This window comes from Streptomyces sp. NPDC008317, assembly GCF_042955955.1.
In the GTDB taxonomy this organism is placed as follows: Bacteria; Actinomycetota; Actinomycetes; order Streptomycetales; family Streptomycetaceae; genus Actinacidiphila.
Window position 1 is genome coordinate 1 of sequence record NZ_JBIBFQ010000006.1, and the last position, 115343, is coordinate 115343.

At 71.9% G+C, this 115343-nt stretch carries 86 protein-coding genes, 1 tRNA gene, 1 pseudogene and 1 riboswitch (1 of these 89 running past the window's edge); of the genes and pseudogenes, 25 read left to right on the top strand and 63 right to left on the bottom strand.

The genetic code is table 11. The features are described 5' to 3' along the window. Window positions 1-112: 112 nt before the first annotated feature. Entirely contained in the window at window positions 113-1102 is a 990-nt protein-coding gene (locus ACFY9V_RS20235; protein ID WP_391162241.1) for a DNA-3-methyladenine glycosylase family protein, read from the bottom strand. 67 nt (window positions 1103-1169) lie between these two features. Next, the gene (locus tag ACFY9V_RS20240; protein ID WP_391162242.1) at window positions 1170-2309 is read right to left on the bottom strand and encodes a sugar phosphate nucleotidyltransferase; all 1140 of its coding nucleotides are present in this window, start codon (window positions 2307-2309) and stop codon (window positions 1170-1172) included. A 222-nt stretch (window positions 2310-2531) separates the two neighbouring features. Between ACFY9V_RS20240 and ACFY9V_RS20245 the strand changes: the two genes are divergently transcribed. The 4 genes from ACFY9V_RS20245 to ACFY9V_RS20260 all read left to right on the top strand — a co-directional run bounded on the left by ACFY9V_RS20245 (window position 2532) and on the right by ACFY9V_RS20260 (window position 9095). After that, complete coding sequence (locus ACFY9V_RS20245; protein WP_391162243.1) at window positions 2532-3323, top strand: TIGR03089 family protein; 792 nt, start codon at window positions 2532-2534, stop codon at window positions 3321-3323. Window positions 3324-3509: 186 nt separating this feature from the next. Further along, on the top strand, window positions 3510-5000 hold the full coding sequence (locus ACFY9V_RS20250; RefSeq protein WP_391162244.1) for an LCP family protein: 1491 nt from the start codon (window positions 3510-3512) through the stop codon (window positions 4998-5000). 153 nt (window positions 5001-5153) lie between these two features. Beyond that, window positions 5154-6974, top strand: coding sequence for an LCP family protein (locus ACFY9V_RS20255; RefSeq protein ID WP_391162246.1), 1821 nt, complete (start codon window positions 5154-5156; stop codon window positions 6972-6974). 312 nt (window positions 6975-7286) lie between these two features. Continuing rightward, window positions 7287-9095 (top strand): LCP family protein, encoded by a 1809-nt coding sequence (locus ACFY9V_RS20260; protein ID WP_355350019.1) that lies wholly within the window; start codon window positions 7287-7289, stop codon window positions 9093-9095. 198 nt (window positions 9096-9293) lie between these two features. Here the strand turns inward: ACFY9V_RS20260 and ACFY9V_RS20265 are convergent. After that, a pseudogene (locus tag ACFY9V_RS20265) lies at window positions 9294-10343 on the bottom strand (glycosyltransferase family 2 protein); the annotation flags it as partial. Window positions 10344-10461: 118 nt separating this feature from the next. On the opposite strand from ACFY9V_RS20265, the gene ACFY9V_RS20270 reads away from it, so the two are divergent. Continuing rightward, complete coding sequence (locus ACFY9V_RS20270; protein ID WP_391162247.1) at window positions 10462-12015, top strand: LCP family protein; 1554 nt, start codon at window positions 10462-10464, stop codon at window positions 12013-12015. A 152-nt stretch (window positions 12016-12167) separates the two neighbouring features. Here the strand turns inward: ACFY9V_RS20270 and ACFY9V_RS20275 are convergent, their stop codons facing one another. Then, window positions 12168-12647, bottom strand: coding sequence for an acyl-CoA thioesterase (locus ACFY9V_RS20275; protein WP_355350051.1), 480 nt, complete (start codon window positions 12645-12647; stop codon window positions 12168-12170). A 321-nt stretch (window positions 12648-12968) separates the two neighbouring features. Between ACFY9V_RS20275 and ACFY9V_RS20280 the strand changes: the two genes are divergently transcribed. Next, window positions 12969-14183 (top strand): LCP family protein, encoded by a 1215-nt coding sequence (locus tag ACFY9V_RS20280; protein ID WP_355350028.1) that lies wholly within the window; start codon window positions 12969-12971, stop codon window positions 14181-14183. A gap of 188 nt (window positions 14184-14371) precedes the next feature. Here the strand turns inward: ACFY9V_RS20280 and ACFY9V_RS20285 are convergent, their stop codons facing one another. The 4 genes from ACFY9V_RS20285 to ACFY9V_RS20300 all read right to left on the bottom strand — a co-directional run bounded on the left by ACFY9V_RS20285 (window position 14372) and on the right by ACFY9V_RS20300 (window position 18518). Next, window positions 14372-14794 (bottom strand): hypothetical protein, encoded by a 423-nt coding sequence (locus ACFY9V_RS20285; RefSeq protein ID WP_355350031.1) that lies wholly within the window; start codon window positions 14792-14794, stop codon window positions 14372-14374. Between the two features lie 167 nt (window positions 14795-14961). Next, on the bottom strand, window positions 14962-15666 hold the full coding sequence (locus tag ACFY9V_RS20290; RefSeq protein WP_391162248.1) for an LAETG motif-containing sortase-dependent surface protein: 705 nt from the start codon (window positions 15664-15666) through the stop codon (window positions 14962-14964). Between the two features lie 295 nt (window positions 15667-15961). Next, window positions 15962-17134, bottom strand: a complete 1173-nt coding sequence (locus tag ACFY9V_RS20295) for an acyl-CoA dehydrogenase family protein (protein ID WP_391051522.1) — start codon at window positions 17132-17134, stop codon at window positions 15962-15964. A gap of 139 nt (window positions 17135-17273) precedes the next feature. Continuing rightward, window positions 17274-18518 carry an LCP family protein gene (locus ACFY9V_RS20300; protein ID WP_391162250.1) on the bottom strand — a complete coding sequence of 415 codons (1245 nt, stop codon included), beginning with the start codon at window positions 18516-18518 and terminating at the stop codon, window positions 17274-17276. Between the two features lie 173 nt (window positions 18519-18691). On the opposite strand from ACFY9V_RS20300, the gene ACFY9V_RS20305 reads away from it, so the two are divergent. Further along, window positions 18692-20032, top strand: coding sequence for a UDP-glucose/GDP-mannose dehydrogenase family protein (locus tag ACFY9V_RS20305; protein WP_355350043.1), 1341 nt, complete (start codon window positions 18692-18694; stop codon window positions 20030-20032). Between the two features lie 135 nt (window positions 20033-20167). On the opposite strand, the gene ACFY9V_RS20310 is transcribed toward ACFY9V_RS20305, so the two are convergent. Beyond that, window positions 20168-20722, bottom strand: a complete 555-nt coding sequence (locus ACFY9V_RS20310; RefSeq protein WP_391162251.1) for a CGNR zinc finger domain-containing protein — start codon at window positions 20720-20722, stop codon at window positions 20168-20170. Window positions 20723-20876: 154 nt separating this feature from the next. Here ACFY9V_RS20310 and ACFY9V_RS20315 point away from each other — a divergent pair, with 154 nt between their 5' ends. After that, entirely contained in the window at window positions 20877-21245 is a 369-nt protein-coding gene (locus ACFY9V_RS20315; protein ID WP_355347022.1) for a VOC family protein, read from the top strand. A 341-nt stretch (window positions 21246-21586) separates the two neighbouring features. Next, the gene (locus ACFY9V_RS20320; RefSeq protein ID WP_391162252.1) at window positions 21587-22513 is read left to right on the top strand and encodes a lysylphosphatidylglycerol synthase domain-containing protein; all 927 of its coding nucleotides are present in this window, start codon (window positions 21587-21589) and stop codon (window positions 22511-22513) included. Window positions 22514-22537: 24 nt separating this feature from the next. Here ACFY9V_RS20320 and ACFY9V_RS20325 read toward each other — a convergent pair whose 3' ends face one another. The 3 genes from ACFY9V_RS20325 to ACFY9V_RS20335 all read right to left on the bottom strand — a co-directional run bounded on the left by ACFY9V_RS20325 (window position 22538) and on the right by ACFY9V_RS20335 (window position 25510). After that, entirely contained in the window at window positions 22538-23731 is a 1194-nt protein-coding gene (locus ACFY9V_RS20325) for a membrane dipeptidase (RefSeq protein WP_391162254.1), read from the bottom strand. Between the two features lie 113 nt (window positions 23732-23844). Next, window positions 23845-24384, bottom strand: coding sequence for a 5-(carboxyamino)imidazole ribonucleotide mutase (gene purE / locus ACFY9V_RS20330; RefSeq protein WP_355347013.1), 540 nt, complete (start codon window positions 24382-24384; stop codon window positions 23845-23847). Continuing rightward, a complete protein-coding gene (locus tag ACFY9V_RS20335) occupies window positions 24377-25510 on the bottom strand; it encodes a 5-(carboxyamino)imidazole ribonucleotide synthase (protein ID WP_391051693.1) in 1134 nt (377 codons plus the stop codon). The genes purE and ACFY9V_RS20335 overlap by 8 nt, the downstream gene beginning before the upstream one ends. A gap of 290 nt (window positions 25511-25800) precedes the next feature. Between ACFY9V_RS20335 and ACFY9V_RS20340 the strand changes: the two genes are divergently transcribed. Further along, window positions 25801-26367 (top strand): GtrA family protein, encoded by a 567-nt coding sequence (locus ACFY9V_RS20340; protein WP_355347007.1) that lies wholly within the window; start codon window positions 25801-25803, stop codon window positions 26365-26367. Between the two features lie 111 nt (window positions 26368-26478). Here ACFY9V_RS20340 and ACFY9V_RS20345 read toward each other — a convergent pair whose 3' ends face one another. After that, the gene (locus ACFY9V_RS20345) at window positions 26479-27747 is read right to left on the bottom strand and encodes an ATP-binding protein (RefSeq protein WP_391051534.1); all 1269 of its coding nucleotides are present in this window, start codon (window positions 27745-27747) and stop codon (window positions 26479-26481) included. Between the two features lie 12 nt (window positions 27748-27759). Continuing rightward, window positions 27760-28434, bottom strand: a complete 675-nt coding sequence (locus tag ACFY9V_RS20350) for a response regulator transcription factor (protein WP_188285980.1) — start codon at window positions 28432-28434, stop codon at window positions 27760-27762. Between the two features lie 242 nt (window positions 28435-28676). On the opposite strand from ACFY9V_RS20350, the gene ACFY9V_RS20355 reads away from it, so the two are divergent. Both ACFY9V_RS20355 and ACFY9V_RS20360 read left to right on the top strand, forming a co-directional pair. Continuing rightward, on the top strand, window positions 28677-29798 hold the full coding sequence (locus tag ACFY9V_RS20355) for an ImmA/IrrE family metallo-endopeptidase (protein WP_391162255.1): 1122 nt from the start codon (window positions 28677-28679) through the stop codon (window positions 29796-29798). Continuing rightward, window positions 29795-30346, top strand: a complete 552-nt coding sequence (locus ACFY9V_RS20360) for a hypothetical protein (protein ID WP_391162256.1) — start codon at window positions 29795-29797, stop codon at window positions 30344-30346. Before ACFY9V_RS20355 ends, ACFY9V_RS20360 begins: the two co-directional genes overlap by 4 nt. Before the next feature lie 279 nt (window positions 30347-30625). Here the strand turns inward: ACFY9V_RS20360 and ACFY9V_RS20365 are convergent, their stop codons facing one another. The 7 genes from ACFY9V_RS20365 to ACFY9V_RS20395 form a co-directional block, all read right to left on the bottom strand. Beyond that, entirely contained in the window at window positions 30626-32032 is a 1407-nt protein-coding gene (locus ACFY9V_RS20365) for a hypothetical protein (RefSeq protein WP_391162257.1), read from the bottom strand. Further along, the gene (locus tag ACFY9V_RS20370; RefSeq protein ID WP_391162258.1) at window positions 32029-33339 is read right to left on the bottom strand and encodes a hypothetical protein; all 1311 of its coding nucleotides are present in this window, start codon (window positions 33337-33339) and stop codon (window positions 32029-32031) included. The genes ACFY9V_RS20365 and ACFY9V_RS20370 overlap by 4 nt, the downstream gene beginning before the upstream one ends. A gap of 1 nt (window position 33340) precedes the next feature. Further along, a complete protein-coding gene (locus tag ACFY9V_RS20375) occupies window positions 33341-34630 on the bottom strand; it encodes a WxL protein peptidoglycan domain-containing protein (protein ID WP_391162259.1) in 1290 nt (429 codons plus the stop codon). A 144-nt stretch (window positions 34631-34774) separates the two neighbouring features. After that, window positions 34775-36136 (bottom strand): beta-xylosidase, encoded by a 1362-nt coding sequence (locus ACFY9V_RS20380; protein WP_391162261.1) that lies wholly within the window; start codon window positions 36134-36136, stop codon window positions 34775-34777. Between the two features lie 126 nt (window positions 36137-36262). Then, window positions 36263-37006, bottom strand: coding sequence for a peptidase (locus ACFY9V_RS20385; RefSeq protein WP_391162263.1), 744 nt, complete (start codon window positions 37004-37006; stop codon window positions 36263-36265). 361 nt (window positions 37007-37367) lie between these two features. Continuing rightward, window positions 37368-37871, bottom strand: a complete 504-nt coding sequence (locus ACFY9V_RS20390) for an ATP-binding protein (RefSeq protein WP_355346989.1) — start codon at window positions 37869-37871, stop codon at window positions 37368-37370. 141 nt (window positions 37872-38012) lie between these two features. After that, window positions 38013-38381 (bottom strand): STAS domain-containing protein, encoded by a 369-nt coding sequence (locus ACFY9V_RS20395; RefSeq protein ID WP_355346986.1) that lies wholly within the window; start codon window positions 38379-38381, stop codon window positions 38013-38015. Window positions 38382-38610: 229 nt separating this feature from the next. Between ACFY9V_RS20395 and ACFY9V_RS20400 the strand changes: the two genes are divergently transcribed. Further along, window positions 38611-39462 carry a SigB/SigF/SigG family RNA polymerase sigma factor gene (locus tag ACFY9V_RS20400; RefSeq protein WP_391162265.1) on the top strand — a complete coding sequence of 284 codons (852 nt, stop codon included), beginning with the start codon at window positions 38611-38613 and terminating at the stop codon, window positions 39460-39462. Between the two features lie 38 nt (window positions 39463-39500). Here ACFY9V_RS20400 and hutI read toward each other — a convergent pair whose 3' ends face one another. The 4 genes from hutI to hutU form a co-directional block, all read right to left on the bottom strand. Further along, a complete protein-coding gene (hutI, locus tag ACFY9V_RS20405; protein WP_391162266.1) occupies window positions 39501-40715 on the bottom strand; it encodes an imidazolonepropionase in 1215 nt (404 codons plus the stop codon). A 128-nt stretch (window positions 40716-40843) separates the two neighbouring features. Continuing rightward, window positions 40844-42184, bottom strand: coding sequence for a formimidoylglutamate deiminase (locus tag ACFY9V_RS20410; protein WP_355346977.1), 1341 nt, complete (start codon window positions 42182-42184; stop codon window positions 40844-40846). Continuing rightward, entirely contained in the window at window positions 42175-43371 is a 1197-nt protein-coding gene (locus tag ACFY9V_RS20415) for an allantoate amidohydrolase (RefSeq protein WP_391162268.1), read from the bottom strand. Before ACFY9V_RS20415 ends, ACFY9V_RS20410 begins: the two co-directional genes overlap by 10 nt. Window positions 43372-43528: 157 nt before the next feature. Continuing rightward, the gene (gene hutU, locus ACFY9V_RS20420) at window positions 43529-45196 is read right to left on the bottom strand and encodes a urocanate hydratase (RefSeq protein WP_391051565.1); all 1668 of its coding nucleotides are present in this window, start codon (window positions 45194-45196) and stop codon (window positions 43529-43531) included. 173 nt (window positions 45197-45369) lie between these two features. On the opposite strand from hutU, the gene ACFY9V_RS20425 reads away from it, so the two are divergent. Next, window positions 45370-46695 carry a diaminopimelate decarboxylase gene (locus tag ACFY9V_RS20425; protein WP_391162269.1) on the top strand — a complete coding sequence of 442 codons (1326 nt, stop codon included), beginning with the start codon at window positions 45370-45372 and terminating at the stop codon, window positions 46693-46695. Window positions 46696-46831: 136 nt separating this feature from the next. On the opposite strand, the gene ACFY9V_RS20430 is transcribed toward ACFY9V_RS20425, so the two are convergent. From ACFY9V_RS20430 to ACFY9V_RS20450, 5 genes are all read right to left on the bottom strand, one after another. Next, complete coding sequence (locus ACFY9V_RS20430) at window positions 46832-47425, bottom strand: hypothetical protein (RefSeq protein ID WP_391162271.1); 594 nt, start codon at window positions 47423-47425, stop codon at window positions 46832-46834. 280 nt (window positions 47426-47705) lie between these two features. Beyond that, window positions 47706-48575 carry a MurR/RpiR family transcriptional regulator gene (locus tag ACFY9V_RS20435; RefSeq protein WP_391162556.1) on the bottom strand — a complete coding sequence of 290 codons (870 nt, stop codon included), beginning with the start codon at window positions 48573-48575 and terminating at the stop codon, window positions 47706-47708. Window positions 48576-48704: 129 nt separating this feature from the next. Further along, on the bottom strand, window positions 48705-49577 hold the full coding sequence (locus tag ACFY9V_RS20440; RefSeq protein ID WP_391162273.1) for a hypothetical protein: 873 nt from the start codon (window positions 49575-49577) through the stop codon (window positions 48705-48707). A 255-nt stretch (window positions 49578-49832) separates the two neighbouring features. After that, a complete protein-coding gene (locus ACFY9V_RS20445; protein WP_391162274.1) occupies window positions 49833-51989 on the bottom strand; it encodes an MMPL family transporter in 2157 nt (718 codons plus the stop codon). A 179-nt stretch (window positions 51990-52168) separates the two neighbouring features. Further along, entirely contained in the window at window positions 52169-53521 is a 1353-nt protein-coding gene (locus ACFY9V_RS20450) for an AMP-binding protein (RefSeq protein ID WP_391162275.1), read from the bottom strand. A 90-nt stretch (window positions 53522-53611) separates the two neighbouring features. On the opposite strand from ACFY9V_RS20450, the gene ACFY9V_RS20455 reads away from it, so the two are divergent. Continuing rightward, window positions 53612-54037, top strand: a complete 426-nt coding sequence (locus ACFY9V_RS20455; protein WP_355346956.1) for a hypothetical protein — start codon at window positions 53612-53614, stop codon at window positions 54035-54037. 380 nt (window positions 54038-54417) lie between these two features. Here the strand turns inward: ACFY9V_RS20455 and ACFY9V_RS20460 are convergent, their stop codons facing one another. Further along, on the bottom strand, window positions 54418-55806 hold the full coding sequence (locus ACFY9V_RS20460; RefSeq protein WP_355346953.1) for a cystathionine beta-synthase: 1389 nt from the start codon (window positions 55804-55806) through the stop codon (window positions 54418-54420). A 256-nt stretch (window positions 55807-56062) separates the two neighbouring features. Between ACFY9V_RS20460 and ACFY9V_RS20465 the strand changes: the two genes are divergently transcribed. The 3 genes from ACFY9V_RS20465 to ACFY9V_RS20475 all read left to right on the top strand — a co-directional run bounded on the left by ACFY9V_RS20465 (window position 56063) and on the right by ACFY9V_RS20475 (window position 59601). Continuing rightward, the gene (locus ACFY9V_RS20465; RefSeq protein WP_355346950.1) at window positions 56063-57115 is read left to right on the top strand and encodes an SGNH/GDSL hydrolase family protein; all 1053 of its coding nucleotides are present in this window, start codon (window positions 56063-56065) and stop codon (window positions 57113-57115) included. 139 nt (window positions 57116-57254) lie between these two features. Next, window positions 57255-58484 carry an acetyl-CoA C-acetyltransferase gene (locus tag ACFY9V_RS20470; protein WP_355346947.1) on the top strand — a complete coding sequence of 410 codons (1230 nt, stop codon included), beginning with the start codon at window positions 57255-57257 and terminating at the stop codon, window positions 58482-58484. Between the two features lie 304 nt (window positions 58485-58788). Further along, on the top strand, window positions 58789-59601 hold the full coding sequence (locus ACFY9V_RS20475; protein ID WP_391051582.1) for a hypothetical protein: 813 nt from the start codon (window positions 58789-58791) through the stop codon (window positions 59599-59601). A gap of 64 nt (window positions 59602-59665) precedes the next feature. Here the strand turns inward: ACFY9V_RS20475 and ACFY9V_RS20480 are convergent, their stop codons facing one another. Next, a complete protein-coding gene (locus ACFY9V_RS20480; protein ID WP_355346944.1) occupies window positions 59666-59989 on the bottom strand; it encodes a hypothetical protein in 324 nt (107 codons plus the stop codon). Between the two features lie 122 nt (window positions 59990-60111). Here ACFY9V_RS20480 and ACFY9V_RS20485 point away from each other — a divergent pair, with 122 nt between their 5' ends. After that, on the top strand, window positions 60112-60345 hold the full coding sequence (locus ACFY9V_RS20485; RefSeq protein ID WP_188285479.1) for a DUF4287 domain-containing protein: 234 nt from the start codon (window positions 60112-60114) through the stop codon (window positions 60343-60345). A gap of 98 nt (window positions 60346-60443) precedes the next feature. On the opposite strand, the gene ACFY9V_RS20490 is transcribed toward ACFY9V_RS20485, so the two are convergent. Beyond that, window positions 60444-61346 (bottom strand): Bax inhibitor-1/YccA family protein, encoded by a 903-nt coding sequence (locus ACFY9V_RS20490; protein ID WP_391162276.1) that lies wholly within the window; start codon window positions 61344-61346, stop codon window positions 60444-60446. A gap of 106 nt (window positions 61347-61452) precedes the next feature. Then, window positions 61453-63441 (bottom strand): hypothetical protein, encoded by a 1989-nt coding sequence (locus ACFY9V_RS20495; RefSeq protein ID WP_391162278.1) that lies wholly within the window; start codon window positions 63439-63441, stop codon window positions 61453-61455. 231 nt (window positions 63442-63672) lie between these two features. Here ACFY9V_RS20495 and ACFY9V_RS20500 point away from each other — a divergent pair, with 231 nt between their 5' ends. Then, window positions 63673-64542 (top strand): bifunctional DNA primase/polymerase, encoded by an 870-nt coding sequence (locus tag ACFY9V_RS20500; RefSeq protein ID WP_355346935.1) that lies wholly within the window; start codon window positions 63673-63675, stop codon window positions 64540-64542. Window positions 64543-64942: 400 nt separating this feature from the next. Here ACFY9V_RS20500 and ACFY9V_RS20505 read toward each other — a convergent pair. From ACFY9V_RS20505 to ACFY9V_RS20520, 4 genes are all read right to left on the bottom strand, one after another. Then, window positions 64943-65028: transfer RNA gene (locus ACFY9V_RS20505), tRNA-Leu, on the bottom strand. Between the two features lie 320 nt (window positions 65029-65348). Continuing rightward, a complete protein-coding gene (locus ACFY9V_RS20510; RefSeq protein ID WP_355346932.1) occupies window positions 65349-66668 on the bottom strand; it encodes a cyclopropane-fatty-acyl-phospholipid synthase family protein in 1320 nt (439 codons plus the stop codon). A 311-nt stretch (window positions 66669-66979) separates the two neighbouring features. Next, the gene (locus ACFY9V_RS20515) at window positions 66980-68368 is read right to left on the bottom strand and encodes an NAD(P)/FAD-dependent oxidoreductase (protein WP_355346929.1); all 1389 of its coding nucleotides are present in this window, start codon (window positions 68366-68368) and stop codon (window positions 66980-66982) included. Window positions 68369-68701: 333 nt separating this feature from the next. Then, on the bottom strand, window positions 68702-71443 hold the full coding sequence (locus ACFY9V_RS20520; RefSeq protein ID WP_391162279.1) for an NACHT domain-containing protein: 2742 nt from the start codon (window positions 71441-71443) through the stop codon (window positions 68702-68704). A 452-nt stretch (window positions 71444-71895) separates the two neighbouring features. On the opposite strand from ACFY9V_RS20520, the gene ACFY9V_RS20525 reads away from it, so the two are divergent. After that, complete coding sequence (locus tag ACFY9V_RS20525) at window positions 71896-72663, top strand: methyltransferase domain-containing protein (RefSeq protein WP_391162281.1); 768 nt, start codon at window positions 71896-71898, stop codon at window positions 72661-72663. Here the strand turns inward: ACFY9V_RS20525 and ACFY9V_RS20530 are convergent. The 18 genes from ACFY9V_RS20530 to ACFY9V_RS20615 form a co-directional block, all read right to left on the bottom strand. Next, complete coding sequence (locus ACFY9V_RS20530; RefSeq protein ID WP_391162283.1) at window positions 72660-73670, bottom strand: exopolyphosphatase; 1011 nt, start codon at window positions 73668-73670, stop codon at window positions 72660-72662. The two genes, ACFY9V_RS20525 and ACFY9V_RS20530, sit on opposite strands and share 4 nt — an antisense overlap. Next, window positions 73667-74269 carry a DUF501 domain-containing protein gene (locus ACFY9V_RS20535; RefSeq protein WP_391162285.1) on the bottom strand — a complete coding sequence of 201 codons (603 nt, stop codon included), beginning with the start codon at window positions 74267-74269 and terminating at the stop codon, window positions 73667-73669. The genes ACFY9V_RS20530 and ACFY9V_RS20535 overlap by 4 nt, the downstream gene beginning before the upstream one ends. A gap of 41 nt (window positions 74270-74310) precedes the next feature. Further along, window positions 74311-74805, bottom strand: a complete 495-nt coding sequence (locus ACFY9V_RS20540) for a septum formation initiator family protein (protein ID WP_355346914.1) — start codon at window positions 74803-74805, stop codon at window positions 74311-74313. A gap of 138 nt (window positions 74806-74943) precedes the next feature. Beyond that, a complete protein-coding gene (gene eno, locus ACFY9V_RS20545; RefSeq protein WP_355346911.1) occupies window positions 74944-76224 on the bottom strand; it encodes a phosphopyruvate hydratase in 1281 nt (426 codons plus the stop codon). A 168-nt stretch (window positions 76225-76392) separates the two neighbouring features. Continuing rightward, complete coding sequence (locus ACFY9V_RS20550; RefSeq protein WP_391162286.1) at window positions 76393-77127, bottom strand: transglycosylase family protein; 735 nt, start codon at window positions 77125-77127, stop codon at window positions 76393-76395. A gap of 3 nt (window positions 77128-77130) precedes the next feature. Then, window positions 77131-77314: riboswitch (cyclic di-AMP (ydaO/yuaA leader) on the bottom strand. A 305-nt stretch (window positions 77315-77619) separates the two neighbouring features. Continuing rightward, window positions 77620-78669 carry a transglycosylase family protein gene (locus tag ACFY9V_RS20555; RefSeq protein WP_391162288.1) on the bottom strand — a complete coding sequence of 350 codons (1050 nt, stop codon included), beginning with the start codon at window positions 78667-78669 and terminating at the stop codon, window positions 77620-77622. Window positions 78670-78966: 297 nt separating this feature from the next. After that, window positions 78967-80280, bottom strand: coding sequence for a cytochrome P450 (locus ACFY9V_RS20560; RefSeq protein WP_391051607.1), 1314 nt, complete (start codon window positions 80278-80280; stop codon window positions 78967-78969). Between the two features lie 74 nt (window positions 80281-80354). Further along, a complete protein-coding gene (locus ACFY9V_RS20565) occupies window positions 80355-81065 on the bottom strand; it encodes an endonuclease V (protein WP_391162289.1) in 711 nt (236 codons plus the stop codon). A gap of 5 nt (window positions 81066-81070) precedes the next feature. After that, entirely contained in the window at window positions 81071-82174 is a 1104-nt protein-coding gene (locus ACFY9V_RS20570) for a nucleoside triphosphate pyrophosphohydrolase (protein ID WP_391162290.1), read from the bottom strand. Between the two features lie 72 nt (window positions 82175-82246). After that, on the bottom strand, window positions 82247-82915 hold the full coding sequence (locus ACFY9V_RS20575; RefSeq protein ID WP_355346893.1) for a SurA N-terminal domain-containing protein: 669 nt from the start codon (window positions 82913-82915) through the stop codon (window positions 82247-82249). Window positions 82916-83096: 181 nt separating this feature from the next. Next, complete coding sequence (locus ACFY9V_RS20580) at window positions 83097-84200, bottom strand: glycoside hydrolase domain-containing protein (RefSeq protein WP_391162291.1); 1104 nt, start codon at window positions 84198-84200, stop codon at window positions 83097-83099. A 124-nt stretch (window positions 84201-84324) separates the two neighbouring features. Further along, a complete protein-coding gene (locus ACFY9V_RS20585) occupies window positions 84325-85107 on the bottom strand; it encodes an HNH endonuclease family protein (protein ID WP_355346890.1) in 783 nt (260 codons plus the stop codon). Window positions 85108-85205: 98 nt separating this feature from the next. Further along, window positions 85206-85730, bottom strand: a complete 525-nt coding sequence (locus tag ACFY9V_RS20590; protein WP_391162294.1) for a hypothetical protein — start codon at window positions 85728-85730, stop codon at window positions 85206-85208. A 193-nt stretch (window positions 85731-85923) separates the two neighbouring features. Further along, window positions 85924-86289, bottom strand: a complete 366-nt coding sequence (locus tag ACFY9V_RS20595) for a hypothetical protein (protein ID WP_391162296.1) — start codon at window positions 86287-86289, stop codon at window positions 85924-85926. A gap of 11 nt (window positions 86290-86300) precedes the next feature. Then, window positions 86301-86858: a hypothetical protein gene (locus ACFY9V_RS20600; RefSeq protein WP_391162297.1), complete on the bottom strand. Its 558-nt coding sequence runs from the start codon at window positions 86856-86858 to the stop codon at window positions 86301-86303. A gap of 539 nt (window positions 86859-87397) precedes the next feature. Then, window positions 87398-87646: a hypothetical protein gene (locus tag ACFY9V_RS20605; protein WP_391162298.1), complete on the bottom strand. Its 249-nt coding sequence runs from the start codon at window positions 87644-87646 to the stop codon at window positions 87398-87400. Window positions 87647-87657: 11 nt separating this feature from the next. Next, window positions 87658-98550: a LamG-like jellyroll fold domain-containing protein gene (locus ACFY9V_RS20610; protein ID WP_391162299.1), complete on the bottom strand. Its 10893-nt coding sequence runs from the start codon at window positions 98548-98550 to the stop codon at window positions 87658-87660. Window positions 98551-98829: 279 nt separating this feature from the next. Beyond that, window positions 98830-99402 carry a hypothetical protein gene (locus ACFY9V_RS20615; protein WP_391162300.1) on the bottom strand — a complete coding sequence of 191 codons (573 nt, stop codon included), beginning with the start codon at window positions 99400-99402 and terminating at the stop codon, window positions 98830-98832. A gap of 260 nt (window positions 99403-99662) precedes the next feature. On the opposite strand from ACFY9V_RS20615, the gene ACFY9V_RS20620 reads away from it, so the two are divergent. Next, the gene (locus ACFY9V_RS20620; RefSeq protein ID WP_391162301.1) at window positions 99663-101345 is read left to right on the top strand and encodes a DUF2079 domain-containing protein; all 1683 of its coding nucleotides are present in this window, start codon (window positions 99663-99665) and stop codon (window positions 101343-101345) included. A 31-nt stretch (window positions 101346-101376) separates the two neighbouring features. Here the strand turns inward: ACFY9V_RS20620 and ACFY9V_RS20625 are convergent, their stop codons facing one another. The 7 genes from ACFY9V_RS20625 to ACFY9V_RS20655 form a co-directional block, all read right to left on the bottom strand. After that, the gene (locus tag ACFY9V_RS20625) at window positions 101377-102285 is read right to left on the bottom strand and encodes a TolB family protein (protein ID WP_391162302.1); all 909 of its coding nucleotides are present in this window, start codon (window positions 102283-102285) and stop codon (window positions 101377-101379) included. A gap of 142 nt (window positions 102286-102427) precedes the next feature. Further along, the gene (locus ACFY9V_RS20630) at window positions 102428-103522 is read right to left on the bottom strand and encodes a glycoside hydrolase family 19 protein (protein ID WP_355346863.1); all 1095 of its coding nucleotides are present in this window, start codon (window positions 103520-103522) and stop codon (window positions 102428-102430) included. Between the two features lie 121 nt (window positions 103523-103643). After that, window positions 103644-107183 carry a transcription-repair coupling factor gene (mfd, locus tag ACFY9V_RS20635; RefSeq protein ID WP_355346860.1) on the bottom strand — a complete coding sequence of 1180 codons (3540 nt, stop codon included), beginning with the start codon at window positions 107181-107183 and terminating at the stop codon, window positions 103644-103646. A gap of 263 nt (window positions 107184-107446) precedes the next feature. Further along, window positions 107447-110014, bottom strand: a complete 2568-nt coding sequence (locus ACFY9V_RS20640; protein ID WP_391051633.1) for an FtsX-like permease family protein — start codon at window positions 110012-110014, stop codon at window positions 107447-107449. Beyond that, window positions 110011-110799 carry an ATP-binding cassette domain-containing protein gene (locus ACFY9V_RS20645; protein WP_391162304.1) on the bottom strand — a complete coding sequence of 263 codons (789 nt, stop codon included), beginning with the start codon at window positions 110797-110799 and terminating at the stop codon, window positions 110011-110013. The genes ACFY9V_RS20640 and ACFY9V_RS20645 overlap by 4 nt, the downstream gene beginning before the upstream one ends. Window positions 110800-111269: 470 nt before the next feature. Then, window positions 111270-111767 carry an SUKH-3 domain-containing protein gene (locus ACFY9V_RS20650; RefSeq protein WP_355346853.1) on the bottom strand — a complete coding sequence of 166 codons (498 nt, stop codon included), beginning with the start codon at window positions 111765-111767 and terminating at the stop codon, window positions 111270-111272. Then, the gene (locus ACFY9V_RS20655) at window positions 111764-112273 is read right to left on the bottom strand and encodes a YwqJ-related putative deaminase (RefSeq protein ID WP_391162557.1); all 510 of its coding nucleotides are present in this window, start codon (window positions 112271-112273) and stop codon (window positions 111764-111766) included. Before ACFY9V_RS20655 ends, ACFY9V_RS20650 begins: the two co-directional genes overlap by 4 nt. Before the next feature lie 426 nt (window positions 112274-112699). Here ACFY9V_RS20655 and ACFY9V_RS20660 point away from each other — a divergent pair, with 426 nt between their 5' ends. From ACFY9V_RS20660 to ACFY9V_RS20670, 3 genes are all read left to right on the top strand, one after another. Then, entirely contained in the window at window positions 112700-113461 is a 762-nt protein-coding gene (locus ACFY9V_RS20660; protein ID WP_355346847.1) for a hypothetical protein, read from the top strand. A 176-nt stretch (window positions 113462-113637) separates the two neighbouring features. Continuing rightward, entirely contained in the window at window positions 113638-114441 is an 804-nt protein-coding gene (locus ACFY9V_RS20665) for a hypothetical protein (protein WP_391162305.1), read from the top strand. A gap of 215 nt (window positions 114442-114656) precedes the next feature. Beyond that, a protein-coding gene (locus ACFY9V_RS20670; RefSeq protein ID WP_355346841.1) for an HNH endonuclease crosses the window boundary here: on the top strand, window positions 114657-115343 show its 5' portion. It continues 327 nt past the right edge of the window; only the first 687 of its 1014 coding nucleotides appear in the window; it begins with the start codon at window positions 114657-114659; its stop codon lies off the right edge, out of view.

Here is a 115343-nt window from a genome sequence, read left to right on the forward strand (position 1 = left end):
CGCATTTCGAGGAGGTGCCCCGGACCGGCACCGACCAGGCACAAGCGGCACCCGCAGACGAAGAAAACACCCGCACGGGTGGGCGGGCGGGCAAAGACAAAGGGCAAGAGGGCTAGCGGCCAGGAGGGTTGGGGGCCAGGCGGGGGGCGCGGCGGGGCGGGGCGGGAGAGTTGAGGAGGATGAGGCGGGCGGCACGGTGCCGCTGCCCCGCGTAGGGGGCGAGAAGACCGAGCATGACCTCGTCGGAAGAGCGGCGCTCACCCGTGAGGGCGTACCCGACCCGATGCGGCAGGTGCAGGTCCCCGACCGTCACGGCATCGGCGGCCCCATGACTGCGCTGAAGCGTCTCGGCAGCCGTCCAGGGCCCGATCCCGGGCACCGTCTGGAGCCGCGTGGCCGCCTCGCCGGGCGGAAGGGCGGTGAGCCCTTCGAGCGAGGAGGCGGCCCGGACGGCCCGCAGGACGGTGGAGGCGCGCTTGTTGTCGACCCCCGCCCGGTGCCAGTCCCAGGACGGGACCAGGGCCCACCCCCGCGCGTCGGGCATGACGCGCATGCGCTCGGCGCCCGCCGGCCCCGGCGCGGCCTCTCCGTGGCGGTGGAGCAGAAGCCGCCAGGCCCGGTACGCCTCGGTGGTGGTGACCTTCTGTTCCAGGATGGAGGGGATCAGCGATTCGAGGACGAGCCCGGTACGGGTCAGCCGCAGACCTGGGTGGCGCCGGTGCGCGGCGTGCACGAGCCGGTGCCGGGGCGTGAACGCGGCCGGATCGTCGTCGGCGCCGAGCAGCGCGGGCAGCGCGTCGAGCAGCCACTGGCCGCCGGGCCCCCACGCGTGGGCCTCGATCACGGCGGGACTGCCGGTCAGGCGGAGGGTGCCCGCGCCGTCGGGCGTGCGGCTCGCCCGCCAGACGGTGCCGTCCGGGTCGATCCGGAAGGCGGGGTCGCCGTAACCGCGGCAGAGCGGGTTGAGGGTGAGCCGGATGTCGAGCGGCCCGGCAGGCGACCAGGACCGGGTACGCGGAGCCGCGGGAGCCGCCGATGACACCGACGCCGCGCAAGCGGCGGTGGCGGTGGTGGAGGCGGGTCGAGGTCGCGGGAGAGGCACCCGGCGAGCGTATCCGCCCCCTCCGACGCGCCCGCCGCCCCGCCCCCGTAAAGCCGAGCCCCCCGCCCTACTGGTCCGACGAGAACCGCACCGCGCCCGCCGGAATGCGGGCTCCGCACCAGATCCGTACGCCGTCGCGCAGTTCGTTGTCGGGGCCGATGTGCGCGCCGTCGCCCACGACGGCGCCGTCGAGGACGGTGCGGGCGCCGATGACGGCGCCGATGCCGACGAGCGAGTCGCGGATGACGGCGCCGGGCTCGACGGTGGCGCCGGACAGCACGGTGCTGCCGTCGACGCGGGCGCCGGCCCCGATGACGGCGCCCGTGGAGACACAGGTGCCGCCGGAGAGCTTGGCGTCGGCGGCGACATGGGCGCCGGTCAGGACGAGGTGGTCGCCGCCGAGGCCCGCGACGGCGGGGGACGGCGCGTGGCCGAGTACGAGGTCGGCGGAGCCGCGGACGAACGCCTGCGGGGTGCCGAGGTCGAGCCAGTAGGTGGAGTCGACCATGCCCTGGAGGTGGGCGCCGGCGGCGAGCAGGTCGGGGAAGGTCTCGCGTTCGACGGAGACCGGCCGCCCGGCCGGAATGGTGTCGATGACCGAGCGGGTGAAGACGTAACACCCCGCGTTGATCTGGTCGGTGACGATCTCCTCCGGCGTCTGCGGCTTCTCCAGGAAGGCTGTGACGCGGCCGTCGGCGTCGGTGGGGACGAGGCCGAAGGCGCGCGGGTCGGCGACCTTGGTCAGGTGCAGCGAGATGTCGGCGCCGGTGGCGCGGTGGGTGCCGACGAGGGCGGGGATGTCGAGGCCGGTGAGGATGTCGCCGTTGAGGACCAGGACGGGGTCGCCGGGCGCGGAGCGCAGCCGGTGGGCGACGTTGCGGATGGCTCCGCCGGTGCCCAGCGGCTCGGTCTCGGTGACGTATTCGAGGTGCAGGCCGAGCGCCGAGCCGTCGCCGAAGTGCGGTTCGAAGACCTCGGCGAGGTAGGAGGTGGCGAGCACCACGTGCTCGACCCCGGCGGCCCTGGCGCGCGCGAGCTGGTGGGTGAGGAACGGGACTCCGGCCGCCGGGACCATCGGCTTCGGGGTGTGCACGGTCAGCGGCCTGAGCCGGGTGCCCTTGCCCCCGACCAGGAGGATCGCTTCGGTTGCCGCAGGGCTCTCCACGGGGCGCTCCGCGCTGACGGCGGAGGCGGGGTGTGCTCGCATGGCAAGCATAGTGACATAAGCCGTAAAGATGAGTATTCACGAACTGACGGACAGTCGGCCGCGCCGCCACACTGACACCCGTACGGACGAGCCGAGTCGGACGGGCCGACTCGGACGAGCCGAGTCGGGCGGGGACGCCACCCGCGACGGCCGCACGGGGAACCGGCCCCCGTACCCGTACGGGCCCAGGCCGTCGTGATCGCTGGGGGTAGCCTGACACGCGTGACGCCGACCGCCAACACGCCCGACACGCCCCGCACTCCCCAGGGCCCCGCGACTCCCGCCGGGCTGCTCGACGCCGCGCTGCGCGGTGATCCGGGCCGCCCGCTGGTCACCTTCTACGACGACGCGACGGGTGAACGCGTCGAGTTGTCGGTGGCGACCTTCGGGAACTGGGTGGCGAAGACCGCGAATCTGCTCCAGGACGAGTTGGGCGCGCAGCCCGGCGACCGGCTGGCGCTGCTGCTGCCCGCGCACTGGCAGACGGCCGTGTGGGTGCTGGCCGGTTTCTCGGCGGGCGTCGTCGTGGCGCCCGGCGGCGATCCGGCCGGTGCCGACCTGGTGGTCAGCGGCCCGGACACCCTGGACGCGGCGCGGGCCTGCGGCGGCGAGCGGGTCGCGCTCGCGCTCCGGCCGCTGGGCGGACGCTTCCCGCAGCCGCCCGCGGGCTTCGTCGACTACGCGGTGGAGGTGCCGAGCCAGGGCGACCGTTTCGCGCCCTACGCGCCGGTCGGCCCGGACGCGCCCGCGCTCGTACTGCCGGACGGCGGGGGCGTGCTGACCGCGTCGGAGGTCGTCGCCAAGGCGCGCGCGTCGGCCGCCGCGCTCGGGCTCGGCCGCGGCGGACGGCTGCTGTCGCCGCTGTCCTTCGACACGTGGGACGGGCTCGCGGCCGGGCTGCTCGCGCCGCTCGCCGCCGACGCCTCCGTGGTGCTCTGCCGCCACCTCGACCGGCTGCCCGAGGAGCAGTTGGCCAAGCGGAAGGACGCCGAGCGCGTCACCGTATCTCTGTAGCGGTCACGCGCCCCGGCCTCGCCGGACGCCCCTGTCGTCACTTCCGTCACAGCTCGTCAACAGCTGTCTGTGGATTTCGGGTACCCAGGCAACCAACCACCGTATTCGGCTGTCTGAACGAATGCCGGGCGGGTAATCGCAAGCCTGTCCCCGGTAACCGGCGACTTCCGAGAGACGGGCCCCGACGTGACCACGCCAGCAGAGCCTCCGCAGGGTGACTCCGTTCCCCCCGCCTCCGACGGCTCCGACGACGCGTCCGGCACACAGAAGGCGCGGTCGGACGAGCCCGCCGAGCCGACGACCGAAGCGGAAGCAGAACCAGAGGCAGAGGCGGAGACCGAAGCCGAGGCCGAGGCAGAACCAGAGGCCGAAGCGGACGCGGACGCGGGGACGGACGCGGGGACGGAACCGGACGCCGCTACGGAAAAGGCCGCGGAGCCGGCTGCCGATACGGAGACGGATACGCCGCCGGTCGAAGGCCCCGCCGCCGCCCCGGCGGAGGAGCCCGCCACCCCCAAGAACTGGCGCTGGCTGAAGGTCGTCGCCCTGTGCACCGCCGTACTCGTACTGGCCTGCGCGGGCACCGGCTGGTACCTCTACCAGCGGCTCAACGGCAACATCACGACCGACACCGCGACCGAGAACGACCTGAAGGTGCACGCCTCCGAGCGCCCCACGCAGGGCCCGACGGAGGCCCAGAACATCCTGCTGATCGGTTCGGACAACCGCGGGAACGGCAACAGCAAGTACGGCCAGGACAGCGGCACTCAGCGCTCGGACACCACGATCCTGCTGCACATATCCGCCGACCGGAAGAGCGCCACCGCCGTCAGCCTCCCGCGTGACCTGATGACGCACGTGCCGCGTTGCACCCTGCCGAGCGGCAAGGAGGACCACGAGCGGTTCGAGCAGTTCAACTGGGCGTTCGAGTCGGGCGGCGCGGCCTGCACCATCCGTACGGTCGAGAAGATGACCGGCATCCGCGTCGACCATCACCTGATCGTGGACTTCAACGGCTTCAAGAAGATGGTCGGGGCGGTGAACGGTGTCGATGTGTGCCTGGCCGAGCCGGTGCACGACACGTACGCGCACCTCGACCTGCCCGCGGGACGGCAGACGCTCAACGGCGAGCAGGCGCTGGGATACGTACGCGCCCGGCACGGCATCGGCGACGGCAGCGACACCATGCGGATGGACCGCCAACAGGCGTTCCTCGCCTCGCTGTTGAAGAAGGTGAGCAGCAACGGCGTGCTGCTCAACCCGACCAAGCTCTACCCGCTGCTGTCGGCCGCCACCTCGTCGCTGACCGCCGACCCCGGCCTGGACTCGCTGAGCGAGCTGTACACCCTCGCGCACAGCCTCCAGCAGATACCGACCGGGAACGTGCACTTCCTGACCGTGCCGCGCGAGCAGTACGTCAACGACATCAACCGCGACCAGCTCGTCCAGCCCGCCGCCGACACCCTCTTCAAGACGCTGCGCGACGACCGGCCGGTGAACGTGTCGGACAAGGCGCCGGACAGCGGAGACGGCGGCGGTGACAGCGCGGGCGGTACGCGTACGCCCGGCACCCCGTCCGCGGGCTCGACCTCTACGGCCACGCCCACGACCACCCCCACGGGCCCCACGTACCGCGGGACGACCGCGGACCGCGACATCTGTGGCAAGAGCGGGTGAAATCCCGCTAAAGAGTCCACCTGGTCGGCAGGCGGGATCGGCAGCTTTGTCCGGTTGTAGGGGCGCTCGATTTGTCACGGGCGCGCATCGGCGCTGAACTGTGGGGCTAGTGTGAGCGATCCGGCCGATCCCGGATGGAGGACCCGAGCGACCGTGGACACGCAAGGCCGTAGGAACATCGACCCGGCGGACCAGTGGGTCCTGGACCCGGCGACCGGTACGTACCAGTTGCGGCTGGAGCCGGACGCGGCGCCGAGGCCCACCGTGCCGGGGCAGAGCGGTCATCGCGACGCCTCCCCCGCACCGCGGGACGCCGGGCGCGGCCAAGGGCGCGACTCCGCTCCCACCGCAGGGGACGACGACGCGACCGGGGCCGGGACCGGCCCGACGGACAGCCCCGCCCCGCCCCCCGGCGGCCGGCGCGCGGCCCGCCTCGCGGCCAGGACCGGTGCCACGACCTCCACCACCGGCTCGGCGCGACTGGGGGGCGGCTCGGCCGACGTGTCCACGCCGACCAGCCGTCGCAAGGCGAGGAACAAGAAGTCCCGTAAGAAGAAGGTCCTGTTGTGGACCGCGGGCACGGTGAGCTTCGTGCTGGTGGCGGTCGGCGTCGGCGGCTACCTCGTCTACCAGCACTTCAACAACAACATCACGACGGTGGACGTCGGCAACGCGGGCAGCAAGGACGTCACGCACACCGGTCCGATGAACGTGCTGGTGATCGGCACGGACAGCCGGGTCGGCCTCGGCAAGAAGTACGGCGACGCGGGCAGCGTCGGCCACGCGGACACCACGATCCTCTTCCATGTGTCGGCCGACCGCAGCAACGCGACCGCGATGAGCATCCCCCGCGACATCGTCACCTCCATCCCCGACTGCCCGACCAAGCAGAAGGACGGCAGCACCAAGACGGTTCCGGGCACGCCCGCGCAGCTCACCACGCCCAAGTTCAACGAGAGCCTGGGCGTGGACGGCCGCGACCCCGGCTGCACCATGCGCGCGGTGACGGCGATGACGGGGCTGCCGATCGACCACTTCATGATGGTCAACTTCGAGGCGGTGAAGGCCCTGTCGACGGCCGTCGGCGGTGTCGACGTCTGCCTCGCCCGGCCGCTGGTCGACCCGAAGTCCCATCTGAACCTGAGCGCGGGACCGCACAACATCCAGGGCGAGACGGCGCTGGAGTTCGTAAGGACCCGGCACGCGCTCAAGAACCAGAGCGACCTGGACCGGATCAAGCTCCAGCAGAACTTCCTGAGCGCGATGATCCGGAAGATCAAGTCGAGCGGCACGCTGACCAACCCGAAGAAGCTGTTCACGCTGGCGGACGCGGCCACCAAGGCGCTCACCGTGGACAGCGCGATCGGCAGCGTGAGCAAGCTCACCAGCCTGGCCAAGGACCTCAGCGAGGTGGACGAGAAGCACATCAGCTTCACCACCCTGCCGGTGCTCGACAACCCGAACGAGAAGGTGCACGCCACCGTCGTCGTCGACCCGGTCAAGGCCCCGCAGCTCTTCGCGCTGATCAAGAACGACGTGTCGCTGACCGCGGTGAAGAAGCCGTCCGCCACGCCCGACCCCCGGCTGAACGGGCCGAAGGCGACCCCGCACGACACCCGCGTCAACGTGCTCAACGGCAGCGGGACCTTCGGCGCGGCGCAGAGCACCGTCAACTGGCTCCAGAACACCCAGGGCGTCAACCGCTCGGCGAACGGCGGCAACGCGCCCGCCACCGCCAGGACCGTCCTGGAGTACGCGCCGAACCAGGCCGACCAGGCGCGTTCGCTGGCCGCGATGATGGGGCTGCCCGCCTCCGCGCTGAAGCAGGGCACGACGGACGCGGCGCCGCTCGCGTACATGAAGCTGACTCTCGGCAAGGACTTCACGGCGCCCGGCACCCCGATCGGCCCGCCCACCGCTGCTCCCTCGGACCTCCCGAAGACCGAGGCCGCCGACACGGCGTGCGTGAAGTGAGGTCACGGATGTCGCACACGCGATGAACGCGGTGAATACCGTAAACGCGGTGAATGCGGTCAATACGGCGAATGCGGTGACCGCCGTGACCTCCGTCACCCTCTGACGTGATCCGGGCGGGCGCCGGAGTCCCGGCGTCCGCTAATTGACGATCTCCGGGTGCAACTCCTCGCCGCTCACAGCCGTCTGACAGTGGGGCGACCCAGTATGACCCGGGTAGGGCGGCGCGTCGGCGTGCACCGTCCGTACACCCCGCGCGAAGGCGCGCGGCCGGTCACCGTGATGACGATGCGCGCCACAGGGAGGTTCGGGATGCGCGACGGGACAGTGGGAGGGAACGGCTTCGGTACGGCACCCAACCCGGACCACCGGGGATGGGACGAGAGCCTGTACCGGGACGACGCCCGCGCCTACGCGCCCGGCGCGCCATCAGGTACGGACTCCGGCGGCGACGACGGCGCGGGCTCCGGCGCGGGACCGGACGCCGACCCCGCCTCTTCCGACGGCGGGCAGGAGCCACCCGAGCGAATACCGGGCCAGCGCGGCGCGGCGGGCGGTGGCGGTCACCGGCGCGGCGGCTCACGGCGGCGCACGAAGAGCCGTAAGCGCAGGGTCCTGAAGTGGGTGTCCATCGGCGCCGCGGTCGCGGTGCTCGGCTCGGCGGGCGCGGCCTACGGCTACTACGAGTACCTGGCGGGCAAGATCCGCAAGGGCGAGCGCGTCAGCGGCAGCTCGACCGTGGCGAAGACGAAGGCCAACGCCGCCGGCAAGACGGCGATGAACATCCTCATCCTGGGCTCCGACAGCCGCAACGACCCCGAGGATCTGAAGCTCGGCGGCGCCAAGAACACCGTGGGCGACGCCGCCCGCGCCGACGTGATCATGATCGCGCACCTGTCCGCGGACCGCAGCAACATGTCCGTGGTCAGCATCCCGCGCGACACCCGCGTCAACATCCCGGCGTGCACCGACCCCAAGACGCACGAGAAGTTCGCGCCGGTCAACGACATCATCAACGCGTCGCTCGGCCGCGGCGGCGCGGGCTGCACCCTGGCCACCGTGCAGAATCTGACCGGCGTCTACATCGACCACTGGCTGACCATCGACTTCTCCGGTGTGGTGAAGATGGCCGACGTCGTCGGCGGCGTCGAGGTCTGCGTGAAGCAGAATGTGGACGACCACTCGACCCCGGCCCAGCCCGGCGGCTCGCACCTGCACCTCAAGGCGGGCAAGCAGAAGATCTACGGCGAGACAGCGCTGAAGTGGCTGCGGACCCGGCACGCCTGGGGCAGCGACGCCGCGCGGGCCAAGGCGCAGCACATGTACATGAGCGCGCTGATCCGGCAGTTGCGCAGCCAGAACCTCTTCACGGACCCGGGCAAGCTCAACAAGATCGCGACCACCGCGATGGAGGCGTTCGAGGTCTCCAAGGAGATCGGCACCCCGAAGAAGCTGTACGACCTGGGCATGCAGCTCAAGACCGTGCCGTCGGACCGCATCACGATGCTGACGATGCCGCACGACGCGGACCCGAAGGCCCCGCTGGCGCACTACATCCCGTCGGCGGACGCGCCCCAGGTCTGGTCGCTGCTGCGCAACGACGTGGCGATGGACGGCAACGGCAAGGCGAAGACCCCGGCGAGCGGGGCGCCCGCCACGACACCGGCCACGACCGCGCCGCAGGGCCCGGCCGCCGCGGCCTCCGACACCATCGCGGTCTCCGTGGTCAACGGCACCGCGGGCACCTCGGACGGCGTGGCCACGCCGAACCGCGCGGGCGGTATCGCCACCACGCTCAAGACCGCGGGCTTCACCAAGGCGGAGGCGAGCCAGCAGACCAAGCCGAGCCCCGGCACCACCCTCACGTATCCGACGAGCAGCGGTGACCAGGGCAAGGCCGACGCCACGGCGGTGGGCAAGGCGCTGAAGATCCCGGCGGGCAATGTGAAGGCGTCCGCGGACGTCGACACCATCACCTTGACCATCGGCGCGGACTGGAAGACCGGTACGGACTTCAGCAAGACGCTGCCGAAGAGCGGTTCCGTGCCGACGACGGCGGAGGCGGTGAACGGCGCGGACACGACCGGCTGCATGGAGGTGCTGCCGATCTACCGCTGGTAGCACGCGGGTGGGAGAGGGCGGGACCGGCAGGCGGTACGACCGGCCCGCGCGGGGAGCGGCTCACGCCTCCGCGCGGGCCGTCTCCGTCTGCTGGCCGTCCTGCTGGCCCTGCCCGTCCTGCTGACCGTCCTGCTGGCCCTGCCCGTCCTGCTGTCCCTGCTGGCCGTCCTGCTGTCCCCGCTGTCGCGACTCCGCGTCGTGCACCGCGGGGCGGCGGCTGGCGATCACCCGGCGGGCCAGCGAGCGCGGGCTGGTGAGGAAGCCGTAGCCCCAGCACATGTGCATGGTGGCCAGGGCGAGGGGGATACGCAGCCGGGCGCCGAAGGACAGGCCGCGGCCCGCCGGGAGCGAGCCGACGGTGATGGCGGCCACGTACGCGGCGGGCACCAGCAGCGCCCACGGGGTGACGGCCGCGCCGACGACGATGCCCGCCGCGTTGGCGAACAGGGCGACGGGGGCGGCCAGGTAGCGCAGGTTGACCGAGCCGCGGTGGTAGCGGGTGACGACGCGCCGCCAGCGGCCGTAGTCCTTGTACTGCTTGGCGAGCGCGCGCACGGTGGGGCGCGGCCGGTAGGAGACGCGCAGTTCGGGCGAGAACCAGATGAGGTGGCCGGCTTCGCGGATGCGGTAGTTCAGCTCCCAGTCCTGGGCGCGGATGAACTCCACGTTGTAGCCGTCCTGCCGCTCCAGCACCTCGCGGCGGAAGACGCCGAGGTAGACGGTGTCGGCGGGGGCGGCGGCGCCTCCGGTGTGGAAGGCCGCGTTGCCGACGCCGATCTTCGACGTCATGGCGGCGGCGACCGCGCGCTCCCAGTCGTTCTCGCCCTCGGCGTGCATGATGCCGCCGACGTTCGCAGCGCCCGTCTCGTCGAGGAGGCGGACGGCGGTGGCGATGTAGTCGGGCGAGAGCATGCCGTGCCCGTCGACGCGTACGACGACCGGGTGCCGGGACGCCTTGATCGCCGCGTTGAGCGCGGCGGGGGTGCGGCCGGTGGGGTTGGGCACCGTGTGGACCCGCGGGTCGGCGGCGGTCAGCTCGGCGGCGATCGCGTCCGTACCGTCCGTGGACGGGCCCAGCGCGATGACGACCTCCAGCTCGCCCGGATAGTCCTGCTCCAGGATGTGCCGCACCGAGTCGCGCAGATGGCGCTCCTCGTTGAGCACCGGCATGATCACGGAGACTGCCGGGGGCGCGGGGTTCTGCGGCGCGGCGGCACGGGTGGCGGGGTCAGGAGCGGCGGCGTTCATCGCGGCAAACGTTACCGCTAATGGGGGACACCAGCGCGTGGGGTCAAGACCTACTGTCCTATTTGTCCCTAGCCTGAACGGGTCCGCACGCCCCTGTCACCGCACGGAGGGATTCCCTGTGCCGCCCACCCGTGTGCCGCCCACCCGAGTGCCCCCCGCGCGCCGACGTCCGCCGATCCGCTGGAGCACCCGGATCATCGGCGGCCTGGCCCTGCTGATCATCACCGCGAGCGGGGTGGGCCACGCCGTGCTGAACGGGGTCAGCGGCGCGATCGACCGGGTGGACGCCTTCGGCGGGATGGAGGGGCGTCCCGACGGGTCCAAGGGCACCAACTTCCTGCTGGTCGGCACGGACGGCCGCGACGGCCTGGACCCGGCGACGAGGAAGGCGTACCACCTGGGCGGCGCGCCCTGTCACTGCACCGACACGATCATGCTGGTGCACCTGTCGGAGGACCGTTCGCACGCGAGCATCGTGAGCATCCCGCGCGATACGTACGTACGTCTGCCGGACCAGCCGTCGGCGGACGCGTCGTCCTCCGGGTCCCCTCCGGCGAGCGCGTCACCGCCCGGCACGCCGTCCGCCGCACCCTCGGTCACGCCGTCCGGCACGGCCTCCGGTACGGCGGGTGCCGCGCCCGCCACCGAGGTCCAGGCGGACACCCACCCGGCGAAGATCAACCAGGCGTACGCGGACGGCGGCCCGAAGCTGACCGTCCGTACCGTCGAGCAGATCACCGGTGTGCACATCGACCACTACCTGGAGGTCGACTTCACGAGCTTCATGAAGACGGTCGACGTCATCGGCGGCGTCCCGGTCTGCACGACGCGCCCGCTGAAGGACTCCTACACCGGCCTCGACCTGCCGGTCGGCACCACGAAGCTGGACGGCGGACAGGCGCTCCAGTACGTGCGCGCCCGGCATCTGGACGCGGCGGCGGATCTGGGGCGGATGCAGCGGCAGCAGCGGTTCGTGGCCCAGGTCATCCACAAGATCACCAGCGGCGGGACGCTGGCCAACCCGCTGGAGCTGAGCCGGGTCGCCTCGACCGTGCTCGGGTCGGTGCGCGCCGACCAGAACCTCAAGGCGGGTGACCTGATCGCGCTCGCGGAGGGCATGAAGGGCCTCACGGCCAGCTCGTCGGAGTTCGGCTCCGTGCCGCTGAGCGACACGGACTACTCCGTCCCGGGCGTCGGCTCCACCGTGAAGTGGGACACCGCCAAGGCCGGGAAGATGTGGGCGGCGATCCGCGCGGACCGGCCGCTGGCGGTGCACCACAAGACGGCCAGGAAGCACAAGGGCGTCAAGGTGGACGTCGACCCCGCGACCATCAGGGTCTCGGTCCAGAACGGCACCGACACCAGCGGGCTGGCCGCCGCCGCGCAGAAGGCGCTGGCCGCCACCGGTTTCGCGACCGTCGGCACCCCCGGGACGTCCGAGCACCCCAGCGCGCGGACCGTGATCCGCTACGACCCCCGTTGGGACCGCTCCGCGCAGTCCCTCGCCACCGCGCTGCCCGGCTCCGAGCTGGTGGCCGTGTCCGGCCAGGGCAAGACGATGAAGGTGGTCCTCGGCTCCGACTACAAGGCGGTCACGCCGGTGACGGCGGACGACGGCGGGGCGTCGGGAACGATGGACTCCGCGCTGACGGGTGACGAGGTCGGGTGCTGACCGGATGAGGTGCTGATCGGACCGGCTGCTCAACTGACCGGCTGCTCAACTGATCCGCTGCTGACCCGATCGGCTGCTCAACGGCCTGAGGGCCGGACGGCCGGGGGTCTCGGGGTGCGTCCCCGGGGCCCCCGGCCGTCTTTCCGAACCGCTCAGGACAGGCCCTGGTCGTCCAGGCCCTCGGCCGCGCGGCGGCGGCGCAGCTCCACGATCGCGCGGCGGCGGGCCAGGCGGTGGGTGCGGCGGATCTGGGCCTCCTGCCAGCGGCGGCGGTCGCGGTCGGTCTCGGGCAGGACCGGCGGTACGTGCCGGGGCTTGCCCTCGACGTCGACCGCGACGAAGACGAGGTAGGCGCTGGCGACCTGCTTGGCGACGCCCGACTCGTTCCAGCGCTCGGCCATGACGCGGACGCCGACCTCCATGGAGGTGCGGCCGGTCCAGTTGACCTGGGCCTTCACGGCGAGGAGGTCACCGACCCTGACCGGTTCGAGGAAGATCATCTCGTCCATCGCGCCGGTGACGGCGGGGCCGCCCGAGTGCCGTCCCGCGACGGCGCCCGCCGCGTCGTCCACCAGCTTCATGACGACGCCGCCATGGACGGTGCCCAGCAGATTGGTGTCGTGCGCGCTCATGATGTGCGAGAGCGTGATGCGGGACGCCGAGGTCGGCTTGCCCGGGAGCGCCGCGCCGTCGGGAGCGGGGACGTCGGACGTGGCCAGGGCCTCAGGTGCCCCCAGGGCCTCAGGCGCCGCCAGGGCCTCAGGCGTGGCCGGGGCTTCGGGGGCGGCTGGGCTCTCGGGGACTGCCGGGCTCTCGGGGGTGGGGCGATCGATCATGACAGCAACCTTATGTCCGTTGCGAAACGGTCGCGGCCGGTGGCCGAATGCATCGGGTCTGCTACAGAACCGCCGTGGATTCCCGGTCGTCGCCCGAGGCCGGGCACACTTTCCACCATGAACGGTTGGAGCGATGACACCGAGCAGCGCCGCGGCGCCGAGCCGCCGCTGCCCCCTGAACTGTCGCCGCGCCGGGCCGCCGCCGCGGCGGGCGGGGTACCGCCGCAGCCCGTCCGACGTCCCGGCCCCGCGGGGCCCGCGGGCCCCGGCCGAGGCGGCCAGGGCGGAGGCGGCTTCGGCCCGCCCCCGCCCGGCGGGACCGCCACCGGCCCCCGCAGGCCCCGCTGGAGCACCCGCAAGAAGATCGGCATCACGGCGCTTGGTCTGGTCGTGGCGCTGCTGGTGGTGTCCGTCTCCACGTACTTCTGGGCCGACTCCAAGGTGCGCCGCGAGGTCGACCTGAGCAAGGTCGAGGACCGCCCGCCGACGGGCAAGGGCACCAACTATCTGATCGTCGGTTCGGACAGCCGTGAGGGGCTGACCAAGCAGGACGAGAAGGACCTGCACACCGGCGCCGCGGACGGCCAGCGCACCGACTCCATGATGATCCTGCACACCGGCGGCAACGGGACCACCATGATGAGCCTGCCGCGCGACTCGTACGTCACGATCCCGGCCTTCACCGGCCAGAAGTCGGGCAAGCGGTACGCGGCCTCCACGCACAAGCTGAACCGCGCGTACTCCGACGGCGGCCCCGAGCTGCTGACCCGCACCATCGAGTACAACACCGGCCTGCACATCGACCACTACGCGGAGATCGGCTTCTCCGGGTTCGTGAACCTGGTGAACGCGCTCGGCGGCGTCAACATGTGCCTGGACAAGCCGCTGAAGGACAAGGCGTCGGGCGCCGACTTCGCGGCGGGCTGCCAGAAGCTCAACGGCAAGCAGTCGCTGGCCTTCGTCCGGCAGCGGCACCAGGAGGCCGACCAGGACCTCGGCCGGATGCGCAACCAGCAGAAGTTCCTGTCGACGCTGGCCCACCAGGCGGCCTCGCCGACGACGATCCTCAACCCGTTCAAGCTCTACCCGGTGATCGGCTCCGGGCTCGACACGCTCATCGTCGACAAGAAGATGAGCCTGATGAACCTGGCCTCGATGTTCTGGGCCATGAAGGGCGTCACGGGCGGCGACGGCAACTCCGTCACGGTCCCGATCGGCAACGCCAACTACATGACGCCCAATGACGGCGACGCCGTGAAGTGGGACATGACGAAGGCGAAGACGCTCTTCGACGAGCTGAAGAACGACCAGAAGGTGACCGCCACCAAGTAGGTACCGGGCGGGCACCGACGGGACGGCACACACCGAAGGCCCCGGCCCCCGCGGCGAATCGTCGCTGCGGGGGCCGGGGCCTTTGGTGACGGTACGGAGTCTGCTGCCTCGGGGTCTGATCCTCGAAGGTCTGACACCTCGGGGTCTGACGCCTCGCGCTCAGATGCCTCGGGCTGGACGCCTCGGGCTCAGACGGCGGCCGGGGCTCCGGTCACGGCGGGCACCCACTGGTCGAGCTCGGTGCGCCAGTAACGGGCCACGTTCAGCCGGGTCGGCTTGGGCTCACCGGGGAGCTGGAACTTCAGCGAGCTCCACAGGGCGTTCCGCTTGACCTCGGACACCAGGCCCGCGGCCTCGGCGCGCGGTATCGCGGCGACGAGCTCCTTCGGGCGGGAGCTCATGCGGCCCGCCTTGTGGAAGACCACGGCCTGCTCGGTGACCGTGACGAAGTAGTACTTCACGAATGCCTGGGCGATCAGGCCGAGCGAGTTGATCAGCCACGGGCTCGGTCCGGTGACCGTGTGGATCGTGGCGATCGGACGGTCGCTCGGGTTGATCTCCGCGATGGCCTGAGCCACCTGCTCCTGCATCGTGGACTTGCGAATGGCCATAAAGGGTCCCCCTGCTTCAGGTGTGTGGACGATTGCCGCGACGCCGTCGGATGACGACGGCGTCGCAGCGTATCGCCTGCTGCCTGTCAGGTACGCGCAGGGTTTGCATTGATACACGCCGGTGACGAACGAGACCTCAGCGACGCGTAGTTGGCCGGATCGTGACCTTAGTGACGCGCACCGGCCGTACGACGACGCAGGCCGTAGACGGCGCCGCCGCCGACCACCACGAGCGCGCCGGCGACACCGGCGATCATGCCCGTGTTGCTGCCGCCGCCGGTCTCGGCCAGGTCGGTGGTGCCACCGGCCGCGGGCGAGGGAGCGTTGGTGTCGTCAACCGCCGCCGCGCCGCTGGTGCTCGGCGTCGCGGTGGGGGTGTCGGACGGGGCCGTCGACGGCGTTTCGGTCGCCGGCGTGGTCGGCGTGTCCGACGGAGTGTCGGTGGCCGGCGTGGTCGGCGTGTCGGTCGCGGGCGTGGTCGGGGTGTCGACCTTGCACGCGGTCTCCGGCGTCTTCACGTCCGTGGTGCCGACCTTCTGGCCGGAAGCCTTCACGACGGTGACCGTGTACGTCGTGGACGGCGACCAGTCGACCGGGAAGTTGACGGTGACGCCCTGACGCGTCCCGGTCAGGTTCTCCTGGTGACCGACCTCGGTCTGCCCCTGCGACACGGTGATGTTCACCAGCGTGTGGGAGTAGTCCTTGTTGGTGACGTCGATCGAGCCCTTGCCGTTGTCGCACGAGGCTTGGGCGGAGAACTCGGAGATGTTGCAAGCGAACGCGTTGCCTGCAACGCCCAGCGCGAGCGCGGCTGCGGCGGAGGCAACGCCGATGGTACGCACCGCGATTGCGGTACGGCGGGATATGGACACGTCTTCCCTTCACGGGATCGGATCACAAGCGCGGAAAGGGCACACAAGGGGCGGGATCGAACTCCCGCGCCATCTGTGGCCCTCAAACCTCTACAAGCCGCCGCGTCCGCTTGTCAATTGATCGCAAACCGCCCGCTAAACGGCGCCGGGTGACGATCCCCCCCGCCCGAACCACCGGACTACACCGGATAGTCGGACATAGCGATCTTCCCCCGATCGTTGTACTGAACCCCCCGAACCGCCCTCCCCCGTCACCCACTTCACCCCCGTCACCCGCCTATCACCACCCCCCGCCCTAGGGGAGGTTTCGCGCCATCACGATGCGCTGGACCTGGTTGGTGCCCTCGTAGATTTGGGTGATTTTGGCGTCGCGCATCATGCGCTCGACGGGGTAGTCGCGGGTGTAGCCGTAGCCGCCGAGGAGTTGGACGGCGTCGGTGGTGATGTCCATGGCGACGTCGGAGGCGTAGCACTTGGCGGCGGCGCCGAAGAAGGTGAGGTCTTCCTCCTTGCCGCCGGCCGAGACGCGTTCTGACCTGGCGGCGGCGGCGTAGGTGAGCTGGCGGGCGGCTTCGAGCTTCATGGCCATGTCGGCGAGCATGAACTGGATGCCCTGGAATTCGGCGATGGCCTTGCCGAACTGCTGGCGCTCCTTGACGTAGCCCTTGGCGTAGTCGAGGGCGCCCTGGGCGATGCCGATGGCCTGGGCGGCGATGGTGACGCGGGTGTGGTCGAGGGTCCTCATCGCGGTGGCGAAGCCGGTGCCCTCGGCGCCGATCATGCGGTCGGCGGGGATGCGGACGTTGTCGAAGTAGACCTCGCGGGTCGGGGAGCCCTTGATGCCGAGCTTCTTCTCGGGGGCGCCGAAGGAGACGCCCTCATCGCCCTTCTCGACCACGAACGCGGAGATGCCCTTGGAGCGCTTGTCGGGGTCGGTGACGGCCATGACCGTGTAGAACTCGGAGACGCCCGCGTTGGTGATCCAGCGCTTGACGCCGTTGAGGACGAAGGTGTCGCCGTCGCGTACCGCGCGGGTCTTCATGCCCGCCGCGTCCGAGCCGGCCTCGGGCTCGGACAGCGCGTACGAGAACATGCCCTCCTTGCGCGCCAGGGCGCCGAGGTACCTCGTCTTCAGCTCCTCGGAGCCGGAGAGCTGTACGGGCAGCGAGCCGAGCTTGTTGACCGCGGGGATGAGGGAGGAGGAGGCGCAGACCCGCGCCACCTCCTCGATCACGATGACCGTGGACAGCGCGTCCGCGCCCGGGCCGTCGTACGCCTCGGGGACGTGGATCGCGTGCAGGTCGTTGGCCTCCAGCGCGTCACGGGCCTCCTGCGGGAAGCGGCCGTGCTCGTCCACCTCGGCCGCGAACGGCGCGATCTTCGCCTCCGCGAGGGAGCGGACCGCGTCCCGGAGCATGTCGTGCTCCTCGGACGTACGGAAAAGGTCGAAGTCGGAGGATCCGGCCAAGGTGTCTCACTCCCCGAGTGCAGCGCTAACTACCGTTAAGTAACCCAATGATCCTAGGCCCGCGCCCGCGGCGCCACCTACGTGACGTTCATGACACCCGCGGAACACCGCACGACACACCACAACGCCCCGCAACGCCTCACGACACCTTGTCGCCGAGCCGGTCGACGGTGTTGTTCGCGAGGTAGTCGCTCATCGTGTCGTTGCGGAGCGCCTGCCACAGCTCGGAGGAGCCGTTGGCGTCCAGCAGCACCACGGACTGCTTCTTGATGGTGTCGAAGCCGGAGATCGGCGCGTTCATGAACACCATGTCCGAGGAGCGCACATCGCGCATGTTCCACACCAGGTCGCGCAGATCGCCGTTGGACAGCCTGTCGTCCACGCTCACCACGGACGTCACCTGGTCCAGGGTCCGCTTCAGCTTGAGGGGGTTGGAGAAGGTGCCGCCGGAGAGCATCTTGGACAGCACGGCCCGCAGGAAATTCTGCTGCCGGTGCGTACGGTCCAGGTCGCCGCGCGGCAGGCCGTAGCGCTCGCGCACGTAGTCGAGGGCGTCGTCGCCGTTCATGTGGTGGGGGCCGGCCGTCCAGACCCCGCCGGGGCCGTTGCGGCGGTCGACCGTCTTGTCGACGGTGATGTCCACGCCGCCGACCGCGTTGGTCAGATTCTTGAAGCCGCTCCAGTCGATCACCGCGAGGTGGTCGACCTTCACCTTGGTGAGCCGCTGCACGGTGTCGATCAGCAGCGGCGGGCCGCCCCAGGAGAAGGCCGCGTTCAGCTTCGCCTGGCCGTGGCCGGGGATGCTCACCCAGGAGTCGCGCGGCAGCGAGACGACGTACGCGTGTTTGTGGTCGGCGGGCAGGTGCACGAGCATCATCGTGTCGCTGCGCTGGGCGCCCGGCTTCCACTCCGGCGCCTTGGCGTTCTTGCCGGTGGTCGGCAGGTCGGACCTGGCGTCCAGGCCGACCAGCAGGAAGGTCTGGCTGCCGCTCTTGGACGCCTGCGGCTGCGCGGCGGCCGGTACGTCGGTCGGGAAGGCGTTCGGGATGCGCTCGACGCGGCCGGTGTAGTGCTGGAAGGCCCAGTAGGCGGTGCCGACGACCAGCAGCACACCGGTGCAGAGCAGGATCACGGCCGCGTACAGCACGCGGCGGGTACGGCGGCGCCGCCGGGTCTTGCGCGCCGGGCTGTCGGGGCCGTCAGGACCGTCGGGCGCGAGACCGTCGTCCGCATCCGGCTCAAGTGCCGACTCCGGCTCCGGCTCGGACCCCGGCTCGCGCTTGACGGCCGATATCCGCCCCGATATCCGCCCCGGTATCCCCTCCGGTTCCGGCGACCGCCCCTCGTCCGGCCCCCGGTCCCGCCGCTGATCCGGCGTAGTCACGTCCGTTCCGGTCGGGACCGTCCCCTCGTCCGTCCCGCCGCCTCTGCCGCTCGCGTCACCCACGATTGCACCCCACCCCTCGACCCACCCCTTGGATATCTGCACGCATTGTGGACCCCCGGCCCCCCGACCACCCACTATTTGGTCCGCGCGGTCCCTACTATGCTCTGCGCATGCCTCTGAAGCTCACCGTCATCGGCACCGGTTATCTCGGCGCCACCCATGCCGCCGCGATGGCCGAGCTCGGTTTCGAAGTGCTCGGCCTCGACATCGTGCCGAGCAAGATCGAGATGCTGTCGCAGGGGCGCGTCCCCATGTACGAGCCGGGCCTGGAGGAACTGCTCGCGAGACATGTGGCCGGGATCGAGGGCTCCAGCGGGCGGCTGCGCTTCACCACCTCCTGGGAGGAGGTCGCCGAGTTCGGCGACGTCCACTTCGTCTGCGTGAACACCCCGCAGAAGCACGGCGAGTACGCCTGCGACATGAGCTACGTGGAGAACGCCTTCTCCTCGCTGGCCCCGCATCTGCGGCGCCCCGCGCTGGTGGTCGGCAAGTCCACCGTGCCGGTGGGCAGCGCGGCCGGGCTGGCGGAGCGGCTGCGCGAGACGGCCCCGGCGGGCGCGGACGCGGAGCTGGCGTGGAACCCGGAGTTCCTGCGCGAGGGCTTCGCGGTGCAGGACACGCTGCACCCGGACCGGATCGTGATCGGCGTGACCAGCGAGCGCGCCGAGTCACTCCTGCGGGAGGTTTACGCCGGACCGCTCGCAGAAGGCACGCCGTTCATCGTCACGGACTACCCGACGGCCGAACTCGTCAAGACCGCGGCCAACGCCTTCCTCGCCACCAAGATCTCCTTCATCAACGCCATGGCCGAGGTCAGCGAGGCGGCGGGCGGCGATGTCGCCAAGCTCGCCGAGGCGATCGGGCACGACGACCGGATCGGCCACAAATTCCTCAGGGCCGGGATCGGCTTCGGCGGCGGCTGTCTGCCCAAGGACATCCGCGCGTTCATGGCGCGCGCCGGTGAGCTGGGCGCCGACCAGGCGCTGACGTTCCTGCGCGAGGTCGACTCCATCAATATGCGGCGCCGCACCAGCATGGTGGAGATGGCCCGCGAGGCGGTCGGCGGGAGCCTGCTCGGCCGCCGGATCGCCGTGCTGGGCGCCACCTTCAAGCCGGACTCCGACGACGTCCGCGACTCCCCCGCCCTCAATGTGGCGGGCCAGATACACCTCCAGGGCGGCCAGGTCACGGTCTACGACCCGAAGGGCATGGAGAACGCCAAGCGGCTCTTCCCGACCCTGCGTTACGCCCCCACGCCGCTGGACGCCGTCCGCGGCGCCGACCTCGTACTGCACCTGACCGAGTGGCGGGAATTCCGCGAGCTGGACACCGCCGCCCTCGCCGACGTGGCCCGCGAGCGGCACATCCTCGACGGCCGCAACGCGCTCGACCCCGCGGTCTGGCGCAAGGCCGGCTGGACCTACCGCGCGATGGGCCGCCCCTCCGCGTAACCGACGACACCCGCGGGGCCCGTACGCGACACCACCGCGTACGGGCCCTCGTACGTGCGCACGTACGAGGGCCCGTCAGCACGGGCCGCCGTACGGGCCGTCGTACCGGAAGGGAACGGCCGGGCGTCACGAGCCTCAGCGCGTACGGCTGCGGTACGCCCGCATCTTGGCGCGGCTGCCGCAGATCGCCATCGTGCACCAGCGGCTGCGGCCCGAGGGGCTGCGGTCGTAGTAGACCCACCGGCAGGTGTCGGCCGCGCACGCCTTGAGGCGGGGCCAGGTGCCGTCCGCGACGGCCGAGACGATGGCGGCGGCGACGCGGGCGGTGAGGGCCGGGGGTCCGGTCAGGCCGGGGGCGGGGCGTACGGCGGCGGCGCCCTCGGTATCGACGGTCAGACGCAGCGGCGCGCGGGACAGCAGGCGTTCCAGCGCCTCCAGGGTGGCGGGCGGTACGTCGACGCCCGCGTGGGCCTGGCAGACGTCGCGCAGCGCCTCGCGCAGGACCAGGACGTCGGCGAGCCCTCCGGGGCTGAAGCCGGGCCCCTCGATGCCGCGCTCCCCCGCCCAGGCGGCCAGCTCCGCCGGGGTGCGCAGCGCGTCGTCGCCGCTCTCCAGGTCCACGGTGTTGACCAGGTCCTGGACCAGCCGCAGCGGTCCAGGCGCGGGACTGCGTTCTCCGGGCTGCTCCACCCTTGAAACGTTACCGCCACTCCGCCATGATGAAGTAACCGTTACCGGCTGAGACCGCTGTACTGGTAACCGCTGTACTGGTCACCGCTAACCGCTGTCCGGCGACCACGGCACCGGCCGGTGGCACGGCAGCCCACCACGAGAGGAATCCGTCATGATCGGCACCTTGGGCGCGGTCGTCCTGGACTGTCCCGACCCGCGCGCGCTGGCCGCCTTCTACGCCGAACTGGTCGGCGGCACGGTCGACGCGTCGGAGGACGACTGGGTCGACCTCAACCGCGAGGACGGCCAGCGCCTGTCCTTCCAGCTCGCCCCGGCCCACCGGGCGCCCCGCTGGCCCGACCCCGAGCGCCCCCAGCAGTTCCACCTCGACATCGCTGTGGAGCGCGCCGCGATGGACAGCGCGGAGAAGCAGGTGCTCGCGCTGGGCGCGACGCTCCTGGAGGGCGACCTGGACGGCGCGCGCAACTGGCGCGTGTACGCGGACCCCGCCGGGCACCCGTTCTGCCTCTGCGCCTGCTGAACGGCCGCCGTCCCCCGGCGGCCCCGCCGCCGTCGCCCCGCGGTCACCGCTCCGCCCCCTGGTCATCGGCCGTCCGACGCCCGGCCGTATTCCGGCCGTTGCATCCTGCTCGCGGTACTACGATCCGGTAGGCGCGTGACTGGCGGGGACGACCGAGAGCGGTGGCCATGCTCCGAACTCCACTGCGGCTGCGGGCATCCCTGCGACGACCACCGGGGGAAGCCGCACCACTGGAGCAGCGAGAACGAATACATCAGGGGGACGAGGGGCGGGAAGAGCGGGACGCCGACGAGGGGGACGCCGGGGAAGCGGCCGGGCGACCGGCCCGCAGGCGTACGCGGGTGCCGTGGCGCACCCTCGCCGGGCTCATACCCGTGCTGCTCGTCGGCGGCTGGGTGTCGCAGCACTGGTCGCTGATCGAGACCGGCTGCCGTGACCTGCTGGCCGCCAACCGTGGCTGGCTGCTGGCCGCGCTCGCGGCGACCGGCCTCGGCTGGGTCGCCAACGCCGTGGCCCGGCAGGGCACCGTGCTCGAACCGCTGCCGCCCGCCCGCCTGTTGGCCACGCAGTTCGCCGCGTCGGCCGCGGGACAGCTCGCCCCCGCCGGGATCGGCGCGAGCGCGGTCAATCTGCGCTTCCTGCGCACCCAGGGGCTTCCGCTGCTCCGCTCGTCGGCCGCCCTCGCGCTGTACTCGCTGGCGGAGTCCGTCGGCCGGGTGACGCTGCTGCTGGTGCTGCTCGCGCTCTTCCCGCACGCGCTGCACCTGCGCGGCCTGCTGCCCGACGGCAACGCGCTGCTGCTCCTCGGGCTGCTGGCCGTTCTCGTGCTCGGCGCGGCGGCGCTCGCGCTGGCGCTGCTCCGGCCGCTGCGCCGTACGACCCGCGACTTCCTGGCGGCGGCGCTCACCGACGCCCGCACGCTGCACACCCGGCCGTCCCGCGCGCTCGCGCTGTGGGGCGGCTCGCTGGCCTTCCCCGCGCTCCAGGCCGCCGGTCTCGCCGCGGTCACGCTCGCGCTGGGGATACCGGTCTCCGCCGCGCACGTCGCGCTCGCGTATCTGCTCGCCACGTGTCTGGCGGCGGCCGTGCCGACGCCCGGCGGGATCGGGTCGGTCGACGCGGCGCTCGCCCTGGCCCTGGTGGCGGCGGGCGCCTCGACGACCGCCGCCGCCTCCGCCGTGCTCGGCTACCGCATCGTCACGGTCTGGCTGCCGCTGGTGCCCGCCGCGCTGACGCTGGGCGCGCTGGTGCGGCGCAAGGTGCTCTGAGCGGGCGTTTTCGCGTCCACGGGGTCAGGCGCGCGGGCCGTCCAGGGCCGCGATCGTCGCCGTCGAGGGGCCGCGCCGGGCGCGGATCGACGCGGCGGCCGACTCGGCCTCGCGCAGCACCCGTACCGCGTTCTGCCAGGTCAGCTTGGCGATGTCCGGGTCGGACCAGCCGCGGGTGAGCAGTTCGGCGATCAGGTGCGGGTAGCCGGAGACGTCGGCGAGGCCGTCGGGGGTGAAGGCCGTGCCGTCGTAGTCGCCGCCGATGCCGATGTGGTCGACGCCCGCGACGGCCCGCATGTGGTCGAGGTGGTCGGCGACGGTGGCCGCGGTGGCGACCGGGCGCGGGTGGGCGGCCTCGTACGCGCGCTGCACGGCCATGCCGTCCGGGGTGGTGTCGAGGTGGTGCAGGCCGTGGGCGCGCATGTTCTCGTCGGCCGCCGCGGTCCACTCGATGGCGGCGGGCAGGATGAACTTGGGCACGAAGGTCGCCATCGCGACACCGCCGTTGGCGGGCAGCGCGGCCAGTACGTCGTCGGGGATGTTGCGCACGTGGTCGCAGACGGCGCGGGACGAGGAGTGCGAGAAGAGCACCGGGGCCTCGGCGACCCGCAGCGCGGCGCGCATGGTGTCGGGCGAGACGTGGGAGAGGTCCACCAGCATCCCGAGCCGGTTCATCTCGCGCACGACCTCCTCGCCGAAGGCGGTGAGACCGCCCGCGACGGGCTTGTCGGTCGCCGAGTCCGCCCACGGGGTGTTGTCGTTGTGCGTGAGCGTCATGTAGCGGACGCCGAGGTCGTACAGGCCGCGCAGCGTCCCCAGCGAGCAGTCGATGGAGTGGCCGCCCTCGGCGCCCATCAGGGAGGCGATCCTGCCCTCGGAACGGGCGGTCTCCATGTCGTCGGCGGTCAGCGCGAGCCGCAGGTCGGCCGGGTAGCGGTCGGCCAACCGCCGTACGACGTCGATCTGTTCGAGCGTCGCGGTGACGGCCTCGCCGCCGGTCAGCTCCACCGACACGTACACCGACCAGAACTGCGCGCCGACGCCGCCCGCCCGCAGCCGCGGGATGTCGGTGTGCAGCCGGTCGCTCTGGTCGGCGGCGATGTCGAGCCGGTCGAGGTCGTACGCCACCTGCTCGCGCAGCGCCCACGGCAGGTCGTTGTGCCCGTCCACCACGGGGTGGGCGGCGAGCAGTTCGCGGGCGTGCGTCAGGTGGTCCACGTCGTACCTCCGGGTGGGGAGCGGGTGTTGGCGTCGGCGGCCGGGAGCCGAGGGCGGCGGGCCTTGCGGGCCTTGCGGGGCTTGCGGGCCTACGGGCTTACGCGCCTTGCGGGTCAGAAGCCGAAGCCGCCCGCGCCCTTCGCCTTCGCGCGCAGCCGCTTGCCCTTCTCCGTCGCCTGCTCGTTGAGCGACTGCTGGAACTCCCGCATCCGGGTGAGGAGTTCGGGGTCGTGGGCGGCGAGGATGCGGATGGCGAGCAGCCCGGCGTTGCGGGCGCCCGCGACCGAGACGGTGGCGACCGGGACGCCCGCGGGCATCTGGACGATGGACAGCAGCGAGTCCATGCCGTCGAGGTACTTCAGCGGCACGGGCACGCCGATGACCGGCAGCGGGGTGACGGAGGCGAGCATGCCGGGCAGGTGGGCGGCGCCGCCCGCGCCCGCGATGATGGTCTTCAGGCCGCGGCCGTCGGCCTGCTCGCCGTACGCGATCATCTCGTGCGGCATGCGGTGCGCGGAGACCACGTCGACCTCGTAGGGCACCTCGAACTCGTCGAGGATCTGCGCGGCGGCCTCCATGACCTCCCAGTCGGAGTCCGAGCCCATCACGACGCCCACCAGCGGGCTCCCGGCGGAAGCGGCGGGGTTACTCATCGATCGTTCCTCGCAGATAGTCGGCCGCGTGCCGGGCGCGCTCGCGCACGTCCGCCAGGTCGTCGCCGTAGGTGTTGACGTGGCCGACCTTACGGCCGGGCTTCACGTCCTTGCCGTACATGTGGATCTTCAGACCCGGGTCGCGGGCCATGCAGTGCAGGTAGGCCGCGTACATGTCGGGGAAGTCGCCGCCGAGCACGTTGGCCATGACCGTCCAGCGGGCGCGCGGGCGCGGGTCGCCGAGCGGCAGGTCGAGGACGGCGCGCAGGTGGTTGGCGAACTGCGAGGTGACGGCGCCGTCCATGGTCCAGTGGCCGCTGTTGTGCGGGCGCATCGCCAGCTCGTTCACGAGGATGGCGGAGCTGCCGTCGGCCGCGCGGGTCTCGAACAGCTCCACGGCGAGGTGGCCGACCACGCCCAGCTCGCGCGCGACGGTCAGCGCGAGCTGCTGGGCCCGCGCGGACAGGGCGTCGGACAGGCCGGGCGCGGGCGCGATCACGGTGTCGCACACCCCGTCGACCTGGACGGACTCCACGACCGGGTACGCGACGGCCTGGCCGTGCGGCGACCTGACGACATTGGCGGCCAGCTCCCGTACGAAGTCCACCTTCTCCTCGGCGAGCACCGGGACGCCCGCGCGGAAGGGCTCGGCGGCGTCGGCCTCGGAGCGGGCGATCCACACGCCCTTGCCGTCGTAGCCGCCGCGCACGGTCTTCAGGACCACGGGGTAGCCCCCGGCCTGCTCCTCGGCGAACCGGGTGACGTCGGCGGGGTCGGTGACGATGCGGTTGACCGGGCAGGGCACGCCGATCTCGGCGAGGCGGGCGCGCATGACGCCCTTGTCCTGGGCGTGCACCAGCGCGTCGGGCCCCGGGCGTACGACGACGCCGTCCGCCTCCAGGGCGCGCAGGTGCTCGGCCGGTACGTGCTCGTGGTCAAAGGTCAGCACGTCGCACCCCTGGGCGAAGGCCCGCAGGGTCGCGAGGTCCCGGTAGTCACCCACGGTCACGTCGGCGACCACCTGGGCCGCCGAGTCCTGAGGGGTGTCGCTGAGAATCCTGAACCTGACGCCGAGCGGGATGCCCGCCTCGTGGGTCATGCGGGCGAGCTGGCCGCCGCCGATCATGCCGACTACCGGGAATGTCACGTTTTTTCCTGCCGGAGGTGCGCGGGCTGGTACTCGTAGGGGGTGCCACCAGGGTATCCGCCACGCGGGGACACGAATGACCGGCTCCGATCGACGTAGCTCCGTACGGCACGGTTAACATGTGGTGGAGACAACACGGAGACACGGGGCGACACGCAGCGACACCGACCGTGCCCCCTCGGCACCCGGTTTCTCAGCGGATTCCACCCCGTTCCCACCCATGACGGCACCCGCCCCCCACCTTCCACAGACAGGGCCGAGCGATCACCATGAGCGGACTGCGAGAGCTGCGTTCCCGACTGCGGCTGTTGTACCGCGAGATCGCGAAGTTCGGGGTCGTCGGCGCCGCCGGTGTGCTGGTCAACATCGGGGTGTTCAACCTGGTGCGGCACAGCACCGAGCTCCAGACCGTACGGGCCAGCATCCTGGCGACCGTGGTGTCCATCGCCTTCAACTACGTGGGCTTCCGGTACTTCACCTACCGTGACCGCGACAAGGCGGGCCGCACGAAGGAGCTCAGCCTCTTTCTCTTCTTCAGCGCCATCGGCCTGGTGATCGAGAACGGCGTGCTCTACACGGCGGTGTACGGCTTCGGCTGGGACAGCTCGCTCCAGGCCAACATCTTCAAATTCGTCGGCATCGGCGTGGCCACGCTCTTCCGCTTCTGGTCCTACCGGACCTGGGTCTTCCGGGCGCTGCCCGCGCGCGAGGCCGTGGAGCAGGCCGAGGCGTTCCTGGCCGACGGCAAGGGGCCGAAGGCGTCCGGTGCGACCGCCAGCGCCGCTGTCAGGGCCCGGCAGGCCGCGGCGGCCAGGGAAGACGACCGCTTCAACTGAGCGGCTTCTCTTCCGGGGAGCGGCTTCTCGTCGCGCTCGACCGGGCCGCTTCTCTTCCGGTCGCTTCTCTTCCGGCCGTTTCTTTTCCGGCCGCCTCAGCTCACGGCGTCCTCAGCTCACGACGTCCGCGCGGGGCGGCGGTGACGGGATCTCGCGGGACAGGAAGAGCGCGAAGACCGGGGGCCGCTGCTGGAGCAGTTCCAGCCGTCCGCCGTCCGCCTCCGCCAGGTCGCGGGCGACCGCGAGGCCGAGCCCGGTGGAGTTGCGCCCGCTGACCGTCCGCTCGAAGACCCGCCCGCCGAGGTCCGGCGGCACGCCCTGCCCGTCGTCGGTGACCTCCACGACGGCCTGGTTGCCGGTGACGCGGGTGTGCAGGGTGACGGTGCCCGCGCCGTGCATCAGCGAGTTCTCGATCAGCGTGGCGAGCACCTGCGCGACCGCGCCGGGGGTGCCGACCGCGCGCAGCCCCCGGGTGCCGGAGCGCGCGATGGTCCGGTTCTCGTTCTGGTACGCGGGCCGCCACTCCTCGACCTGCTGCTTGATCACCTCGTCGAGGTCGAAGTCGACGGCGGAGCCGCTGCGCGGGTCGCGGGCGTTGGTCAGCAGCCGCTGCACGACGTCGGTGAGCCGCTCGACCTGGCCGAGCGCGATCGTCGCCTCCTCCTTGACCGCCTCCTGGTCGTCGGCGGTCGCCACGATCTCCTCCAGCCGCATGGACAGCGCGGTCAGCGGCGTACGGAGCTGGTGGGAGGCATCGGCCGCGAGCCGTCGTTCGGCGGTGAGCATCCGGCCGATCCGGTCGGCGCTGGCGTCCAGGACGTCGGCGATCCGGTCCAGTTCCGGGACGCCGTAGCGGCGGTGCCGGGGGCGCGGGTCGCCGGAGCCGAGCCGCTCGGCGGTCTCGGCGAGATCGGTGAGCGGGCTGACCAGCCGGCGGGCCTGGAGGACGGCCAGTATCACGGCGGCCAGCACCGCGAGCAGCGCGACCGCCAGGATCACCAGCAGGGTGCGGCCGATCTCCTGGCTGACCTTGGAGCGCGGCTCCTCGACCAGCACCTTCTCGCCGTGGCCGCCGGACTGCCGGGACGCCAGCACCCGCCCCTTGGGCTTGTCGCCGAGCGTGACCTCGGGGTGGCCGGGCACCTGCACCACCGCGTAACGGTCGGCGGCGATCTGCCGGTCCAGGCCCTTGGCGGTGATGCTCTCCCCCGCCAGGATGCGGTTCTCCACGATGCCGACCAGGCGCACCGCCTCGGAGTCCACGCTCTCCTGGGCGCTGCTCTCGATCGTCCGGGTCTCCACGATGACCAGGGAGATCCCGAAGACGGCGATCACGACGAGCACCACGGCCAGCGTGGAGGAGATCAGACGGCGGCGCATGGAGCCAGCGTGTCAGTTCTTCTCGAACCGGAAGCCGACGCCGCGCACGGTGGAGATGTAGCGGGGGCTGGCCGCGTCGTCGCCGAGCTTCTTGCGCAGCCACGAGATGTGCATGTCCAGCGTCTTGGTCGAGGACCACCAGGTGGTGTCCCAGACCTCGCGCATGAGCTGCTCCCGCGTGACGACACGGCCCGCGTCGCGTACGAGCACGCGCAGCAGGTCGAACTCCTTGGCGGTGAGCTGGAGCTCGTCGTCGCCCATCCACGCCCGGTGCGACTCGACGTCGATCCGGACGCCGTGGGTGGCGGGCTGGGTGGACTCGGTGGTGCCGCGGCGCAGTAGCGCCCGCACCCGGGCCAGCAGCTCCGCCAGGCGGAACGGCTTGGTGACGTAGTCGTCCGCGCCGGCGTCCAGGCCGACGACGGTGTCGACCTCGTCGGCCCGCGCGGTGAGGACCAGCACCGGGAAGGTGTGTCCCTCGGTACGGATCCTGCGGCACACATCGAGGCCGTCCATGCCGGGCAGGCCCAGGTCGAGCACCACCAGATCGACGGCGCCGAGCAGTGCCGTCTCCAGAGCGGTGGGTCCGTCCTCGCGCACCTCGACCTCGTAGCCCTCTCGGCGCAGTGCGCGCGCGAGCGGTTCCGAGATGGATGCGTCGTCCTCGGCGAGAAGTACGCGGGTCATGGGCTTGATGGTAGTCCGCACCGGGCGCCGGGGAGGCGGTGGTACGAAGAGCCGCCCCACGCCACCCGCCGCGCCCCCTGCGGCGGCCGGATTCCAAGGGCCGCAGGAGGGTTTACGACGAGGGGCGAAGACGGCAGAGGAACGCGCGAGCGGGACCGCATCACATCGGAAAAGGCCGGCGCTCCCGGCCGGTGGGCCTCGCCCGCTGGTTTCAGCCCTTCGCGTTGTGCGATATTGGAACAATGGATGAGTGGACGTGGGCCGACGTAGGCGCGAGAGTCGCAGAGGCACGGTCCGTCCGTGGCTTCAGCCAGGAACAACTGGCGGAGACCACCGGCATGGACCGGTCCGCCATCGCGAAGATCGAAGTCGGCGGGAGAAAGCTGAACTCGCTTGAACTGGCGGCCATCGGTACCGCGCTGGACCGGCCCCTGTCATGGTTCGTCACTCCACCCGCGCCGGTCGTGGCCAGCAGGCGTGCCCAGCCGACGCAGCGGGACGACAGAGCAGGCGAGTACGAACTGGAGGACTGTCTGCGTGATCTGCGTACGCTGGTCGACGCCGCGGTCCTCGGGACGGCCAGCCGCGGTGAACCGGTCGCTCCCTTCACCGCCGACGACGCCCCGGCCGTCCTCGCGGCCGCGAGCGATGCCCGGTCCCGGCTGGGAGCAGACCCCGGCAAGCCGCTTTTGAACCTGGCCAACTGTGTGGAGCGGACAGGTCTTTACGCCTGGTCCACCCCGATCGGGCCGCAGGGGGTCGATGGGTGCTACGCGGCCCTGGGCGACCTCGGAGTCGCCGTCATCAACAGCACCCTGGACGCGGGCCGACGACGCAGCACCCTGGCCCATGAATTCGGGCACCACATCCTCGCCGACGCCTACTCCGCCGACTGGGGCGTCGACACCAGCGACCACGAACGTGCCATCGACGCTTTCGCCGCAGCCCTCCTTTTCCCGCCTGGTGCCACCGACCGCTACCGGCAACTGCGCGAGGAGCACAGACTGCGTCCGGCCGTCATCGTCCTGGCAGCCGAGTACCGGGTGAGTTGGTCCGTGGCCCTGCGCCAACTGCGCGGCTACGAAGCGATCGACAGCGACGAGTACCGCAGCCTCGATCGAAGCTCACCCACGCGCGCCGACTACATGGAGGCGGGGATACAGGTCGTGGAAGAACTGCCCGAGGGCCATGTGCCCACCGGTGTCAGAGCGGCAGCCGTGCACGCCTACCGGACCTACAAGATCTCCGCCACCCGCTCCCTTGAGATCATCCGGGACAAGCAACTGCACAGGGAAGACCTCGGCCAGCCCCACCCGGTTCCGCTGGAGGCGCTGCGCGGGGAAGTCGGAGCCTTCCTGCCATGACGGACACGAGCCTGGTGTTCGACAGCTCGCCGCTGAACTATTTCGCCCGTTCCGGTCAACTGGAGGTGCTGGCGAAACTCGTCGAAGGCCGAACCTGCCTGCTGACCAACGCCGTCGCGCACGAGATCCGGCGCGGAGCCGCCCGCCACAGCCGTCTGCACCTGGTGGGAGCCCAGGTGTGGCTGACCGAATCCAACGACGATTCGCTGGAATTCCTCGCATTGTTCAGTGCGTTCCACAACCGTCTCGGTGGCGGCACGGGAGACACCAAGGACCTTGGTGAAGCAGCCACTCTCGCTTACGCCCAACTACACGGGTGCACCGCCGTCATCGACGACCGGGCCGGTCGGAACGTCGCGATCGCCCATGGGGTACCGGTTTCGACTACGCTCCAACTGATCTGCCACGGCCTGCGCGGCGGCCTCCTCACGGAGCACCAAGCCTGCGCGGTCGTCGACGCGTTACGGGACGCGGAGGCGTTTCTGCCGTGCGACGGCTCGGACTTCATCGAGTGGGCCAGAGCCGAAGGACTGCTTGATCCCATCTGACCGGGACGAAAACTTCAGCGGGCGCTCCCGCGGAACCTCGCTTGACGGGCAGTCACAACCGAATCGGCCGGATCGTTCGACGCCGTGTCGGCACAGTCGTGTTCCCAACTGTCCGAGCACCGCCTGCGACACCCTCGCCGCTGAAGCCGTACTCGACGGCGCGCTCACACAGCCGCCCGTAGCGCCGGTCCGGTGTTCACGTCGGCCGACGCTACGTGATCCCGCGGGCCGCGACAACAGCCCGTCGCCCGGCTGATGTCGCGGCCCGTCCTGCGCGGGTCAGCGGCGGAGGAAGCGGCGCCAGGGGGTGAAGGTGAGGACGGCGGCGCCGAGGAGGAGGGCGGTGGCGGCGACGTAACCGAGGGCGCGGAGGGGGCCGTTGGCGTCGGAGCCGGTGGCGGCGAGGTCGCCGCCCGTGGTGGAGCCGGTGGTGGAGCCGGTCGTGCTCGAACCGCCGGTCGTGGAGCCGGTGGTGCCGCCGGTGGTCGTGGAGCCGGTCGTGCCGCCGCCGGGGGCGGCGGTGGTGTCGAGGGTGAGGGAGACCGGGGCGGCCTTCGTGGGCGTGCAGGTGGCGACGGCGGTGCCGCCGTCGGTGAGTTTGATGACGAGAGTGCCGGGGCTCAGCCCGACCTTGCCGGTTTTGCCGGGCACGAAGCGGCCCTTGATGTCGTCGATGGTGATGGGCGCGTTCTGGGCGAAGGCGGTGCTGTTCGGGGAGCCGGTGAGCGTGAGGGAGCCGGTCTGGGCACCGCTGAGCAGCACGGTGATACTCGGTGTGATCATGCCCTTGCTGATCGGACTCGGGCTGTCCATCACGCTGTTGCCGAACTTCACGGTGAGGTCGTAGCCGGAGGACGCCTTCGCCGCGTCGATCTCGACCTTCGAGGTGGCCGACTTGTCACCGATCAGCGTCTTGCAGGCGTACGGCACGTCCACGGACGTCCCCTTGAACGAGGTGCCGCCCGTCCCGCCGCCTGTCCCACCGGACGTGCCGCCGGACGTGCCTCCGGACGTGCCTCCGGATGTGCCTCCGGTGGTCGTACCGCCCGAGGTTGTCGTGCCGCCCGTGGTCGTACCGCCCGTGGTCGTACCGCCCGAGGTCGTCGTGCCGCCCGTCGTCGTACCGCCGGAAGTCGCGTCCCCCTCCGTCACCTTGATCGTGGTGGCGACCGGCACGGCGGCCGTGGGGGTGCAGACGGTGTCGGTGGAGATCGGGTAGCTGACGTTGATGGTGTAGGCGCCCGGGGAGAGGGTGATGTCACCGGCCTTGGTGAGCTTGAGGGTGCCGGTCATGTCGGAGAGCTTCATTTCGCTGTTCTTGGGGATGGCCGGATTCCGGCGCGGTCCCTGGACGTCGAGGGTGCCGGTCTGGGCGCCGCCGAGGGTGACCTTGCCGGACGGCTGCACCTTGTCGGCGGGCAGGTCGATGATGTCGGGGTTCTTGGAGGCGGCCTGGACGGTCTTCCAGGTGACGGTGACCGTGTCGCCGACCTTGGCGGTGGCGGGTGCGGTGATGTCGGCCTTGGTGGTGCCGTCGATGGGGCCGAGTCCTGACGCGGCCGGGGGCACGCACCTGGTCGCGAAGTCGGATTCCGCGGCGTGCGCGGCCCCCGCGGTCATCAGCACCGATCCGCCGCCGAGCAGCAGGGCGGCCACGGCCGCGGACGCGCTTCGTCGTATGGTCATGGGCTTCCTTTCGAAGGGGGGCTCGGGGCGGGGCTCTCGTCGGAGCAGGACCCGGACCCGGGCCCGGGCCCGGGCCCGGAGCCGGACCCCGAGTCGAAGTCGGAGTCGGAGGAGCGCGGCGGCACGGAGCCGCGCAGAGCGGGCAGGGCGCCGTGGGTGAACCAGGGCAGCGGGCCCGCGTCCGGCGCGTACGAGGGCGGCGGGGGCGCGGAGGCGGGTGGCGGCGGTCCGGGCGGCGCGTGGCGTCCGAGCGGGACGGCGGCCTTCAGCGGCAGGTGGGCCAGTACGGTCGCCGGGTGCCACGCGGGCCGCCCGCCGGGCACGGCGGCCACCGCGCCGGGCCTGAGCCGGTCGACCGCCAGCATCCCGAGCCGGAAGACGGCGGCCGGGACGACCAGGAAGAGCAGGATCCAGAAGAGGGTGACGCCCCACGGCCGCCCGACCGACCACGCCTCGGTGACCAGCACCTTTCCGCCGTAGCGCAGTTGTACGGTGTACGCGCCGTGCGCGCCGGAGCCCAGCTCCACCGGGAAGCCGATCCGCTGTTTCCCGCCGGGCGCGACCGTGCCGTGCCACTGCTGGCGGTCCCACTGGGGTGCGTAGACGCCGTGCGAGGCGCCGACGTCGAAGGCCGGGTCCTTGACGGCGCCCGAGCCCAGATTGCCGACGGTGAACACGAGCGTGCGGTGCGCGGGCGCGCCGAACCAGGTGAGCAGTCCGCCGCCGCCGCGCAGCCGCGCGGTCAGTACGGCGAGCCTGCCGGTGCCGGTCCGCGCGGGCAGCGGCGCGGTGGGTTGTCCTGTGACCGTGAACGGCGCGTCCACGGTGAGCTGTTCACCGGTCACCGTGGACACGTGGATGACGCAGGGGCACGGCTTCGGCGGCGCCACGACCGGCAGCCGGCGGCTGAACTTCCCCGCCGCGTCGGTGGTGACGGCCCGGCCGGAGGCGTTGGCGCAGGAGTTGGTGCCGCCGATCGCGTCCTGGCCGCAGAGCAGGATGGCCAGCAGGGTGCCGGGTTTCCAGCCCGCGCCGATCACGGTGACGTCGCCGCCGGGGCGGGCCGCGCCGGGGTGCGCCACGACGGTCGGCGCCGTGGCGGCGGCGGGCGCGCGGAGCACGGCGGAGTCGGCGGGCACGCGGAGTACGGCGGAGTCGGCGGGCGCGCCGAGCGCTGCCGGTGCCGCGACGGCCGAACCGGCCGTCAGGACAAGGGCGGTGACGAAGGCGAGGACCGGCCGCCGGAGCCGTGCCCGCCGCCCGAGGCCCAACCGCCGTCCCAGGAGCCCGCTTCGCGTCGCCCGCACGTCAACTCCCGCCCGTCGGCGCGCCGATGACGGCGGTGCCGGGCCCGGAGTCCGCGCCCGTATCCGCACCCGAGTCGGTGTCCGTGTCGGTGTCCCCGCCCGTGCCCGCACGCGGACCGGGGCCCGTGTACGTATCCGAAGCGTCCGGCACCGCGTCCGGCCCTGCGCCAGGTGCCGCCTCAGCGGCTTCCGCCGCCGGGTGCCGCGACCGCCGGCGGCGTACGTACCAGGCGGCCGACACCGCGAGTCCGGCCAGGACGAGCGCCACCGCGAGCCAGGGTGCGACGAGGTACGAGGCGGTGCCGCGCTCGTCGACGCCGCCGGTCGCGGTGCTGACGGTCAGCCGGACCGAGACGCGGTCGAAGGCCGGGGCGCCCGCCCACTTCTCGGTGAGGCTGACCTGCTGTCCCGGCAGGAGTTCGAGGGGCAGGTCGCGGGCCGGGCGGTTGAGCAGGGTGCGGCCGAACAGGCCGGTGGCCTTGACGGCCAGGCGCGGCGAGAGGGTGACATTGCCGCGGTTGACCAGCGTGTAGTGGATGGTGGCGGCCGTGCTGCCGGTGCCGGGAAGCAGCGGGTCGCCGTGGCTGACGGTGAGGTGTTCGACGGAGAGCGCGGCCAGGCTCGGCCCGCCGACCCGCAGGTAGACGCGCGCGCCGACCGCCCGGCGCACGCCGACCGCGACCCTGCCCGAGCCCTCGTCGGTCCGGGTGTCCAGGGCGACGATCGCGCCGGGGTGGTCGCCGGGCGAGGCGTTGGCCGGGACGGCGAGGGTGAACGGGATGTCGGCGCGGGTGCGCGGCGGCACGGTCAGCGTGGTCTTGGCGAGCCGGATCCAGGTGCCGACGTCGCGGTTGGTCTCGTCGGGGCCCCGGACGGCGAAGCCGCCGTCGCGCGGGGTGTTGTACGCGTCGGCGCCGTAGAGCCTGAAGGTCATCGGCGCGGTGGAGAGGTTGGAGACCGACACCTTGTCCTTGACGGTGGTGCCGGGGTCGGCCTGGAGGGTGAAGAACTGCCGTTCCTGGCCGGTGGCACTGGGGTCGGCGGCGCCCGCGGCGGGGGCGGGGAAGACCGACCAGCGCCCGTTGTCGGCGGCGCCGGCCGGTCCCGCCGCCGGACCGAGGAGAGCGGCGAGGCCGACCGCCACGACGGCCCCGGTCGCGGTGAGCGCGCGCAGGCCCGTGGCCGCCGCGGACCGTGCCCGCGCCCGCGCCCGTCCGCGAGGAAGTACGCCCGGAGGTGTGCCCGCAGGTGTGCCCGCGAGCACGTCCGGAAGCGGCGGACGGGGCCGCACGCGTATCCGCGTACGCGTCCGCGCGTCGGCCCCGACCCGGGCGGCGCGCGGGCGGGACCGGGACGGCAGCGGTGACCACGACCGTGCTCGCGACCACGACATCCTCGTCAACTCCCTCGGTCGGCAGCAGTATCTGACTGTGCGTCAGGTCAGGGTCAGGGTCAAGACTCCCGAGTAGGTTCCGGCGGGGCTGAACCGCGGAATGTCGAGTGAGAGACCGGCGTCGACGGTGAACTCGCCGCCGGTCGCCGCGGCGTCGGGCGCGGAGGCCAGGGTGGCTCCCGTACTGCCGACGGAACCGGCGCTGCCCGCCGCGCAGTTGCTCGGGCTGCCCGTCGCGGTCGCGCAGGCGGGTGTCCAGCCGAGCCTGTCCGCGCCGATCCGCGACCCGTCCGGGCCGGTGAAGTCGCTGACCTTGCCGGTGAGCGACCAGCCGGTGGAGCCGCCGCGGAAGTCCGTGACGGTGACGGTCCTGAGCGCGCCGCTGGACGTGCCGCCCGCGCCGAAGTCGACGGGCGTCATGGTGACCGTGTCACCGGCCTGCGTCATCGACAGCGTGCCCGGGACGACCGACGCCGTGACCTTCTGCGCGCCGGGCGGTACGGGGGTGTCGTCATTGACGGTGTACGCGGCGGGTCCGGCGGCGGTCGCGGGGTCGTACGCGCCGCCCTCGTACGCCACGATCCCGGTGGTCGCGGGGTCGTTGACGGTGAGCGACGCCGTGAAGCCGCCGTAGGAGTCGGCGGTGGCCGTCGTACGGTCGGCTGTCTCGTCGGCGCCGGAGCGGCCCGCGATGGTGACGGTGGCGCCCTCGGTGAAGTGGCTGCCGGTCACCCTCACCGCCGCGCCCGGGTCGCCGGACGCCGAACTCAGCGCGATGGCCCGGTTGTTGGTCGGCACCGAGCCGCTCGCCGTGACCGTCTCGGAGACCGGCGCGGGCGGATTCGTCACGGTGCAGACGGTGTCCAGCTCCAGGATGTAGCTGGTGTGGATGGTGTAGTCGCCGGGCGACAGCGTGATCGTGCCCGCCGCGGTGGCGGTGAAGCTGCCGTGCATGACCAGCGCGGGGAAGGCGCCCTTGCCGGGGATCGGCGGGTTGCTCTTGGGGCCGTCCACCGTGACGGCGCCGGTCTGCGCGCCGCCGAGCACCACGACGGCGTGCGGTGTGACCACGTCGGCGGGCAGGGCGATGTCGGTCGGGTTGCTCGCCGCGGCCCGGCTGAGCGTGTAGGTGACGTGGACGGTGTCGCCGACCTTCGGCGTCGCGTCGTCCACGGTGACCGTGGCGGTGGACGTGCCGTCGATGGGCGGCAGCCCGGCGACGGCCGGCGGGACGCAGTGCGTGGCGAAGTCGACCGGGGTGTTGGCGTGCGCCGAGGCGGCGAGCACCGTCCCGCCGCCGACGACGAGCGCCGCCGTACCGACGACCGCCACGAGCCGGCGCGCGACGGTGGCTGGTCTTCGTGGACCTCGGCGGCCCGGCGCCCTGCGCGAATGAGCGTTCATATCGTCCCCTTGATCCGTATTCGTGACGCGGCGTCCCATTTCCCGCGCCGACGGTGGCCATTGAGGCCGGGCGGTCAAGAGAAGTCAATGGAGAGCGCCGACCGTATGTGACGATCTGTCAGATCGTCAGACGCGGCGCCGGGTGCGGCGGGTCAGCCAGAGCGCGCCACCGGCCCCGAACAGCAGCACCGTGCCGCCGAGGGTGCCGAGGGCGACCACGCCGTCGTCGGAGCCGGTCTGCGCGAGGTTGCCGCTCGAACCTCCGCTCGTACCGCCGGAACCCGACGAGCCGCCGGAGCCCGTCGTACCGCCGGACGCGCTCGACCCGCCAGAACCGCTCGATCCGCCGGAACCGCTCGATCCGCCCGCCGCCTTGACGGTGAGGGTGAGCGACACCCCCGGCTTGGGATCGGCCGTGCAGGTCGTCGTCGTGCCCAGCGCCAGGATGGTCAGCACGCCGGGCGTGAAGGTGACCTTGCCGCTCGCCTTCGGGGTGTACGTGCCCGACAGATCGGTGATCTTGATCGGCGTGTTGGCCGGGATCGGGGCCGGGTTGGACGGTCCCGTCACCGTGAGCGAACCGCTGTCCGCGCCGCCGAGCAGGATCGTCGCGTGCGGGTTCATCGCCCCCTTGCCCAGCTCGATCGGACTGGACGAGACGCCCTTCTGGAAGGTCATCTTCAGGCGGTACGACGAGCCGCTGGGCGTGGCCGCGATGTCGATCGGCGAGACCGCGCTCTTGTCGCCGATCGGCGTCTTGCAGTGGTAGTTGACGTTCACCGTGGCCGCCTGCGCGGCTGGGGCGCCGGTCATGACGACCGCCCCCGCCGCTATCCCGGCCACCACGAAACCCGCCCTGGTCCTGCTCATCGGCCCATCTCCCTCCGCCGCCACCCGCACCGGCAGATCTGACGGCACATCAGATTTGGCGTGAGGGTACGCCGGTGAGGTCGGAGAGGGAAGAGAGGCGTCGCACCGACGGAAACCGGGCGCGCGAAGGCGGACCCGCAGGCGCGCGAAGGCGCGCGTGGGCGTACGGGAGCAGGCGTGCGCGGAGGAGGGCGAGCTCGGGCGTACAGACGGCGAGCGCGCGTACGGAAGCACGTGTGCGCGGACGGGAACGCGTCAGGGCGGGCGCGTACCGGTGCGGGCGTACGGGCGCGGCCGTACGGAACGATCCGCCGCGACCGGGAGAGGTCCGGTCGTGGCCGCCGGGCGGCGGCCGTCGCGGTTACGCCGGTGCGGCCAGTTCCGCCCAGACCGTCTTGCCGGGCCGGTCGGCCTCGCGGATCACGCCCCAGTCGAGGCAGAGCCGCTGCACGATGAACATGCCGTGGCCGCCGGGGCGGCCCGCGCGGTGCGGGGTACGGGGCGACGGCTCGCCCGGGCCGCTGTCGACGACTTCGAGACGCAGCGACTTGGGGTTGCGGCGCAGCCGCAGCTCGTCGGGGCCGCCCGCGTGCAGGCAGGCGTTGGTGACCAGCTCGGAGACGACCAGCAGCACGTCCTCGGCGGCGGCTCTGCGGTCCGCGCTCGCGGCGGGCAGCCAGCCCCAGTCGCGCAGTGCCTGCCGGGTGAAGTCACGGGCGCGCGGAACAATGCCGCTCTCGCCCGACAGCGCCAGCTTCCGCACCGGTTCGTCGGGACCGGCCCGCTCGGGCGCCGACACGTCGGACTCACCCTCGCCCGAATCCGAGCCGCGGTCGTCCGCAGCGTAAGGCCGGGTGGTGCTCATCAGCGCCTCACCTCACGGATGTCCAACAGGTGTCCGTCGGTCTTCTTCCCGGTCGATCTCCGGGAACACGTCTGGGAGCCCACCAAACATCGTCCCGCAGGAAATCGCCACTCACGTCCCATGGCCCCCGTACGCACCCCGCTACTCCTGAAGCGCCTGGTCCAGCGTGGCGTGCACGGTGAAAACCGTGTCCGCCCCGGTGATCTCGAAAACGCGGGCGACCGTCGGCTGCATGGCGGCCAGATGGACGGCCCCCCCGGCGGCGTCCGCCCGCAGTCGCGCGCTCAGCAACACGTTCAGCCCCGTGGAGTCGCAGAACTCCAGGCCCGAGCAGTCGATCACCAGCCGGGTGGTGCCCGCGTCGAGAGCCGCGTCGAGCGGCTCGCTCAGCAGGTCAGCGGTGTGGTGGTCCAACTCGCCCGTGGGGGCGAAGACCGCGGATCGGCCGTGGTGTCCCACCTCGACACGCAGCCTTCCCAGGTCGGCCGTGCCGACCACATCGCGGTCCATGTGCGCTCCTCTGTGCGTCCGTGTTGACACGCCCCCCGACCCTACGCTTTTCGCAGATGGCGCGGTAGTCGGAGGTCGCGGGCCCGGCAGGAACGGTCCAGCGGACCGTACCTCACCCGTTCGAGGGAATTTGCGACCGGCCGGGGAATCGGGGTAGGGGTGGAGATACGGCACCGCTCCATCCATCGCCGCGAGTGGTCGCGAAAGGTCTCAAGAGAGGGAGGAGCACATGACACCCCGGCTGAGCCTGGATCATGCGCACGAGCAGCTCAAGGGCCTTGAGGGACTTCCCGAGATCCCGCCGTACGACCGTATAGGACCGGTCGACGCCCGCGCTCTGTCGAAGACGCTCTTCGCCCGCCTCCAGTCGCTGGAGGAGGGCACCACCGAGTACTCGTATGTCCGCAACACCCTGGTCGAACTCAATCTGGCGTTGGTGAAATTCGCCGCCTCGCGCTTCCGCACCCGCAGCGAGCCGATGGAGGACATCGTCCAGGTCGGCACGATCGGCCTGATCAAGGCGATCGACCGGTTCGAGCTGAGCCGCGGTGTGGAGTTCCCCACGTTCGCGATGCCGACGATCATCGGTGAGATCAAACGTTTCTTCCGTGACACGAGCTGGTCGGTGCGGGTGCCGCGGCGGCTCCAGGAGCTGCGGCTCGACCTCGCCAAGGCGGGCGACGAGCTGGCCCAGCAACTGGACCGCTCCCCGACCGTGCGGGAGCTGGCCGAGCGCCTCGGCCTGCCCGAGCACGAGATCGTCGAGGGCATGGCGGCGAGCAACGCGTACACCGCCAGTTCGCTGGACGCCCAGCCCGCGGAGGACGACCCGGAGGGCGCGCTGGCCGACCGGATCGGCTACGAGGACCACGACCTCGAGGGCATCGAGTACGTCGAGTCCCTCAAGCCGCTGATCGCCGGGCTCGCACCGCGCGACCGCACCATCTTGTCGCTGCGCTTCGTCGCCAATCTCACGCAGTCCGAGATCGGCGAGGAGCTGGGCATCTCGCAGATGCACGTGTCACGGCTGCTGTCGCGCACGCTGGCGCGGCTGCGCCGCGGACTGATGGTCGAGGACTAGCAGCCTCCCCAGGGCGCTCAGACGCGCTCCTCGGCGCTTCAGAGGCGCTTCCCGGCCTGCCACACCGCCGCCGTCAGGGGGACTCCCGGGCGGTAGGCGAGGTGGACGTGGCTGGGGGCGTCCAGCAGGTGCAGATCGGCGCGGGCGCCCGGCGCGACCGAGCCGACGTCCGTACGGCGCAGCGCGCGGGCGCCGCCGAGGGTGGCGGCCAGGACGGCCTCGTCGGGCGTCATGCCCATGTCGCGGACCGCGAGGGCCACGCAGAAGGCCATGGAGCTGGTGAAGGACGAGCCCGGGTTGCAGTCCGTGGACAGCGCCACCGTCGCGCCCGCGTCCAGCAGCCGCCGGGCGTCCGGGTAGACGGCCCGGGTGGAGAATTCGGCGCCGGGCAGCAGCGTCGCGACCGTACGCGGCGCGCTGGCGAGCGCGTCCACGTCGGCGTCCGTCAGATGCGTGCAGTGGTCGGCCGAGGCCGCGTCCAGCTCGACGGCGAGGCGCACGCCGGGGCCGTACGAGAGCTGGTTGGCGTGCACGCGCGGGATCAGTCCGCGGGCCGCGCCCGCGGTGAGGACCGCGCGGGCCTGGTCGCCGTCGAAGGCGCCCTCCTCGCAGAAGACGTCGATCCAGCGGGCGTGCGGCGCGCAGGCGTCCAGCATCTCGCCGGTCACCAGGGCGACGTACGCCGCCGGGTCGTCGGCGAACTCCGGGGCGACGACATGGGCGCCCAGGTACGTCACCTCGTCGGTGTGACCGGCCGCGATCCGCAGCGCGCGGGCCTCGTCGTGCGTGGTCAGGCCGTAGCCGGACTTGGTCTCCTGCGTCGTGGTGCCCTGCCGCAGCGCCTCCGCGAGGTAGCGGGCGACGTTCGCCGACAGTTCGTCGTCGGTGGCCGCGCGGGTGGCCGCGACCGTGGTGCGGATGCCGCCCGCGGAGTAGGGGCGGCCCGACATCCGGGCGTGGAATTCGGCGGTCCTGTCGCCCGCGAAGACCAGGTGCGCGTGGGAGTCCACGAAGCCGGGGAGCAGCGCCCGGCCCCCGGCGTCGTGGTGACTGTCAGTGGCGGGTGCTTTGCTGTGGGTACCGGTCCAGACGACGCGGTCGCCCTCGATGACGACGGCGGCGTCCTGGATCAGGCCGAGGGGGTTTTCCGGGGTGCGGAGGGAGGGATCGTTGGTGACCAGACTGCCGATGTTGGTGATGGCCGTGCTGTGCGCCGGGCCGCTCGGGGCGCTGGTCGCCGGGCTGCTGGTCATCGCGCGGGGGTTCTCCTTCGGACGCGGGCACGGGGGCGGGGGCGGGGTGCCGGGGCTCGGGGACGGGCTCGGGCTCGGTGGGCGCCCCGCGAGGGGGTTCGGATTCGGGCTCGGGTTCCGGCTCGGACTCAGCGGGTGGCCGCGATGGCCGCTGCCAGGGCGGCGGGCACGTCCTCGACGAGCTGATGCCGCCCGTCACGGACGATCTGCCGGCCGCCGACCACGGTGGACGTCACATCCGCGCCCGTGGCCGCGAATACGGCGGTCTCCGCGCCCAGCCGGGGCAGGGGTCCGGCGGTGCGGACGGAGTCCAGCGCGATCGTGGTGAAGTCCGCGGCGCAGCCCGGTTCCAGGCGGCCCGCGTCGGGTCGGCCGAGGCTCGCGTGACCGTCCTCGGTGGCGGCGCGCAGCAGTTGGGCCGCGGTCCAGTGGCCGCGGGCGCGGGTGCGCAGCCGTTCGTTCAGCTCCATGGCGCGCGCCTCCTCGAACAGGTCGATGACGGCGTGGCTGTCGCTGCCCAGGCTCAGCGGGCTGCCCGCCGCCTTGAGCCGGGGCGCCGGGCCGATGCCGTCGGCCAGGTCGCGTTCCGTCGTGGGGCACATGCAGACGGTGCTGCCCGCGCGCCCGATCAGGCCGATGTCCTCACCGGTGAGGTGCGTGGCGTGCACGGCGGTGGCGGTCGGCTTCCAGAAGCCGGAGTCCGCGAGCAGCCGGGCCGGGGTGCGGCCGTGCACCGCGACGCACGCCTCGTTCTCCGCGGGCTGCTCGGACAGGTGGATGTGCGTCGGCACGCCGTCGGTCCAGCGGGCGAAGGCCGTGTAGCCATCGCTCGCGGAGAAGGCCCGCACCGAGTGCAGCGCGGCGCCGATCGTCGCGTGGCCGCCGCCCTTGAGCTGCGACCAGCGCTCGTACCAGCGGTCGGCGGTGCCGTCGCCGAAGCGGGTCTGCGGTCCGGCCAGCGGCGCGTAGCCGTTCCGGTTCAGGCCGCCGTGCAGGTAGACGGTGTCGAGCAGCGTGATCCGGATCCCGGCCGCGCCCGCGGCGGCGATCAGGGCCTCGCCCATGGCGTTGGGATTGTCGTACGGGGTGCCGCCCGGCTGGTGGTGCAGGTAGTGGAATTCGCCGACCGCGGTGATCCCGGCCAGCGCCATCTCGGCGTAGACGGCGCGCGCGAGGTCGAAGTACGTGTCGGGGGTGAGCTTCTGCGCGACGCCGTACATGAACTCGCGCCAGGTCCAGAAGGTCCCGGAGCCGACTTGCACGGTGCCGCGCAGGGCCCGGTGGAAGGCGTGGCTGTGGGCGTTGGCCAGGCCGGGCAGGGTCAGGCCGCGCAGGACGGTCGCCCCGGCGGGCGGCGCGTCCACGCCTGTGCTGACCTCGGTGATGCGTTCGTCCGCGACTGTGAGCGCGACGCCCGGCTCGACATGGGTGCCGAGCCAGGCGTGCTCCAACCAGTACGTCACCTGCACGCGAGACCTTCCAGTACGTCGGCGAGTGCGGTCACACCGGCGACGCAGTCGTCCTCGGCCGCCGATTCGGCCGGGGAGTGCGAGACGCCGGTGGGGTTGCGTACGAACAGCATGGCGGTTGGGACGGTCGCGGACAGGATGCCCGCGTCGTGTCCCGCGCCGGTCGGAAGGACCGGTACGGGCGCGGCGCCGCCGAGCAGCGCGGTGAGGCGGTCGCGCAGGTCGTGGGCGAATTCCACCACCGGGGTGAAGGATTCGCGGACGACCCGCACGTCCACGCCGTCGCGGGCGCCGCGCTCGGTCGCGGCCTGCTCGATGGCGGTGACGACCTCGGCGAGGGTGGCCTCGTCCGCGGCGCGCGAGTCGAGCCAGCCCCGAACGAGTGAGGCGATGGCGTTGACGCCGTTGGGTTCCACGCTGACCTTGCCGAAGGTCGCGAGGGCGCCCGCGAGGCGGGCCTTCTTGCGGGCGGCCAGCACCGTGTTGGCGTAGGTCAGCATCGGGTCGCGGCGGTCCTCCAGGCGGGTGGTGCCCGCGTGGTTGGCCTCGCCGGTGAAGTCGAACCGCCAGCGGCCGTGCGGCCAGATCGCCGAGGCGACGCCGACCGCGTCGCCCGACAGGTCCAGGGCGCGGCCCTGTTCGATGTGGAGTTCCACGAAGGCGCCGATCCGGCCGAGGCGTTCGGGGTCGGGGCCGATCGCCTCCGGGTCCTGGCCCGCCGCTTCCATGGCCTGGGCGAGGCTCACGCCGTCCGCGTCGCGCAGTTCCCTGGCGCGCTCCGGGGTCAACTGGCCCGCGCTCAGCCGGGAACCGGCGCAGGCGACGCCGAAGCGGGCGCCTTCCTCGTCGGTGAAGTTGACCAGGGCCAGGGGGCGGGTGGGGGTCGCGCCGCGGGCGCGGAGTTCGTCGAGGGCGGCGAAGGAGGAGATGACGCCGAGGGGGCCGTCGAAGGGGCCGCCGTCGGGGACGGAGTCCAGGTGGGAGCCGGTGACGACGGCGTCGCCCGCCGTCGGGTCGCCCTGCCAGGCCCACTGGTTGCCGTTGCGGTCGACCTCGTAGGTCAGGGCGCGGGACTCCGCTTGGGCGCGGAACCAGGCGCGGCAGTCGGTGTCCGCCGGGGTCCAGGCGTAGCGGCGGTAGCCGCCGGTTCCGGTGTCCCGGCCGACCGGGAGGAGGTCGCGCCACATCGCGTGGAAGGACGCGCCCGCGGCGGGCTGTTTCGCCCCTGAGCCGTTCTCCCCTGGCCCGTTCTCCCCTGGCCCGCCCCTTCCCGGAACGGGGGGCTCGGCCCCTGGACCCCGCTCATCGAACGCCGGAGGGGGTGAATTGTGTGGGGGCGCGAAGTCATTCACCGGAGGTGCCCTCCCGCATCGGGACGCGCACGCCGCGCTCGGCGGCCACCTCGTCGGCGCGGTCGTAGCCCGCGTCGACGTGGCGGATGACGCCCATGCCGGGGTCGTTGGTGAGGACGCGGCGGATCTTCTCGGCGGCGAGGGGGGTGCCGTCGGCGACGGTGACCTGGCCGGCGTGGATGCTGCGGCCGATGCCGACGCCGCCGCCGTGGTGGATGGAGACCCAGGAGGCGCCGGAGGCGACGTTGACCATGGCGTTGAGCAGCGGCCAGTCGGCGATGGCGTCGGAGCCGTCGAGCATGGCCTCGGTCTCGCGGTAGGGGGAGGCGACGGAACCGGCGTCGAGGTGGTCGCGGCCGATGACGACGGGCGCGGCGAGGGTGCCGTCGGCGACCATCTCGTTGAAGCGCTCGCCCGCGCGGTCGCGTTCGCCGTAGCCGAGCCAGCAGATGCGGGCGGGCAGGCCCTGGAACTGGACGCGTTCGCCCGCGAGGCGGATCCAGCGGGCCAGCGACTCGTTCTCGGGGAAGAGTTCGAGGATGGCCTTGTCGGTCTTGTGGATGTCGGACGCCTCGCCGGACAGCGCGGCCCAGCGGAAGGGGCCCTTGCCCTCGCAGAACAGCGGCCTGATGTAGGCGGGGACGAAGCCGGGGAAGGCGAAGGCCCGCTCGTATCCGGCGAGTTGGGCCTCGCCGCGGATGGAGTTGCCGTAGTCGAAGACCTCGGCGCCCGCGTCCTGGAAGCCGACCATGGCCTCGACGTGCGTGGCCATGGACTCGCGGGCCCGCTGGGTGAACTCGGCGGGCTTCTCGGCCGCGTAGGCGGCCATGTCGGAGAAGTCGATGCCGAGCGGGAGGTACGCGAGCGGGTCGTGGGCGGAGGTCTGGTCGGTGACGATGTCGACGGGGGCGCCCATGGCGAGCAGTTGGGGCACCAGTTCGGCGGCATTGCCGAGGACGCCGATGGACAGCGGGCGGCGGGCGTCGCGGGCCTCGGTGGCCAGCCGCAGCGCGTGCTCCAGCGAGTCGGCCTTCACGTCGAGGTAGCGGTGCTCGATACGGCGCTCGATGGCGCGCGGATCGACGTCGATGCAGAGCACGACGCCGCCGTTCATGGTGACGGCCAGCGGCTGGGCGCCGCCCATGCCGCCGAGTCCGGCGGTGAGGGTGATGGTCCCGGCGAGCGAGCCGCCGAAGCGCTTGGCGGCGACGGCGGCGAAGGTCTCGTAGGTGCCCTGGAGGATGCCCTGGGTGCCGATGTAGATCCACGAGCCGGCGGTCATCTGGCCGTACATGGTCAGGCCCAGGGCTTCGAGGCGGCGGAATTCCTCCCAGTTCGCCCAGTCGCCGACGAGGTTGGAGTTGGCGATGAGGACGCGCGGCGCCCACTCGTGGGTCTGCATGACGCCGACCGGGCGGCCGGACTGGACGAGCATCGTCTCGTCCTGCTTGAGGCCGCGCAGGGTGCGGACCATGGCGTCGAAGGAGTTCCAGTCGCGGGCGGCCTTGCCGGTGCCGCCGTAGACGACGAGTTTGTCGGGGTGCTCGGCGACCTCCGGGTCGAGGTTGTTCTGCAACATGCGCAGCGCGGCTTCCTGCTGCCAGCCCAGCGCGCTCAGTTCCGTACCGCGCGGTGCGCGTACCGGCCTCGGTCCCGTCATCGGTGCGGCCTCCTCGTCGTCGGCGCACCCGGTGTGGGTGCATCCATTCACATCCTGACTAGCTGAATAGCTCTAGTCAACAAGGTGCGGTCGCGCGGCCCCGGTGAGATCGGCGCGACCACTCCTTGAGCCGGGTTGGCGGGCGCGGGCGGGGAGGTGGTGGGATGGATGTCATGACGGATGAACTGGGAATACGGCGGGGGCACGCGCTGCGTGCCGCGGTGGAGCAGGGACTGGTCGGCGAGGCGGAGCCGGTCGTCGGCCTGCTGGACGTCACCGGCATCGAACGCTCGGCGACGGCGCTGCACGCCGCCTTCGCGACGCCGGGCGTGGCCGTCACCCACACCTTCGCCGTCAAGGCCGCCTCTCTCGTCCCGGTGCTCGCGCTGCTCGGCGAGTGCGGGCTCGGCGCGGAGGTCGCCAGCCCCGGCGAGCTGGCGCTGGCGCGCGCCGCGGGCATCCCGGCCGACCGGACCGTGCTGGACTCCCCCGCCAAGACCGTGGCGGAGCTGCGCGAGGCGCTGGAGCTGGGCATCGCCGTCAACGCGGACAATCCGCAGGAGCTGGCCAGAATCGACGCGCTGCGCCTGGCCGGGGCGGAGTCGGCCTCCCCCGTCGGGCTGCGGGTCAACCCGCAGGTGGGCGGCGGCACGATCGGCGCGATGAGCACCGCGACGGCCACCTCGAAGTTCGGCGTGGCGCTGCGCGACCCGGGCGCGGAGGAGTGGGTGCTGCGCGCGTACGCCGAGCGCCCCTGGCTCAACCGGCTGCACACCCACACCGGTTCGCAGGGTGTGCCGCTCGAACTGATGGCGGCGGGCGTGCGGGCGGTGTACGAGCTGGCCGAGCGGGTCAACGCGGCGGCCGGGCGGCAGCAGGTCAGCGTGCTCGACATCGGCGGCGGCCTGCCGGTGAACTTCCGCTCCGACGACGTCGCGCCGTCCTTCGCGGACTACGCGCGCGTGCTGCGCGCCGAGGTGCCCGGCCTCTTCGACGGGCGCTACGGCATCGTCACCGAGTTCGGGCGCTCGCTGCTGGCCAAGAACGGCACGGTGCTGGCGCGGGTGGAGTACGCCAAGTCCGCGGGCGGGCGGCCGATCGCGGTGACGCACGCGGGCGCGCAGGTGGCCACCCGTACCGTCTTCGTCCCCGAGGCGTGGCCGATACGGGTGCTGGCGCTGGACGGGAAGGGCCGCGAGAAGGACGGCGAGCCGGTCGTGCAGGACGTGGCGGGGCCGTGCTGCTTCGCGGGCGACCTGGTCGCGCAGGGCCGGGCGCTGCCGCTGCTGGACGCGGGTGATTTTGTCGCGCTGCTCGACACCGGCGCGTACTACTTCTCGAACCACTTCGCGTACAACTCGCTGCCCCGGCCCGCCGTCCACGGCTACACCGCGGACAGCACGGGCTCGGTCACCTTCGCCCGGGTCAGGACCGCCCAGACCCTGGACGACCTGGTCGCGGAGAGCGGCGGCGCCCTGCCGCCCCTGCGCCGGGGCTGACGGCGACGACCGGGCGGTCGCCTTCACTTAGCGCAGGGGCAGCCCGGTGCCGGGCCGACCGCCGTCACCCGGCGGTCACCATCCCTCAGGTCAGGACCGTCCGGCGGCAGCCACCCGGCGGTCACCATCCCTCAGGTCAGGACCGCCCGGCGCGCGGACGGGCCGGGCGCGCGGAGCGGCGCGGCGCCGGGGCCGCGACGGGGTTGGCGGCGGTCACCGGGCCGCGGCGGCGACCGCCGCCGGGGGCCGCGTCGCCCGCGGCGATCCCGGTGAGCTGGTAGGCGGCGCCGTCGCCGTCCGGACGGACCCACAGCAGGGCGTCCTGGGAGCGCTCGATCCGGCCGATCCTGCGGGACTTGGCCCACAGCCCGGCGCCGATGCCGCCGAGCAGCATGCCGCCCGCGCAGGGGAGCGCGAGCGACGAGGCCGCGGCCACCACGAAGGCGGCGAGCAGCCACCACCTGCGGCGGCGCAGCCAGGCGCGGGCGGTGACCCTGCGGTCCTGGAGGAAGACGCTCTTCGCCGCCTTGGTCGCGGCGCTCGCCCGCTCGGCGTACCGGCCGCCGCGTACCGCGTAGGCGGTCACCGCGGCGACGATGAACGCCACCGCGCCCGCCATGACGCCGATCCGGCGTCCCGTCGGGCTGAAGGTCACCGCCGTGCCCGGCACGGCCGCGATCACCCCCGCCCACCACAGCCAGCACGCCGCCGCGCGCACCGTCACTGCCACCCGTGCCAATGTGTAGGCCCCGCGCACCACGTCGCGCCTCCTCCTTCGCTGCCGTCCTTCGCCACGGCATCACCCAGCAAGTGGTGGGGAGGGTACTCAGTGTTTCTCAGATTTTCGTTAAGAAGTGCGGCTTCCGGCCCGGAATCATGCGGATTCGCCGCGGGCGGGGCGGCGCGGGACCCATGAGACCGGCACCGGGCCCTGAGAACGGCGCCGGACCCATGAGACCGGCGCCGGGCCCTGAAAACGGCGCCAGGCCATCACAACGGCGCCCGAGGCGCTACTCGGTGAAGACGCCCCGCGCCGCCGCCCGGGCGTCGAATTCCTCCAGGCGCGCCTGGGCGTCGGGGAGGGCGTCGCACATGGACTCCAGGAGGACGCGGCCGAGGAGCATGGGGGCGCAGGCGGTGTCGAAGGCGAGGCCGGTGCCGACGGCGGCGGGGAGGAGGAGGTCGGTGTGGGCGGCGACGGGGGCGAAGGCGCTGTCGGCGACGGTGACGACGGTCAGGCCGGCCGCGCGGGCGTGGGCGAGGGCGTCGACGACCTCGCGGGGGTGGCGGGGCAGCGCGAAGCACAGGAGGGCGGCGGCTCCGGCGCGCACGGCCGCGTCGAGCCGGTCGGCGAGCATCGTGCCGCCCTCGTCGAGGAGCCGCACGTCGGGGTGGACCTTGGCGGCGAAGTACGCGAAGCCGCGGGCCTGGGCGCCGGCCGCGCGCAGGCCGAGGACCGGGAGCGGCCGGGACGCGGCGAGTACGGCGCCCGCGCGGGTGGCGGGCCCGGTGTCGCCGAGCAGTTCCGCGAGGTGCCGCAGATTCTCGATCTCGGCGTGCACGGCCTGCTGGTACTCGTTGTACGCGGCCGTCTCCGGCTCCGCGGGCGCGGGCGCGACCTCGCGCAGGTGGCGCCGGAGCGCCGGGTAGCCGTCGAAGCCGAGGGCGACGGCGAAACGGGTGACCGACGGCTGGCTGACGCCCGCCAGTTCCGCCACCTCCACGCTGGACAGGTACGGCGCCTGCGCGGCCTTACGCACCAGGCAGTGCGCGATCCGCCGCTGGGTGGGCGTGAGGCGGTGCGCCTCGAAGAGTTTCAGCAGCCGGGCCGAGGCGCCGCCCGCCGCGTCCCGCGCCGCCGCATCGCCGCCCGTCACCACGTCGCTCCCCGTCACCGCACCGGCCCTTCGCCGTCCCCGACCTTCGCCGCCCAGCCCATCGTGACCCCGTCCACCGGCTCTTATTCACTGGGACAAGACTCTGCATGACGATATGCAGTCCGGGCAAGGCTACGGTGCCTGGGCGCCCGGCAGGTCGCGGTTCTCCTCGACCCGGAGGGGGCGCTCCTCGGTTCGGTGCGGGCGCTCTTCGGCCCGGAGGGGGTGCTCCTCGACCCGGCGGGAGTGCTCCTCGGCGACGGAGCTGCGGATCACGCGCGAGGCCGACAGCGCGTGGCGGCGGTGGACGACGGCCAGGACGATCGCGGTGGCGATGGCGATCAGGTGCTCGCGGCCCGCCAGATTCGGCTTGATGACGGATTCCATGACCATGGAGCCGCCGGTGAAGAAGAAGACGATGGGCGCGCGCTGCGTGATCGACAGATACGTGAAGAGCCCGACGACGGCGGCCGACGGCCCGGTGTCGAGGATCGCCCCGGCGTCGGGCGGCAGCCCGAGCCCCCACCAGCCGGTGCCCATCGCGATCATGGCGCGCGCCATCAGGGTGCCGACCAGCGTCGTGGTGTACGCGATCACCAGCGTCCTGGCCCGCCCGAGTACCAGCTCGGCGAGCGCGAAGGCGAGGAAGAGCTGCGTCATGCCCGCCCACACGGGCAGGTCGAGCGCGGGGACGTACAGCGAGACCGGTGTCCGCAACAGGGCCAGCGGCAACGGCAGATCGGCGTAGACACCGCCGACCACGCGCACCACGGTCGCGCCCGCCCTGCTCTGCGCTATCCCGTGGAAGAAGATCACCCCGAGCCCGGCGAGGAACGCCAGGGACAGCCCGGGCAGCCCGCGGCGCAGCAGCTCACGCACCGGCGCGACGACGATCCCCTGCCACTCGCCGCGCACGGTCCGCCAGATCAGCCGCAGGGCTCCCCGCAGCGCCGTCCCCACCCGCTCCGCGGCGCCCCGACTCCCCTCGCGGACCTTGCCCGGCACCCGACACCGCCCCCTCTCCCGCTCCCAAACTCCGCCCACAAGCGTATAGACGCGTCTATCCGCCGGACATCCGCCCCATGCGGACCATGACGTAGGACGCCGTCAGGGTTTGCGAGGTTTACCCACCCGCGTCCTCGACCGGCACGGCGAAGGGGCCGGGCAGGCGGTGAACACCTGCCCGGCCCCTTCAGAAGCCGGAGCGAGTCGGACATAAAGGACGAACAGTGCGGACCGAGCGGACCGCACCGCGCGGGGTCAGCGGTGGCCGGACTCGTCCAGTTCGCGCTCGGGAGCGGGACCGCCGGGTGCGGCCGCGCGGGTGCGGTCGGCGTGGCCGGGCCACCAGGCCGCGTGCCCCATCAGGGCGGTGAGGCTGGGAGTGAAGAACATGGCCATGACGAAGGCGGCGACGATGATGCCGAAGGCGACGGCGAAGCCCATCTGGGTCAGGAAGGCGTTGCCGGAGAGCATCAGGGTCGCGAAGGTCGCGGCCAGGATGAATCCCGCGGCGCCGATCGTCGGACCCGCGTGCCGCAGCGCCATGCTGGCGGCCTCGCGTGGCTCGCGGCCTTCCTGCGCCTCCTCCCGCAACCGGGCGATCATGAGGATGTTGTAGTCGGTGCCGATGGCGACGACGAACAGATACATGATGATCGGCAGCAGGAAGATCAGCCCGTCGCCGCGGCCGAAGATGAGCACGGTCGCGCCGAGGGTGGCGCCGAAGCCGAGGGCGACGGACGCGATGAGGTACCAGGGCGCCACGACGCTGCGCAGCAGCAGTCCCAGGATGATCATGATGAGGATCGCGGCGACCGGGAAGACCGTCTTGTAGTCGTGGTTCACCGCCGCGTTGATGTCCTTGAAGATCGAGGACGAGCCGCCGACGAGGGCCTCGGTGCCGGGCGGGGCGTTGTCGTGCGCGACCGTGCGCACATCACCCACCGCGGCGATCGCCTTGTCGCTGGCCGACTCGTACTTCAGGGTCACCGTGAAGTTCGCGGTGGTGCCGTCCTTGTTGAGGTCGTTCTTCTGGTCGAAGGAGACGTCCGCGACGCCGTCGACCTTCTTCAGCTTGTCGGCGTACGCGGTGTAGTCGACCGAGCCCAGCGGCTTGTTCGAGGTGCTGGTGAGGAAGACCGAGGTCGGCTCCGCCGCACCGGCCGAGTACGCCTTCTGGAGGGTGTCCTGGACGACCATCGACTCCTTGGTCTTCGGGATCGACCCGGACGCCAGGTCGTAGGACGCCTTGTAGCCGAGGGTGCCGAGCGCGAGCAGCAGCATGACGAGACCGGAGACGATCGCCACCATGCCGGACCTGCGGCCGACGACCCGGCCGATGGCCGCGAAGCGCGCGTCGGAGGGCTCCTGCTGCCACTTCTTGCCGGGCCAGAACAGGGCGCGCGGCGGGATCAGCGAGCAGATCGCGGGGAAGAGCGTGAGGCCCGCGATCAGGGTGACGGCGACCAGGATGGCCAGCGCCGGGCCGAGCTGGGTGAGGAAGCCCAGGGTGGACAGCGCCAGCGCCAGGAAGGAGATGATGACCGCGCCCGCCGCCGAGGCGATGGCCTCGCCGACGCGGGTGACGCTGTTGATCATCGCTTCCTTGGGTTCGTCACCCGCCCGCAGCCGTTCTCGGTAGCGGAACATCAGGAAGAGGAAGTAGTCGGTGCCGACGCCGAGGACGACCACGATCAGCAGCGCCGAGATGGAGCTGTTGGCCTGGAGTCCGAAGATCTTGGTGGCGTCCGCGATCAGCGCGTTGGCGACGGTGAAGACGACGCCGGTCAGGATGACCAGCGGCATGATCGCGATGAGCGGCGATCTGAAGATGATCGCCAGCGTGATGATGATGATCAGCAGGGAGCCGACGAGCGCCACGGCGTCCGACGTCTTGCCCGCGTCCTGCTGGTCGAGGGCCTGGGCCGCCTGCCCGCCGACCTGCACCTTCAGATCGGTGCCCTTGGCGAGCGCCGTGGAGTCGTCACGCAGCGCCTTGGCCGCGTCGGCCTGCTTGGGCTGACCGGCCGTCTCCTTGTTCATCTGGACCAGCGCGGTCTGGTACTTGCCGTCCTTGGACGCGCTGCCCTCGACGACCTTCTGGACCTGGTCGATCTTCTTCTTGCCCAGCTCGTCGGTGATCTTGGTGATCTCCGACTTGTCGGCGTCGGTCAGCGCCGCGCCGTCCGTGCGCTGGTAGAGGACGATCGCGGCCGGGGTGAAGGCGGCGGGGAACGCCTTCTCCTGGACGTCCATCGCCTTGATCGACTCGTAACTGCTGGGCAGGAAGCTGCTCTCGTCGCTGTTGGACGGGAGACTCGGTGCGGTGGCGATGATCGCGACGGCGGCGATCAGCCACGCGACGATCGTCCATACGGGATGGCGGACGACGGTGCGTCCGATGCGGTGGAACATGCGGTGCTGCCTCCATGGCAGGGCGTATCACCGCCACCCTTTGGAGCGGGGCCCGGGTATCGGCGACCCGGGCGGCGTGTACCGGCCGCCCGGTGGTGTGCAAGGGGGTGGACTTATAGGCCAGGAGCCTACTTGCCGCCCGGCAAGCGGCAACTCCGACCCCCGTATCCCTACCTTTTTCATACGGGCGGCAGCAACTTCTTTTGCGGCTTCCCCATCGCGTTGCGCGGCAGTTCAGGCAGGAAACGGACCATTCTGGGCCGCTTGTGGACCGACAGCCGGGTGGCCACGTAGTCCGTCAGTTCGGCCGCCGTCACCCCGTCCGCGACGACGTACGCGACGATCTGCTGGCCGAGGTCCGCGTGCGGCGCGCCGACGACGGCGGCCTCCCGTACCGCCGGGTGGTCGAGCAGCGCGTTCTCCACCTCGCCCGCGCCGATCCGGTAACCGCCGGATTTGATCAGGTCGGTGGAGGCCCGGCCGACGATCCGGTGCGTGCCGTCCTCGTCCACGCTCGCGATGTCGCCGGTACGGAACCAGCCGTCGGCGGTGTACGAGGCCGCCGTCGCCTCGGGCCGCCCGAGGTAGCCGTCGAAGAGGGTGGGCCCGGTGAGCTGCAACTCGCCGACACCGTCGGCGGATTCGGCGATCCGGGTACGGATGCCGGGCAGCGGGGTGCCGACCGCGCCGGGGCGCCGCTCCCCCGCGGCCCGCGCGCTCAGGGTGATCAGCGTCTCGGTCATGCCGTACCGCTCCACCGGGGCCTGGCCGGTGAGCGCCAGCAGGTCGCGGAAGACGGGCGCGGGCAGCGGCGCGCTGCCGGAGACCAGCAGCCGCGCCCCGGACAGCGCGCGGGCGGCGGCCTCGTCCCGCACCACCCGGTGCCAGACCGTCGGCACGCCGAAGTAGAGGCTGCCGCCCGCCGCCGCGTACGCCTGCGGGGTCGGCCGTCCGGTGTGCACCAGGCGGCTGCCGGTGCGCAGCGCGCCGAGCACGCCGAGGACCAGGCCGTGCACATGGAAGAGCGGCAGGCCGTGCACCAGGGTGTCGTCGGCGGTCCACTGCCAGGCGGCGGCCAGCGCGTCCAGGTCGGCGGCGACGGCGGCCCGTGAGATCAGTACGCCCTTGGGCGGGCCCGTGGTGCCGGAGGTGTAGAGGATCAGGGCCGGGCCCGGCGCGGGCGTCCCGGTGAAGTCGGCGCGCTCGGCGAAGTCCACCGGCAGCGTCCGGGCGCCGGAGTCGCGCAGGACGTGCTCGCGCTCGGCCGGGCCCGCGTCCGGCGCGAGCGGCACCACCGGCACCCCGGCGAGCAGCCCGCCGACCACGGCCGCCACCGTCTCCAGCGACGCCGTCGCCTCCACGACGAAGGCCCCGGTCCCGGCCGCCCGCCGCGCGACCGCGCCCGCGGCGCCCAGCAGTTCCTGGTACGAACAGGACCGGCCGTCCACGGTCAGCGCGTCCGCCCGGTCCCGGCCCTCGTACAGCGCCGTGAGCAGGGGGACGGCGGGCGGCTGCGACACGGGGGAAGGCATACGGGAATCTCCTCGCGGACGGCTGACCCCCGGCGCATTCGGGGGCTAACCCCAGTGTCGCCCACCCCCCGCTGTCCGTACGGTGTCCGCATGGACGCCCGCGACCCGGAACTCAACAAGGAACTCTCCGCCACCTTGCAGGCACGCAAGGATCTCGGAGCGGAGTACGAGTCGGAGCTGGTCGACTCGTTCATGGAGAAGGTGACAGAGCGCGTCGACAGCCGCGTGGAGCAGCGCGTACGGCGTGAGCTGGCGCAGCAGCAGACGTCGTACGCCCGCGCCGACCGCCGCCCGATCGGGCCCCCGCAGCCCAGCGCGCGCTTCGCCCGCTACGGCTTCGCCGGGTTCACGATGATCGCCGCCATCCCGCTGTCCGCGATCGGCGCGGTCAACGCCGGTACGGCGGGCCTGTTCATCACCTGGGCGGGCATCGTGGGCGTGAACGTCGCCCAGGGCCTGAGCAGCTTCCTGGTCCCGCGCTCGAAGCGCGACGACGACAAGGACGATTGGGCCTAGCCGGCCGGGCCCCGCGCCGAAGAACCCGCACCCGTACGGTGCGCCCTCGCGATCGGGCCGGCGAAAGAGTTAGCGCGGGAACCGCCGCACCCCCGGAACAAGGCCGGAGGGCGGGACGACGGCGGTTCCCGCGGTGGACGCGGGCTGGGTCAGGGCCGAGCACTCGCGTCCAAGGGTCACCATGGAGTCCGGGAGCCGCTCCGGAAGTCCTTGGCGCCACATTCAGTTGTGCCGACCGGCCGGTGTCCCGTGCCTTTCGACATCCCCTAATGTGCCGGACGCTTGTTAAGCCCGTGCTGCGCGGACGTGTCGCGGGTGTACCAGTTCCGCGAATCCCCGCCCGCGCCGCGGACACCCGCCGCACACGGCCCCCCGGCGGCTCAGACGCCGCTGTGCCCGGCCAGGAAGGTGAGCAGGTCCTGCCTGCTCACGACGCCGGTCGGCTTGCCCTCCACCAGCACGATCGCGGCGTCGGCGCTCTCCAGCACCGTCATCAGATCGGCGACCGGCTCGCCCGAGCCGACCTGCGGCAGCGGCGCGGACAGGTGCTTGTCCAGCGGGTCCTCCAGCGTGGCGCGCTTGGTGAACAGCGCGTGCAGCAGGTCGCGTTCCACGACGGAGCCGATCACCTCGGCGGCCATCACGTCCGGGTGCCCGGCGCCGGGCTTGACGACGGGCATCTGCGAGACGCCGTACTCGCGCAGCACCTCGATGGCCTGGCCGACCGTCTCGTCCGGGTGCATGTGGACGAGCTGCGGCAGCCCGCCGTCCTTGTGGGCGAGGACGTCGGCGATCCGCTGGTTGCCGCCGCTCTCGTCGAGGAAGCCGTGCGAGCTCATCCACTCGTCGCTGAAGATCTTGGAGAGGTAGCCGCGCCCGCTGTCCGGCAGCAGGACGACGACCACGTCGTCGGGGCCGAGCCGCTTGGCGACCTCCAGCGCGGCGACGACCGCCATCCCGCAGGAGCCGCCGACCAGCAGGCCCTCCTCCTTGGCCAGGCGGCGCGTCATCTGGAAGGAGTCCTTGTCGGAGACGGCGACGATCTCGTCGGCCACCTCACGGTCGTACGCGGTCGGCCAGAAGTCCTCGCCGACGCCCTCGACCAGGTAGGGCCGCCCGGAGCCGCCGCTGTAGACCGACCCCTCGGGGTCGGCGCCGACCACCTGGACGCGGCCTTCGCTGGCGTCCTTCAGATAGCGCCCGGTGCCGGAGATGGTGCCGCCGGTGCCGACGCCCGCGACGAAGTGGGTGATCCGCCCCTCGGTCTGCTCCCACAGCTCGGGGCCGGTGGAGTGGTAGTGCGACAGCGGGTTGTTCGGGTTGCTGTACTGGTCCGGCTTCCACGCGTTGGGCGTCTCGCGGACCAGCCGGTCGGACACGTTGTAGTACGAGTCCGGGTGGCTGGGGTCGACGGCCGTCGGGCAGACGACGACCTCGGCGCCGTACGCCCGCATGACGTTGATCTTGTCGGTGGAGACCTTGTCGGGGCAGACGAAGACGCAGTGGTAGCCCTTCTGCTGCGCGACGATGGCCAGGCCCACGCCGGTGTTGCCCGAGGTGGGCTCCACGATGGTGCCGCCGGGCTTGAGATCGCCGCTGCGTTCCGCGGCCTCGATCATGCGCAGCGCGATGCGGTCCTTCACCGAACCGCCGGGGTTGAAGTATTCGACCTTGGCCAGGACGGTCGCCTGGATCCCCTCGGTCACGCTGTTGAGCCTCACCAGCGGGGTATTGCCCACGAGGCTGATCATCGAGTCGTGAAACTGCACCGTATGTCTCCGGGTTCTCCGTGATGGTGGGGCCAAGCCTAGGGCGTGTCCGCAAGGTCTCGTCTGGCTGGCGGTACCCGGCGGGCAGGTCCAGGACGGGGGAAGCGAACCGCGGGCGAAACGTGGACGACGCGGACAGCGTTGACGTTGCTGATGGTCCCTGACGGGGCACCAGGTTCATGTACCAAGTAACCAGGACCGATACGCGTGCGTACACGCAGTAGGCCGGTGGAGTCAGTGGGAGGTGACCGGCTCGATGTCGAGGGCGAGGGTGGCACGGCGGATCGCGACGGCGGCGGCGTTCGGAGGCGGCGGCATCAGCCTGCTGGGCGGGGCCGCGATCGGGGTGCTGCTGACCGAGGCGCGGCTGGCCAAGCGGATGGTCGGCGGATCCGGCGCGGTCGCGCCGCGGGCGGACGGGAGGTACGGCTCCGCGTTCGCGCACCGGACCGGCGAGACGCCGCTGCGATTGGGCTTCCTGGGTGATTCCACGGCGGCGGGTCAGGGCGTGCGCCGGGCCAGGGAGACGCCGGGCGCGCTGCTGGCCTCCGGGCTCGCCGCGGTCGCCGAGCGGCCGGTGCAGTTGGTGAACGTGGCGCTGCCCGGCGCGCAGTCGGACGACCTGGCCCGTCAGGTGACGCTGCTGCTGGAGTCGGGCGCTCCGGTGCCCGAGGTCGTGGTGATCATGATCGGCGCCAACGACGTGACGCACCGGATGCCGCTGGCCACCTCGGTCCGGCTGCTGTCGGACGCGGTACGGCGGCTGCGCGAGGCGGAGTGCGAGGTGGTCGTGGGCACCTGTCCCGACCTGGGCTCGGTCGAGCCGGTCTACCAGCCGCTGCGCTATCTGGCCCGCCGGATGAGCCGCCAGCTCGCCGCCGCGCAGACCATCGCGGTGGTGGGCCTGGGCGGCCGTACGGTGTCGCTGGGCGCGCTGCTCGGCCCGGAGTTCGAGGCCAGGCCGCGCGAGCTGTTCGGCCCCGACAACTTCCACCCGTCGGCGGAGGGCTACGCGACGGCCGCCATGGCCGTACTGCCGACGTTGTGCGCGGCGCTGGGGCTGTGGCCGGACACCGACGACGAGCGGCCGGACGCGCGCCGCGGCGAGGGCTTCCTGCCGGTGGCCCAGGCGGCGGCCGAGGCGGCCTCCGAGGGCGGTACGGAGGTCACGGCGGCGCGGGGCGCGGTGTCCGGTCCCCGCGGGCGCTGGGCGCTGATCAAGCGGCGCAGGCGGCGCGGACTGCCGGCGGAGGACGAGCGGCACCCGGAGGCGGCGGCCGAAGGGGTGGGAACGGGCGGAGCCGGGTAGGACCAGCCACGGAGCGGGGTAAGCAAGCGCTCAGAAAGAGGCCCGCATCACAGGCGGTCTCTGATGACTCGCTGCGCTACGTGGCGGTAGCTTCCCCAGGAGTCCCGAGAATCCCGCAGCCTCGACGAGGAGTGTCGCGATGCCAGAAGCCGTCATCGTCTCTGCCGCCCGTTCGCCCATCGGGCGCGCCTTCAAGGGGTCGCTGAAGGAGCTGCGGCCCGACGACCTGGCCGCCACGATCATCAGGACCGCGCTGGACAAGGTCCCGCAACTCGACCCGCGCCAGATCGACGACCTGATGCTGGGCTGCGGTCTGCCCGGCGGCGAGCAGGGCTTCAACATGGGCCGGATCGTGGCCGTGCGGATGGGCATGGACCACCTGCCGGGCTGTACGGTCACCCGCTACTGCTCCTCGTCGCTCCAGACCACGCGGATGGCGCTGCACGCCATCAAGGCCGGCGAGGGCGACGTCTTCGTCTCGGCGGGCGTCGAGATGGTCTCGCGCTTCGCGAAGGGCAACTCCGACAGCCTGCCCGACACGATGAACCCGGTCTTCGACGAGGCCAGGGCCCGTACCCAGCAGCGCGCCGAGCAGGGCAGCGCCGAGCTGGGCGACTGGCACGACCCGCGTGAGGACGGCGCGGTGCCGGACGCGTACATCGCGATGGGGCAGACGGCCGAGAATCTGGCCCAGCTCAAGGGGATCACCCGGGAGGACCAGGACGAGTTCGGCGTGCGGTCGCAGAATCTGGCCGAGGAAGCACTGAAGAACGGCTTCTGGGAGCGCGAGATCACGCCCGTCACGCTGCCCGACGGCACCGTGGTGTCCAAGGACGACGGTCCGCGGGCCGGGGTGACACTGGAGGGCGTACGGGGCCTCAAGCCGGTCTTCCGCCCCGACGGCACGGTCACCGCGGGCAACTGCTGCCCGCTCAACGACGGCGCCGCCGCGCTGGTCGTGATGTCCGACACCAAGGCGCGCGAGCTGGGCATCACGCCGCTGGCGCGCGTGGTCTCCACCGGCGTGTCCGGGCTCTCCCCCGAGATCATGGGCTACGGCCCGGTCGAGGCGTCCCGGCAGGCGCTGTCGCGCGCGGGTCTGTCGGTCGGCGACATCGACCTGGTCGAGATCAACGAGGCGTTCGCGGCGCAGGTCATCCCGTCCTACCGCGACCTGGGCATCGACCTGGACCGGCTGAACGTCAACGGCGGCGCCATCGCCGTCGGCCACCCCTTCGGCATGACCGGCGCCCGCATCACCGGCACCCTCATCAACAGCCTCCAGTTCCACGACAAGCAGTTCGGCCTGGAGACGATGTGCGTCGGCGGCGGCCAGGGCATGGCGATGGTCATCGAGAGGCTGTCGTAACGCGCCGTCGAAGCCCGTCATCCGGCCATTTTGTGACCTTCCGTGATCACTCGGCTTCGTAACGCACAGTTGTGACGTAAGTCGCAATCAAATCGCCCCCAGGATGTGATTTTTCCTGGGGGCGATGCGTTTTCGCAGGTCAGAACGGTCATACCCGGATGGCCTAGGACGACAGACCCGGCCAATTCGTGACTTTCCGCACTGCAAAGGCCAGGGGTTTACCGGCAGAGTGTTGGGAGGGGAAAGTTTCACCCACCGCTTCGGTGGGCATTGCTCGGGTCGCGCGTCAGTCGGGAGAACGTCAGTGAGCGCCAACTTCACCGTCCTGCTGGTCGCCGCGGGTATCGCCGTGGCCGCGGGTTCCGCCGCCCTGCTCTCCGCTCGTGGCATGCGCCGCGAGCTGTCCGCCCTGCGTCAGGACCTCGCCGGTCTGAGTGTGCCCGGACCGCGCGCCTCCGCCGGGGACATCAGGTCCGCCGTCGCCGACGCGCTCGCCGACGAGCGGGAGCGGGAGCTGGCCGAGGCCCGTGCCTTCTGGGCCGAGCAGGAGGCCCGCGAGACCGCCACCGACGGCACCTTCTTCCGCGGCGGCGTCTACGGCGCCGGCGCCGAGGGTCCCGCGGCCGGTGACTACGAGGTCCCGCCGGTGCTTCCCTACCTGCCCCGGCAGGCCGACCTCGCGGGCCTCGAGGCGGCCGGAATCGAGACGGGCGGCCTCGAAGCGGCCCACGAGCCCGAGGCGTCGGAGGCGACCCTCCCGCTGCCCGGCACCTTCCCGCACCCCTCGGGTCCCGACTACGCGCCGTCCCCGGTCGTCGCGTCCCAGGACCAGACCGCCGAGCGCCTCGCCGACCTCGCCGACGGCCGCGTCCCGCTGACCGACGTGCGCCCCGGACCGCTCGGCACCCTCGACGTGTACGTCTTCGCCGACGGCACCACCTTGTGCATGACCCCCGGCCACCGCGAGACCGCGGTACAGCTCTCCGACGCCCTCGACCGCGGCGAGGTGCCCGTGCTGCGCGGCGGCTCCGCGATAGCGGGCGCGTACGCGCTCACCTTCGCGTACGGCGACGAGAGCGTGTACGTACTGGCCGACCGGGTCGTGGCCTCGCTCTGAGGCGGACTCGCTCCAGGGCCGGACCCGCTCCACAGCCGGACGCCGGTTTCCGGCCCTGACCGGCTCAGCCGATCGCCTTCGCCGCCGCCGACACCCGCTGGAGGGCCGCGGCGCACACCTCCGCCGTACCCGCCGGGTCGGCTTCCAGGGCCGCCGCCAAGTCATTGCCCGCGACGGCCAGTTGATCACCGACGGTGAAGACGCCGTCGTCGGGCAGCTCGTACGGCTCCCGGCCGGGGAACTCCAGCGCCTGCGCCTGCCGCGCCAACCACCGTGCCAGCGCGAGCCCTTCGGCCGCCGCGCCCGCCTGGAGGCGGCGCTGCGGAAGCGCCCGCAGCCGTCCCGCGAGGCGTTCGACGGAGGGGCGCAGAGGAGTGCGATCGGCCATGGTCGTGACCCTACCGGCGCGCGCGGACCGGCATCGCACCCATATCCGCACGTCCGGGGTGGTTGCCAACGGGGGAAGGCTCGGGCACGGTGGGGTAACCGGACCACCTACCGGAGGCGCCGATGTCCCAAACGCACTTCTCCGCCGAGACCCACCGCAATCTGCTGGACCGCATCCCGCACTGCACAGGCCGCGAGGTCAGCGACTGGCTGAGAGACCTCGCCGACGGCCCTTCGTTCTTCCGCTTCGACGACAAGGTGAGCTGGCTGCGCAGCGAGCACGCCCTCTCCTACGGCCACGCGAAGGCCCTCGTCCACGAGTACGACCTGCGGCGGGCCGCACGCAATCTGATGTAGCGCCCGCCAGGCCCCGCCCCCTCCCTCCACAGACGCCGACGGGCCGCCGGGAAGCGACGCTTCCGGGCGGCCCGTCGCGAGGACGCGGACCGTGTGCGCTAGTCGCGCAGGATCGAGAGCAGCCGCAGGATCTCCAGGTAGATCCAGACCAGCGAGACGGTCAGGCCGAAGGCCGCGAACCACGACTCGTTCTGCGGGGCGCCGAAGCGGATGCCGTCCTCGACCTGCTTGAAGTCCAGGGAGAGGAAGAAGGCGCCGAGGCCGATGCCCAGCAGGCAGAAGACGATGCCCAGCGGGCCGGTGGTCAAGCCCAGGCCGTCGCCGCTGCCGAAGGCGTAGAACAGCAGGTTGACCACCATCGCCAGCAGGAAGCCGACCGCGATGGCCATGCCGATCCGCGCGTAGCGGGCGGTGACCCGGATCAGCCGGGTCCTGTACGCGAACAGCATGCCCGCGAAGACCGCCATGGTGCCGAGCACGGCCTGGACGGGCGCGCCCTGCCACCGCTCGTTGTACATGTTGCTGATGACGCCGAGGAAGACGCCCTCGAAGATCGCGTACCCCAGGATCAGGGCCGGCATCGGGGTGCGCTTGAACGACTGGACCATCGCCAGCACGAACGCGATCAGCGCCGCGCCGATGGCCAGGCCGTAGCTGTCGGGCAGCGCGAACCAGCCGAGGATCGCGCCGAGCACGACCACGCCGAGCGTCATCGCGGTCCGCATGACGACGTCGTCGATCGTCATCCGGCCGGTCTGCGCCGGACCCGCGGCGGGACCGGCGTACATCTCCTCCATCTGCTCGGGGGTGAGGGGCTGCCCGTCGGCCGCGTACGGGTTCCCACCCTGTTGGGGCTGGGCGGCATACGGGTTCCCCGCTGGCTGCCCGTAAGGGTTTCCGCCCTGCTGCCGGGCACCCTGGGCGCCCTGCGCACCGAATCCGGCGTACGAGTCCCCGCGGGTGAATCCCCGCCGGGAGAAGACCGGGTTGCTGCTCCTCATTTCACTCCTCCAAGACCGCGTGCTGCGGCTCCGCTTGCGTCAAGAGTAATGGCTTGGCAAAAAGCCGAGCTACGCCTGGAGGAGGATCTTCCCCCAGGACGGACCCTCAGTCACGTCGGCGCCGGAAGAGTCCGCGGCGGGGCGGACCCGCGGCGGCGGTTTCCGCGGCCGTTTCCCGCACGGCTTCCGCTTGTTCGCCTTGCTCGCCCTGTTCACTGTGTTCGGCTCGTTCGGCTCGTTCGCCCTGTTCGCCTTGCTCGGCGTGTGCGTCCGAGCGGCGGACGGCGGCCAGCAGGTCACGGGCGAGGCTCGTATAGGTGTCGTCCAGCCAGGGGCAGAGCAGCACCAGGCGGCACAGCGAGCCGAGGACGGTCACCTCGCGGGTCTGGTACGCCTTCGCCGCGTCCAGCATCCGTTCGGTCAGGCGCAGGCCGACGTCGGCGCGGACGGCCGGGTCGCCCCAGGCGGTGGCCACCATGGCGAAGGCCGCCGTCTCGTTGACCCAGTCCTCGGGGCCGTGCAGCAGGTCGAGCAGGACCGCGCGGCGCCGGGAGTCCTCCCACGGCTCGTCGGCGCGGTGGTGGGCCACGCCCAGGCAGGCGAAGGTCTGCACGGCGCGAATCCACAGCTCGGGGCGGTGGTCGCGCAGGAAGCGGCCCTGGTCGTCGTCCGGCGGCTGCGGCGGGTGGGCGAGGACGCCGAGCAGGTCGTCGAGGCCGAGCCCGGCCAGCCGCACCGCGTGGTCGTACGCGGCGGGCAGGTGCGGCCAGCTCACCGAGGCGGTGTCCTGGACCAGCCCCGCGGCCTCGGGCGACGGCGGCGCGACGGCGGGCAGCGCGGCCAGGCCCTCGTACCGCCAGATCCGGACGGCGACCTCGGCGGTCGGCTGCCGGGGGTCGGGGTCGCCCGCCGCGTCGTTGACGAGCGTGCCGCCGGGCAGCGCGAGGGCGAAGGCGAGGGCGGCGCTCGGCGGTTCGACCGCGGAGGCGGACAGCTTCGCGCCGCCGCCGGACCGGATCGCCTGCGCGTCGGGGCTCTCCAGGATCTGGTGCAGGACGTTGACGGTCGCCTCGGTGGCGCTGTCGACCACGCCGAGCCACGGCTGCCACTCGCTGTGCCGGGCCAGGACGGTGCCCGCGTAGGGGTGGTCGGGGTGCTCGCGCAGGTGGTCGGTGAGGGCGACGAGATGGGCCGGGTCGCCGTCGGCGGCGTAGCGGACGCCGTGCACGGCCGGGGCGGCCTGCGGGTGCCGCGGGTCCGCGGTGACGGCCCGCTCGGCCCACGCCAGGCCCTGCTCGGCGCGGCCGGTGACCGCGTACAGCTCGGCGATGTCGACCATCAAGGAGAGGTCGGAGTCGTCCCTGGCCATCTCCTCCTCCCAGACCCGCAGCGCCTCGTCGGGGCGGCCCGCGGCGCGCAGCGCGTAGCCGAGCATGACGCTGGGCACGTGTCCCGGCTGGACCCGGCCCGCCTGCCGGGCCCAGGCGATGGCGCGGTCGTGGTCCTCGAAGCGGCGGGCGAGTCCCGAGCCGATGGCGGCGAGCTGCGCCTCGTCCGGGTGGCGTTCGACCACCGCGCGGGTCAGGTCGTAGAAGGGCCGCAGCGCGTCGCGGGCGTGCTCGGGCACGGGGTCGGGCAGCGCGCCGCCGACCGCGCGGGCCAGCGCCTGCGTCATGACCTGCGGCGGCAGCAGTTCGGGCAGCCGGTCCTGGGTGAGCCAGGCGACGTGCGACCACGGCCGGTCGTACTCGGCGCGTACGGCGGCGGCGATCAGGCCGACCGCCTCGGCCCACTCGCCGCAGGCGGCCTGGAGGTGCGCCCGGCAGACGACGGCGCCGATGTAGGGGTGGTCGAGCGGGAAGAGGTCGAGCGCGGCGCGCGGGCCGCCCGCGCGGGTGGCGAGTTCGGTGAGCGCCTCGTGGGTCTCGGGGAGCAGCGGGTCGATGGCGACGGCGTTGCCCAGATGGCTCGCCGCGTGCGGCAGGTCGCCGCCGTCCATGATCAGCCGGGCCAGTGCCGTCTCGCCCTCGGCCGCCAGCCGTTCGTCACCGCCGCCCGCGCACAACTCGGCGTCCCCCGCGTGCAGTTCGTCCATCTCTCCCGCCCCTCCGTCGCGGCGCCGGCCCGCCTGGGGCCGGACTCGGACAGCTACGACCTGTCCGCGCCCGACCGTAGTACCCGCGCGTGTCGAACACGGTCACCGGGGTGTCACGGGCGTGACGCGGAACGCACCGCCACACCGGCTCGCGCAGTGGACGGTGGGCGCCGCGCGCGGTATTACTTGAGGGTGCAGACGAACACACGTTCGAACGTCAGGGAGCAGGCCATGCCACGCCCCGACCACACCCGCGCGCTGCACGCCGCCCTGCTCACCGCGGCGCGCGGCCTGCCGGTGATCCCGCTGTCCCGGACCAAACTGCCCGCCATCCGCTCACCGCACCGCGACGAGCCCCGTACGAGTGACTGCCGGGGCGCGTGCGGGCGTCCGGGACACGGTGTGTACGACGCGAGCACCGACCCGGCCCGGATTCGCTCCCTGTTCGCCGCCGCGCCCTGGGCGACGGGGTACGGGATCGCCTGCGGCCGGGCGCCGCACCATCTGATCGGCCTCGACCTGGACGTCAAGCACGGCGCCGACGGCGTCGCGGCGCTCACCGCCCTGGCCGCCGCCCACGGCTTCGCCGTGCCCGACACGGTCACGGTGCTCACCCCCAGCGGCGGACGCCACCTGTGGCTGACCGCGCCGACGCAGGTCCCCAACTCGGCGGGCCGCCTGGCGCCGGGCATCGACGTGCGCGGCGAGGGCGGTTACGTGGTCGGCCCCGGCTCGCGTACGGTCGCGGGCCGCTATCTGCTGGCGCCCGGCACCGCGGGCCATCCGCTGGCGCCCGCGCCGTCCGCGCTGCTGCTGCTCGCCGCGCCGCCACCGCCGGTCGCGCCGCCCCGCGATGCCTCCGCGCCGCGCCACCCCGCGGAGAAACGTGCCGCCGCGCTCGTCCGCTTCGTCCTGGATTCACACGAAGGAGAGCGCAACGGCCGGTTGTTCTGGGCCGCGTGCCGGGCGTACGACGCCGGTCTCGGCGAAGCGCTGGCACCGGCGCTGGTGACGGCGGCGGTGCACACCGGGCTGAGCGAGCGCGAGGCGGCGGCAACGGTGGCCTCGGCGGCCCGCCCGCGCACCTCCCCGCACCCGTAACCCCGGAACGAGGCACCCCGACACCCCGACGCCCCGGCGGCTCCATGTGCCCTCCGGCACCCCGGCGCGGGGTACGGACCTCGCACCGGTCGGATCGTACGGCTGCCGACCGGCTGCCCGCGACCGGGGTACGCACCGGCCTTCCCGGGCATGACGTGTACACCAGCTCACACCATGGGGGCCCGCATGCTGCACATCCTGATCGTCGCCGCGGTCATCGCCGCCATAGTCGTCGCCATAGCCCTGGCCGTCACCGGCCGCCGCGGCCGCATCCGCTGAGGCCCGCCTCACGCGGAAGGGGGCACCGCCCGTCGGCTCCGGGGGCGTGGGGGCACCGTGCTGGCACGGTGCCCACCGGGCGGTCCTCTGGGTGGAGCGGGGTCACCGCCGGTGAGGGCGGTGGTGCCCGGAGCCGGACTTGAACCGGCACGCCCCCGAGGGGCAGCGAGGTTTAAGCTCGCCGTGTCTGCGTTCCACCATCCGGGCCGGCGAGGCGCAGTGAAAAGCGTATCGGGGTTGGAGATCCCGAACAGGGCGCCCAACCGGCCATGTTGTCTTATTTTAGGGGTTACTGACGGGGTGTTAGTACGAGTTCCAGGGTTCTTGGGCTGAACAGGCACCGTTCACAGCAGTATCAGTCGCCACGCACAAGTGACGCGAAATCGCTCTCCGCGACCGGATCTCGCCCTCCGCGCTCAACCGGGCCCCGCTCAACTCGCCTCAGCACCGCCCAAACCCAGCACCGCCCAAACCCAGCCGGCTCGGCGCAACCGGACTCAACGCAACCGGGCTCAGCTCAGCCGGGCTCAGCTCAGCCACGCCGTGCGGGTCGCGGGCATGCCGGGGTCGCCGTCGGGGGCGGTGCGCACCGCGAGGACCTGGTTGACCCCGATCCGGTTGCGCTCGAAGGCCAGTGCGGAGGCCGCCATGTAGAGCCGCCAGACCCGGGCGCGCCCGGCAGACGTGGCCCGCGCGGCGGCGCCCCAGGCGTCCTCCAGATTGCGCACCCAGGCGCGCAGCGTGCGCCCGTAGTGCTCGCGCAGCGCCTCGACGTCCCGCACCTCGAACCCGGCCTCCTCCAGCCGGGCCACCGTCGACCCGACCGGCGCCAGCTCCCCGTCGGGGAAGACGTACCGGTCGATGAACTCGTCGATGCGGTACGACTCCTCGTCGCGCAGCGGGCGGCGCGCGATCTGGTGGTTGAGCAGCCGCCCGCCCGGCCGCAGCAGTCCGTACAGCGCCTGCGCGTACTCGCGGTAGCGCTCGCTGCCGACGTGCTCGGCCATGCCGATGGACGAGATCGCGTCGTAGGGGCCGTCCTTGACGTCCCGGTAGTCCTGGACGCGGATGTCGATACGGTCGGTGAGCCCGGCCTCGGCGATCCGCTTGCGGGCGAAGGCGGCCTGCTCGGTGGAGAGCGTGACGCCGGTCGCGTGGACGCCGTAGTGCTCGACGGCGTGCAGCACCATCGACCCCCAGCCGCAGCCGACGTCCAGCAGCCGCATCCCCGGCCGGAGGCCCAGCTTGCGGCAGACCAGGTCGAGTTTGGCGGACTGCGCCTCCTCCAGCGTGGTCTTCTCGCCCTCCCACACCGCGCAGGAGTAGACCATCGAGGGGCCGAGGACCAGCGAGTAGAAGTCGTTGCCCACGTCGTAGTGGTGGGCGATGGCCGCCTTGTCGCGGGGCCTGCTGTGGGCGATCCCGGTACGGCGGCGGACCTCCTCGGGCGGCGGCGGGGGCGGCAGCCCGGGCCCGGCCAGCGCGAGGGCCGCGCGGGCGACGCGGTAGTTCGCCGGGTCGCGCAGGACGCCCGCGGTACGGCGCACGGCGGCGGCCGTACTCTGCGCGGGCCCTTCCTCGCGCTCCCAGAACAGCCCGGACAGCAGGCCGAGCGCCTCGTAGAAGTCGCCGTCGACATCGAGGTCGCCGGAGACATAGGCGCGGGCCAGGCCCAGCTCGCCGGGCTTCCACAGCAGTCGGCGCAGCGCGCGGCGGCGCCGGATGACGAGGACGGGGGCGCCGGGCGGCCCGGCCTCGCTGCCGTCCCAGGCGCGCACGCGCAACGGGAACGGAGTCGAGAGGGCGTGGTCGGCGAGTTCGACGATTCTGTGAGCCGCGTCAGCCATGCTTCCGAGCGTACGACTGAAAGACAGTCTCCGCTGACGAATCTACGTTGCGGATACATGCATTTTTTCCGGGCCGCTCACCGGGGGCGGCGCGGGCGCCGCGCGGCGGAAGCGGAGGACGCCGCGCGGGTGCGCGGGACGGGCGGCGAGGCGCCGCCCCGACCGGACACGGCGGGGCGTCCGGCGGCTCGGGAGCAGGCCGCGCGGGCAGGTCCCGGAAACGGCGCCGGGTACGCCGAAGGGCGCCCGCACCACGGATGGCGGGCGCCCTTCGGACGGTGCAGCGGGTGCGGCGCGCGCGCCGCGGCGCGTCAGGACGCCTTGGCGGGTTCCGCCGTCTTCTCGGCGGGAGCCGGCACCGCCGCGGCCGGAACCGGAGCGGGGCGGGCGGCCTCGTAGAACTCCTCGCGCGGGTTCTCGATCGCGCCGAGCGAGACGACCTCACGCTTGAGGAACATGCCGAGCGTCCAGTCGGCGAAGACCCGGATCTTGCGGTTCCAGGTCGGCACGGCCATGCCGTGGTAGCCACGGTGCATGTACCAGGCCAGCCGGCCCTTGACCTTGATCTTGGCCTTGCCGAAGACGATCATCGCGACGCCCTTGTGCAGGCCGAGACCGGCGACGGCGCCCTTGTTCGCGTGCTTGTACTCCTGCTGCGGGAAGCCGCGCATCCCGGAGACCACGTTGTCGCCGAGCACCTTCGCCTGGCGCAGGGCGTGCTGGGCGTTCGGCGGGCACCAGGCGCCCTCGCCCGCGGCGAGGTCGGGGATCTGGGCGTTGTCGCCCGCGGCCCAGATGTAGTCGCTGCCCTGCACCTGGAGGGTGGGGGCGGTGTCCACGTGACCGCGCGGGCCCAGCGGCAGACCGAAGCGGGCGAGCGCCGGGTTGGGCTTCACACCGGCCGTCCACACGATGGTGGAGGCGTCGACCTCCAGGCCGTTGGCGAGCACCACGTGCTTGTCGACGCAGGACTTCATCGACGTGCTGAGGTAGACCTCGATGCCGCGCTCGCGCAGGTGCTCCAGGCCCCACGTGCCGAGCTGCGGGCCGACCTCGGGGAGGATCTTGTCCGCCGCGTCCACCAGGATGAAGCGCATGTCCTCGCGCTTCACGTTCGGGTAGTACTTGGCCGCGTCGCGGGCCATGTCCTCGACCTCGCCGATGGTCTCCGCACCCGCGAAGCCGCCGCCGACGAACACGAAGGTCAGCGCCTTGCGGCGGATGTCCTCGTCGGTCGTGGAGTCGGCCTTGTCGAGCTGCTCCAGGACGTGGTTGCGCAGGCCGATGGCCTCCTCCACGCCCTTCATCCCGATACCGTTCTCGGCCAGGCCGGGAATCGGGAAGGTACGGGAGACCGCGCCGAGCGCGATGATCAGGTAGTCGAACGGCAGCTCGTAGGACTCGCCCACGAGCGGCTCGACCGAGGCGACCTTGCGGTCCTGGTCGATGTCGACGACCCGGCCGGTGAGCACCTCGGCCCCGGGCAGGACGCGTCGCAGCGGGACGACGACATGCCGCGGGGAGATGCTGCCGGCGGCAGTCTCAGGAAGGAAGGGCTGGTACGTCATGTACGAGCGCGGGTCGACGACTGTGACGGTCGCCTCGCCGTACCGCATCTTCTTCATGATGCGACGCGCCGCGTACAGGCCGACGTAACCGCCGCCTACTACGAGGATCCGTGGACGCTCCGTGGTGCTCATGGCGACAAGTATTCAGCACGTCCCAGGGGGGTGCTCGTGAGCCCCTTCACAAGGTACTGGACACCCTGTGCTATCCTGCCCGGCTTCATGACCAGGGCCTATCTGACCTGCGCGGACTCCTCCGCACCGCCCGCTCCGGCCACCGCCTCTGAGCAGCGCTGATCGATCACCGCTCATCCGTCGTTCCGACGCCCGTCACACCGCCGAAACACTCTCCCGCCAAGGATTCAGGGGGTTTGACACGCGGTCACCTTGGAAAATTTGGGCCGCGGGGCGGGAACTTCATGTGAAGAGTTTCACAAAGCTTTTCCGGAGGAGGGTCCTCCGGCCGGGTCATCCGGCCCCCGTGCGGGTGAAGACGTGGGTCGTCCGGGTCCCCGGCGCGGCCTCCATCGTATGGGTCCAGTGCAGGAAGCCGGCCTCCTGAAGCTGCTGGTCGAGCCCGTCGTCGCCGTGGGAGTAGAGCCGGAATTCGGTCAGCGCGGGGAAGCACTCACGGAGCCGTTTGAGGTAGTCCGCGACCTCGCCGACGCCGAACACCATGTCGGACCTGACCGCGAGGACGGACAGCCCCGGAAAGCGCTCCGCCAGCAGCCGCGGATCGAGCGTGGCCGGGGCGGCCCGCACCGACAGCAGCCATACCGCGCGCCGCGCTTCTGCGGGCCACAGCCCCGCCATGCGCCACGCGCTCAGGCCGCAGTCGGGACAGGCGCAGTCGTCGAACCACAGTTCCTGGACGCCCGGCGCCGTCGGCACCGGGAACCGGTCGTGCCGGACGGAACCGTCGAGGGACAGCACCAGCAGGGCGGGCGGCAACTCGAGGCCGGACAGGCCCGGCTCGGGGTCGACCAGACGCAGTGAGCGCAGATTCCGCAGCCGCCGGACGACCGCGTAGCTGTCGGCGGCGCCGTCGACCGTGAGGTCCGTGACGCCGGTCAGCCGGTGGAGATGGGGCAGCTCGTGCGGCCCCACCGTCAGCGGCCCGAGCCAGGACAGTTCGGAGAGCACGACATGGGCGAACTCCGCCGTGTCGAAGTCGGGCCACATGCCGACCAGCCGCCGCTCGGTCTCCAGGTCGGGGACCGCGGCGAAGCGGGCCAGCAGCCGCATGGCGGAGGGCCCGCCGACCAGGCGGCAGGTCTCCAGGATCGCCCGCACCACGCCGGGTGCCAACTCGGGCCGGGGGCCGGGCATCTGATCGAGCACCACCTCGCCGAGGTTCGCCAGCGCCGCGGCCTGCGCCGGATTCTGCGGGGGGATCAGCTCCGCCGCCCGCCGTCTCGCCTCGTCGACGACGCGCGGGTCGATCGCGGTGCCGTCGCCGACGCAGTCCACGGCGAGAACGGTCAGCCGCAGCCGGTGGGCCTTGTCCCGACGGGCCCGTTTCAACAGGGACTTGATCAGGTGATCGCGCTCGGAGTCCCGCGCCCGCCCGGACACCATCACCACGACGTCCTGCCACTGGTCCTCGTGCGCGTGCTTGATCAGCAGGGCCAGATCGCCGTCGTTGAGCAACTGGTCCGCCGCCAGGTACTCCTGGAAGGTGCGGTGCACGAAGTCCACCGAGTCGTGCGCCGGGGCGCGCAACAGCCCCGACCGCTCCAGCAGTTGGCGGGCCACGGCGGCGGATTCCTCGGGGTACTGCGCCGAGTCCGCGAGGTACGCGGCCACCCGCCCGGTGAGCTGGGCGAAGGAGATCTCGGTCAGATCGTTGCGGATCATCCAGTACGCGAGCCTGCGCAGCAGCATCTCCTGGACTCCGCTGCGCAGCCGCGGGCCCTCCACCGCGATGTTCCGCTGCTGGTCGCGGCGGACCAGCAGCATCTCCAGCGCCGCGTCGTACACCTTGACCCGGTCGTCGGGAAGCTGCATGTCCCGGTCCCAGTGCAGCGCGCAGAGCAGGGCGCACAGCAGCGGGTTCCCGCCGAGTCTGCGCAACTCGCGCCGCTCGGACAGGCTGCGCACGAGAGCGTGCTCGTACGTCGTCAGGCGCGCCCGTTCCTCCGCGTCCTCGGCGGTGGACCGCATGGTGGTGTGCCAGTGCTCGATGAACTGGTTCTGGTCCGACGGACCCATCGGGGCCAGTTCGAAGGAGGCGAAGCCCATCGGGGCGAGCCAGCGTTCGGTCACGGCCGCCTGCCGCGAGGTGACGACATACCGGCAGTCCGGGTATCCGCTGGTCAACTCGCGCAGCCAGTCGCGGACTTCGTCGCGGCGGCTCGCGGGCAGTTCGTCCACGCCGTCGATCAGCACCAGGCTGTGCGCGGAGTCCAGCGCGTCCCGGACGAAGCCGTCCGGCGCGACGTCGGCGAGCGTCCTGGCGGCGTAGGTCAGGAAGTCCTCGGGGGCGGGCAGCGGCCGTTCGGCGAAGTGCCGCAGCGGGAGGAAGAACGGCGTCGCGCCGTTCCACCGGCCCATCGGCTCCGGCAGATCGCCCCGAATGGCCCCCACGGCAAGCCACTTGAGCAGCGTGGTCTTGCCGGAACCGGCGTCTCCCCTGATCAGCACCCGCTTGGCGGCGTGGATCGCCTCCTGCACGCGCTGGGCGCTGCCCTCGCCCTGGACGGTGAGGCTGATGTACGACGTGCTCATCCGGTAGCGGAAGTCCGAACGGCGCAGTGTCACACCGAACAGCTCCATCGTGTCCAGCAACGTCTCCACGCACGGGTGGTACTTGGCGAGGAACGCCTGCTCGGCCGCGGTGCGTACGGCCGCGGCCGACGGCGCCGGTTCCCCGTCCGCCGCGGCCTTCGCCGTCAACGTCGCTTCCCGCTCGGCCGACTTGGCCCGCACCCACCGCTCGCGGCACTCGCGCCGGACGGCCTCCGCGCGCTCCCGGCCGCCGCCCTCATGGAGGACGCAGGCCACCGCGATCGAGACGGCGTCGTCGACCGAGGGCAGGCTCTCGCCCTGCAACGCCCGGCCCAGCGTGGACTTCGGTACGGGGCGGCCGCGCGGTACGGCACCGGTCAGCCGGGCCAGGACGGCCAGCGACGGGTCGCCCGCGTGGGCCCGTAATCGTGCCAGCCACACCGCGAAGTCGGCCGCCGCCGACAGGTCCTCCGACTGATCCATGCCCCGCCGTTCCGGTCTGCCCAACCCTGTCCAGCCCTGCCCGACCCTGCCCGACCCCGTCCAACCCTGTCCAACCCTGTCCAACACTGTCCAGCATCTTCCCGCGTGCTGGAGGCGGTGTCCGGGCTCCGGCTCAACTCGTCACGTACACAGAGAAGAAGGGGAAGGACATCGTGACGGACAGCGAGACGGCGGCGGCAGCCGCGCGGACGGAATTCAGCTGAGAAAGTGTGCCGGCGCTCGCCCCGGGAGGCCCTTCGCCGGGCTTCCGCGGGGCCGCCGGGGACGTGCGGGCGGCCCCCCGGCGGACTCCCCCGGCCGGGTCGGGCCAGGCCCGCAGGCGGCGCGCGAAGGGGTCGCCACAAAGGCTCTGACCTGGGCTTTCATGCCCGATGGGCCTAGCGTTCTCCCTGTCGGAAACGCCGGAGAAGACCGGAGAAGAGGGGGCTGGCGTGGAGCGGGACATCAGGTCGGTGGAGGACGTACTGAGACTGCTGGACGGGCTGTTCGCCGGGGACGCGGACCGGTGGACGGCAGGGGCCGCCGGGTGGTGGGACGGGTTCTACGGGGACCGGGAACGCGGAGTGCCGTTCTTCGTGGACAAGCCGGACGAGAACCTGGTGTCCTGCCTGGACCGGGAGGTGGTACGGCCGGGACGGGCGTTGGACCTGGGGTGCGGGCCGGGGCGCAACGCGGTGCTGCTGGCGCGGCGCGGCTTCGAGGTGGACGCCGTCGACCTGTCACCGGCCGCCGTGCGATGGGCGCGGGAGCGGGCGCGCGCGGCCGGGGTGGAGGGAATCCGCTTCCACGAAGGGGACGCCTTCGCGCTGAGCGAGGGCGGCGACGGCGACGGCATGGGCGCGGGCGCGGGCGCGTTGAGCGGGCCGTACGACCTGGTCTGCGACTCCGGCTGCTTCCACCATCTGCCGCCGCACCGCAGGATCAGCTATCTGGCGCTGCTCGACCGCGTGCTCGCCCCCGGCGGCCATCTCGCGCTCACCTGCTTCGCCGCGGGGGCGATGGGCTCGGAACTGCCCGACTCGGACTTCTACCGGGACGCGCGGCTGCACGGCGGCCTCGGCTACACCCCCGAGTCGCTGCGCTGGATCTTCTCCGGCCTGACCGAGGTCGAACTGCGCCGCATGCGCGACGAGCCGAAGGACTCCCCGCACTTCGGGGAGCCCTTCCTCTGGACGGCCCTGTTCCGCAGAGACGGCTAGGGCCTGTCCCGGCCCGCCGACTCCGCCACGGCGTACGCGATCCCGTCGAGGATGTCGTGTTCGCTGACCACGACCTCCTTCGCGCCCGTGCGCTCCATGATCCGCAGCAGCACCAGCGCGCCCGCGCCGATCACGTCCACGCGGCCCTCGTGCATCACGGGGATCGCGGCGCGCTCGGCGTGGGTGGCGGCCAGCAGCCGCGCGGTGATCTCCGCGACCTGCTCGACGGTGATACGGGAGTGGTGGATCGCGGCGGAGTCGTACGCGGCCAGGCCGAGCGCGATGCCCGCGACGGTGGTGACCGACCCGGCCAGACCCACGAGCGTACGGACCCGGTCGAGGGGGACGGCGCGGGCCGCCTCGTCCAGGGCGGCGTCGATGTCGGCGCGGATCGCGGCCACCCGGTCGCCGGTCGGCGGGTCGACGACCGCGCCGTCCGCCACCAGGTGCCGTTCGGTCAGGCGGACGCAGCCGATGTCGACCGAGCGGGCGGCGGTGACCGTGTCGTCGCCGAGGACGAACTCGGTGGAGCCGCCGCCGATGTCGACCACCAGATACGGCGTGTCCAGGGCCTCGGCGCCGGTCAGGCCGCGGGTGGCGCCGGTGAAGGAGTAGGCGGCCTCCTGGTCGCCGCTGATCACCTCGGGCTCGACGCCGAGGAGGGAGACGACTCCGCGTACGAAGTCGTCCCGGTTCTCCGCGTCGCGGGACGCGGAGGTCGCCACGAAGCGGACGCGGTCCGCGCTGACGCCGTGCTCCGCGATCACCTCCGCGTACTCGCGGCAGGCCGCGAAGGTCCGCTCCAGCGCCTCGGGGGCCAGCCGCCCCGTGCGGTCCACGCCCTGGCCGAGCCGGACGATCCGCATCCTGCGGTCGAGGTCGGTCAGCGCGCCGGTCGCGGGGTCGACGTCGGCGACGAGCAGCCGGATCGAATTCGTCCCGCAGTCGACGGCCGCCACGCGGACGGTCGTGCCCCGCGGCCCGTCGGTCGCCGTACCGGTCGTCACGCGGACTCCTCCGTCTCGGGGGCGGTCCCGGTCGCGGTTCCGTTTCCGGTCCCGGTCGCGGTCGCGGTTACGGTTCCGGTCTCCGTCGCGGGGGCGACGCACGGGCCCTTCGCCCACCACTCGGGCAGCATGGCGATGGCCTCGTCGCCGAGCGGGTTCACGCCGGGGCCCGCGGCCAGGGAGTGGCCGACGAGCACGTGCAGGCACTTGACGCGGTCCGGCATGCCGCCCGCGCTGGGGAAGCCCTCCAGGACCTCGATGGCGTCGCGCCGCGCGATGTAGTCCTCGTGGGCCGCGCGGTAGGCCGCGGCCAGCTCCTCGTCCTCGGCGAGCCGGGCGGTCATCGTCTTCATCACGCCGTCGGCCTCCAGCGTGCCGATCGCGGACGCGGCGCGCGGACAGGTCAGGTAGTACAGCGTCGGGAAGGGCGTGCCGTCCTCCAGCCGGGGCTGGGTCTCGACCACGTCCGGGTTGCCGCAGGGGCAGCGGTGCGCGATCGCGCGCAGGCCGCGCGGCGGGCGGCCGAGCTGCGCCGTGAACGCGGCGACGTCCGCGTCGGTGGGCGGGGTGGGGGCGGTGGGCTCGGGGTGCTTCGTCATGGGCCGTTCTAGGTCGGGGGCGGTACGCGGGGAGCGAGGGGTCAGTGCCGGGGCGCGGCGGCGGCGTCGGCGTGGTCGAGGCTGTCCCACAGATTGTCGTACCAGGGGCGGTGTGCGGCGGCCTCGTTCGTCGTCCGGTGGTCGGCGGCGGCGTCCCCGGTCGGGGCCGGCGCCGCCACGTTGTAGCCGGTCTCGCCGGGCAGGACGAAGTGCAGGTGCTCGCGGGCCTGCGTCCGTACGTACTGCGGGTCCTGCCAGCGCGCCTTCTCCTCGCGGAGCTCCTCGACCCGCTGGCGGGCCTTCTGGGCCTCGCGGCGCTGGTCGGCGATGTCGGAGCGCTGGGCGATGTACTGCCGTGTCGGGTAGGCGAGCGCCACGACCAGGGCGCACAGCACCAGGGCGAGCAGCGCCGCGCGGCCGGTGAGCTTGTTGCGCCGCGGCGGGCGCCGCTTGGCCGCCGCCCGGTACACCCGGGCCTGCGCCTCCTGGCCGATGGCCTTCAGCCGGGCCGAGGTGGAGAACCGATCCGCCCCCACGTCGTGTCTCCCCTCGCCGTCCTCGCACGCCGTCGCGTCCACACGCTGCCGTACGGGCGCGCACGCCAGTACGTCCCCGCCCACGGTACGGGACCGGGTGCGGGGACGTACGGAGGCCGGGGCCCGGAAACGGACGGCTCAGTGCTTGAAGCGGGGGAACGCCGAGCGACCCGCGTACACGGCGGCGTCGTCCAGGATCTCCTCGATCCGCAGGAGCTGGTTGTACTTGGCGACGCGCTCGGAGCGGGCCGGGGCGCCGGTCTTGATCTGGCCGCAGTTGGTGGCGACGGCCAGGTCGGCGATGGTGACGTCCTCGGTCTCGCCGGAGCGGTGCGACATCATGCACTTGTAGCCGTTGCGCTGGGCCAGCTCGACGGCGTCCAGCGTCTCGGTGAGCGAGCCGATCTGGTTGACCTTCACCAGCAGCGCGTTCGCCGTGTCGTTGTCGATGCCCTTCTGCAGGCGCTCGGGGTTGGTGACGAACAGGTCGTCGCCGACGATCTGCACCTTGCTGCCGAGCTTCTCGGTGAGGACCTTCCAGCCCGCCCAGTCGTCCTCGAACAGCGGGTCCTCGATGGAGACCAGCGGGTAGGAGGCGACCAGGTCCTCGTAGTACTCGGTCATCTCGGCGGCCGAGCGCTCCTTGCCCTCGAACTGGTACTTGCCGTCCTTGTAGAACTCGGAGGCGGCGACGTCCAGCGCGAGCGCGATGTCCTGGCCGGGCGCGTACCCGGCCTGCTTGATGGCCTCGATGATCAGGTCGAGCGCCTCGCGGTTCGAGCCGAGATTCGGCGCGAAACCGCCCTCGTCGCCGAGGCCGGTGGACAGGCCCTTGGTCTTCAGCACGCCCTTGAGCGTGTGGTAGACCTCGGCGCCCCAGCGCAGCGCCTCGGAGAAGGACTCCGCGCCGACGGGGGCGATCATGAACTCCTGGATGTCGACGTTGGAGTCCGCGTGCGAGCCGCCGTTGAGGATGTTCATCATCGGCACGGGCAGCACATGCGCGTTCGGGCCGCCCAGGTAGCGGAAGAGCGGCAGGTCGGACGCCTCGGAGGCGGCGTGCGCCACGGCGAGCGAGACGCCGAGGATCGCGTTGGCGCCGAGCGAGGACTTGTCGGGCGTGGCGTCCAGGTCGAACATCGCCTGGTCGATCAGCCGCTGCTCGGTGGCGTCGTAGCCGACCAACTCCGGGCCGATCTGCTCGATGACGGCGAGGACGGCCTTTTCGACGCCCTTGCCCTGGTAGCGGTTCTTGTCGCCGTCGCGGAGTTCGAGGGCCTCGAATGCGCCGGTGGAGGCGCCGGACGGGACCGCCGCGCGGCCGGTGCTGCCGTCGTCGAGGCCGACCTCGACCTCGACGGTGGGGTTGCCTCGCGAGTCGAGGATTTCCCGGGCTACGACGACGTCGATGGACGGCACGAGTGTCTCCTTCAGTCCTTCTGAGATGTCTCTGTCTTTTTCGACCTGAGCCTAACCGTCTTCGGTGTCGCGCCCGGTACCGAGCCCGGACCCTGAGACGGAAAAAGGCCCCGGCCGGGCACGCTCGGGGGAGAGTACGTGCCCGGCCGGGGATCACATCCCGTGGCCTCAGCCCAGGTGCAGGTGCTGGCCCGGGTAGATCAGGTTGGCGTCCTGCACGATGTCCTTGTTCAGGTCGAACAGGTGCTGCCAGCCGCCGGAGACGTGGTGCGCGGTGGCGATCTTGGAGAGCGAGTCGCCGGAGACGACGGTGTACTCGCCGTTGCCCTTGCCGTGGCTCTTGTGGTGGGTGACCGGCGCGGAGGTCTCGGCCGGGGCCGGGGTGCTCTGCTGCTGCGACGGCTGCGAGGAGCTGTCGGAGGAGCCGGTGTTCGAGGAGTCCGAGCTGCTGGAGCCGGAGGAGCTGGAAGAGCTGGAAGACGACGACGAGGAGGAGGACGACGACGAGGACGGCGACGAGGTGTCGACGTTCGCCGCGGAGCCGCCCGAGGTCAGGTTGCCGGCGCCGGCGCAGGCCCAGGCACCCGGGCCCTGCATGGCGAGCAGCTTCTCGGCGGTGGCGATCTGCTGGTCCTTGGTGGCCAGGTCGGCGCGCGCGGCGTACTGGGTGCCGCCCGCGGCCTCCCAGCTCGACTGCGAGAACTGGAGGCCACCGTAGTAGCCGTTGCCGGTGTTGATGGACCAGTTGCCGCCGGACTCGCACTGGGCGACGGCGTCCCACGTGGAGACGGAGGCGGCGGAGGCGGAGGTGGCTCCGAGGAGCGGTACGGCGATCGCGGTGCCGGTGACACCGGCGAGCGCGGCGATGCGGACGAGCTTGGACGTACGGCGGTGCTTAGCCATGGTTCGTGTCCTCACCGACGCCTGCGAGGTGAGCTGTCGGGTTCGGGCGTGAGTTGCCCGGCCGGATCCGCGACCGCGGATTCCGTGCTTAACCCCGAGCCGGTGCGTTCCGCAGGCTGCGTGCCGTACGAACGTGACCGGCGAAAGACCTTGGGTCCCCCGCTCCTGCCTACGGCGCTTTCGCGTCGACTGTTCCCGTCGGTCGGCGGCAGGACTCGGCGTTCCTGACCGGCGGGGCCCGCTGTGGCGAGCGATGACGACGCTAAGCACAGGCGCCGGAAAGGACAAACATCCGCGTTCCGCCCCCGCACCGCTCCCGCCCCCAGAGCGGGTTCAGAGAATCGCAGGTCACAGGGGCCGGTTTCAGCGCTCTGCGAGCGGGCGGTCACAGGGGCGGGCGAGAGGCTTGTCACACGGGCCGCGGAGGACGTCGTACGGTTCGTCCGGTTTGCCCCCGCGGCCGTGACGGACGGTCAGAAAGACGCGGAGCCCTCAGCCGAGGTCAAGTGTCAGGATCTGACCCGGTTTGATGAGGTTCGGGTCCTGGCCGATCACCTGCCGGTTGGCGTCGTAGAGACCGCTCCAGCCGCCCTGGACGTGGTGGCTGGAGGCGATACCGGCGAGCGAGTCGCCGTACGCGACGGTGTAGTCGTGGCCGCCGTCGGCGCTGTGTCCGGTGTCGCTGGCGCCGGTGGCTCCGGTGCTGCCGTCGTCCGAGCCCTTGCCGGTGTCCGTACCGCTGTCCGCGCCCGCGTCCGTGACGGCGGTCAGCTCCGTACGGGTCGCCTGGTCGGCCGCGGCCAGCTCGGCGTCGGTGGGCACGTACGGCTTCGCGTGGCGGCCCGTGCCGGGCGTCGCGGGCGCGTCGGCGGTGGGCGAGCCCGGAGTGTTCCGCGAGCCGTCACCGGGCGACGTGGGGGTGACGGGGGCGGTGGTGGGCGCCGTGGGCGTCACCGGGGTGACCGTCGAGCCGTCGGCGGGCCCGGTGGGCGTGTCCGTCCCCGGCGCGGTCGGGATGATCGTCGGCAGCGACGGGTCGGTGTTCGAGCCCCCGGTGCCGCCGGAGCCGCCGGTCGTGGCGTCGCCGGAGGGCGGGGTCGAGGCGGACGGCGCCGGGGTGGTGGGGGTGGCCGCGGGCGTGCCGCCCGCCACGGGCGGCGTCACGGCGTCCAGCAGCCCCGTACCGTCCTCGCAGCCGGGCCAGGCGTTCGGCCCGAGGTCGGCGAGCATCCGCTCGGCGACGGCGATCTGTTCCGTCCTGGACGCGAGGTCGGGGCGTGGCGCGTACGCCTGGCCGCCGTAGGCGTTCCAGGTGTCCTGGGTGATCGCCAGGCCGCCGTAGAAGCCGTTGCTCGGGTCGGCGCTCCACAGGCCGCCGGTCTCGCATATCGCGACTTTGTCCCACGTGCTGGAGTCCGCGGCGTGCGCGGCCCCCGCGCCGAGGAGCGGGAGTGCGATCCCCGCGCCGGTCGCCGCGACGGTCACCATGGCCGCCGGGGCCTGTCGCGGTCGGCGGTGCCGGCCGTTCCCGGACGAGAGCATGCGGTCGCCTTTCTCGTAAGCCTTACGCGCCGGAGCGCGGTGCGTGACGTGACGGCGGCGGGGAGCGGGCCGGAGCCCGCCGACGTTGCTGGTGCTGTTGCTGCTGTCTCCGCTTCCGCTTCCGTGACGTCCGCCGCGTCTGGCGCGAGCCGTCCGCGAGAGGTGGCCGTCCGTACGCACCGTGCCCGTACGAGCGACCGCGCTTCTCGCGTTGACCGCAGAACGTAGCGGTGTTGGCCAACGGATCACAAGTCGGTGTAGCGATCATCACGTCGCGATCACGACCGTGACGCGCCGTCACTTCTGTTGCGCGGCCTCGGCGGTGAACGACACCGGCAGCGTACGCAGTCCGCGCATGATCAGTCCGCCGCGCCAGCGCAATTCGGCCGGATCCGCCGCGAGCCGCAGGTCGGGGAGGCGGGTGAGGAGGGACGCGAGCGCCGTCCTGGCCTCCAGCCGGGCCAGCGGCGCGCCCAGGCAGTAGTGGATGCCGTGGCCGTAACCGAGGTGGGGATTGTCACGCCGGGCCAGATCGACGGTATCGGGCGCGTTGAAGCGCGCGGGGTCGCGATCGGCCGCCGCGAGTACCACCAGTACGGGGTCGCCCGCCGCGATCGACTGACCGCCGAGGCTCAGGTCGCCGGTCGCGTAACGCCAGGTGGCCAGCTCCACCGGGCCGTCGTAGCGCAGCAGTTCCTCCACCGCGGTCTCCAGCAGGCCGGTCTCGCCCGCGGCCAGCGACTCCTGGAGGCGGGCGCGCTGCTCCGGGTGGCGGAGCAAGGTGTGCACCCCGTTGCCGATGAGGTTCACAGTCGTCTCAAAACCGGCGAAGAGCAGGATGAAGGCCATGGCGGCGGCCTCGTTCTCCGTCAGGTGCTCGCCGTGGTCGCTCGCCCGGATCAGACCGGAGATCAGGTCCTCGCCCGGGTCTTCTCTCTTACGGTGGATCAGCTCGACCAGATACGCGCGCATCCGCTTCACCGACCGCGCCACTCCGCCGCGCGGGCCGCCGCCGTGCCGGATCATCATCCCCGCCCAGTCCCGGAAGTCGTCCTGGTCCTGCGGCGGCACGCCCAGCAGGTCGCAGATCGCGTAGATCGGCAGCGGGAAGGCGAAGTCGTGGATGAGGTCCGCCTCGCCGCTCGCCGCGAAGCCGTCGATGAAACGGTCCGTCAGCTCCTGCACCCGCGGCCCGAACTCCGCGACCCTGCGCGGGGTGAACGCCTTCGACACCAGGCGGCGCAGCCGCGTGTGGTCCGGCGGATCGATGTTCAGCAGATGCGTCATCAGATCCGCGCTGCGCTCCCCCGGAATCCCGGTCTTCCCCTTCGCCCCCGCCGACTCCGCGTGATGCACCGGATTCTTGCTCAGCCGGCCCTCCGCCAGCGCCTCCCGCGCGTCCGCGTACCGCGTCACCAGCCACGCCTCCACCCCGCTGGGCAACGTCGTCCGCCGCACCGGCGCGTGCTCCCGCAGCCAGGCGTAGGCGGGGTAGGGGTCGGTGGCGAATTCCCACGTGAAGAGGGTGGGGCCGCCGTCGGCCGGGTCGGTGGGGGCGGGGGTGGGGCCGGTGGGCGAGTCGGCGGTGGGGTCGGTGGTGGGGTCGGTCATGCGCCGACGCTATCCGGCCCGGCCGCGTTCCCGGCTCACCGGGACCTGGCCGTTGCGGGGGCGGGGCGGGGGCGTCAGGGGCTCTCTGAGGTTGTGGACGCCAGGGCGACGCGGCTCAGGCGGTCGGACTGGCGGGTGGTTTCGGGGAGGCGGTAGGCGGGGGCGAGGGTCAGGGTGTGGGCGCAGGCGGTGGCGAGGTCGATGCCGTGGCCGGTGGAGACGTAGACGGGCTTGACGCCGGTCCGGGTACGCAGGGCGCGGCCGACGGTTTCGCCGCCGTCGAGGAGGTCGGCGTACGCGCCGCGCTCCGGGGCGAGGGCGTCGGGGTCGTAGCGGCCGACGAACGGGGTCTTGGCGACTCCGGCGGTCGGCAGCCCGGTGAGCACGCCCAGGTGGCAGGCGAGGCCGAAGCGGCGCGGGTGGGACAGGCCGTGGCCGTCGCAGAGCAGCAGGTCGGGGGTGGCCCGCAGGGTGCGCAACGCCTCGACGAGGAAGGGCAGTTCGCGGAAGGCGAAGAGTCCGGGCACGTACGGGAAGGTCGTGGTCGCGGTGGCCGTGGCGCGCTCGACCACGTCGAGCGTCGCGGTGTCGATGACCACCACGGCCGCCGCGACGAGGTCCCCGGTGCCGCGTCCGTCGCCCGCGTAGGCGACGTCGAGCCCGGCGACCAGGCGGGGCGCGGCCGGTCCGGGGCCGCGGTGGTCGGCCAGCGGGCGCAGCCGGTCCTGGAGCGCCAGCGCCTCCGCCTCGTCGGCCGGCCACGCGTGCGGCACGTCGACGCGCATCGGGGCTAGCCCGCCTCGGTCGTACGGGGTGGCTCGGCGGTACGGGTCCGCTCCGCCGTACGGATCGCGTCGCGGTAGCGGCGGGCCGCGTGGCGCAGGGCGGCTTCCGGGTCGAGGCCCGCGGCCTGGGCGGCGGCGGCCTCGGCGAGGAGGTGGTCACCGAGGGCGGTCTCGTCGGTGGCGGGCGTGCCGGGGGCGGGGGTGCCGTCGGCCGGGGTGCCGTCAGCCGGGCTGCCGTCAGCCGGGCTGCCGTCGGCCGGGGTGCCGTCGGCCGGGAGCGGGAGGCCGGCCTCCCGGGCGCGGCCCGCGAGCTTGGCGGCCAGGGCGAGGGCGGGCGAGGCGAGGGGCACGCCGTCGGTGACCGAGTCGCGGGACTTCTCGACGCCCTTGAGACGGATCCAGTTCGCCCGCACCTGCTCGGGGGTCTCGGCGACCTCGTCGCCGAAGATGTGCGGGTGCCGGTGGACGAGCTTGTCCACCAGTCCCCCGGCCACGTCGTCGATGCCGAACGGCTCCTCGGGGTCGCCCTCCGCGATGGCCGCGTGGAAGACGACCTGGAGCAGGACGTCGCCCAGCTCCTCGCGCACCGCCGCGCGGTCCCCCTCCTCGATCGCCTCGACCAGCTCGTACATCTCCTCGATGCCGTACTTCGCCAGGTCCTCGTGCGTCCGCAGGCTGCTCCACGGGCACTCGGCCCTGATCCGGTCCATCACCTGGACGAGGTCGAGCAGCCGGGCGCCGGGCAGGTCGTACGAGCCGGGCAGCAGCTCCAGGTCGGGCATGGCGACCCGTCCCGAGCCGCCGAGCCTGGCCAGTTCGTCGGTGACGGCCGGGTCGCCCGCGCCGCCGCCGGGCGGCAGATAGACGACCGTACGGCCGCCCGCCGTCGCGTCCACCAGCTCGCGCCCGCCGGGCGTCGCCAGCTCGACCCGCACCCCCGCCTCGCGCAGATACGGGAGCTGCGGATGCTCGGGGTCGGCGCAGACCACGAGGTCGGCCTCGCGCAGCGTCTGCCAGGCGGGCCAGGAGAGCTGTCCCGGCGCGACCCGGTGGCTGGTCGTGAGCAGCACCAGCCGCCCGGGCGCGTTCGCGTCGTCTACGTCGTTCACCCCTCGAACGTACCCCGGACCACCGACATGCCCTGCGGGCGGCCGCTGCCCGGACCGCGCGGCCGGGTCCGCCTACGCGCTCGGGTCCGCCGGGGTCGCCGTCTTGGTCACGACCCACGGCTCGTTGGTGGCGCCGACGATGGCCTTCTTGGCGTCCCAGGTGCCGTAGCGCGGGTTGACGTCCACGCCGAGCGACTTCGCGGTCTTGGAGATGACGGCGATGGCCGCCGCGTTCCCGGTGTCGCTGCCGGGCTGGAAGCCGAGGCTCTGGATCAGCTTGCCGACGGCGATGTTGGTCCGCAGGAAGGTGTCGATGCCGGACGGCACGATGTCGTACTGCTGGAGCAGCGCCGCCTCGAACTGGCTCTCGTCACCGCCGAACTGCTGCAACGCCTGCGCGTGCGACTGCTGCACCTCGGCGGTGCTGACCGAGAGCCCGGCGTCGGACACGGCCTTGTCGATCACCTTGTTCTGCACCAGCATGCTCAGCGTCTGCTGCGGCAGCTTGCCGCTCTGCCCGATGAGCTGCGCCGCCTGCGGCGACTTGCTCTGCGCGTCGCGCACCTGGTCGACCTCGTGCTGGAGCGTGGCGATCGAGATCTTCTGGTCCCCGACCACCGCCGCGGCCCCCGGGTGCGCGGGTCCCGAACCGCACGCGGTGAGGGCGGGCGATGCCGCCAGCAGCGCGGCTGCGGCGATCGAGACGGCGGTGCGGCGGCGGACCATGGTGCCTCCCGGCATGGGAACGACCTAGCGGTACTGAAGCGATGATCGAGTACGAGGATATGGACCGGGGCCCGCCGATTTCCAGCACTCGGCGCAAACGGCTCTCCTCGCGGGGGAGAGTACGCCTCGCGGCCGGGCCGCCGCGCACCCGGTGGGCCCTGCCGCCTTTGTCCCCGCCACCCTCACCGCCCCGCCGTCAGACGACGGCGACCGGGGCGTCCCAGGCGTCGCGGTCCACGGTCAGCGTGACGCCGCCGTAGGTCTCCTTGGAGTTGACCAGGAACTGGTGCCCGCGCCGGTGCCCGGTCCACAGATTCGCGGCGAACGGGAAGCCGGAGGTGGTGCTGTTGACGCCGTCGTACTTGGCGTACCAGAAGGCGTCCGGCATGTCGTCCATGGTCGCCTTGGCCGCCGCCACGGCAGCGGCGCTGGACGAGCTGAAGCCGTAGAAGCCCGCCAGGTAACCGCCGGTGTGCAGCGCCCGGTTCCACGCCTGGACGTAGGTGAGGACGGCGTTGTTGCACGAGGTGTCGGAGACGGCGTACGGCTCCATGTCGAGGTAGAGCGCGCTGGCCGGGCGCATACCGAGGGCCGCGGCCTTCTTCACCGCGTCGGCGCCGTCGCGCGCGCCGAGCGTGGCCGCGTTGGCCGCCGTGAGCCGTTCGGGGCTGTTGCCGGTCTGGCAGGGCGGCTGCGCGCCGACGTAGATCGGGATGAGCTTCCAGCCCGCCGCGCTGACGGTCGTCACCCACGAGGACGTCAACTGGGGTTGTGCGCAGCCGCGGTTGGCGCCGCCGATGTAGACCGCGGCGGCGCCGTAGGGCGAACCGCTCTTCCAGGACGCCATCTTGCTCGCGCTGGGCGCGGTGCAGGTGTCGAAGGCGAGGCCGGTGAAGGTGCGGACGAAGCCGCTGAACGGCGCGGCCGGACGGCGGGTCTGGCGGGGTACGGACGGCAGGGAGCCGGGGACCGAGGCGACCGGGTTGCCGGGCTTGGCCGTCTGGGCGGCGGCCGGGGCGTGCGACGCGGAGGGGCTGCCGCTCGGGGTGCCGGCCGGGGAGCCCTTCGGGGCCGCGTTCTTGGCGCCGTTCGGTGCGTTGAGGGTGCTCGTCGCGCCCTGCGGGGCGTTCGCGTCGGCGGACCGGTTGGCGGCCTGGCCGGCCGCCGCCGACCCGCCCGTTCCGCCGCCGGACGTGGCGCCCACGGCGAGTGCGCCGCCGCCCCCGACGACGATCACTGCGGCGACTGTCGCGATGACGCGGTACCGCATCGGCTTGGGCAGGCGACGGCTGTTCGACACGGGGTCCTCTGGGGGCTCGGGCGGCGCGATCCACCAGAGGCGATCGGAGTGATCGCGGTGCGCGCGGCCAGCAAAGTATGGCGGGGCCGCGCGCCGTTGACAATCACACCGCGGCCCCCCGGCGTCACCCTCCGCACTGCGCGAGCATCGTGTCCTTGTCCGCGCTGGTCACCGGCAGTTGGTACTTGATCGAGACCTGTGCGACCCGGACCGCGTACGAGCACCGGATCTGCTTGTTCGGCGGCAGCCAGGACGCCGGTCCCGAGTCGCTCTTCGAGCCGTTGGACGGGCCGTCGACCGGGATGAGGTTGAGCGGGTCGTTGGCGATCGACTCCCGCTTGTCCTTGCTCCAGTGCGCCGCGCCCATCTGCCAGTCGTACGACAGCGGCATCACGTGGTCGATCTGGACGGTGGTGGCCTTGGTCTTGGTCCACTTGATGACCCGGCCGGTGTACGGGTCGTTGAGCGTCATCGTCGCGATCACGCACTTGGACGTGCCCTTGTAGTGGACGTCGTCGCCGTCCCGCTTCAGCAGGTCGTTACGCGTGTCGCAGCCGTTGTGCGCGAAGGGGACGGAGGGCGCGGAGTCCATCCACGCGGCGCCGAACTGCGCCCGCGAGTAACCCGTCTTGGGGCCGCGGCCCTTGGTCTTCACCTTGGCGATCAGGTCGCGCGCCTTCTTCTTGTCGGCGTCCGAGGTGATCGCGGCCAGACCGGCCTTCGTCCCGTCCGGGTTGTCCAGCGGGCTCACCGCCCGCCCGTTGCCGGCCGCGGGGCCCGCCGCTCCCGACGGGTTCGCGCTGCCCGTCGGGTCGGCGCCGAGCGTCGTGTCCTTGCACCCCGCCACGCCGATCACCGCGAGCAGGGTCGCGGCGCAGGCGAGGCGCCGGGATATCCGTCTGTCCATGTACGCACCTCGGAGGTCGTCGTCCGGGGACGCAACGGCACCGCCCCCCTGCCCCTACACAATCACGCCTGCCCCGGCGTGCCCCACTTACGTCGTCCTCATCTCCCCGTCTCCCCAGGCCGCCCACCGAATTGACCGGCCGCCAGGGCCAGCCAGCGCCGCCCCGCCTCCCGTGACCTCTCGCGGATCGCGCCGTCCGCCGCCCCTGACGTCAGGTCGGCGATGTCCTGCCGCTGTGTCTCGTCCTCCCCGGTCAGCAGATCGGCGCCGCAGCGCCGCCCGAGCCGGAACGCCATGTCGCGCAGGACCGACGAGCACCCGAGGACCGGCTCCGCGCCCATGGCCGTGTGCAGCGCCACCGCCCCCTGATACGCGAACGCACGCGCCCCCGACGTCCCGTCACCCTCGACCAGTTCCCGCATCCCCTCGATGCGCCCGCGCCCCTCCGTCAGCGTCCCGGGCGTCCACAGCGCCTCCAACTCCTTTGCGTACGCCTCCAGATCCGCCGTGCGCCCGTCCCCGGCCACCACCCAGAACAAGATCGCCGCCGCCCGCTCGGCACAGGCCGCCCCGAACACCGCCGCCTGCACCCGTGTCGCGCTCCGCGCGAACTCCCCCGTCACCGCTTCCGCCCCCCGACCCTCACTCGATAGATTCCCGCCGTGGGCACGGGACTTCACCCCAGATCGCGCGGCGGGTCGTACTCCTCGTCATGGCCGACGTAGAGACGCGTCGGAGGAATGGAGACCATACACACGTCTCCCGCTCGCAGCTCCGATGCCGCCGGGACGACCACTTCACTGGCGACCGTCTCCGTCAGCCCTGTTCGACCCATGTGTACCGCTCCCACACCGTCTGTCGGTCACTGGCCTCCAGGAGGACCTCGGGGCCCGTCGTGGGAGGTAGGAGACAGCCCTTCGGCCAGGTGATCTCCTCCCCTGCGACAGTGATCACCGTGTCTGCGGAGTCGTCGGACGTCTGAAGGTTGTAGAACGTCCGGTCCCGGAACAACGTGACCGTGGAGAACTCCGGCTCCACGGTCACGATGACGCAGTCGTCCTCACCGTCGTCCAACGTCAGACCCATCGACGTGCCCGGCGGAACCGCGCCGACCACCGTTGCGAGGTCCGACAGAGGGACCTTCGAGTTCCGGTAGGACGGGTCCCACGTCTCCACGGTCACGACGCCACGTGTCATTGCGCCGCGAAGCCTCGGAGTACAGCGGCAAGTTGCTCGCTGTACGCGTCGCAGGATGCCTCAAGTCGCTGGCGTACGGCGGACGTCAGGAGATCCGCACCGGCCGGGGCGGCGAGAACGGCGTCGTGACACTCGGCCTCGACGGCGAGGTTCCGGGTGCCGAAATACCCCAGCCCGTAAACACGCAGGGACTCGTCGACATCAGCGAGCCAGCGCTCGCGGGTCTCTTGACCGGCGACCTCGGTGAGCGAGCCGGCCATGTAGTCGTCAAGGTAGACGGCCGTCGCGCGGGCGACGTCGATGATCCGCTCGGTGTCGGCCTCGCTCATCTCGCCGAGAGCGTCCGCGAGCATCAACCAGCCGTTGAGAGCTTCCAGTTGGAAGCTCTCCGCGAACTCCGGCTCGATCTCGGACTCGAACAGCGGGGCGGCGGTCAACGCGGCGACCGCCCGGGCGAACTCCGCACCGCTCCCACCGTCCGCCACGTCCGCCCCGGCCCGGAGCAGCTCCGCGAGCGCCGCCGGGTCCACTCCCCACTCCTCGGGCATCGCCATACCGACCAACGGCCCCCGCAGTCGCCGCAGGGCGAAATACGCCGCCTGGCAGCGCTGCCCCCGCCCCATGGCCGCGACCTGCGCCGACAGCCCTTCGTTACTCAACCCGTCCGACCGACTCACCGTTCCGCCCACCTACCCGGTCCTCCCGGCACCGACGACGAATTCCGTCCTTGAGCGCTCGTCGCACGATCATCATCTGACATCGAACCCTGGGTACCGAGCCGCCCAGTCCTTGGCAACCCGCTTGACAGTCGCCGCATCCACCGCGCTCACGGGTTCACCTCCACTGTCACGTTCACACCTCGCGGTTGATGCAACCTGTGAAATCCCCCAGGACCGCAAGCAGGCAACGGAGTCGCGCTAGTGCTCTGACCGCTCCAACGAGATGGAACTGGCCCGTCTGCACCCTCGGTGGGCGGGACCCGCTGGTCGCTGCGCGAACTCGTCGCCTGCCTGCGGTAATTCCACGGTCGGATGATAATCATCGCCCGACCCACGCACAGCATGTCCGACCTAGTGGGAAAATTGAGATTAAATCAATCGCCAGGAAACCAGGACGGAACAAGGGACATTAGCTCTTGGTCCGTGACGCCCCCTTCGGTCCAGCTCAGCAATTCAAGCTTCATTTTTACTGACCAGTCATACTCTTTACCGAGAGCGGATGCCGCGTTAATTTTCCTTCCGCCATTTTCCCCGAATGCTCGCAGAAAGTCGGCGATGTCAATAATCGACGCCCCTCCCCGCTGCATGCGGACTGCCTCTGCGACCCAGTCATCGGTGGACACCCTTGCACCCCTTAGGGTCTCGTAAAGATTGGCTCGACCTTGGAGTAGGCCCCTGGTTCGCCGATAAGTTTAAGAGATCGCAGCACACTGAAGCCGCTTCTCGTAGCGACTTTCCCTGTCCACGTGTGAAGGATCGCCTCTTCCGCTGGCATGCCTCCACCCGTGAGCTTATTAAAGGTGGCTCGATTCTCCTCGATAAGATTACCATTGATGGAAGTGACTCGATCACCAAAGTGGCGAAGTGCCCTGTTGAACACTTCAACACCCCTCACAGGGCTCTTTTTTGTCACCTCGGCGAGCATCGTCATAGTGCCATTATGGTCAACCTCTGCCTCAAAAAGGCTTTCCGATTCCTTGTGCTCCCATGAATAGGTATTAGGACCAAGCTTCTCAGTTTCGCAGTTGTGGACCAGGACCGGCGTGGCGCCGGCCTCCACGTAGTAGGTGTGGAGGTCGCCGATGGTCAGGTCGTATGTGGTGGTGTGGGCGTGGAAGAGGCGGACGGTGGTGATCTGGGCGGTGCCGGTGGGGGTTTGGAGGAGGTCGCCCTGGTGGAGGTCCTTGGCCTCGACGAAGGCGGACTGGGTCGCGTCGTAGAAGGGGTGGTGGAAGGTGGTGGTGAGGTGGCCGTTCACCGGCGTCGGGGCGGCCGGGGAGACCGCCGCCACCGGGGCCGTGGCCGGGTGGGAGTCGGCCGCGTGGTGGGTCGCGCCCAGGGCGCCCAGGACCGCCGCGGAGGCCGCGAGGCCGAGGGCCGCGCGCCGGACCACCTTCTTCGCGGCGGACGTCACGGCGTTGGCCGCGACCGGCTTCACCCCGACGTCCACGAAATCGTGGTCCGTCGTCGTCACGATCACCGCGGTGACCTTGTGGCTCTGCGTGCCGGAGGCACCCGGCACCGAGTTGACGACGGAGTCGCCCACCTTGATCCGGTCGATGGCCTTGGTGCCGCCGCCCGCCATGAGGACACGGGAGCCGGCCGTGAAGCTGTGGCAGGTCCCGCTGTCGGTGGCCGACTTGGCGGCGCCCGACTCGCCCTGGCGCGCCGCGGTCTGGGTGGCGTCGCCCGCCGCCGCCTCCTCGGCCTCGGTGGCGCCCTTGCCGAACAGCCCGCCGACGGCCTCCATCGCCTTGGGGGCGAACTTGCTGAGCACCTTGCCGCCCAGCGACCCGAGCGCCCCGCCGATCGCGCCCGCGACGGCGCCCGTCACGGCGGAGGTCGCGAAGGCGCCCGCGCTGCACGCCGCGCCGCCCGCCTCGGCGCACTTGAAGCCCTGCTCGACCAGTGACCCGGCCGCGCCCGCGACCGCCGCGCAGCCGATGGAGCCGACGCCCGCCGTGACCGCCTCGCAGCCCATGAAGACGGCGGTGGAGACCACGAAGGACGTGATGGCCGCCGCATGGTGCTTGGCGTAGGTGGCCGCGGTTTTCACGGCCTTGACAGTGGCGTGATACGCGGTTCTGGATGCCTTCGCCACCGCCTTGGCGGTCTTCTTCACCGCGTGGACCACGCGTTTCGCGACCTTCTTGACCGCGTGGTAGGCCGAGTGGACGGCGTGCACGGCGGCGTGGACGACGCGTTTCACCTTGCGCGCCGCGTAGTGGTAGACGCGACGGGTGTAGCGGACGGTGGCGCGGTAGACGTCCCGCACGTGGTGGACGACCCTCTTCACCACGCGCTTGGCGGCGTGCACGACCTTGTGCACGATCGGCGGCGTGTAGTGGTAATAGGCGTACGAGGCGTAGAAGTTGAAGGAGCTCCAACTGCTGGAGGCGTACGAGGTGGCCGCGTGGTAGGTGCTGCTCACCGCGTGGCTGACGGCGTGGCTCGCCGCGTGCCAGACGCTGCCCAGGCCCCAGTTGCCCGAGGGGTCCGTGCCGTCGAGCGGGTTGTCGCCGACGTACGCGAAGGGGTTGGCCGCCGCCTCGTTCGGCACCGGGTTGACGGACGCGGAGTCCTTGTTCATGAAGGTGCCGGTCGCCGGGTTGTACCAGCGTGACGCGGTGCCGACCTTGCCGGTGTCGGCCTCCGTCCAGCCGGACTGGAAGCCGAGGTGGCCGATGAGCCCGTTGTTGGCGGTGACCTTGCCCATCGGGTCGTACGTCGTGGAACCGGCCAGGGTGGTCGCCCCCGGCGCGAAGTTCCCGATGACGTCGTCGTGGCTGTCGGTCAGGGCCAGTTGGCCGGTGCCCGGCGCGGTGCCGCCGTTGATGCCGATCAGCGAGCCGCCGGGATCGTACGTATAGCTGTAGTTGCCGTCCGCGGCGATGGTGTTGTCGGCGCCCGAGTACTGGAAGGCGCGCGAGGACTGGTCGGCCGAGTTGGCGTCGGTGATGTTCCGGCCCGACGCGTCGAGCGTGTACGAGTGCGTGCCCGCGGTGATCTGGTTGTTGTACGCGTCGGTGGAGTAGGCCACTTGGCCGTTGGCGGTGGAGGTGTCCGAGGTCATGGTGCCGCGCGCGGAGTACGCGTAGCTGTGGACGCCGTCCGAGGTGAGCTGGTCGCGGGCGTCGTAGGTGTAGACGTCGGCGCCGACGCGGGTGCGGTTGCCGGAGTCGTCGTAGGAGTAGTTCGTGGTGGCCGTGCCGTTGTTCCACGAGCTGAGGCGGTCGGCCTGGTCGTAGGTGTAGACGTTGTTGGAGGCGCCCGCGACCCCGACGGTGTTCTTCGACGTCAGGTTGCCGTTCCTGTCGTAGCCGTAGGTGATGGCCGACAGTGTGCTGGCGCCCTGCGTCAGGGTGTCGCCGGTGAGGTCGTGCGCGGTGTTGTACGTGAAGGTGCGGGTCTGGCCGCTCGCGCCGTACTTGACCGACGCGGTCTGGTTCAGCGTGTTGTAGCCGTAGGTGAGCGCGGTGCCGGAGGCCGCGTCGTTGAGCGTGGACAGCCGGCCCGCGGTGTCGTAGCCGTAGGAGGTGGTGCCGGCCGCGTCCGAGCGGGTCAGCGGTGAACCGTCGTCGTTGTAGGTGAAGTTGGACGAGCCGCCGGAGCCGCCCGCCGACGTCAGGTCGCCGCGGTCGTCGTAGCTGAACGTCTCGTGGGTGGCGGCCTGGTGGTCCTTGGCGCCGGTGGTGCCCGCCTCCGCGGTGTCGGCGGCGGTCACCTGGTTGTCGTGGTCGTAGGTGAAGCTGCGGGTCGCGGTGGCGGCGTCGGCGCCCTGTCCCGAGGCGGTCTTCAGATTGCCGAGCTGGTCGTACGTCATCGTGTGGGTGACGCCGCCGGGCAGCGTGCTGGAGACCAACTGCCCGTCGAGGTCGTAGACGTTGGTGGTCGTGGAGTCGGCCGCCGAGCCGTACTGGGCGGTGGCCGGCTGCTTCACCGTCTCCTGCTGGCCCCACGGGGTGTATCCGTACAGCCAGGAGTTGTTGCGGCCGTCGGTGAACCGGGTCCTGTTGCCCGCCGCGTCGTACCCGAAGGACGTGGTGATCGAGGTGGTCGCGGTGACCGGCTGGATCTCCTGGGTGACGGTGCCCGCCGCGTCGTACGTGAAGTGGCTGGTGTTGCCGTTCGCGTCCGTGGAGGCGGTGAGGTTGCCGACGCCGTCGTAGACCTGGTGGGTCTGCCTGAGCTGCGTGTTGGCGGCGTCGTACTGGGTGCTCAGCGTCGGGTTGCCCGCGACGTCGAAGTCGGTCTCGGTCCAGGTGTTGTCCGGCTGGATCGTCTTCTGCCGGTTCCCCATGAAGTCGTACGTGTACTTGGTGGTGTTGCCCGCGCCGTCGGTGACCGAGGTGACCTCGCTGGCCCGGTCGTACCCGTAGGTGGTGGTGACCCCGGCGGGCGTCGTGGTCGACGCCAGATTCGCGCCGTACGGATTCCCGGCGGTCACCGCGTACGAGTTGGTGGTGGTCAGCACCCGGTTGGAGGGGAAGCGCTCCAGCGTGGTCGCGGTGACCTGCCGGCCGAGGTAGTCCCAGGTGGCCTGGGTGACGGCTCCGGTGCCGTCCGTCACCGAGAGTTGGTCGCCGTTGGTGTCGTACGTGGTGTGCAGCTTGGTGCCGTCCGGCTCGGTGACCTGCGCGAGGTCGCCGAGCTGGTCGTACAGGAAGCCGGTGGTCCTCCCGCCCGGTGTGGTGGAGGAGATCTGGTTGCCGTCGGAGTCGTACGACCAGGCCGACGTGGCCGCCAGCGGGGCGGACGCGCCCGCCGGGGTGTACGGCGGCAGGGTCTCGGAGACCTTGTTGCCGTTGGCGTCGTAGACCGTGGTGGTCTGGTTGCCGGTCGGATCGACCTCTTCGACGGCCTCGCCGAAGGTGTCGAATCCGCTGGTGGTGACCGGCCGTTGGGTGACCGGCTGGCCGCCGCCGGTCTCGACCTGGACGGCGGGGGCGGTGGTGACCGCCAGATTCCCCGCCTCGTCGTAGGAGTAGTCGGTGGTGAAGTTGTCCGCGTCGGTCATCGACTTCGGCAGCCCGCGCTTGTCGTACGTGTAGCGGGTGGTCTGCTCGGTGGAGGAACCGACGGTGCCGCCGGTACGGCCGTTGCCGTACAGCGTGTTGACCTCGGTGCCGGTCAGCGCGCGCGGGTAGACCTGCACGTTGGAGACCGCGCCGGGCAGGAAGTCGGTCGGCGCGCCGTTGTACTTGCCCGCGCCGATGGTCAGCGGGCCGTTCGCGGACCACGGCGCGGTGTTGGTGCCGCTGCCGGACAGCGCGCCGTTGACGTAGATCTGGCTGGCGCCGTTGGCGACGTTGTACACGCCGACCACGTGCGTCCAGGTGTTGGTCTTGGGCACGGCGGTGGAGTACGCGGACGGGAAGGTCGGCGCGGCCGTGTCGGCGCTGGTCTGCTCCATGCTCCACAGCGGCGCGCTGGTGTGCGCGTAGTTGTACTGGAGGTAGAAGGCGCTGGCCGTGGTGCCGCCCTGGGCGACGATCGTCGCGTTGTGGGTCGGCAGCGACGCCATGTTGACCCAGGCGGAGACGGTGTAGGACCCGGCGGTGTTGAGCACCGGGCCGTTGGTGGCGATCTGCTGGCCGGAGGTGCCCGCGAAGGTCGCCGCGTCGCCGCCCCAGGTGACGCCCGAGGCGGCGCCGGTGTAGCCGCTGCCCGAGGTGTCGGTGACGGTGGAGCCGGTGGTCTGGTCGAGCTTCCACCAGGCGGAGGGGTGTCCCGAGGCGTCGCCGTGCAGCGTCTCGGTCAGGGTGTTGCCCGCCGCGTCGTAGGTGGAGGAGGTGGTGCGGTCGAAGCCCGAGGAATCGTGCTCGTTCTGGGTGGCGACCTGGTCGTCCGGGGTGAAGGACACGCTGGTCACCCGGTCGACGCCGGTCGGGTCCACGGTGGTGCTCGTGGTCCTGGAGGCCGCGTCCACCGTGAAGTTGACGACCGTCTGCCCGTTGTCGGTGGTCTGCGACAACTGGTTCCCGGCCGCGTCGTACGTGGTGGTCTGGAGCACCGTCGAGGCCGTGCCGTCGGCGCTCTTCTTGGTCGCGGTGACCGCCAGGCCGTTGTCGGTGTAGGTGTACGACGTCGTGGCGCCCATCGAGTCGGTCACCGACGCCAGCCGGCCCGCCGGGTCGTACGCCCGCGAGGACTCCGTCAGCGTGGTGGCGGCCTGCGGGCTGACCGGGTCGCCGGTGTACTGGAGCGTCTGGGTCAGCAGGTGCCCGTTGTCGTCGTACGTGTAGTTGGTGACCGTGCCCGACTTGGACACTTCCTGCGTCTTGTTGCCCGACGTGTCGTACGTGTACGTCGTCGTCCCGCCGTTGGCGCCGCCCGCGTTGGCGTTGGCGTCGGTCTGGGTGAGGACGTGGTCGTACGCGTCGTAGGTCTGGGTCTCGGTCCGGGGCGCGTCGCCGCCGCTGAGGTCCTTGACCGTCTGCGAGGTGATGTCGCCGTCGGCGTCGAAGACCGTGGTGGTGGCCGCCGCGTGGGTGGCGCCGGTGACCCGGTCGGTGAGCTGCGGGTCGTCCTCCTCGGTGATCTGCCCGGCCTTGTCGTAGGTGTAGGACGTGGTCAGACCTGCGGGGTAGGTGTCGGAGACGGCCTTCTTGGTGAGCACCTGCCCGAGGCCGTCGTAGGTGTAGCTGGTGACCAGGCCCACCGCGTCGGTGGAGGAGGCCACGTCGCCGTTGTGGAAGTAGGACACGGAGTTGACCGCGCCGCCGGGCGAGACCGACCGCACCGGCAGGCCCTTGGGCACGTTCCCGCTGTCGGCGGCGGGGTAGGTGGCGGTGCCGTCGCTGAACACGGTGGTCGAGGCGCGCCCGTTGGGGAAGCCCGCGACCGGCGGTCCGGTCACCGCGGTCTCGTCGCCGAACGCGTCGTAGGTGTACGAGGTCAGGTACGTGGGGTCGGTCGCCGAGGAGGAGCGGCCGTCCCGCTCGGTGAGCAGCACGTCGTTGCGCGGGTCGGCGGTGGTGAGCTGTTCCGTCGTGTCGTCGGGGAAGTACGTGTAGTACTCGGTGGAGCAGACCTTGGCCGCCTGATTCTGGCAGGTGGTCGAGGAGACGACGTTGCCGCGGACGTCGTGGCCGGTGACGGTCATCGCGCCGTTGGGGTCGGTGACCGTGTGCTCGTAGCCGCCGGTGTCGTAGCCGAAGCTGGTCCTGTTGCCGAGGCCGTCGGTCTCGGTGAGCTGGCGTTCGTTGTTGACGACGTCGTAGGTGTACGTCGTCACCTTGTTCGCCGGGGAGGTGACCTTGACGGTCTCCACCGGCAGCAGGCCGGTGGAGTTCTTGCCCGCCTGGAAGTGGCTCTCGGCGTCCTGCGCGGTCAGCGCGGTGCGGTAGGTGGCGACGTCGGCGAGCGTGCCGTTGAAGTAGGCGACGGTGCCGTTGGTCAGGCCGGTCCAGCCGGAGCCGGTGGTGCCCGCGCCGATGTAGGCGGTGGTCCTGGCGCTGTTGGACAGCGCGGCCGTGGCCGTCTTGGTCGCGGCCTGCGCGCCGTCGAGGTACAGGGTCTGGCTGGTGGCTCCGGCGCTGAGCAGCACATGGTGCCACTTGCCGTCGGTGACGGTGCCCGTGGTGCCCATCTGCACCGAGCCGGACGTGGTGTAGAAGCCGCCGTAGAGTTTGCCGTCGCTGCCGATCCACAGTTGCGGTGTCGTGGAGGACACGGTCGAACCGATCGCGGCGCTCTGCGTGTTGAGCAGGATCGCGCCGCCGTGGGTGGTGGTGAACCACAGTTCGGCCGAGGCCGCGGTGTCCCCGGTCACTGTGTCGGGCACCTTCACCCAGGAGCTGGTCCCGTTGAACGTGGCGGCCTTCTGGTCGCTGAACGGCCCGGTCGCGCCGAGCGTCACCGCGTTGTACGTACCGGTCCCGCCGCGCGTCTCGTCCAGCGCCGTGGTGGCGCCCGCGGGTTCGCCCAGCCGGAAGTACGTGGCGGGCGCGCCGCCGAGCACCGCGCCGCGGTAGGTCTGGCTGGAGCCGGTGACGGTCGGCGCGCCGAGCTTCCAGACGCCGCCGTTCTCGTCGGTGAGCTGGGTCAGCGCCGTGGTCGCCGGGTCGTACGTCATGGCGTGGTACGTCTTGGCGGACGGCCGGGTGACCGTGCTCAGCAGGCTCGCGGCGTGGGTGCCGTAGGTGCGCAGCGCGCTCGCGTCGGCGGCGACCAGCGGGCGGTCGTACCAGGCGGCGTCGGCGATCGCGCCGTTGAAGTACGTCGCGTAGCCGGTCTTGTCGGTGGTGCTGGAGTGCGGCTGGTCGGGCCAGGCCCCGCCGAGGAAGCCCGCGCCCAGGGTGTTGTACGGCTGGTTCTTGCCGAAGGCGATGCCGGGCTGGATGGAGATCGAGCCGGACACCGAGCCGACCTTGGCGCCGTCCAGGAAGAGGGTCTGGCTGTTGCCCGCGGCGGACAGCACCATGTGGTGCCACTTGCCGTCGGCGACCGAGGCGGTGGTGCTGATCGGCGCGATGCCGCCGCTGTACCAGAATTCGGCCTTCAGCTTGCCGTCGGTGCCGACGTAGGCGGCCGGGGTGTAGCCGCCGGGCGAGTCGCCCGCGGTGACCGGCTGCGAGGCGTAGGAGTAGAGCACGCCGGGCCCGGCGGAGGTCTTGAACCACAGCGACAGGGCGCCGGAGTCGGTGTTGTTGCCCATGTCGAACGGGAGGGTGGCGTACGAGCTGGTGCCGTTGAACCCGATGGCGGTGGCGGCCGATCCGGTGAGCGGGCCCGCCTGGCCGTAGGTGACGCCGCTGTACGCGAGGTTCTTGGTGCCCTGGTTGGCGAGGACCGCGTCCTTGCCGACGGTGCCCGACGCCTCGGACATCGGCCACACCGCCCGCGGGTCGAGGTCGAGCGCGGCGTTCTGGTACTGCGATCCCGCGGTGTAGTTGTACGCGGTGCACTGCGTGCTGGAGATCGGCGAACAGACCTTCGTGAGCTGGTCGTTGGTGTAGCCGTACGTCCAGGTCTGCGCGGAGTTCGGGTCGGCCGCGGTGACCGGGTCGGTGACGACGGTGGCGACGTGCGCGGCGCTCGCGCCGGTGGGTGTCTGCCAGGTCAGGTGCAGGGCGCGGGCGGAGGTCACCGAGGTCATGGTGGTGACGTGGCCGCTGGTCCAGGTGAAGGTGACGGCGCGGCCGTTGGCGTCGGTGACCGAGGTGATGCCGTACGCGCCGGAGCCCAGCGACTGGGTGAAGGCGTAGACGGTGGCGTTCTTGTCGGTCAGCGTGTAGCCGCCGGTGACGGCCTTGAAGGTGGCGAAGCGGCCCGCGGGCGGCGAGTAGCTGCCGTCGCCGTTCTTGCCGAAGCCGACCTGGGAGCCGTCCGGGTAGGTGACGACGTTGGAGACGACGGCGCCCGCCGGGTTGTACTGCTCGGTGGCGCGGGCGTCGAAGATGCTCGACCAGCCCGCGCCGAACGCCCCGGTCCAGCGCGGGTCACGGGAGTTGTAGTCGCGGTCGACGTCGAGGCTCGGGCCGACGGTGGAGACGGTCGCGTCGGTGTCGGAGGTGGTGTAGTTGCCGATCGACGGGTCGTAGCCGTGGTCGCTGCTGTTCTGGGACAGCCCCGAGGTGATCAGCGGCTGCGGGACCTGGATCGCCATCTGGTACCAGGTGGCGCCGGAGTACAGCCCCGCGTCCTGCGACTGCACCGTCCAGGAGTAGCTCTGGCCCCACTTGAGCTTGCCCGCCGGGACCGTCCAGGAGCCGGTGGTGAGCAGTCCGGAGTCGACGACCTTGGTGTTGGTGTTGTCGTAGATCTGGAAGTCGTACTTGGTGGTGGTGTTCGCCTGCGAGTTGGCGCCGCCGGACCAGGCGGTCAGTTGGGGGGTGGTGGTGTACTCCACCTCGTTGTCGTTGGGGTACTGCTGGTAGACCTGCGGCGGGGTGGTGCCGGTGTACGTGACGTCGATGTACGGGCCCTTGCCCGCGTCGGCGAAGGAGCCGAACTGCTTCCAGTGCAGGGCGTCGGTGGTGGCCGCGTAGACCGCGAGGCCGTAGTCGGGGGTGGTGCCGTTCATCCAGCCCTGGATGGAGGCGGTGGTGAGCGGCACCTCCACCGCGTTGCCCTTGGTGGGGTCGGCGGCGGTGTTGGCGCAGGCGATGGGGACGCTGGGCGTGAGGTTGCCGATGGACGCGCCGTGCGAGGGGCCGGGGTAGGTGGTGACGCCGGTCGGGGTCCACGGCGCGGTGATCAGCGCGACGTCGAAGCGCTCGGCGGTGCAGGTGGAGGCCCAGGTCTCGAACAGGTGCAGCGACGCGGCGGTCACGGTGACCTTGGAGCCGTCCCAGCCGCCGTACCAGTGGTTGACGAAGGTGTTGGCGGAGTGCGTGCCGGAGTCGTACGAGCCGATCTTGACGGTCTGCTCGAAGGAGTGGTCGCCCGCGGGGTTGCCGGACTCGGCGTAGGTGGTGGTCCAGCCGTCGACGATGCTGGGGTCGACGGTGACGGGGAAGACCCGCGCGGGGTCGTGCAGCCACGCCGGGTCGAGGGTGACCTTCAGGGCGGTGCCGCCGTGGTCGGCGACCAGCCGGTAGTCGACCGCGTAGGTCGTCGTCGGCTCGCCGGAGCGGCGGTCGACCTTGGAGTCGTAGGCGTAGGCGCGCGGTATCCGGGCGGTCACCTTGCCCGCGGCGTCGCGCAGTTCGACCGAGCCGTCCTTGACCTGGACGGGGGTCAGGCCCTGGAGCCTGAGCGGGAAGAGCCAGGAGTTGGCGGCGCTCGCCGCGTGCAGGACGACGGCTTCCTTGACGCCGGTCGCGGACGGGGCGACGACCAGGTCGGTGCGCGGCAGGGCGTCCGGGTACGTGACCTGGTCGCCCGACACGGCGGCGGTGACGTCGGCCGCGCCGGACAGGCCGTACGCGACGGAGTGCGCGGCGTCGGTGCGCAAGGTGGCGAGGTCCGGCGCGGAGGAGCGCGGCGCGAAGTCGACGCCGAGGGAGTTGGCCGCCTCGTGGAGGCGGCCGTCGGCCCGGCGGTGCACGCTGGTGTCGATCGGCTGCCAGGCGCCGTGCGCGTCCCGGTAGTTGACCGGCGTCTGCGACACGCGGCGGGTGTGCGTGCCGTCCGCGTTGTCGAACACCGTGACGGTGTCGGTCGACTTCGCCGCGTTCCGCTTGCTGGTGCGGGCGGAGTAGCCGCCGACGACACCGCTGCGGCCGGACGTGGACGCCTTGCGGAACGGGTGGTAGGCGTCGAGTTCGCCGGGCGCCTTGCCGGGCTTGTGCCCCGCGCCGACGTGCGCGCGGGTGGAGTCCGCGGTCGCCCGGTGGCTGTGCCCGGCGGCGGTGCCGCTCTCCTGCTGCGGCACGCGCCCCCAGTGGGGGTGCTTCAGCCACGCGGTGAGCGAGGCGAGGCTGGGCATCGACAGCGCGGGCAGGGTCGCCCCGTCCGCCGCCGCCTGCTCCGTGGTCAGCACCAGTGCCAGCGCGATCAGCGACAGCATCGCGGTGGCACGCAGCCACCGGCGACGGAGGGTTGTTCTCCGGGACGAACGACGGGCGAAGGATGCGCGCACGGCACAGGCTCCTGACAGGATCGACACAGAAAACTTGCCGATCGTGACCGTTTTCCTCACCCGCGGATAGATCGTGGGGACGATCCGGGGACACTCTTTGCCTGTACATCATCAAGCGCGGCGACTTGTGACCCCTGTCCCGGTTCGTTCCGGGAACGATCTTTACGATGGAGGGGTTTGGTCCGCCTTTCGCCCTGCTTTTGGGCAAGAGAGGTCAAGCCCGCGCGGGCCTCCCGGCGGACCCCCTCAACGACGTCTCAGCGACGTCTCAGCGACGCCTCAGTGACGCAGCGCGTCGGTCACGGCGGCCTCGACCGCCTTGCGCGTGCTCGCGGCGGAGCCCCCGGGCACGGCGGTGACATTCGCACCGGGCGCGTCAGCCGTACCGCCCGTACCGCCCGCCTTCTCCCCCACGGCCTTCTCCCTCACGACGACGAAGCGCGTGCCGGGGAACTTCGGTCCCGCCGCCGGGACCGCCCCGTCGGGGGCCGCGCCGACCGTCAGGACGACCGTGCACTTCCGGTCGGCCAGGGTCGCCAGATAGGGCCCGGCCGCCGCCGCGCTCTGCTCCCCCGCCATCGCCAGATAGCTGACCTTCGCGTGCGTCCCCGCCGAGGCGTCCCGCATCCCCGCCCACACCGGCGCCGCCGCCGGGTCCGCCAGACCGCGCTCCCCGGTGAGCAGACACGCCTGCTGGTCGGTGTACGTACGCGCCCGGGTCGGCGGCAGGGCCCGCTCCTTGCCGGGGCCGGAGGACGTCAGGACCAGGGCGGTCACGGTGGCGGCCACCGCCACGGCCGCGGCGCCCGCGAGGAGTATCCAGAGCCGATGCGCGTTCGTCCACGTTTTCACGGCGGGCAGCATATGCGGCGCGGGCCGCCGGGACAGCGGCGGCCGAGGGGTATCTTTCTCGCGGTGAAGCACCGCATAACGGTGCATACGGGACGGACACCGCGGGGCCGCGCCGGTCCGCCGGGAGCGGCGGGCCCGTGGTGCCGGGACGCGAGTGGCGGAGGTGAGTGGGGATGGCGGGTTCAGGAGTGCCCCCGGCACAGCCGCGTCCCGTATCTTTTCCGGCAGACCCCGACCCAGCTTCCGCGGGAGGACCGACGATGGACAGGGCCGAGGCCGTCATACCGGCGCAGGACACCAGAGCCGCCGCGCCCGGCGGCACCACGGTCGACGACGCGCCGACGACCGGCTTCAGGCTCGGCGGCATCGGGCCGCGCGTCGACCCGTATCTGCTGGCCACGGTCTTCTTCGCGGCGTTCCTCGCGCTGTCGGTCACCCGCTACCGGCGGATGCTCACGATGTCGTGGGACCTGGGCATCTTCGAGCAGGCGGTCGGCTCCTACGCGCACTTCCACGCGCCGGTCGCCGACCTCAAGGGCCCCGGCTTCAACATCCTCGGTGACCACTTCAGTCCGATCACCGCCCTGATCGCCCCCTTCTACCGGGTGTTCCCGAGCCCGGTGACGCTGCTGGTCGCGCAGGCGCTGCTGTTCGCGCTGTCGATCGTGCCCGTGACCCGGGGCGCCGCCCATCTGCTGGGCCGCGGGCGCGGACTGGCGGTCGGCGTGGCGTACGGGCTGTCGTGGGGCGTGCAGCGGGCGGTCGAGTTCGACTTCCACGAGATCGCCTTCGCGATGCCGCTGCTGGCGTTCTCGCTGGAGGCGGTGCTGCGCAGGAAGTGGGCGCCGGCGATGTGGTGGGCGCTGCCGCTGATCTTCGTCAAGGAGGACATGGGCGTCACGGCCGCCGCGATCGGCGCGATCGTGTGGCTGCGGACCCGCAAGGAGACCGAGCCGGACGCCGGGTCCGGGGCCATGTCCGGGGCGTCGTCAGGGGCGGGGCCGGTCGGCGGGTCCGGGGCCGTCGGCGGGTCCGGGTCCGCGCGGGGCGAGGACGTCGTCCCGGCGCCGCGCGCCGACGGCGGCGAGGCCCCGGAGGCCCCGGAGGCCGACGGGAGCGGGACGCGGGCCGAGGAGCCGCCGCGGCTCAGCGACGGCATGCGGTACGGGCCGTACGCGCTGGGGCTGGTCAGCCTCGGGGTGCTGGCCTCCGCGCTCGCCTTCGCGGTGATCATCCCGGCGTTCAACAGCGCGGGCGGATACGACTACTGGAACAAGCTGAACGGCAACGGGGCGCCGATGCCGGGGCACATCCCGTTCGGCACCGCCGTGCACACCCTGCTGTGGATTCTGCTGCCGACCACCGGCCTGCTGGCGCTGCGTTCGCCGCTGCTGCTGGCCGCGCTGCCGACCATCGGCTGGCGGTTCATCTCGCACGACGACCACTACTGGGGCACCGACTGGCACTACAGCGCGGTGCTGATGCCGGTGGTCTTCCTCGCCCTCGTGGACGCGGCGGCGCTCTCCCGCAGGAGCCCGCGGCCCTGGCTGCGCTCCTACGCCTCGGGGCTGCCCGCGGCGGCGGCGGGCGCCGCGCTGGCGCTCACCTTGACGATGCCGCTGGCCTCGCTCAGCCACTCCGACACCTACAAGGTCGACGCGCACACCAAGGCCGTGGAGAAGCTGCTCGAGACGGTGCCCAGCGGCTCCTCGGTGGAGGCGAACGTCGGGCCGATCAGCCGTCTCGTCCACCGGACCACGGTGTACTGGGTCGGCGACACGCAGGGCATCAGCCCGGACTACATCGTGATCGACAACTCCTCCGGCTGGGTGCCCGATCCGCTCACCTACGCCAAGCAGCTCCACCCGAACGCCGAATATCAGCAGATCGTCAACGCCGAGGGCTATGTGATCATGCACCGGACGAGCCCGCCGAACGGCTAGGGCCGGGCGCGTCGGGCGCAGCGGGACCGGCTCAGGCCGTCGGGTAGTCGACGTAGGCGAAGCGGCGGCTGTCCGGGGCCCAGCTGTTGACGTTGAGGCTGCCCTGGCCGCCGGGGAAGGCCAGGACGTCACGCGGGGCGCCGCCGTCCGGGTCCATGACGCGCAGGACGACGTCGCGGTCGGCCGGGTGCCCCTCGGTGCCGGGCGGGAAGCTGATGTAGAGGACGTGTCGTCCATCGGGTGACAGGTGCGGAAACCAGTTGACGCGCGCGTCCGAGGTGAGCCGCGTCAACTCGGTGCCGTCCGGCCGCATCCGGAAGAGCTGGGCGTGGCCGGGGACGGTCGCGCCGTGCTCGGAGTTGAAGTAGATCCAGGCCCCGTCGGGGCTGAACTCCGGGCCGTCCGCGGGCGCGGGAGAGTCCGTCAGCCGGGTGTCGGGGCCGCCGGCCGCGGGGACGGTGAAGATGTTGCGGTAGCCCCACTCGTCGCCGCCGTACGGCTCGACGCCCACGTACGCCAGCGTGCGGCCGTCGGGCGAGACGCCGTGCAGGAAGTGCCGGAAGGGTCCGGGGCCGCGGTCGTTGGTGACCCGGCGCGCGGGTCCGCCCTCGAACGGCACGGCGTGGATGTGCCCGTCGCCCGCCGACAGATAGACCGTGCCGCCGTCCGGCGAGAGCACATGGTCGTTGTTGGCGTCCGTGATGCCGCCGGTGTCGATGACCTCGGGCGCCCCGCCGTCGGGGGCGATCCGCAGCAGCAGCCCGTCCTGGTTGAAGACCAGCCAGCGGCCGTCCGGCGACCAGTTCGGCGCCTCCAGCGCGCTGTCCGCCGTCTCGTACACCAGGCGCGGCTCGCCGCCGTCGATGTCCCCGACCAGCAGCCGCGCGCGCTGTCCCGCCGCCAGCGGCCGTACGTTCGTCCCCGCTCCGGTGATCGTCACAGCCGCTCACACTAACGCGCCCCGCTCGTGGTGAGCGGGGCGCGTCGGATGAAGCGTGCGTACGGGCTGGGCGCGTACGGCCTTACCTGTGTACGGCCTTGCGTGCGTACGGCCTTGCGTGCGTCCGTGGGGCGACGCCGGGTCAGCAGCTCAGGTTGTTGCCCGCCGGGACTCCGAGGATCGAGACGAAGCTCTGGTAGGAGTTGACCCGGCTCTGCACCTGCGCGGGGTTGCCGCCGTTGCACTCGATGCTGCCGTTGATGCTGCGGATGGTCTCACCGAATCCGGCGCCGTTGACCATGGCGTTGTGCGGGGTCATGGTGCCGGGGCCGGTCTGGGTGTTCCAGTACCACAGGCCGGTCTTCCAGGCGACGGCCGAGTCGGTCTGCACCAGGTTGGGGTTGTGCAGCAGGTCGATGCCGAGCGCGTCGCCCGCGGCCTTGTAGTTGAAGTTCCAGCTCAACTGGATCGGCCCGCGGCCGTAGTACGCGGACTGTCCGGCCGGGCAGCCGTAGGACTGGCTCGTGTCGCAGTAGTGCGAGTAGTTCGCGGTGTTCTGCTCGACGATGTAGACGAGGCCGCCGGTCTCGTGGCTGACGTTGGCGAGGAAGGCCGCGGCCTCCTGCTTCTTCACCGTGTCGCTGCCGGTGTTCGCGAAACCGGGGTACGCGCTGAGCGCCGCGGTCAGGCCGCTGTAGGTGTAGAAGGAGTTCCGGTTCGGGAACATCTGGTTGAACTGGGCCTCGGTGACGACGAATCCGCTCGGGTTGCCGGGCGGGGTGGTCGTACCGCCGCCGTTGCAGCCGAACGGGTCCCAGTACCAGGTGCTGATGGTGGGGTCGTAGCCCGGGTTGTCGTGGGAGGCCTTGTAGTAGTTGCCGTTGCTGTACTTGACGATGTCACCGGCGACGTAGTTGTGGCCCTGGACCCACGCCGGGTAGTTGCAGGTCCCGCCGGTGCCGCCCGTGGTGCCGCCGGTGCCGCCCGAACCGCCGGTACAGGCGCCCTGGTCCGACCAGACGTCGGCGGCGCCTGGCGTCTCGCCCTGGGTCCACCACTTCGCCAGCCAGTTGTGGCTGTTGTACGACGCGCCCATGCCGCCGGTGTACACCGACGACGAGTTCCACGCGGTGGAGCAGCCCGCGGCGGAGGCGGTGGACGCCAGCGGTACGAGGATGGCGATCCCTATCGCGACCGCGAGTGCGGTGAGGAACGCTATGAGCCGTTGTCTCGACACGTGACCACTCCTTGTGGGGGTTCGAGTGGGGTCGGGACAGACTCAAGCGGAATGGTCTGGACCTGTCAAGGTCCAGACCATTGAACGTCCGCCGGGCGGTGGGAAACCGGCTGGAACAGCCCTAGTTGTCCAGCACCGTCGTCAGGAACTCCGCCGTCCACTCCAGCAGTTCGCGTCCCACCACCGGCTTGCCGCCGATCCGCGCCGTCGTCGGACGCGGGACGAGGATCTGCTTCGTCGCGTGCTTGAGCACCGTGCGCGGGTAGAGCCGGTTCAGCCGCAGCTCCTGCGACTCGCGCAACTCCACCGGGCCGAAACGGACGTTGACGCCCTGGAGGGTGATGTCGCTGACGCCGACCTTGCGGGCCAGCATCCGCAGCCCCGCCACCAGCAGCAGATTCTCCACCGGCTCCGGCAGCTTGCCGTAGCGGTCGGTCAGCTCCTCGCGGACCGCCGCGATGTCCTCGGCCGTGTTGGCCGCCGCGATGGCCCGGTACGCCTGGAGCCGCAGCCGCTCGCCCGGCGCGTAGTCGTGCGGGACGTGCGCGTCCACCGGCAGCTCGATCTTCACGTCGAGCAGCGTCTCCTCCGGCTCGCCGCCGCTCTCCAGCGCCGAGCGGTAGTCGGCGACGGCCTCGCCCACCATCCGTACGTACAGGTCGAATCCGACGCCCGCGATGTGCCCGGACTGCTCGCCGCCCAGCAGATTGCCCGCGCCGCGGATCTCCAGGTCCTTCATGGCGACGTACATGCCCGCGCCCATCTCGGTGTGCTGGGCGATGGTGGCGAGCCGCTCGTGCGCGGTCTCGGTCAGCGGCTTCTCCGGCGGGTACAGGAAATACGCGTAGCCGCGCTCGCGCGAGCGGCCGACGCGCCCGCGCAACTGGTGGAGCTGGCTGAGCCCGAAGGTGTCGCCGCGCTCCACGATCAGGGTGTTGGCGTTGGCGATGTCGATGCCCGACTCCACGATCGTGGTGGACACCAGCACGTCGAACCGCTTCTCCCAGAAGTCGACCACGACCTGTTCGAGCTGCGACTCCCCCATCTGCCCGTGCGCGGTGGCGATCCGCGCCTCCGGCACGATGGCGCGCAGCCGCGCCGCCGCCCGGTCGATCGACTCCACCCGGTTGTGGATGTAGAAGACCTGGCCCTCGCGCAGCAGTTCACGCCGGATCGCGGCGCCGATCTGCCGCTCCTCGTACGGGCCGACGAAGGTCAGCACCGGGTGCCGCTCCTCCGGCGGGGTGGTGATGGTGGACATCTCGCGGATGCCGGTGACCGCCATCTCCAGGGTGCGCGGGATCGGGGTGGCGGACATGGTCAGCACGTCCACGTTGGCCCGCAGCTTCTTGAGCTGCTCCTTGTGCTCGACGCCGAAGCGCTGCTCCTCGTCGACGATGACCAGGCCCAGGTCCTTGAACTTCGTCTCGGAGGAGAAGAGCCGGTGGGTGCCGATCACCAGGTCCACGGTGCCGTCCCGCAGCCCCTCGATGGTGGCCTTGGCCTCGCTGTCGGTCTGGAACCGCGACAGCGCCCGCACCTTGACCGGGAACTGCGCGTACCGCTCGGCGAAGGTGCCCATGTGCTGCTGCACCAGCAGCGTGGTCGGCACCAGCACGGCGACCTGCTTGCCGTCCTGCACGGCCTTGAAGGCCGCCCTCACGGCGATCTCGGTCTTGCCGTAGCCGACGTCGCCGCAGATCAGCCGGTCCATGGGGACGGACTTCTCCATGTCCTCCTTGACCTCGGCGATGGTGGTGAGCTGGTCGGGCGTCTCCGCGTACGGGAAGGCGTCCTCCAGCTCGCGCTGCCAGGGGGTGTCGGGCCCGAAGGTGTAGCCGGGGGCGGCCATCCGCGCCGAGTACAGCTTGATCAGGTCGGCGGCGATCTCCTTGACCGCCTTCTTCGCCCGCGCCTTGGTCTTCGTCCAGTCCGCGCCGCCGAGCCGGTGCAGCGAGGGGGCCTCGCCGCCGACGTACTTGGTGACCTGTTCGAGCTGGTCGGTGGGGACGAAGAGCCGGTCGCCCGGCTGGCCGCGCTTGGCGGGCGCGTACTCGACCAGCAGGTACTCGCGGGTGGCGCCCTGCACGGTGCGCTGCACCATCTCCACATAGCGGCCGACGCCGTGCTGCTCGTGCACGATGTAGTCGCCCGCCTGGAGGGTGAGCGGGTCGATGGTCTTGCGCCGCCGGGACGGCATCCGGCCCATGTCCTTGGTGGACGAGCGCTGCCCCGACAGGTCGGTCTCGGTGAGCACCGCGAGCTTGAGCGCCGGGTCGATGAAGCCGTGCTCGATGGAGCCGGTTGCCACGTGGACCACGGACGCCGCGAGGTCGGCCAGCTCGATGTCGAGGCGGGCCGCGATGCCCTCGCCGCCCAGCACCTCCACCACGCGGGCGGCCGGGCCCTGGCCCTCGGTGACGTAGACGGTGCGCCAGCCGTCGGCCAGCCAGCCCTTGGTGTCGGCGAGCGCGCGTGCGGTGTCGCCGCGGTACAGCTCGGGCGCGTGCATGCCCAGCTTGAGGGTGTCGGCGGCCAGGTCGTCGGCCTCGTCGGCCGCGAAGGGGCTCACCGACCACCAGGGGACGCCCAGCTCGCGGGCCCGGTCGCGCACGTCGGCGATCGACCACAGCGAGGCCGCGCCCAGGTCGATCGGCGCCTCGCCGCCGCCGGCCGACGCCGCCCAGGACGCCTCCAGGAATTCGCGGGAGGTCGCCACCAGGTCGGCGGCGCGGGTACGGACCCGCTCCGGGTCGCACACCACGGCCATGCTGCCCGCCGGGAGCACGTCGAGCAGCAGCTCCATGTCGTCGACCAGCACCGGGGCCAGGGACTCCATGCCCTCCACCGCGATGCCCTCGGCGATCTTGTCCAGCAGCTCGTGCAGCTCGGGGTGGGCGACCGACAGCGCCGCGGCCCGCTCCTTCACCTGGTCGGTGAGGAGCAGCTCGCGGCAGGGCGGCGCCCACAGGCCGTGCTCGGCGACTTCGAGGGAGCGTTGGTCGGCGACCTTGAAGTAGCGGATCTCCTCGACGTCGTCGCCCCAGAACTCCACTCGCAGCGGGTGCTCCTCGGTCGGCGGGAAGACGTCGAGGATGCCGCCGCGCACCGCGAATTCGCCGCGCTTCTCGACCAGCTCGACGCGGGAGTACGCGGCTGCCGCCAGGCCCTCGGTGACGGTGCCCAGGTCGGCGCTCTGCCCGGTCCGCAAGGCGACGGGCTCCAGGTCGCCCAGGCCCTTGACCTGCGGTTGCAGCACGGACCTGATGGGGGCGACCACGACCTGTACGGGTCCGGTCGCCGCGTCGTCGGCCCGCGGGTGCGCCAGGCGGCGCAGGACGGCCAGGCGGCGGCCTACGGTGTCGCTGCGCGGGGACAGCCGCTCGTGCGGCAGCGTCTCCCACGCCGGGTACTCGGCGACGGCGTCCGGCGGCAGCAGGGTGCGCAGCGCGGCGGCCAGGTCCTCCGCCTCGCGGCCGGTCGCCGTGACCGCCAGTACGGTGCGGTGCGCGCGGGCCGCGAGCGCCGCGATGGCCAGCGGACGCGCGGCGGGCGGCCCCACCAGGTCCACCATCGGCCGGGCGCCGGAGGCGGCGGCCTCCACCGCTTCCGCGAGGGCGGCGTCCTCGACGACGACGTCGACCAGACCGTTCAGACTCATGAGGGGTTTTCCGTCCCGGGGCAGAGGCAACGCGAAGCACCCGACACGTGTCACGGGCCGGGGGTACCTCCAGCGTACGACGTACCGCCGACAGCCACAGGCCATCGCGTGAGCCGCGGGGCCGCGGAGCCCGTGGGCGGGGACGCCCGGCGGGGGGACGGACCGGGGTGCGGGACGCGCGGGCGGCCCCGGAGCGCGGGGGGTTGCGCTTCCGGGGCCGCGTCTGTGGTGACCTGCGCCACCGGCCGGTGTGACCGGCGGCGTCAGTCCGTGGCGATCGCGTTCAGTACGTTCATCCGCCCGGCCCGGAAGGCCGGGAGCAGCGCGGCCAGCAGGCCGACGACCGCGGAGCCGATGAAGACCAGGATGATCGTCGTCCACGGGATCTGGAGGACGCCGAGGCCCTGGGAGGCCAGCACCTTCTGTCCCGTGGTGCCCCAGCCGAGGCCGAGACCGAGGCCGACCAGCGCGCCGAAGAGCGCGATGACCACCGATTCGAGGCGGATCATCCGGCGCAGCTGGCGCCGGGAGGTGCCGATCGCCCGCATCAGGCCGATCTCCCGGGTGCGCTCAACCACCGACAGGGCGAGGGTGTTCACCACGCCCAGGATGGCGACGATGATCGCGAGGCCGAGCAGCCCGTAGATCATGTACAGGAGCTGGTTGACCTGCTTGTGGATGAGGTCCTTGAAGTCGGACTGGTCGCGGACCTTGAGCTGCGGGTAGTCCTTGACGGCCGCGGTGAGCGAGGCGCCCGCCTCCTTGGCCTGGCCGTCGACGGCCTTGGCGAACATGATCTGGTCGAGCGGCTGCTTGTCCGCCGGGAGGTACTGCTTGGCGGTGGCCAGGTTGGTGTACCAGGCGCCGTGGTCGACCGTGGTGTCGTCGCTGGTGATGACGTTGACGCGGAGCTTGGTCGGCGTGCCGCCAATCATCGTCACCGGCAGCTCGTCACCGATCTTGATGTGGTGGTCCTTGGCGTACGCCTCGTTGACGGACATGCCGTTCTTCGCGTACGCGTCCTTCAGATTGCCCTTGACCGTCTTGAGCCGCAGGTCGTCGGCGTAGGTCGGGCTGACCGCGCTGAACTGCTTGGTGACCGTCTTGCCGTCGGGCAGCGTGACCTTGGCGTTGACGCCCGCGTACTCGGTGAAGTGCTCCATGTGGGAGGCCGACTTGATCGCCGCGACCAGGGCGGGGGTCAGCGGCTGGCCGCCGTCGGGCTGGAGGATGAAGTCCGCGCCGACCGACTTGTCGAGCTGGTCGTCGGCGGAGGCCACCATGGACGAGCCGACCACCGACATGCCGGCGACCAGCGCGAGGCCGATCATCAGCGCGGAGGCGGTGGCACCGGTACGGCGCGGGTTGCGCAGCGCGTTGCGCTCCGCGAGGCGGCCCATCGGTCCGAAGAACCGCAGGATGACCGCGCTGACCGCTCGTACGATCACACCGGCCAGCAGCGGGCCGATGATCACGAAGCCGACCAGGCTGAACAGCACGCCCAGGCCCAGCAGTCCGCCGCCGGAGGACGCCTTGTCCGACTGTCCCGCGCCGACCAGCGCCACGGCGCCGATCGCGCAGACCAGGACGCCGATCGCGGCGCGGATCCGGCCGGACTTCGCGTCGGTGGGGGTGCCCGCGTCGCGCAGCGCGGCCATCGGGGAGATCCGTCCGGCCCTGCGGGCCGGGATGTAGGCGGAGATCACGGTGACGATGACGCCGATGGCCAGGCCGACGATCGGGGTGGTGGCCTTGATGGTCAGCTCGGAGGTGTCGAGCTTCATGCCCGCCTGGCCCATGAGCTTCATCAGGGCGATGGCCAGGCCGATGCCGCCGCCGATGCCGAGCACCGAGCCGACGACGCCGAGCAGCACCGCCTCGACCAGCACCGACCGGTTGACCTGCTTGCGGCTGGAGCCGAGGGCCCGCATCAGGCCGATCTCGCGGGTGCGCTGGGCGACCAGCATGGAGAAGGTGTTGACGATCAGGAAGATGCCGACCAGGACCGAGATGCCCGCGAAGCCGAGCATCGCGTACTTCATGAAGTTCAGGAAGCTGCCGACGTCGTCCTTGTCCTTCTTCTTGGTCTCGGCGGCGGTGTCGACGGTGTACTTGCCCGCGCCGATGGCCGTCGTGACGTCCGCCTTGAGGCGGTCGTCGGTGACGCCCTTGGCCGCGGTCAGGCCGTAGCCGGTGTACGCGTGGCTGTCACCGAGCAGCTTGGCCTGGGCGGTGGCGGTCTCGATGTAGATGACGGCCGCGCCGGGGTTGGTGGTCTTGAAGGTGACGATGCCGGAGATCGTGACGTGGAAGTCGCCGGGCGCGGCGATGACCCGCAGCGTGTCGCCGATCTTCAGGTGGTGCTTGTCGGCGGTGTCGGCGTCGATCACCGCGTCGGTGGGCCCGCGCGGGGTGTTGCCCGAGGACAGCTCGACGGCCTTGGTCTCGGTCGGGTCCCAGTTGCTGACGATGGTCGGGGCGCCGCTGGTCGGGCTGATGCTCTTGTTGTTCGCGTCGGCGACCGTCACCTGGTCGCTGGTGACGTCGGGGTAGGACTTGGCGACGCCCGGCACCTTGAGCAGGGTCTGCTGGAGCGAGGCGGGCACGGTGTCGGGCCGTCCGGTCTCCTGCGCGTCGTCGACCTTCTTGGCGCTGATGGTGACGTCGGAGGCGGTGGAGCCGAAGAGCTTGTCGAAGGTGGCGGTCATGGTGTCGGTGAACACGAGCGTGCCGCACACGAACGCCACCGAGAGCAGGACGGCGACGGCGGACAGCGCCATGCGTCCCTTGTGCGCGAGGAAGTTGCGCACCGATGTCTTCAGGACGGTCACGAGGTCCTCCCGCGACCGTCGAAGGACTTCATGCGCTCCAGGACGCCGTCGGCGGTCGGGTTCTGCATCTCGTCGACGATCCGGCCGTCCGCCAGGTACAGCACGCGGTCGGAGTAGGAGGCGGCGACCGGGTCGTGGGTGACCATCACGATGGTCTGGCCCAGCTCGTCCACCGACTTGCGCAGGAAGCCGAGGACTTCGGCGCCGGCGCGGGAGTCGAGGTTTCCGGTCGGCTCGTCACCGAAGATGATCTCGGGGCGGGCGGCGAGGGCGCGGGCGACCGCGACGCGCTGCTGCTGACCGCCGGAGAGTTGCGTGGGGCGGTGCTTGAGGCGCCCGGCGAGACCGACGGTCTCCACCACCCGGTCGAACCAGTCGCGGTCCACCTTGCGGCCCGCGATGTCCATGGGCAGCGTGATGTTCTCCGCCGCGTTGAGCGTCGGCAGCAGGTTGAAGGACTGGAAGATGAAGCCGATCTTGTCCCGGCGGAGCTGGGTGAGCTTCTTGTCCTTGAGGGTGGTGATCTCGTTGTCGCCGATCCAGATCCGGCCCTCGGACACGGTGTCCAGCCCGGCCAGGCAGTGCATCAGCGTGGACTTGCCGGAGCCCGAGGGGCCCATGATCGCGGTGAACCGGCCGCGCGCGATGTCGACGTCCACCGCGTCGAGCGCCAGGACGCGCGTCTCGCCGCTGCCGTACGCCTTCGTCACCGCTCGGCCTGCTGCGGCAACGGCCGGACGCTCTCCGCTGCCCCCGGACTTGGGAATCGTCACTGCCGTTGTCACGTGAATCTCCTGTGAGGTCGATGCGGGCCCTGACCAGGCCCTGTTGAGCCGGTGTGCTCAGCTTGTCGGAGCGGCGTCCCCCGGCACGATGGGGGAGGTCTCCGTCTTGTGGGTGGGGCTGTCCCCACCCCGCCTCATGACCGTATGGAACGGACGGCCCGGGATCGTCATCCGCCGGTACGAACCGATGGCCACCAAAAGTAGGTACCTCCCCCTAGGGGTCTGCTACCTGAGGCTCATCCCCGTGTCGGGGACATCGCCGCGACCGCGCGAAGGTGTCCTTTACACGTACGGGAGTTGAGGGGTCGTCATGACCGGGGGAACACCCGCGTCCACGGCCGCGGACGCGGGCGGTCCGTCGTGGACGGGTACGCCGTGAGCCGGTCTTTCGCGGCTCGACCCGGCGAAGGTCAGTGCATCGCGGCTCAACGCGCCGAAGGTCAGTGCATCGCGGCTCAACCCGGCGAAGGTCAGTGCATCGTGAGGCGCACCGGGCGTACGCCGCCGATCAGGGCGGTCAGCGCGCGGTCGATGTCGGGGCCCACGTACCAGTCGCCGGTGTGGTCGACGGTGTAGACGCGGCCCTCGGCGTCGATGGCGAGCAGCGCGCCGGACGCGGGTTCCTCGCCGAGCGGGCTGATGTCGGTCTCCAGGGCGCGGCCGAGGTCGCCGAAGGTCCGCGCCAGGTGCAGGCCGCGCAGCGGGTCGACGGCGATGGCCGTGGGGGCGATCTGCCGGCCGGGACCCGAGGCGCCGGGGATCAGCAGGCCGCCGAACTCCGCCCACGCCTCGACCGCGGCGGGGAAGACGGCGTGCCGGTGGCCGCCCGGCGACTCGTACGCCCGCAGCCGGTCCGCCCAGAACTCGGCCTGCTTGATGTCCCAGCGCCCCGGCCGCCAGCCCGCGGCGCGCAGCGCGGCGTCGACGCCGACCGGGAAACGGGTGGTGCCCGCCATCGGGATGCTCATACTCCTTCGGCCGCCGGATCCACCGGCTTGACCCCCAGGTGCGACAGCAGCGGCGCGCACGAGCGGCAGGGCGGGGCGTACGCGCCGTGCGTCGGGTCGCCGTCCTCCCGGATGCGCCGCGAGGTGAGCTTCGCCCCGCGCAGCGCCTTGCGGGCCTCACCCTGGGTGAGCGGCTTGCGGGACGCACGCTTGCCCCGGTTTGCCTCGACTGCCGTCAAGTGGCGTGAAATGAGCACCGGTTCGGGACAGCGCCCGGCGAACCGTTCCCGCTGCGCGACCGGCAGCGCGTCCAGGAAGTCCTGAACGATCGGGTGCAGTACGGGCGGTTGCTCACCTTTGGCGCCGGTGCAGGTCAGCACGTCGTCGCGGATCAGCAGCGCGGCGGCGACCGCGGGCATGATGCCGTCCCTGCGGTGCCGCAGCACCGGCGGGCCCACCGGATCGTCCGAACCGCTCCAGCTCAAGCGCGGATCGGCGGCCCTCGCCGCCTGGGTCTGACTTGTCATGATCTGTGTGCGTCCCTCCATCCGCCCGCCTGGGCGGGCGATCCCCCGTATGTCGTTCAGAGTGCCAAACAGGCCATGCGACGGGAAGCCGGACGCGGCACCGCGCCCATCGTGTGTGGGCCATGTCACCGTCGTGTGACGGAGCGTCGGCAGCACGGGCACAGCATGTGCACAAAACCGGCCGCCATGCGGTCGCGGGCGATCGTCGTACGGGCGCGGACGGTCGACGCAGGGTGACGGCCGGTCCCCGGTCGGCGCTACCCGAACACATGTCGGCGGCGGGGCCGCGCCCCGCGGGGGCGTCAGGCACGCACAGCCGCGACACAGCTTCGGCGCGGCATGGACGCGCGCCCGACATGGCGGGAGTATCGGCAGTCGGTCCGCGCCCGCGGACCCGCTGCCGCCGATCAGGGAACGTGACCCCCCATGCGCAAGACCCGGCTCCGCCTGGCCGCCGCCGTGCTCCCCGCCCTCGTCCTCGCCGCGGCCTGCTCCGGCTCGTCCGACGGCTCCAAGGACGCCGACGGCAAGGGCGGCAAGGCCACGGGCTCCGCCTCGGCCTCCGCTCCGACGAGCGGCGCCGACAGTCCGTCGGACGGCTCGGCGCTCACCAAGGCTCAGCTCACCAAGGCGCTGATCGCCGAGGCCGACGTGCCCGGCTGGACGATCCAGGTCTCGCAGACCGACGACTCCGCCGACACCTCCACGCTCACCGCGGACAAGCCCGCGTGCCAGCCGCTCGCCGACATCACCAGCAGCAAGCCGAAGATCCCGCGCAAGGCGTTCGTCGGCGCGGCCTTCGCGAAGACGACGTCGAGCGCCACCCCCGACGCGATCAACCAGATGCTGGTCGCCAGTCACGCGCCCGGTGACGCCGAGAAGGTCATCGAGTCGGTGAAGACGGCGCTGGGCACCTGCAAGAGCTTCACCGCGACGGACAACACCGGCACCAAGACGCCGTTCACCATCGCCAAGGGCCCCGCGGTGCCGACCGGCGACGAGGCCGTCTCCTATGTGATGGCCGACACCGCGGACAAGAAGTCCGGCGCGGCCCTGGTGAGCGTGGTGCGGACCGGCGACACCATCACCGCGTACCTGTCGGTGAAGTCGGCGGGCGGCGCGGGCACCCTGCCCATCGACGTCGCGCGCAAGCAGAGCGAGAAGCTGAAGGCGGCGCAGGCGAAGTGACCGTCCGCTGAAGGGCCTGCGGGGACCGTCTCGGGGCACACCCCGGGGCCGCTTTCGCGCACCTCTTTGTGAGCGGCCCCACAGGCGAAATCGCGCCCCTGGTGCCGTAAAGTCGCGCGGCAACGGACCGTCGCCCGTGCGATCCCGGGGACGGACACAACACAGGGGAACACCAGATGCCGATACGTGCACGCAGTCGCCTACTGACCGGTAGCCGGGAGTCGGCCGCTGACCTGCGACGCGGCGGCCCGCACACGCGGACCGCCGTACTGGCGGCCGCCGCCCTGGTGCCGGTGCTCGCGCTCACCGCGGCCTGCGGGGGCGGCGGGGGCGGCGACGACAAGGCGAAGAAGGAGCCGGGCCCGGTCCGCGCGTCCGGCGCGGTGTCGACGGCCAAGCTCACCTCCGCGCTGCTCACGTCCTCCGACGTCCCCCACGTCCAGGTGCTGCCCGCGGGCAGCAAGACGCAGCTCCTCGGCCCGGCCACGACGGTCGACAACGCGGCCTGCCAGCCGGTCGCCGACCAGTGGAGCAGCCGGCCCAAGCACACGCGGCAGGTGTACACCGGCGCGATGGTCACCGACACCGCGGACAAGGACAAGAACGCGAAGGCGATCAGCCTGGAGGTGATCGCCTCCTACGCTCCCGGCACCGCCGAGACCGTGCTGGACGAGCTGACCACGGCGCTGAAGACCTGCCGCGGTTTCAAGGCCACCCGCGACGGCGGGGTCACCTCCTACACCGTCCGCCCGGTGGCGCCGCCCGCGGGCCGGCCCGCGCTGGGCGACCAGGAGGTGGCGTACACGATCGCCGACACCGCGCGCGGCGCGGCGGGCGTCGTCCTGGTCACCGTGGTCAGGTCCGGCGGCGCCACCGCCGCGTACGAGACGGTGCGCGCCGACCACAAGACGGCGACGCTGCGGGCGGCGATCGCGCTGAAGCAGGCGGAGAAGCTGCGGGCGGCGGCGACCGGCGACTGAGCCCGGCGGCTGCCGACGCGGGGCCGACGCGGGGGCCGACAGCCGCCGACGCGGAGTCGAGGCGGAGTCGGCGCGGAATCGACGCGGAATCGGCGGCTGCCGACGCGGGCCCGGCGGCAGGCGGATCAGGCAAGTTATCCACAGGCCCTGGCTCTGCCCTGGTGGTGAGGCCCTAGGCTGTGGTCATCAGCCAGACGCAGCAGGGGGCAACCGCCATGACGACAGGTCGGCAAGGGCTGGGCGCACCTCCCGGTCCGCGGGCCGGGGGACGTATCGTGCCGCCGCCGAACGCGGCCTACGCCGGACAGGTCGTGCATTTTCCCGACCCGGTACGCGCCGCCCGCCATCCCCAGGGTGTCTGGGTGGACGACAACGGGATTCCGGACTTCGCGCCGTACGCGCGGGCGGTGGCGGAGATCGCCGAGCCCCCCGAGGGCTTCGGGATAGACGAGCTGCGGCTGACCGACTACGTGTCGGCGAACGCGGCGCTGCACGCCTCGGGCCACGAGCTGTGGGGCAGCCTCTCCCCCGTCGCGACCCCGCACGGCTGGACCTGGCACCACGTCATCGGGACCCGCCGGATGGAGCTGATCCCGGTCGAGGTCAAGGCGCTGCTGCGGCACCACGGGGGCCTGGCCGCCTCCTCCGCCGACCACGCCAAGCGCGGCACCCGGCCGCTCCAGGAGACCCGCCCGGTCCACTTCGGACTGCCGAAGGACCCGGTCGCGGTCACCGAATCGCAGGTCCGTGACGTCGAGGAGGAGCTGGGCTACCGGCTGCCCGGCGGCTACCGCACCTTCCTGAAGGCGGCGGGCGGCTGCGCCCCGAGCGGCGTCGCGCTCGACCCGGACCTCGGCCTGCTGATCGACCAGCCGTTCTTCACCGTCCGTGACGACGCCGCG

Excerpts from the sequence above, each read along its gene's own strand:
- ACFY9V_RS20390 (WP_355346989.1), bottom strand. The coding sequence starts at position 37,871 with ATGAGCACCACCCGGCCTTACGCTGCGGACGACCGCGGCTCGGATTCG.
- ACFY9V_RS20335 (WP_391051693.1), bottom strand. The coding sequence starts at position 25,510 with ATGATCGGCGGCGGCCAGCTCGCCCGCATGACCCACGAGGCGGGCATC.
- ACFY9V_RS20400 (WP_391162265.1), top strand. The coding sequence starts at position 38,611 with ATGACACCCCGGCTGAGCCTGGATCATGCGCACGAGCAGCTCAAGGGC.
- ACFY9V_RS20395 (WP_355346986.1), bottom strand. The coding sequence starts at position 38,381 with ATGGACCGCGATGTGGTCGGCACGGCCGACCTGGGAAGGCTGCGTGTC.
- ACFY9V_RS20480 (WP_355346944.1), bottom strand. The coding sequence starts at position 59,989 with ATGGCCGATCGCACTCCTCTGCGCCCCTCCGTCGAACGCCTCGCGGGA.
- ACFY9V_RS20575 (WP_355346893.1), bottom strand. The coding sequence starts at position 82,915 with ATGCCGGGAGGCACCATGGTCCGCCGCCGCACCGCCGTCTCGATCGCC.
- ACFY9V_RS20380 (WP_391162261.1), bottom strand. The coding sequence starts at position 36,136 with ATGAACGCTCATTCGCGCAGGGCGCCGGGCCGCCGAGGTCCACGAAGA.
- ACFY9V_RS20555 (WP_391162288.1), bottom strand. The coding sequence starts at position 78,669 with ATGCTCTCGTCCGGGAACGGCCGGCACCGCCGACCGCGACAGGCCCCG.
- hutU (WP_391051565.1), bottom strand. The coding sequence starts at position 45,196 with ATGACGGGACCGAGGCCGGTACGCGCACCGCGCGGTACGGAACTGAGC.
- ACFY9V_RS20450 (WP_391162275.1), bottom strand. The coding sequence starts at position 53,521 with ATGCCTTCCCCCGTGTCGCAGCCGCCCGCCGTCCCCCTGCTCACGGCG.
- ACFY9V_RS20550 (WP_391162286.1), bottom strand. The coding sequence starts at position 77,127 with ATGGCTAAGCACCGCCGTACGTCCAAGCTCGTCCGCATCGCCGCGCTC.
- ACFY9V_RS20510 (WP_355346932.1), bottom strand. The coding sequence starts at position 66,668 with ATGGCTGACGCGGCTCACAGAATCGTCGAACTCGCCGACCACGCCCTC.
- ACFY9V_RS20280 (WP_355350028.1), top strand. The coding sequence starts at position 12,969 with ATGAACGGTTGGAGCGATGACACCGAGCAGCGCCGCGGCGCCGAGCCG.
- ACFY9V_RS20345 (WP_391051534.1), bottom strand. The coding sequence starts at position 27,747 with ATGCGCCGCCGTCTGATCTCCTCCACGCTGGCCGTGGTGCTCGTCGTG.
- ACFY9V_RS20365 (WP_391162257.1), bottom strand. The coding sequence starts at position 32,032 with ATGACCATACGACGAAGCGCGTCCGCGGCCGTGGCCGCCCTGCTGCTC.
- ACFY9V_RS20495 (WP_391162278.1), bottom strand. The coding sequence starts at position 63,441 with ATGGACGAACTGCACGCGGGGGACGCCGAGTTGTGCGCGGGCGGCGGT.
- ACFY9V_RS20455 (WP_355346956.1), top strand. The coding sequence starts at position 53,612 with ATGGACGCCCGCGACCCGGAACTCAACAAGGAACTCTCCGCCACCTTG.
- ACFY9V_RS20315 (WP_355347022.1), top strand. The coding sequence starts at position 20,877 with ATGATCGGCACCTTGGGCGCGGTCGTCCTGGACTGTCCCGACCCGCGC.
- ACFY9V_RS20665 (WP_391162305.1), top strand. The coding sequence starts at position 113,638 with ATGCCGATACGTGCACGCAGTCGCCTACTGACCGGTAGCCGGGAGTCG.
- ACFY9V_RS20275 (WP_355350051.1), bottom strand. The coding sequence starts at position 12,647 with ATGAGCGCGCACGACACCAATCTGCTGGGCACCGTCCATGGCGGCGTC.
- purE (WP_355347013.1), bottom strand. The coding sequence starts at position 24,384 with ATGAGTAACCCCGCCGCTTCCGCCGGGAGCCCGCTGGTGGGCGTCGTG.
- mfd (WP_355346860.1), bottom strand. The coding sequence starts at position 107,183 with ATGAGTCTGAACGGTCTGGTCGACGTCGTCGTCGAGGACGCCGCCCTC.
- ACFY9V_RS20470 (WP_355346947.1), top strand. The coding sequence starts at position 57,255 with ATGCCAGAAGCCGTCATCGTCTCTGCCGCCCGTTCGCCCATCGGGCGC.
- ACFY9V_RS20500 (WP_355346935.1), top strand. The coding sequence starts at position 63,673 with ATGCCACGCCCCGACCACACCCGCGCGCTGCACGCCGCCCTGCTCACC.
- ACFY9V_RS20350 (WP_188285980.1), bottom strand. The coding sequence starts at position 28,434 with ATGACCCGCGTACTTCTCGCCGAGGACGACGCATCCATCTCGGAACCG.
- ACFY9V_RS20520 (WP_391162279.1), bottom strand. The coding sequence starts at position 71,443 with ATGGATCAGTCGGAGGACCTGTCGGCGGCGGCCGACTTCGCGGTGTGG.
- ACFY9V_RS20535 (WP_391162285.1), bottom strand. The coding sequence starts at position 74,269 with ATGACGAAGCACCCCGAGCCCACCGCCCCCACCCCGCCCACCGACGCG.
- hutI (WP_391162266.1), bottom strand. The coding sequence starts at position 40,715 with ATGACCAGCAGCCCGGCGACCAGCGCCCCGAGCGGCCCGGCGCACAGC.
- ACFY9V_RS20285 (WP_355350031.1), bottom strand. The coding sequence starts at position 14,794 with ATGGCCATTCGCAAGTCCACGATGCAGGAGCAGGTGGCTCAGGCCATC.
- ACFY9V_RS20620 (WP_391162301.1), top strand. The coding sequence starts at position 99,663 with ATGGACAGGGCCGAGGCCGTCATACCGGCGCAGGACACCAGAGCCGCC.
- ACFY9V_RS20360 (WP_391162256.1), top strand. The coding sequence starts at position 29,795 with ATGACGGACACGAGCCTGGTGTTCGACAGCTCGCCGCTGAACTATTTC.
- ACFY9V_RS20515 (WP_355346929.1), bottom strand. The coding sequence starts at position 68,368 with ATGAGCACCACGGAGCGTCCACGGATCCTCGTAGTAGGCGGCGGTTAC.
- ACFY9V_RS20260 (WP_355350019.1), top strand. The coding sequence starts at position 7,287 with ATGCGCGACGGGACAGTGGGAGGGAACGGCTTCGGTACGGCACCCAAC.
- ACFY9V_RS20485 (WP_188285479.1), top strand. The coding sequence starts at position 60,112 with ATGTCCCAAACGCACTTCTCCGCCGAGACCCACCGCAATCTGCTGGAC.
- ACFY9V_RS20465 (WP_355346950.1), top strand. The coding sequence starts at position 56,063 with ATGTCGAGGGCGAGGGTGGCACGGCGGATCGCGACGGCGGCGGCGTTC.
- ACFY9V_RS20425 (WP_391162269.1), top strand. The coding sequence starts at position 45,370 with ATGACGGATGAACTGGGAATACGGCGGGGGCACGCGCTGCGTGCCGCG.
- ACFY9V_RS20660 (WP_355346847.1), top strand. The coding sequence starts at position 112,700 with ATGCGCAAGACCCGGCTCCGCCTGGCCGCCGCCGTGCTCCCCGCCCTC.
- ACFY9V_RS20600 (WP_391162297.1), bottom strand. The coding sequence starts at position 86,858 with ATGGCGATGCCCGAGGAGTGGGGAGTGGACCCGGCGGCGCTCGCGGAG.
- ACFY9V_RS20340 (WP_355347007.1), top strand. The coding sequence starts at position 25,801 with ATGAGCGGACTGCGAGAGCTGCGTTCCCGACTGCGGCTGTTGTACCGC.
- ACFY9V_RS20560 (WP_391051607.1), bottom strand. The coding sequence starts at position 80,280 with ATGACCGACCCCACCACCGACCCCACCGCCGACTCGCCCACCGGCCCC.
- ACFY9V_RS20445 (WP_391162274.1), bottom strand. The coding sequence starts at position 51,989 with ATGTTCCACCGCATCGGACGCACCGTCGTCCGCCATCCCGTATGGACG.
- ACFY9V_RS20305 (WP_355350043.1), top strand. The coding sequence starts at position 18,692 with ATGCCTCTGAAGCTCACCGTCATCGGCACCGGTTATCTCGGCGCCACC.
- ACFY9V_RS20585 (WP_355346890.1), bottom strand. The coding sequence starts at position 85,107 with ATGGACAGACGGATATCCCGGCGCCTCGCCTGCGCCGCGACCCTGCTC.
- ACFY9V_RS20415 (WP_391162268.1), bottom strand. The coding sequence starts at position 43,371 with ATGTGGCGCGACCTCCTCCCGGTCGGCCGGGACACCGGAACCGGCGGC.
- ACFY9V_RS20490 (WP_391162276.1), bottom strand. The coding sequence starts at position 61,346 with ATGAGGAGCAGCAACCCGGTCTTCTCCCGGCGGGGATTCACCCGCGGG.
- ACFY9V_RS20355 (WP_391162255.1), top strand. The coding sequence starts at position 28,677 with ATGGATGAGTGGACGTGGGCCGACGTAGGCGCGAGAGTCGCAGAGGCA.
- ACFY9V_RS20650 (WP_355346853.1), bottom strand. The coding sequence starts at position 111,767 with ATGAGCATCCCGATGGCGGGCACCACCCGTTTCCCGGTCGGCGTCGAC.
- ACFY9V_RS20240 (WP_391162242.1), bottom strand. The coding sequence starts at position 2,309 with ATGCGAGCACACCCCGCCTCCGCCGTCAGCGCGGAGCGCCCCGTGGAG.
- ACFY9V_RS20385 (WP_391162263.1), bottom strand. The coding sequence starts at position 37,006 with ATGAGCAGGACCAGGGCGGGTTTCGTGGTGGCCGGGATAGCGGCGGGG.
- ACFY9V_RS20655 (WP_391162557.1), bottom strand. The coding sequence starts at position 112,273 with ATGACAAGTCAGACCCAGGCGGCGAGGGCCGCCGATCCGCGCTTGAGC.
- ACFY9V_RS20565 (WP_391162289.1), bottom strand. The coding sequence starts at position 81,065 with ATGCGCGTCGACGTGCCGCACGCGTGGCCGGCCGACGAGGCGGAGGCG.